The sequence below is a fragment of the Sphingomonas sp. S1-29 genome (assembly GCF_026167545.1).
GTDB lineage: Bacteria > Pseudomonadota > Alphaproteobacteria > Sphingomonadales > Sphingomonadaceae > Sphingomonas.
The window spans coordinates 591,058-703,565 of the sequence record NZ_CP110678.1 but is presented as its reverse complement, the minus strand read 5'-3'; the positions used below and the strand labels follow the sequence as shown (position 1 = coordinate 703,565).

113 protein-coding genes and 2 tRNA genes (2 of these 115 only partly in view) are annotated in these 112,508 nt (G+C 65.7%); 69 read left to right on the top strand and 46 right to left on the bottom strand.

Annotation, left to right across the window (positions count from 1 at the left end; genetic code table 11):
* Positions 1–1,254, top strand: the 3' end of a protein-coding gene (locus OKW76_RS03290; protein WP_265551106.1) for a TonB-dependent receptor. It extends 1,752 nt beyond the left edge of the window; only the last 1,254 of its 3,006 coding nucleotides appear in the window; its start codon lies off the left edge, out of view; it ends in the stop codon at positions 1,252–1,254.
* Between the two features lie 103 nt (positions 1,255–1,357).
* Positions 1,358–2,803 carry a glucoamylase family protein gene (locus OKW76_RS03285; RefSeq protein ID WP_265551103.1) on the top strand — a complete coding sequence of 482 codons (1,446 nt, stop codon included), beginning with the start codon at positions 1,358–1,360 and terminating at the stop codon, positions 2,801–2,803.
* Positions 2,804–3,016: 213 nt separating this feature from the next.
* Here OKW76_RS03285 and OKW76_RS03280 read toward each other — a convergent pair whose 3' ends face one another.
* From OKW76_RS03280 to OKW76_RS03265, 4 genes are read right to left on the bottom strand one after another with little or no spacing between them, the layout of a single operon-like run.
* The gene (locus OKW76_RS03280; RefSeq protein WP_256507209.1) at positions 3,017–3,391 is read right to left on the bottom strand and encodes a hypothetical protein; all 375 of its coding nucleotides are present in this window, start codon (positions 3,389–3,391) and stop codon (positions 3,017–3,019) included.
* Positions 3,392–3,419: 28 nt separating this feature from the next.
* Positions 3,420–4,802 (bottom strand): M28 family peptidase, encoded by a 1,383-nt coding sequence (locus tag OKW76_RS03275; protein ID WP_265551101.1) that lies wholly within the window; start codon positions 4,800–4,802, stop codon positions 3,420–3,422.
* Positions 4,795–4,974 (bottom strand): hypothetical protein, encoded by a 180-nt coding sequence (locus OKW76_RS03270; protein ID WP_265551099.1) that lies wholly within the window; start codon positions 4,972–4,974, stop codon positions 4,795–4,797. The genes OKW76_RS03275 and OKW76_RS03270 overlap by 8 nt, the downstream gene beginning before the upstream one ends.
* Entirely contained in the window at positions 4,971–5,234 is a 264-nt protein-coding gene (locus OKW76_RS03265; RefSeq protein WP_256507212.1) for a hypothetical protein, read from the bottom strand. The genes OKW76_RS03270 and OKW76_RS03265 overlap by 4 nt, the downstream gene beginning before the upstream one ends.
* 108 nt (positions 5,235–5,342) lie before the next feature.
* Here OKW76_RS03265 and ettA point away from each other — a divergent pair, with 108 nt between their 5' ends.
* Both ettA and OKW76_RS03255 read left to right on the top strand, forming a co-directional pair.
* Positions 5,343–7,022, top strand: coding sequence for an energy-dependent translational throttle protein EttA (gene ettA, locus OKW76_RS03260; RefSeq protein ID WP_131601405.1), 1,680 nt, complete (start codon positions 5,343–5,345; stop codon positions 7,020–7,022).
* Positions 7,023–7,026: 4 nt separating this feature from the next.
* A complete protein-coding gene (locus OKW76_RS03255) occupies positions 7,027–8,220 on the top strand; it encodes a sensor histidine kinase (protein WP_265551097.1) in 1,194 nt (397 codons plus the stop codon).
* On the opposite strand, the gene OKW76_RS03250 is transcribed toward OKW76_RS03255, so the two are convergent.
* From OKW76_RS03250 to OKW76_RS03230, 5 genes are all read right to left on the bottom strand, one after another.
* Positions 8,215–8,787, bottom strand: a complete 573-nt coding sequence (locus OKW76_RS03250; protein WP_265551096.1) for a Uma2 family endonuclease — start codon at positions 8,785–8,787, stop codon at positions 8,215–8,217. The genes OKW76_RS03255 and OKW76_RS03250 overlap by 6 nt on opposite strands.
* Positions 8,788–8,846: 59 nt before the next feature.
* Positions 8,847–9,128 (bottom strand): acylphosphatase, encoded by a 282-nt coding sequence (locus tag OKW76_RS03245; protein ID WP_319937620.1) that lies wholly within the window; start codon positions 9,126–9,128, stop codon positions 8,847–8,849.
* Positions 9,125–9,862: an NYN domain-containing protein gene (locus tag OKW76_RS03240; RefSeq protein WP_265551095.1), complete on the bottom strand. Its 738-nt coding sequence runs from the start codon at positions 9,860–9,862 to the stop codon at positions 9,125–9,127. Before OKW76_RS03240 ends, OKW76_RS03245 begins: the two co-directional genes overlap by 4 nt.
* A gap of 41 nt (positions 9,863–9,903) precedes the next feature.
* Positions 9,904–10,413: a transcription elongation factor GreB gene (greB, locus tag OKW76_RS03235; RefSeq protein ID WP_265551093.1), complete on the bottom strand. Its 510-nt coding sequence runs from the start codon at positions 10,411–10,413 to the stop codon at positions 9,904–9,906.
* Positions 10,414–10,522: 109 nt separating this feature from the next.
* Positions 10,523–12,580 (bottom strand): lytic transglycosylase domain-containing protein, encoded by a 2,058-nt coding sequence (locus tag OKW76_RS03230; RefSeq protein ID WP_265551092.1) that lies wholly within the window; start codon positions 12,578–12,580, stop codon positions 10,523–10,525.
* A 69-nt stretch (positions 12,581–12,649) separates the two neighbouring features.
* On the opposite strand from OKW76_RS03230, the gene dapA reads away from it, so the two are divergent.
* Complete coding sequence (gene dapA / locus OKW76_RS03225) at positions 12,650–13,531, top strand: 4-hydroxy-tetrahydrodipicolinate synthase (protein WP_265551090.1); 882 nt, start codon at positions 12,650–12,652, stop codon at positions 13,529–13,531.
* 150 nt (positions 13,532–13,681) lie between these two features.
* Here dapA and OKW76_RS03220 read toward each other — a convergent pair whose 3' ends face one another.
* Positions 13,682–14,215, bottom strand: coding sequence for a fasciclin domain-containing protein (locus OKW76_RS03220; protein WP_416221856.1), 534 nt, complete (start codon positions 14,213–14,215; stop codon positions 13,682–13,684).
* Between the two features lie 224 nt (positions 14,216–14,439).
* Here OKW76_RS03220 and smpB point away from each other — a divergent pair, with 224 nt between their 5' ends.
* The 11 genes from smpB to OKW76_RS03165 all read left to right on the top strand — a co-directional run bounded on the left by smpB (position 14,440) and on the right by OKW76_RS03165 (position 27,104).
* Positions 14,440–14,922: an SsrA-binding protein SmpB gene (gene smpB, locus OKW76_RS03215; protein ID WP_265551088.1), complete on the top strand. Its 483-nt coding sequence runs from the start codon at positions 14,440–14,442 to the stop codon at positions 14,920–14,922.
* A gap of 1 nt (position 14,923) precedes the next feature.
* Positions 14,924–15,499, top strand: coding sequence for a DUF2062 domain-containing protein (locus tag OKW76_RS03210; RefSeq protein WP_265551085.1), 576 nt, complete (start codon positions 14,924–14,926; stop codon positions 15,497–15,499).
* Between the two features lie 69 nt (positions 15,500–15,568).
* Positions 15,569–17,632, top strand: coding sequence for a M13 family metallopeptidase (locus tag OKW76_RS03205; protein ID WP_265551082.1), 2,064 nt, complete (start codon positions 15,569–15,571; stop codon positions 17,630–17,632).
* Positions 17,633–17,947: 315 nt separating this feature from the next.
* The gene (locus tag OKW76_RS03200) at positions 17,948–20,326 is read left to right on the top strand and encodes a response regulator (protein ID WP_416221839.1); all 2,379 of its coding nucleotides are present in this window, start codon (positions 17,948–17,950) and stop codon (positions 20,324–20,326) included.
* Positions 20,327–20,365: 39 nt separating this feature from the next.
* Positions 20,366–20,710, top strand: a complete 345-nt coding sequence (locus tag OKW76_RS03195; protein ID WP_265551078.1) for a response regulator — start codon at positions 20,366–20,368, stop codon at positions 20,708–20,710.
* 262 nt (positions 20,711–20,972) lie between these two features.
* A complete protein-coding gene (locus OKW76_RS03190; RefSeq protein ID WP_265551076.1) occupies positions 20,973–21,281 on the top strand; it encodes a hypothetical protein in 309 nt (102 codons plus the stop codon).
* 173 nt (positions 21,282–21,454) lie between these two features.
* Positions 21,455–22,549 carry a recombinase RecA gene (gene recA / locus OKW76_RS03185; protein WP_319937621.1) on the top strand — a complete coding sequence of 365 codons (1,095 nt, stop codon included), beginning with the start codon at positions 21,455–21,457 and terminating at the stop codon, positions 22,547–22,549.
* Positions 22,550–23,296: 747 nt separating this feature from the next.
* Positions 23,297–24,589, top strand: coding sequence for a tyrosine-type recombinase/integrase (locus OKW76_RS03180; protein WP_265551074.1), 1,293 nt, complete (start codon positions 23,297–23,299; stop codon positions 24,587–24,589).
* 360 nt (positions 24,590–24,949) lie between these two features.
* Entirely contained in the window at positions 24,950–25,153 is a 204-nt protein-coding gene (locus OKW76_RS03175) for a hypothetical protein (RefSeq protein ID WP_265551072.1), read from the top strand.
* Between the two features lie 129 nt (positions 25,154–25,282).
* Complete coding sequence (locus tag OKW76_RS03170; protein WP_265551071.1) at positions 25,283–25,537, top strand: helix-turn-helix transcriptional regulator; 255 nt, start codon at positions 25,283–25,285, stop codon at positions 25,535–25,537.
* 205 nt (positions 25,538–25,742) lie between these two features.
* On the top strand, positions 25,743–27,104 hold the full coding sequence (locus tag OKW76_RS03165; protein ID WP_265551069.1) for an AAA family ATPase: 1,362 nt from the start codon (positions 25,743–25,745) through the stop codon (positions 27,102–27,104).
* A gap of 176 nt (positions 27,105–27,280) precedes the next feature.
* Here the strand turns inward: OKW76_RS03165 and OKW76_RS03160 are convergent, their stop codons facing one another.
* Entirely contained in the window at positions 27,281–28,240 is a 960-nt protein-coding gene (locus tag OKW76_RS03160; protein ID WP_265551067.1) for a hypothetical protein, read from the bottom strand.
* A 216-nt stretch (positions 28,241–28,456) separates the two neighbouring features.
* Here OKW76_RS03160 and OKW76_RS03155 point away from each other — a divergent pair, with 216 nt between their 5' ends.
* The 5 genes from OKW76_RS03155 to OKW76_RS03135 all read left to right on the top strand — a co-directional run bounded on the left by OKW76_RS03155 (position 28,457) and on the right by OKW76_RS03135 (position 30,745).
* Positions 28,457–29,209, top strand: a complete 753-nt coding sequence (locus OKW76_RS03155) for a hypothetical protein (RefSeq protein WP_265551065.1) — start codon at positions 28,457–28,459, stop codon at positions 29,207–29,209.
* Positions 29,210–29,411: 202 nt separating this feature from the next.
* Positions 29,412–29,735 carry a hypothetical protein gene (locus OKW76_RS03150; protein WP_265551063.1) on the top strand — a complete coding sequence of 108 codons (324 nt, stop codon included), beginning with the start codon at positions 29,412–29,414 and terminating at the stop codon, positions 29,733–29,735.
* A gap of 87 nt (positions 29,736–29,822) precedes the next feature.
* The gene (locus OKW76_RS03145) at positions 29,823–30,245 is read left to right on the top strand and encodes a hypothetical protein (RefSeq protein ID WP_265551061.1); all 423 of its coding nucleotides are present in this window, start codon (positions 29,823–29,825) and stop codon (positions 30,243–30,245) included.
* The gene (locus OKW76_RS03140; RefSeq protein WP_265551059.1) at positions 30,235–30,513 is read left to right on the top strand and encodes a hypothetical protein; all 279 of its coding nucleotides are present in this window, start codon (positions 30,235–30,237) and stop codon (positions 30,511–30,513) included. Before OKW76_RS03145 ends, OKW76_RS03140 begins: the two co-directional genes overlap by 11 nt.
* Before the next feature lie 4 nt (positions 30,514–30,517).
* A complete protein-coding gene (locus tag OKW76_RS03135; RefSeq protein WP_265551057.1) occupies positions 30,518–30,745 on the top strand; it encodes a hypothetical protein in 228 nt (75 codons plus the stop codon).
* Between the two features lie 24 nt (positions 30,746–30,769).
* Here OKW76_RS03135 and OKW76_RS03130 read toward each other — a convergent pair whose 3' ends face one another.
* The 7 genes from OKW76_RS03130 to OKW76_RS03100 all read right to left on the bottom strand — a co-directional run bounded on the left by OKW76_RS03130 (position 30,770) and on the right by OKW76_RS03100 (position 37,073).
* Positions 30,770–31,213: a hypothetical protein gene (locus tag OKW76_RS03130; protein ID WP_265551055.1), complete on the bottom strand. Its 444-nt coding sequence runs from the start codon at positions 31,211–31,213 to the stop codon at positions 30,770–30,772.
* 184 nt (positions 31,214–31,397) lie between these two features.
* A tRNA-Lys gene (locus tag OKW76_RS03125) sits at positions 31,398–31,473 on the bottom strand.
* Between the two features lie 92 nt (positions 31,474–31,565).
* Complete coding sequence (rodA, locus tag OKW76_RS03120; RefSeq protein WP_265551054.1) at positions 31,566–32,678, bottom strand: rod shape-determining protein RodA; 1,113 nt, start codon at positions 32,676–32,678, stop codon at positions 31,566–31,568.
* 10 nt (positions 32,679–32,688) lie between these two features.
* A complete protein-coding gene (gene mrdA, locus OKW76_RS03115) occupies positions 32,689–34,635 on the bottom strand; it encodes a penicillin-binding protein 2 (protein ID WP_265551052.1) in 1,947 nt (648 codons plus the stop codon).
* Entirely contained in the window at positions 34,632–35,141 is a 510-nt protein-coding gene (gene mreD, locus OKW76_RS03110) for a rod shape-determining protein MreD (protein WP_265551050.1), read from the bottom strand. Before mreD ends, mrdA begins: the two co-directional genes overlap by 4 nt.
* Entirely contained in the window at positions 35,138–36,019 is an 882-nt protein-coding gene (gene mreC / locus OKW76_RS03105; protein ID WP_265551047.1) for a rod shape-determining protein MreC, read from the bottom strand. Before mreC ends, mreD begins: the two co-directional genes overlap by 4 nt.
* Before the next feature lie 13 nt (positions 36,020–36,032).
* Positions 36,033–37,073 (bottom strand): rod shape-determining protein, encoded by a 1,041-nt coding sequence (locus tag OKW76_RS03100; protein ID WP_256507232.1) that lies wholly within the window; start codon positions 37,071–37,073, stop codon positions 36,033–36,035.
* A 148-nt stretch (positions 37,074–37,221) separates the two neighbouring features.
* Between OKW76_RS03100 and mutL the strand changes: the two genes are divergently transcribed.
* The 3 genes from mutL to OKW76_RS03085 all read left to right on the top strand — a co-directional run bounded on the left by mutL (position 37,222) and on the right by OKW76_RS03085 (position 39,987).
* Positions 37,222–39,087 carry a DNA mismatch repair endonuclease MutL gene (gene mutL / locus OKW76_RS03095; RefSeq protein WP_265551044.1) on the top strand — a complete coding sequence of 622 codons (1,866 nt, stop codon included), beginning with the start codon at positions 37,222–37,224 and terminating at the stop codon, positions 39,085–39,087.
* Between the two features lie 145 nt (positions 39,088–39,232).
* Entirely contained in the window at positions 39,233–39,427 is a 195-nt protein-coding gene (locus OKW76_RS03090; protein WP_265551041.1) for a hypothetical protein, read from the top strand.
* Positions 39,428–39,438: 11 nt separating this feature from the next.
* Positions 39,439–39,987 (top strand): hypothetical protein, encoded by a 549-nt coding sequence (locus OKW76_RS03085; RefSeq protein ID WP_265551039.1) that lies wholly within the window; start codon positions 39,439–39,441, stop codon positions 39,985–39,987.
* A gap of 491 nt (positions 39,988–40,478) precedes the next feature.
* Here the strand turns inward: OKW76_RS03085 and rplI are convergent, their stop codons facing one another.
* From rplI to OKW76_RS03065, 4 genes are all read right to left on the bottom strand, one after another.
* Positions 40,479–41,099, bottom strand: coding sequence for a 50S ribosomal protein L9 (gene rplI, locus OKW76_RS03080; RefSeq protein WP_265551038.1), 621 nt, complete (start codon positions 41,097–41,099; stop codon positions 40,479–40,481).
* A 12-nt stretch (positions 41,100–41,111) separates the two neighbouring features.
* Complete coding sequence (gene rpsR, locus OKW76_RS03075) at positions 41,112–41,336, bottom strand: 30S ribosomal protein S18 (RefSeq protein ID WP_010543816.1); 225 nt, start codon at positions 41,334–41,336, stop codon at positions 41,112–41,114.
* Positions 41,336–41,749, bottom strand: a complete 414-nt coding sequence (gene rpsF, locus OKW76_RS03070) for a 30S ribosomal protein S6 (protein ID WP_033922548.1) — start codon at positions 41,747–41,749, stop codon at positions 41,336–41,338. Before rpsF ends, rpsR begins: the two co-directional genes overlap by 1 nt.
* A gap of 188 nt (positions 41,750–41,937) precedes the next feature.
* Positions 41,938–42,414: an RcnB family protein gene (locus tag OKW76_RS03065; RefSeq protein ID WP_265551035.1), complete on the bottom strand. Its 477-nt coding sequence runs from the start codon at positions 42,412–42,414 to the stop codon at positions 41,938–41,940.
* A 187-nt stretch (positions 42,415–42,601) separates the two neighbouring features.
* Here OKW76_RS03065 and fabD point away from each other — a divergent pair, with 187 nt between their 5' ends.
* Entirely contained in the window at positions 42,602–43,537 is a 936-nt protein-coding gene (gene fabD, locus OKW76_RS03060) for an ACP S-malonyltransferase (protein WP_265551033.1), read from the top strand.
* 11 nt (positions 43,538–43,548) lie between these two features.
* Positions 43,549–44,289: a 3-oxoacyl-[acyl-carrier-protein] reductase gene (gene fabG / locus OKW76_RS03055; protein ID WP_265551031.1), complete on the top strand. Its 741-nt coding sequence runs from the start codon at positions 43,549–43,551 to the stop codon at positions 44,287–44,289.
* On the opposite strand, the gene OKW76_RS03050 is transcribed toward fabG, so the two are convergent.
* Entirely contained in the window at positions 44,243–45,475 is a 1,233-nt protein-coding gene (locus tag OKW76_RS03050; protein ID WP_265551029.1) for a glycosyltransferase family 87 protein, read from the bottom strand. The two genes, fabG and OKW76_RS03050, sit on opposite strands and share 47 nt — an antisense overlap.
* 125 nt (positions 45,476–45,600) lie before the next feature.
* Between OKW76_RS03050 and OKW76_RS03045 the strand changes: the two genes are divergently transcribed.
* The 3 genes from OKW76_RS03045 to mltG all read left to right on the top strand — a co-directional run bounded on the left by OKW76_RS03045 (position 45,601) and on the right by mltG (position 48,305).
* Positions 45,601–45,837 (top strand): acyl carrier protein, encoded by a 237-nt coding sequence (locus OKW76_RS03045; protein WP_256507241.1) that lies wholly within the window; start codon positions 45,601–45,603, stop codon positions 45,835–45,837.
* Between the two features lie 120 nt (positions 45,838–45,957).
* Complete coding sequence (fabF, locus tag OKW76_RS03040; protein ID WP_265551027.1) at positions 45,958–47,220, top strand: beta-ketoacyl-ACP synthase II; 1,263 nt, start codon at positions 45,958–45,960, stop codon at positions 47,218–47,220.
* A 116-nt stretch (positions 47,221–47,336) separates the two neighbouring features.
* Entirely contained in the window at positions 47,337–48,305 is a 969-nt protein-coding gene (mltG, locus tag OKW76_RS03035) for an endolytic transglycosylase MltG (protein WP_265551025.1), read from the top strand.
* 36 nt (positions 48,306–48,341) lie between these two features.
* Here the strand turns inward: mltG and eda are convergent, their stop codons facing one another.
* The 8 genes from eda to OKW76_RS02995 all read right to left on the bottom strand — a co-directional run bounded on the left by eda (position 48,342) and on the right by OKW76_RS02995 (position 56,436).
* A complete protein-coding gene (gene eda / locus OKW76_RS03030; protein WP_265551024.1) occupies positions 48,342–48,956 on the bottom strand; it encodes a bifunctional 4-hydroxy-2-oxoglutarate aldolase/2-dehydro-3-deoxy-phosphogluconate aldolase in 615 nt (204 codons plus the stop codon).
* Entirely contained in the window at positions 48,953–49,921 is a 969-nt protein-coding gene (gene glk / locus OKW76_RS03025; protein ID WP_265551023.1) for a glucokinase, read from the bottom strand. The genes eda and glk overlap by 4 nt, the downstream gene beginning before the upstream one ends.
* A 116-nt stretch (positions 49,922–50,037) precedes the next feature.
* On the bottom strand, positions 50,038–51,870 hold the full coding sequence (edd, locus tag OKW76_RS03020; protein WP_265551021.1) for a phosphogluconate dehydratase: 1,833 nt from the start codon (positions 51,868–51,870) through the stop codon (positions 50,038–50,040).
* Positions 51,870–52,574, bottom strand: coding sequence for a 6-phosphogluconolactonase (gene pgl / locus OKW76_RS03015; protein WP_265551019.1), 705 nt, complete (start codon positions 52,572–52,574; stop codon positions 51,870–51,872). Before pgl ends, edd begins: the two co-directional genes overlap by 1 nt.
* Positions 52,575–52,743: 169 nt before the next feature.
* A complete protein-coding gene (gene zwf / locus OKW76_RS03010) occupies positions 52,744–54,201 on the bottom strand; it encodes a glucose-6-phosphate dehydrogenase (protein WP_265551017.1) in 1,458 nt (485 codons plus the stop codon).
* Between the two features lie 105 nt (positions 54,202–54,306).
* Positions 54,307–55,239 (bottom strand): N-acetyl-gamma-glutamyl-phosphate reductase, encoded by a 933-nt coding sequence (gene argC / locus OKW76_RS03005; protein WP_265551015.1) that lies wholly within the window; start codon positions 55,237–55,239, stop codon positions 54,307–54,309.
* Positions 55,236–56,105, bottom strand: a complete 870-nt coding sequence (locus OKW76_RS03000) for a glycoside hydrolase (protein ID WP_265551013.1) — start codon at positions 56,103–56,105, stop codon at positions 55,236–55,238. The genes argC and OKW76_RS03000 overlap by 4 nt, the downstream gene beginning before the upstream one ends.
* A complete protein-coding gene (locus tag OKW76_RS02995) occupies positions 56,074–56,436 on the bottom strand; it encodes a MarR family transcriptional regulator (protein ID WP_416221838.1) in 363 nt (120 codons plus the stop codon). The genes OKW76_RS03000 and OKW76_RS02995 overlap by 32 nt, the downstream gene beginning before the upstream one ends.
* Positions 56,437–56,668: 232 nt before the next feature.
* On the opposite strand from OKW76_RS02995, the gene secG reads away from it, so the two are divergent.
* Both secG and OKW76_RS02985 read left to right on the top strand, forming a co-directional pair.
* Positions 56,669–57,049 (top strand): preprotein translocase subunit SecG, encoded by a 381-nt coding sequence (gene secG / locus OKW76_RS02990; RefSeq protein WP_265552741.1) that lies wholly within the window; start codon positions 56,669–56,671, stop codon positions 57,047–57,049.
* 107 nt (positions 57,050–57,156) lie between these two features.
* Positions 57,157–58,791 carry a CTP synthase gene (locus OKW76_RS02985; RefSeq protein WP_265551011.1) on the top strand — a complete coding sequence of 545 codons (1,635 nt, stop codon included), beginning with the start codon at positions 57,157–57,159 and terminating at the stop codon, positions 58,789–58,791.
* 104 nt (positions 58,792–58,895) lie between these two features.
* On the opposite strand, the gene OKW76_RS02980 is transcribed toward OKW76_RS02985, so the two are convergent.
* A complete protein-coding gene (locus OKW76_RS02980; RefSeq protein WP_265551009.1) occupies positions 58,896–59,372 on the bottom strand; it encodes an Hsp20 family protein in 477 nt (158 codons plus the stop codon).
* A 528-nt stretch (positions 59,373–59,900) separates the two neighbouring features.
* On the opposite strand from OKW76_RS02980, the gene OKW76_RS02975 reads away from it, so the two are divergent.
* From OKW76_RS02975 to OKW76_RS02950, 6 genes are all read left to right on the top strand, one after another.
* Positions 59,901–60,242 carry a hypothetical protein gene (locus OKW76_RS02975; protein WP_416221837.1) on the top strand — a complete coding sequence of 114 codons (342 nt, stop codon included), beginning with the start codon at positions 59,901–59,903 and terminating at the stop codon, positions 60,240–60,242.
* Between the two features lie 438 nt (positions 60,243–60,680).
* Positions 60,681–61,931, top strand: coding sequence for a lipoprotein-releasing ABC transporter permease subunit (locus tag OKW76_RS02970; protein WP_265551007.1), 1,251 nt, complete (start codon positions 60,681–60,683; stop codon positions 61,929–61,931).
* Positions 61,924–62,598 carry an ABC transporter ATP-binding protein gene (locus OKW76_RS02965; RefSeq protein ID WP_265551005.1) on the top strand — a complete coding sequence of 225 codons (675 nt, stop codon included), beginning with the start codon at positions 61,924–61,926 and terminating at the stop codon, positions 62,596–62,598. Before OKW76_RS02970 ends, OKW76_RS02965 begins: the two co-directional genes overlap by 8 nt.
* The gene (locus OKW76_RS02960) at positions 62,595–63,074 is read left to right on the top strand and encodes a glutathione peroxidase (protein ID WP_265551003.1); all 480 of its coding nucleotides are present in this window, start codon (positions 62,595–62,597) and stop codon (positions 63,072–63,074) included. Before OKW76_RS02965 ends, OKW76_RS02960 begins: the two co-directional genes overlap by 4 nt.
* Positions 63,075–63,263: 189 nt before the next feature.
* Positions 63,264–66,821, top strand: a complete 3,558-nt coding sequence (gene dnaE, locus OKW76_RS02955; RefSeq protein WP_265551001.1) for a DNA polymerase III subunit alpha — start codon at positions 63,264–63,266, stop codon at positions 66,819–66,821.
* 86 nt (positions 66,822–66,907) lie between these two features.
* On the top strand, positions 66,908–68,539 hold the full coding sequence (locus tag OKW76_RS02950) for a long-chain fatty acid--CoA ligase (protein ID WP_265551000.1): 1,632 nt from the start codon (positions 66,908–66,910) through the stop codon (positions 68,537–68,539).
* Positions 68,540–68,654: 115 nt separating this feature from the next.
* Here OKW76_RS02950 and OKW76_RS02945 read toward each other — a convergent pair whose 3' ends face one another.
* The gene (locus tag OKW76_RS02945; protein WP_265550998.1) at positions 68,655–69,875 is read right to left on the bottom strand and encodes an NADP-dependent isocitrate dehydrogenase; all 1,221 of its coding nucleotides are present in this window, start codon (positions 69,873–69,875) and stop codon (positions 68,655–68,657) included.
* Positions 69,876–69,996: 121 nt separating this feature from the next.
* Between OKW76_RS02945 and OKW76_RS02940 the strand changes: the two genes are divergently transcribed.
* Together OKW76_RS02940 and OKW76_RS02935 are read left to right on the top strand one after the other, a co-directional pair.
* Complete coding sequence (locus tag OKW76_RS02940) at positions 69,997–70,728, top strand: phosphatidylserine decarboxylase (protein WP_265550996.1); 732 nt, start codon at positions 69,997–69,999, stop codon at positions 70,726–70,728.
* Positions 70,728–71,510 carry a CDP-alcohol phosphatidyltransferase family protein gene (locus tag OKW76_RS02935; RefSeq protein ID WP_265550994.1) on the top strand — a complete coding sequence of 261 codons (783 nt, stop codon included), beginning with the start codon at positions 70,728–70,730 and terminating at the stop codon, positions 71,508–71,510. The genes OKW76_RS02940 and OKW76_RS02935 overlap by 1 nt, the downstream gene beginning before the upstream one ends.
* On the opposite strand, the gene OKW76_RS02930 is transcribed toward OKW76_RS02935, so the two are convergent.
* Positions 71,461–71,682 (bottom strand): hypothetical protein, encoded by a 222-nt coding sequence (locus tag OKW76_RS02930; RefSeq protein ID WP_265550992.1) that lies wholly within the window; start codon positions 71,680–71,682, stop codon positions 71,461–71,463. The genes OKW76_RS02935 and OKW76_RS02930 overlap by 50 nt on opposite strands.
* A 273-nt stretch (positions 71,683–71,955) precedes the next feature.
* Between OKW76_RS02930 and rpsB the strand changes: the two genes are divergently transcribed.
* The 13 genes from rpsB to OKW76_RS02865 all read left to right on the top strand — a co-directional run bounded on the left by rpsB (position 71,956) and on the right by OKW76_RS02865 (position 84,232).
* Entirely contained in the window at positions 71,956–72,855 is a 900-nt protein-coding gene (rpsB, locus tag OKW76_RS02925) for a 30S ribosomal protein S2 (protein ID WP_265550990.1), read from the top strand.
* Positions 72,856–72,951: 96 nt separating this feature from the next.
* On the top strand, positions 72,952–73,884 hold the full coding sequence (tsf, locus tag OKW76_RS02920; RefSeq protein ID WP_265550988.1) for a translation elongation factor Ts: 933 nt from the start codon (positions 72,952–72,954) through the stop codon (positions 73,882–73,884).
* A gap of 119 nt (positions 73,885–74,003) precedes the next feature.
* Entirely contained in the window at positions 74,004–74,726 is a 723-nt protein-coding gene (gene pyrH / locus OKW76_RS02915) for a UMP kinase (protein ID WP_265550986.1), read from the top strand.
* A 12-nt stretch (positions 74,727–74,738) separates the two neighbouring features.
* Positions 74,739–75,296 carry a ribosome recycling factor gene (gene frr, locus OKW76_RS02910; protein WP_256507266.1) on the top strand — a complete coding sequence of 186 codons (558 nt, stop codon included), beginning with the start codon at positions 74,739–74,741 and terminating at the stop codon, positions 75,294–75,296.
* Between the two features lie 139 nt (positions 75,297–75,435).
* Positions 75,436–76,161 carry an isoprenyl transferase gene (locus tag OKW76_RS02905; protein ID WP_265550984.1) on the top strand — a complete coding sequence of 242 codons (726 nt, stop codon included), beginning with the start codon at positions 75,436–75,438 and terminating at the stop codon, positions 76,159–76,161.
* Positions 76,158–76,949, top strand: coding sequence for a phosphatidate cytidylyltransferase (locus tag OKW76_RS02900; protein ID WP_265550982.1), 792 nt, complete (start codon positions 76,158–76,160; stop codon positions 76,947–76,949). Before OKW76_RS02905 ends, OKW76_RS02900 begins: the two co-directional genes overlap by 4 nt.
* Positions 76,946–78,103, top strand: coding sequence for a 1-deoxy-D-xylulose-5-phosphate reductoisomerase (locus OKW76_RS02895; RefSeq protein ID WP_265550980.1), 1,158 nt, complete (start codon positions 76,946–76,948; stop codon positions 78,101–78,103). The genes OKW76_RS02900 and OKW76_RS02895 overlap by 4 nt, the downstream gene beginning before the upstream one ends.
* Positions 78,100–79,233 (top strand): RIP metalloprotease RseP, encoded by a 1,134-nt coding sequence (rseP, locus tag OKW76_RS02890; protein WP_265550978.1) that lies wholly within the window; start codon positions 78,100–78,102, stop codon positions 79,231–79,233. Before OKW76_RS02895 ends, rseP begins: the two co-directional genes overlap by 4 nt.
* 88 nt (positions 79,234–79,321) lie before the next feature.
* Positions 79,322–82,114 carry an outer membrane protein assembly factor BamA gene (bamA, locus tag OKW76_RS02885; protein ID WP_265552739.1) on the top strand — a complete coding sequence of 931 codons (2,793 nt, stop codon included), beginning with the start codon at positions 79,322–79,324 and terminating at the stop codon, positions 82,112–82,114.
* A 35-nt stretch (positions 82,115–82,149) separates the two neighbouring features.
* Entirely contained in the window at positions 82,150–82,797 is a 648-nt protein-coding gene (locus OKW76_RS02880) for an OmpH family outer membrane protein (protein ID WP_265550976.1), read from the top strand.
* Positions 82,794–83,276, top strand: a complete 483-nt coding sequence (gene fabZ / locus OKW76_RS02875) for a 3-hydroxyacyl-ACP dehydratase FabZ (RefSeq protein ID WP_265550974.1) — start codon at positions 82,794–82,796, stop codon at positions 83,274–83,276. The genes OKW76_RS02880 and fabZ overlap by 4 nt, the downstream gene beginning before the upstream one ends.
* Positions 83,277–83,375: 99 nt before the next feature.
* Positions 83,376–83,618 carry a 50S ribosomal protein L31 gene (gene rpmE / locus OKW76_RS02870; protein ID WP_256507273.1) on the top strand — a complete coding sequence of 81 codons (243 nt, stop codon included), beginning with the start codon at positions 83,376–83,378 and terminating at the stop codon, positions 83,616–83,618.
* A 149-nt stretch (positions 83,619–83,767) separates the two neighbouring features.
* Positions 83,768–84,232 (top strand): hypothetical protein, encoded by a 465-nt coding sequence (locus tag OKW76_RS02865; protein ID WP_265550971.1) that lies wholly within the window; start codon positions 83,768–83,770, stop codon positions 84,230–84,232.
* A 29-nt stretch (positions 84,233–84,261) separates the two neighbouring features.
* Here the strand turns inward: OKW76_RS02865 and OKW76_RS02860 are convergent, their stop codons facing one another.
* Entirely contained in the window at positions 84,262–85,251 is a 990-nt protein-coding gene (locus OKW76_RS02860) for a L,D-transpeptidase (RefSeq protein ID WP_265550968.1), read from the bottom strand.
* Positions 85,252–85,299: 48 nt separating this feature from the next.
* Complete coding sequence (locus OKW76_RS02855; protein ID WP_265550967.1) at positions 85,300–87,843, bottom strand: cation-translocating P-type ATPase; 2,544 nt, start codon at positions 87,841–87,843, stop codon at positions 85,300–85,302.
* A 143-nt stretch (positions 87,844–87,986) separates the two neighbouring features.
* Here OKW76_RS02855 and OKW76_RS02850 point away from each other — a divergent pair, with 143 nt between their 5' ends.
* The 4 genes from OKW76_RS02850 to OKW76_RS02835 all read left to right on the top strand — a co-directional run bounded on the left by OKW76_RS02850 (position 87,987) and on the right by OKW76_RS02835 (position 90,948).
* Positions 87,987–88,922, top strand: coding sequence for an L-lactate dehydrogenase (locus OKW76_RS02850; RefSeq protein ID WP_265550965.1), 936 nt, complete (start codon positions 87,987–87,989; stop codon positions 88,920–88,922).
* 97 nt (positions 88,923–89,019) lie between these two features.
* Entirely contained in the window at positions 89,020–89,550 is a 531-nt protein-coding gene (locus OKW76_RS02845; protein ID WP_265550964.1) for a GNAT family N-acetyltransferase, read from the top strand.
* 40 nt (positions 89,551–89,590) lie between these two features.
* A complete protein-coding gene (locus OKW76_RS02840) occupies positions 89,591–90,298 on the top strand; it encodes an alternative oxidase (protein ID WP_265552737.1) in 708 nt (235 codons plus the stop codon).
* Between the two features lie 251 nt (positions 90,299–90,549).
* Positions 90,550–90,948, top strand: a complete 399-nt coding sequence (locus OKW76_RS02835; protein ID WP_265550962.1) for a hypothetical protein — start codon at positions 90,550–90,552, stop codon at positions 90,946–90,948.
* A gap of 247 nt (positions 90,949–91,195) precedes the next feature.
* On the opposite strand, the gene OKW76_RS02830 is transcribed toward OKW76_RS02835, so the two are convergent.
* Positions 91,196–91,285: transfer RNA gene (locus tag OKW76_RS02830), tRNA-Ser, on the bottom strand.
* 148 nt (positions 91,286–91,433) lie between these two features.
* On the opposite strand from OKW76_RS02830, the gene OKW76_RS02825 reads away from it, so the two are divergent.
* Genes OKW76_RS02825 through mazG form a run of 10 tightly spaced genes read left to right on the top strand, consistent with a single transcriptional unit; the run spans position 91,434 to position 100,582 of the window.
* Entirely contained in the window at positions 91,434–92,462 is a 1,029-nt protein-coding gene (locus OKW76_RS02825) for a lytic murein transglycosylase (protein WP_265550960.1), read from the top strand.
* Positions 92,446–93,243 carry an SPOR domain-containing protein gene (locus tag OKW76_RS02820; protein WP_265550958.1) on the top strand — a complete coding sequence of 266 codons (798 nt, stop codon included), beginning with the start codon at positions 92,446–92,448 and terminating at the stop codon, positions 93,241–93,243. Before OKW76_RS02825 ends, OKW76_RS02820 begins: the two co-directional genes overlap by 17 nt.
* Before the next feature lie 29 nt (positions 93,244–93,272).
* On the top strand, positions 93,273–94,436 hold the full coding sequence (locus tag OKW76_RS02815; RefSeq protein WP_416221836.1) for a D-alanyl-D-alanine carboxypeptidase family protein: 1,164 nt from the start codon (positions 93,273–93,275) through the stop codon (positions 94,434–94,436).
* A complete protein-coding gene (gene tmk, locus OKW76_RS02810; RefSeq protein ID WP_265550956.1) occupies positions 94,433–95,056 on the top strand; it encodes a dTMP kinase in 624 nt (207 codons plus the stop codon). Before OKW76_RS02815 ends, tmk begins: the two co-directional genes overlap by 4 nt.
* Entirely contained in the window at positions 95,053–96,027 is a 975-nt protein-coding gene (locus OKW76_RS02805) for an AAA family ATPase (protein ID WP_265550954.1), read from the top strand. Before tmk ends, OKW76_RS02805 begins: the two co-directional genes overlap by 4 nt.
* A 53-nt stretch (positions 96,028–96,080) precedes the next feature.
* Positions 96,081–97,637 carry a methionine--tRNA ligase gene (gene metG / locus OKW76_RS02800; RefSeq protein WP_265550952.1) on the top strand — a complete coding sequence of 519 codons (1,557 nt, stop codon included), beginning with the start codon at positions 96,081–96,083 and terminating at the stop codon, positions 97,635–97,637.
* Positions 97,637–98,413, top strand: a complete 777-nt coding sequence (locus tag OKW76_RS02795; RefSeq protein WP_265552734.1) for a TatD family hydrolase — start codon at positions 97,637–97,639, stop codon at positions 98,411–98,413. Before metG ends, OKW76_RS02795 begins: the two co-directional genes overlap by 1 nt.
* Complete coding sequence (locus OKW76_RS02790) at positions 98,410–99,174, top strand: MBL fold metallo-hydrolase (RefSeq protein ID WP_265550950.1); 765 nt, start codon at positions 98,410–98,412, stop codon at positions 99,172–99,174. Before OKW76_RS02795 ends, OKW76_RS02790 begins: the two co-directional genes overlap by 4 nt.
* The gene (locus tag OKW76_RS02785) at positions 99,171–99,782 is read left to right on the top strand and encodes a retropepsin-like aspartic protease family protein (RefSeq protein WP_265550948.1); all 612 of its coding nucleotides are present in this window, start codon (positions 99,171–99,173) and stop codon (positions 99,780–99,782) included. The genes OKW76_RS02790 and OKW76_RS02785 overlap by 4 nt, the downstream gene beginning before the upstream one ends.
* A 59-nt stretch (positions 99,783–99,841) precedes the next feature.
* Entirely contained in the window at positions 99,842–100,582 is a 741-nt protein-coding gene (gene mazG / locus OKW76_RS02780) for a nucleoside triphosphate pyrophosphohydrolase (RefSeq protein ID WP_265550946.1), read from the top strand.
* A gap of 4 nt (positions 100,583–100,586) precedes the next feature.
* Here the strand turns inward: mazG and hflX are convergent, their stop codons facing one another.
* The 7 genes from hflX to dusB form a co-directional block, all read right to left on the bottom strand.
* Positions 100,587–101,873 carry a GTPase HflX gene (gene hflX / locus OKW76_RS02775; RefSeq protein ID WP_265550944.1) on the bottom strand — a complete coding sequence of 429 codons (1,287 nt, stop codon included), beginning with the start codon at positions 101,871–101,873 and terminating at the stop codon, positions 100,587–100,589.
* Positions 101,870–102,433 carry an RNA chaperone Hfq gene (gene hfq, locus OKW76_RS02770; RefSeq protein WP_265550942.1) on the bottom strand — a complete coding sequence of 188 codons (564 nt, stop codon included), beginning with the start codon at positions 102,431–102,433 and terminating at the stop codon, positions 101,870–101,872. Before hfq ends, hflX begins: the two co-directional genes overlap by 4 nt.
* A 56-nt stretch (positions 102,434–102,489) precedes the next feature.
* Positions 102,490–103,869: a sigma-54-dependent transcriptional regulator gene (locus OKW76_RS02765; protein WP_265550940.1), complete on the bottom strand. Its 1,380-nt coding sequence runs from the start codon at positions 103,867–103,869 to the stop codon at positions 102,490–102,492.
* Positions 103,870–103,872: 3 nt separating this feature from the next.
* Positions 103,873–106,110 carry a sensor histidine kinase NtrY-like gene (locus tag OKW76_RS02760; RefSeq protein WP_265550939.1) on the bottom strand — a complete coding sequence of 746 codons (2,238 nt, stop codon included), beginning with the start codon at positions 106,108–106,110 and terminating at the stop codon, positions 103,873–103,875.
* 79 nt (positions 106,111–106,189) lie between these two features.
* Entirely contained in the window at positions 106,190–107,626 is a 1,437-nt protein-coding gene (ntrC, locus tag OKW76_RS02755) for a nitrogen regulation protein NR(I) (RefSeq protein WP_265550937.1), read from the bottom strand.
* On the bottom strand, positions 107,623–108,681 hold the full coding sequence (locus OKW76_RS02750; RefSeq protein WP_265552732.1) for a two-component system sensor histidine kinase NtrB: 1,059 nt from the start codon (positions 108,679–108,681) through the stop codon (positions 107,623–107,625). The genes ntrC and OKW76_RS02750 overlap by 4 nt, the downstream gene beginning before the upstream one ends.
* Positions 108,681–109,694, bottom strand: coding sequence for a tRNA dihydrouridine synthase DusB (gene dusB / locus OKW76_RS02745; protein WP_265550935.1), 1,014 nt, complete (start codon positions 109,692–109,694; stop codon positions 108,681–108,683). The genes OKW76_RS02750 and dusB overlap by 1 nt, the downstream gene beginning before the upstream one ends.
* 89 nt (positions 109,695–109,783) lie before the next feature.
* Here dusB and OKW76_RS02740 point away from each other — a divergent pair, with 89 nt between their 5' ends.
* Genes OKW76_RS02740 through OKW76_RS02730 form a run of 3 tightly spaced genes read left to right on the top strand, consistent with a single transcriptional unit; the run spans position 109,784 to position 111,992 of the window.
* Entirely contained in the window at positions 109,784–110,938 is a 1,155-nt protein-coding gene (locus tag OKW76_RS02740) for a bifunctional 2-C-methyl-D-erythritol 4-phosphate cytidylyltransferase/2-C-methyl-D-erythritol 2,4-cyclodiphosphate synthase (RefSeq protein WP_265550933.1), read from the top strand.
* Positions 110,938–111,471: a hypothetical protein gene (locus OKW76_RS02735; protein ID WP_265550931.1), complete on the top strand. Its 534-nt coding sequence runs from the start codon at positions 110,938–110,940 to the stop codon at positions 111,469–111,471. Before OKW76_RS02740 ends, OKW76_RS02735 begins: the two co-directional genes overlap by 1 nt.
* Positions 111,468–111,992: a CinA family protein gene (locus OKW76_RS02730; protein WP_265550929.1), complete on the top strand. Its 525-nt coding sequence runs from the start codon at positions 111,468–111,470 to the stop codon at positions 111,990–111,992. Before OKW76_RS02735 ends, OKW76_RS02730 begins: the two co-directional genes overlap by 4 nt.
* Here OKW76_RS02730 and OKW76_RS02725 read toward each other — a convergent pair.
* Both OKW76_RS02725 and lipA read right to left on the bottom strand, forming a co-directional pair.
* Positions 111,938–112,414, bottom strand: a complete 477-nt coding sequence (locus OKW76_RS02725; RefSeq protein WP_265550927.1) for a type II toxin-antitoxin system RatA family toxin — start codon at positions 112,412–112,414, stop codon at positions 111,938–111,940. The genes OKW76_RS02730 and OKW76_RS02725 overlap by 55 nt on opposite strands.
* Positions 112,414–112,508, bottom strand: the end of a protein-coding gene (gene lipA, locus OKW76_RS02720; protein WP_256507317.1) for a lipoyl synthase. It continues 844 nt past the right edge of the window; only the last 95 of its 939 coding nucleotides appear in the window; the start codon falls outside the window, past its right edge; it ends in the stop codon at positions 112,414–112,416. The genes OKW76_RS02725 and lipA overlap by 1 nt, the downstream gene beginning before the upstream one ends.

The following is a 112,508-nucleotide window of genomic DNA, read 5'->3' as shown; positions in this document are numbered from 1 at the left end:
GACTATGAAACCAACGGCTTCAACAATGACTATGTGACCCCGCCCGCGGCGGTCGCAGCGCTGCGCGCGCTTCCTGCGACGTCGTATTTCGATCCCGACAACTACATCAGCACCGGCACCAACCGGAAGCCGTTCGCCGGTGCAATCGCGCCGCGGTTCGGCTTCTCCTACGACCTGTTCGGTACCGAAAACACCGTCATCTTCGGCGGTGCCGGGCGCTATTATGACCGCAACAGCTTCAACAATACCGTCGACGAGCTGTCGCGGACGATCAACCCGATCGGTGTGTTCCGCTTCTCGCCCGATGGCCAGCCGCGCCGCGGCCTGCCGACGGTCCAGTGGAACGATTCCTACCTGACCCGCGATGGTCTGATCGGTCTGATCTCGACCCGCCCCGAAACCGGCCTGCCCGAATTGTTCGCGGTCAAGAACGACGCGCAACCGCCGGTCAACGACCAGTTCAGCCTGGGCGTCCGCCAGAAGGTAGGGCCGTTCCAGGTCTCGCTGTCGGGGTCGTATCAGCGCGGTCGCAATGGCTATACCAACCTGTTCGCCACGCGGAACAACAATGGTCTTGGCACCTGCTGCAACACCGCACCCGCGGTGGCCAATGGCTATTCGAACGTCCTGATCGGCTTTGACGGGCTCGACACCCGCTACAAGGCGATGTTCCTGACGATCGACAAGAATTACACGCGCAGCTCGGGTTGGGGCCTCAATATCGCCTACACGCTCAGCAAGTCCGAGCTGAACGGCAACGGGGCCTTCAGCCTCGATGAGTTGACCCCCGACGATTATGGCTGGCGCACTGCCGGCGGCGACGAGCGGCATCGCCTGGTCGTGTCGGGCATCGTCGATCTGCCGTTCGGCTTCCAGGGATCGATGCTCAACACCTTCGGCAGTGGCCAGGCGTATAACATCACCGACGTCACCGAAGGGACCGAACCCGGCCAGCGCACCTTCTTCGCCGGCTATCCCGAAAAGAACTGCATCGCTGGCGTCTTCGCCTTCTGCGAAGTCAACCTGACGCTGTCGAACAAGATCCCGATCTTCGGCGGCGACGAGCTCGAGCTTGCCGTCGACCTGTTGAACGCTTTCAACAACAACAACTTCTCGGGCTTCGACGAGGGGATCAACCGCAACATCAACCCCAATACCGGCGAGCTGCAGGATCCGCTCAACCCCGCCGATATCGGCTTCAACCTGCTCACGCTGCCGCGGCGCATCCAGTTCCGCGTCGGCTATCGCTTCTAATCCGTTACCTGCCGGGACGGGCCGTGCCCCCCTACTGCCTGTCCCGGGCTTTTGTATCTTAGCGTAACCCTGGGAGCTGCATTTGCTGAACAAACGCCAATTCATGGCCACGGCGGGACTTGGCCTCGGTGGCTTCATGGCAGGCTGCGCGCCGCGCGCCGATAGTCTTGGCGATCCGCGCATCGCCGTCGATGGCTGGACCGCGCTCGACAATCTTCCCAACCCCGATGTGCCCGTCAATCCGCTGCTCGACGATATCCAGCGCCGCGCCTTTCGCTTTTTTTGGGAAACCACCGATCCCAAGACGGGGCTGGCGCCCGATCGTTGGCCGACCCCGTCCTTCGCGTCGATCGCGGCGGTCGGCTATGCGCTCACCGCCTATCCGATCGGTGCGACGCATGGCTGGGTAACGCGTGCCGCTGCGCGCGACCGGACACTGGCGACGCTCGAATTCCTAGCCGCCGCGCCGATGGGCGAGGGGGAGGGCACCAGCGGCTATCGGGGGTTCTTCTATCATTTCCTCGGCGTGACGAAGGGGCTGCGCTTTGCGCGCGCCGAACTGTCGACGATCGACACCGCGCTGCTGATGGCTGGGGTGCTGTTCGCGCAGAGCTGGTTCGACCGCGCCGACGATCCCGCCGAGGCGCGGATCCGCGCGCTCGCCGAGCAGCTCTACAGCGCGATTGAATGGCCCTGGGCAACGCCGCGCGCGCCGTTGGTGTCGATGGGCTGGCATCCCGAGAGCGGGTTCATCCCGAGCGATTGGGATATCTATAATGAGGGGATGATCCTCTACATCCTGGGGCTGGGATCGCCGACTCATCCGCTCGCCGACGGCACGTGGCAGGCATGGACCGAGCGGTTCGAGCCGAGCTGGGGCAATCGCTGGGGCGAGCCGCATCTGCAGTTCGCGCCGATGTTCGGCCACCAATACAGCCATGTCTGGGTCGATTTTCGCGGCATCCAGGACGGTTACATCGCGGCCAAGGGGATCGACTATTTCGAGAATAGCCGCCGCGCGACCTATGCGCAGCGCGCCTATGCGATCGAGAACGCGGGCGGCTGGGTAGGCTATGGCGCCGACTGCTGGGGGCTGACCGCGTGCGATGGCCCCGGCGACTTCCCGATGACGATCGCCGGGCGCAAGCGCGACTTCTTCAGCTACTCCGCACGGGGGCCGGGAGAACGCGACGACGGCACCTTGGCGCCGACCGCGTTGCTCGGCTCGCTGCCCTTCGCCCCCGAGATCGTCGAACCCGCGGTCAGCGCGATCTACGCGCGCTACGGCGCCGGGGTATACGACAAATATGGCTTCCTCGATTCCTTCAACCCGACGCTCACCGCGCGGCCGCCCGAGCGGCTCAAGCATGGCGCGATTCGGCCCGGCGTCGGCTGGGTCGACAAGGACTATCTGGGGATCGATCAGGGGCCGATCGTTGCGATGATCGAGAACCATCGTTCGGGGCTGGTGTGGAAGACGATGCAGCGCAATCCGCACATCCGCCGCGGGCTGGCGCGTGCTGGGTTTAGCGGGGGGTGGCTGGGCTGAGTGACCCTTCCTGGTAGGGGGCAGGGGGAGGGTAGGCACCTGGAGCTACGGCGAGCGGCTCGGCTGGCTCGGGCGTATCTCGCGCACGCGACCCACCCCCGACCCCTCCCTTCCAGGGAGGGGAGTTACTGCCGCAACGAAAAAGGGGCGCCCCGCATGGGACGCCCCTTTTCCTAAAACCTGTTCGGTCGCCGCAAGCGACGACCGAGCCGATTACATAGCGTTGACGACGTTCGAACCGTCCATCTCGCCCATGTCGTCAGCGTTGTCGGCAGCCTCTTCGAGGTTGTCGGCAGCGTTCTCGAGCATCATGGCTTCCGACTCGGTGGTGGCGTTGTCGGCCATCATTTCCATGTTGTCGGCTTCCATTTCCAGGTTGGCCGCCATGGCGTCGCCTGCGTTCTCAGCAGGGGTACCCTGGTTGCACGCCGCCAGAGACATCAGGCCGGCGGCAGCAGCGACAAGAACCATCTTCTTCATGTGCGATTGCTCCCAAGCAATAATCTGTTTCGCATCCGGCCCGAATGCCGTCACGAAGATGCCGCATTTAGCGATGCAGCGTGGCAGGTCAACGTCAAATTCATCCACCAGCAAGCTTTGGGGGGTGCCGAGTGCCTCAATTCGCCGCATTTCGCATGCCGATGTCCTCGGGTGCGTCGGCGACGACCGCCAGCATCGCGGTCCATGCCGCTACGTTTTGCTGCATCTGCACAGGGTCGATCTTGTCGAGCGTGTCGTCGGGGGTGTGGTGCAGGTCGAAATAGCGCGTGCCGTCCTGTTGCAGGTCGATCCCCGGGGTTCCCGCGGCGATGACCGCCGACACGTCGGCGCCCCCGGTGGCGGGCGCCGCGCCGGCAGCGATGCCGAGCGGCAGCAGCGCGGCCTTCAGCCGGTCGACGACGGGCTTGGCGGCGGGCGCGAAGCTAGTATCGACCCGCCAGACGCGATCGGCGCCGAAATCGGATTCGGCCGCCGCTACATGCCGCTCGGCCTTGTGCTTCTCGAAATAGGCGCGTCCGCCGAAGATGCCGACTTCCTCGGCGCCGGCCCATAGGATGCGGATCGTCCGGCGCGGCTGTCCTGCGTCCATGATCCGCTTCGCCGCCGCGGTGACGATCCCGCAGCCCGCGGCATCGTCGAACGCGCCGGTCGCCAGATCCCAGCTGTCGAGGTGGCAGGCCACCAGCACGATTCCCGCCGCCGGGTCGCTGCCGGGCACTTCGGCGATGACATTGCCCGACTCGCGGGTGCCGATCGCGCGCGGGGTGAGCGTCAGTTTCAGCCGCACCGGCTGGCCGCGTTGGATCACCCGCTCGAGCTGTTCGGCATCGGGGATCGACAGCGCAGCCGCGGGGATCGCGGTGACGCCCTCGGGGAAGTTGGTGCCGCCGGCGTGCGGGTTGCGGTGGCTGTCGGTGCCGATCGAGCGGATCAGGATCGCTGCCGCGCCCTTCTTGGCGGCTACGCCCGGTCCAGCGCGCCGCACGACGCCATAGGTGCCATATTGCGAGCCGTCCTGCGTCCGCGTCATCGCATGACTGACGAACGCGATCTTGCCCTTGAGCGATCCGTCGGGCGCGGCGAGCAGATCGTCATAGTTCGCGAAATACACGACCTCGCCCTCGATTCCGCGCGCGGGGGTGGCGCCCGAATTGCCGAGCGCGGTCAGCCGCAGCGGCTGCGGGAAGGGGGCGAGGATCTCCGCGGTCTCTTCGCCGCGTACCCAGGTCTTGAGCGGGAAGGGTTCGTTGCGGACGTTGCTGAATCCCATCGCGGTGAGCCGCTGGAGCGCCCAGGCGCGCGCACGCTCCTCGGCCTCGGTCCCCGCCAGCCGCGGCCCGATCTCGGTGGTGAGCCCCTCGGTGATCGCATAGGCGACCTGATCGTCGAGCGCGGCATCGCGGAGCTGGCCGGCCCGGTCGGGCACTTGCTGCGCGGTGGCGGGGATAAGCGGGGACGCAAGGGCGAGTGCGGCGATCCAACGATGCATTTCAGTCATTCTCCGGCATTGGCGATTTCAAGGGGGTGTAGCGGCACCACGCCACAGGCGAGCGCCGCGCGCAGCTGAATTCGGTCGAGCGAAACGATCGGGCAGCCGATGCGGCGCGCTGATAACCGCTTTCCTGGAGGATCAGGCAGACGATGACGCTTGTATCGAACAGCGCGATCAATGCTCGTCGGCTTCGCGCATCTCGCGTACCAGCAATGCGGCGTCGGTGACTCCTGAGCCGCGGACCATGGCGCGCAACGCTTCGAGCTGCTTGAGCCCTTCGAGCGAAAACGGAGCGTCGGCGGCATCGGCGTCGGTGCGCACCGGTTCGACCGTTGCGACTACTTGACCAGCACGTCGGATGACCACCGCTTCGCCGCGCGCTACGGCGTCGAGCATCGGGATCAACCGCGCGTCGGCATCGACCTCATAGCGTTCCATGCCGCGATGCTATCGCGCATCGGTTCGTTTGCCAATGCGCCGCCGCATCGCTATGTCCCGGCCACGAAATTCCCTTCATCGCAATTCCGTTTAGCGGAGACCTCGCTCGTGGCCGTCCAATACAGCTTCGTCATGAAAGGCCTGACCAAGACCTTTCCCGGCGCCAACAAGCCCGTCCTCAACAATATCAGCCTGCAATTCCTGCCCGACGCCAAGATCGCGATCATCGGCCCCAACGGTGCCGGCAAGTCGACGTTGATGAAGGTCATGGCGGGGATGGACACCGAATTCACCGGCGAAGCCTGGGCCGCCGAGGGGATCAAGGTCGGCTATCTCGCGCAGGAGCCGCAGCTCGATCCGAGCAAGGACGTCATGGGCAACGTCAAGGATGGCGTGCGCCCGGTCGCCGACCTGGTCGATCGCTTCAACGAGATTTCGAACATCATGGGCGATCCGCCCGAGGATGCCGATTTCGACGCGCTGATGACCGAGATGGGCGAGCTGCAGGAAAAGATCGACGCGGTCGATGGCTGGACGCTCGACAACCAGCTCGAGATCGCGATGGAGGCATTGCGCTGCCCGCCGGGCGATGCCGATGTCAGCAACCTGTCGGGCGGCGAGAAGCGCCGGGTGGCGCTCTGCAAGCTGCTGCTCGAAAAACCGCAAATCCTGCTGCTCGACGAGCCGACCAACCATCTCGATGCCGAAAGCGTCGCGTGGCTCGAAAATTATCTCAAGGAATATACCGGCAACGTCATCCTCGTGACGCATGACCGCTACTTCCTCGACAACGTCGTGAATTGGGTGCTCGAGCTCGATCGCGGGCGTTACTATACCTACGAAAGCAATTATTCGGGCTATCTCGAAAAGAAGGTCAAGCGACTCGAGCAGGAAGAGCGCGAGGAGCAGGGCAAGCAGAAGGCGATCGCCGACGAGCTCGCCTGGATGCGCCAGACCCCCAAGGCACGCCAGACCAAGTCGAAGGCGCGAATCCGGGCGTTCGACGATCTGGTCAAGAGCCAGGAGAACCGCGCGGTCGGCAAGGCGCAGATCCTCATCCAGATCCCCGAGCGCCTGGGCGGCAAGGTGATCGAGGCCGAGGGGCTGACCAAATCCTATGGCGACAAGTTGCTGTTCGAGAACCTGACCTTCAGCCTGCCGCCGGGCGGCATCGTCGGCGTGATCGGTCCCAACGGTGCGGGCAAGTCGACCTTGTTCAAGCTCATCACCGGCCAGGAACAGCCCGACGAGGGCAAGATCGACATCGGCCAGACGGTGAAGCTCGGCTATGTCGATCAGTCGCGCGATGCGCTGAACCCGGCGAACAATGTGTGGGAGGAGATCTCCGACAAGCTCGAAGTCTTCCGCTTCGGCAAGCAGGAGCTTGGCACGCGCGCTTATGTCGGCGCGTTCAATTTCAAGGGCCAGGACCAGCAGAAGAAGGTCGGCCAGCTTTCGGGCGGTGAGCGCAATCGCGTGCATATCGCCAAGATGCTGAAGGAGGGTGGCAACGTCCTGCTGCTCGACGAACCGACCAACGATCTCGACGTCGAGACGCTACGCGCGCTCGAGGAAGCGCTCGAAACCTTCGCGGGTTGTGCGGTGGTCATCAGCCATGACCGCTTCTTCCTCGATCGGCTGTGCACGCACATCCTGGCGTTCGAAGGCGACAGCCATGTCGAATGGTTCGAAGGCAATTACGACAGCTACGAGGAAGACAAGCGCCGCCGCATGGGCGACGCCGCCGACCGCCCGACGCGGCTGGCGTACAAGAAACTGACTCGCTGAGCGAATGGCCGTGGTAGAGGAAGCGTCAGCAGATCCAGGCCCGCGCCCGCAGGGTGAGATCGACTATCGCCTGGGGCAGCAGCGCATCCTCGCTAGGTTCGGGATGGACGCGCTGCGGTCGCGCGACCTCGATGAGCTGTTGCAGCGCGCGACCGAATTGTGCGCTGCAGGCATGAACGCCGGCTTCTGCAAATATCTCGAAGCGCCCGATGAACAGGGGCGGATGCTGGTGCGCTCGGGCGTGGGCTGGGCGCCTGGCATCGTCGGCACCGCCTATCTCTATGCCGATCTCGGGTCGCCCGCGGGCTTCGCCTACAAGATCGGTGAGCCCGTCATCTCGAACCATCTCGACGATGAAGAGCGCTTCCGCACCCCCGCGATCATGGCCGAGCATGGCATCAAGCGCGCGATCAACGTGCTCGTCGAGGCCGACGCCAACCGCTATGGCGTGATCGAGGTCGACAGCACGCAGGAGGGCAAGTTCGACGAGGACGACCTCGCCTTCATGCAGGGCTTCGCCAACCTCATCGGCGTCGCGATCGAGCGCCAGCATGCCGAAGGCCGGCTCAACGCCGCGCTCGAGCATCAGGAGCTGCTGGTGCGCGAAGCTAGCCACCGCGTGAAGAACAGCCTTGCTCTGGTGTCGGCGATGCTCAACCTGCAGATGCAGGAGGATGACGATCCGCGTATCGTCCGACTGCTGGGCGATGCGCAGGCGCGGATCACCGCGATCGCACAGACGCATGACCAATTATGGCGCGGTGACCGGATCGGCATCGTCGCGCTCGACGATCTGGCAAGCGGGCTGGTGACGGGCTTGCGCGAACAGGCGCCGCAATGCCGGATCGAATGCTCTGCCGAACCGATTGCGATCAGCGCCGATACCGCGATCCCATTGGGGCTGATGCTGACCGAGCTCGTCACCAACGCGATCAAATATGCCGGCGGCGAGGGGCAGCACGGCCGCATCGACGTGCGTATCGCCGAGGAGGACGGAGCGATCGCGATGACGGTCAGCGATAACGGTCCGGGCATGCCCGAAGGCTTCGACATCAAGACGCAGTCGCGCGCGAGCCTCGGCATGCGGATGATCGCCAGCCTGACGCGTCAGCTGGGCGGCACGATCGCCTTCACCCCCGACTTCGAAGATCAGGGGACGCGCGTTCGGTTGAGCTTCCCGAACCCGCGGACGTTATAAGGTAGAGGTCGCGATCCTGAGACCCGGGATCGCGACCGACTCCATGGCGCTGCCGAAGGTGATTGCACGGCGCTCGATATAGCCGTCACCGCTTGGCGCGCTCAATTGATGAACGACCCGGCCATTGACGTCGACAACCCAATATTCGGGTACTGCATGCCGCGCATAGATCGCTGCCTTGCGCGTCAAGTCGCCGTGCAGCGACGCATCGGCGACCTCGACGATAAGGCGAACCGAGGGAACGGGTATCAGCCCGTCGCCTTCGATCTCGCTGGTGACGACGATATCGGGCATCGGCGCGTTGGCGGGCGGCATTGCAACCGATCCCTCGATCGCGGCTTCCAGATCGCTATCGAGCAGTTCGAGCCCGCGGGCGATCAGCAAATGCAGCCGAGACTTGATCCGCGTGTGCGGGCGATATTCCGAATTCACCGCGAAGACTTCCCCCTCGATCAGCTCGGTCTTGCCCACCGCCTCGTACGTGCCCGCGCCGTCGAGCAGCAGATAATCCTCTATCCGCAACCCGATCGGTCGGGTGATTGGCTCGAGCGGAAGCGTCTCGTTCATGCCGTAAGGATATCACGATGTAGCGCGCACTTGAACCCCGGCTGCGCGCCTCGGATCGGTCAGGCGGTGAACCGCTTGGTGAAGCCCTTGGCGGGCTTCTCGCTGTCGGGATGCGCCTCGACATTGTCGACGCGGCACAGCATCGGCCCGCCGCGCGAAGCCTCGACGAACGCCGCCAGCGCGTCGTCCTCGCCCGACGCGAGCATCTCTACCCGGCCGTCGCGGGTGTTGCGGACCCATCCGACGACGCCATGCTCGCGCGCCTTGCGGACCATATAGTCGCGATAGCCAACGCCCTGGACCTTGCCCGAAACATATACTCGCTGCGTCGCCATCATCATCGTACCCGTTTTACAAACACGCGGCCGCCTTCGCGCCGCTCGACCTGGAAGTTCGGCACGTCGCCGATCAGGTCGGACAGCCGCGCATAACCATAATTGCGGGTATCGAAGCTCGAACGATTGCCCGCCAATTGGCCGACGTCGTTCAGGCTGGCATATCCCCGCTCATCGCGCTTGCTAGCATTATATGCGTCGATCAGCAGCTTCACCAACTCGTCGCTCACCGCACCCTTGGTGGTTTCCATCGCAAGCGGGGTGTCGATTTGCTGGGCGCGGTCCTTTTCGAGCCGGTCGAGGTCGATGAAGCGGCTGCACGCGGCGCGGAACCCCTCGGGCGCGCGCTGGGTGCCGAAGCCATAGACCGGCAGCCCTTCCTGGCGGATCCGCATCGCCAGCGGCATGAAGTCGCTGTCTGACGACATCAGCCCAAAGCCGGTGACGCGCCCGCGGAACAGCAGGTCCATCGCGTCGATCGTCATCCGCATGTCGGTGGCGTTCTTGCCCTTGGTGATGTCGAACTGCTGATAGGGTTCGATCCCGTGCTTCATCGTCAGCTCGGCCCAGCGCTTGAGCCCGGGCTTGCTCCAATTGCCATAGGCGCGGCGGACATTGACGGTGCCGAGCTCGGCCAGCACGGTCAGCACCGGGTCGATCGTGGCGGAGGAAGCGTTGTCGGCGTCGATGAGCAGCGCGACATTGCCGCTGGGCGGCGCGTCATTTGAAAAGTCGGTCATGCCCGCGTTCTTAGGCCAGCCGATCGGAAACCCCAATGCTCTTAAGCGTCGGTGGCAACATCGGCAGGGCAGGGAGGATAGGTGATCGCCACGACTTCATATTCGCGCTCGCCCGCCGGGAGCATGACGCGGCGGACATCGCCGAGCGTCGCGCCGCGGACCGCGCGGGCGATCGGCGAGTTCCAGCCTATCAGCCCAGCGGCGGCATCGGTTTCGTCGTCGCCCACCAGCGTCAGCACGCGCTCGGCATCGTCTTCGTCGGCGAGCGTCACCGTCGCGCCGAACCACACGCGGTCGCGATCGGGCTGGCGCGCGGGATCGACCACCTTCGCCGCCTTCATCCGCCGCGACAGGAAACCCAGCCGCCGGTCGATCTCGCGCAGCCGTTTGCGGCCATAGATATAATCGCCGTTTTCCGAGCGGTCGCCATTGCCCGCCGCCCAGGAGATGACCTCGACGAGCTTGGGCCGTTCGCCGCTGAGCAGCGCGTCATATTCGGCCATCAGCGCCGAATAGCCTGCAGGGGTGATGTAGTTGGGGCGATCCATCATGCACTCTACCCAGATCCGTCACCCCAGCGAAGGCTGGGGTCTTTGGCGACCGTAGCGTGCCGGCCGCCCGAGACCCCAGCTTTCGCTGGGGTGACGGCGATGGCGTGGTTCAGCCCGGCGTCTTCTTGCCCATATACCAGGACAGGTTGGTCGGCCCGCGCGACCGCGCTTTGTCGGGGTGCATCAGGTCGTACACCACGGCATTTTCGAGCACGCGCTGAACGTAGTTCTTGGTCTCGAAATACGGAATGTCCTCGACCCAATCGAGCCAGTCGACCGCGCCCGTACGCGGATCGCCATTGGCGCGGAGCCATTTGTTCACATTGCCAGCGCCTGCATTGTACGCCGCGATCGCCAGCGGATAGCTGCCGCCATAATAGCTGAGCATCCGCTGGAAATAGGTCGAGCCGAGCTGGATATTGTAGCTCGGATCGCTGGTCAGCGCGCCGGCGTCATAGCCGAGTCCGATCTTGCCCGATTGCTCGCGCGCGGTGGCGGGCATCAACTGCATCAGCCCGCGCGCGCCGACACGGCTGACCGCCGCGCGGTCGAACTGGCTTTCCTGGCGTGCGATCGCGTGGATCATCGTCCAGTTCGACGCCTGCGACCCCGGCACCGCGACGCTGGGGAAGCCGAACGCCGCCTGGGTGTAGTGGCCGTTGGTCGAAGCGCTGCGCCCCACCATCACGCCGAGATCGGGGCGCCCGATCGACTGGCCGAGATCGGCAGCGAGGATATGGTCCTCGGCGCTGGTGGCGTCGGCGGCGATCTGGCGAAGGAACAGCCCCTGATCGGCAGGACGGTTCATCTGCCCGAGCGAGCGCGCCGCGCGCACCACTTCGCGGCTCTGGAACGCCGCGCGCACCGCGGGATCGACCGAAGCCACGGTCGGTGGCGCGGGAAGCCGGCGGATCGGCTGCCCCATCCGCTCGAGCGACAATTGCCCGTAATAGAGGTCGGGGAATACCGCCGCGCGCTGGTAAAAACCCTGCGCCGCGGTGCGGTCGCCCGCCGCCTCGGCAGCGCGGCCCGCCCAATACATCCCCTTCGATCGCGTCTGCGGGGTCTGCGACGCCATGCCATAGCGTTCGTACATCCCGATCGCATCGCGCGGCCGATTGAGCCGGCGCATCGCGGTTTGCCCCGCCAGCCATGCCAGGCTGGTATAATCGTCGCGCTCGCCATAGGGGCGCGTCGAAACATCGGTGCCCGCCGGATAGGCGTCGTCGATCTGGCGCGCGATGTCATAGGCGGTGCTGTACTGGCGATCGGCGGCGGCGCCCTGTGCCTGCTGGAGCAGCACCTCGTACCAATCCTCGACCCGGCTGGGCAGCGCCGACAGTCGGCGCGGTTGTGCCAGATAGGCGCGCGCGGCGGGCGACTGGTTGCTGGCGCGCAGCCAGGTCGCGCGATCGGCGATATAGCCCGGGTCTTGCCGGTCGCTCTCGCTCGCTTGTGCGGCGAAGGTCGCCGCCTCGGGCGAGCGCTTGCGGAACGCGAGGCGCGCGGCGAACAGCGCGCGCTTGCCGGGCGATACCAACGCCAATTGGCGGTCGGCCGCACTCGTCGCACCCTGCCACAGCAGCGCATCCATCCGCGCGTCGTGATCGGCAGGCCCGATCGCGCCGGGGAAACCACCGAGCAACCGGGCCTCGTCGGCGTTCCGCAGCGATCCCTTGCGCCATGCGGCACGCGCCGCTGCCTGCGCCTGGGTACGCTGGCCGCTCGCCATCAGCGCTTCGGCGTGGCGGGTGTGGCCCGCCGCGGTCAGCGGCGGAAAGCGCCCGAAGAAGCGCACCACCAGCGGGGCGTTGGTCGCACCGCTGTCGAGCACGGTCTCGGCCGCCGAACGCCGGCTGACCTCGCCCGGCCAGCCCGGATGCGCGAGCAGGAAATTGGCATATTCGGCGAAACTATAATTGTCCGACTGCTGCAGCCGCTTCCATTCGTTGATGTCGCGGGTGAGCGGGTCGCTGGCATAAGCGGGCAGCGGCTGCACCATCGGGCTGGCCTGCTGCGGCAAGGGCTGAGTCGCCATACCCCGCGGCGGCCAGCTGGGCGCACTTTGTGGCGCCGTTCGCGCCTGTTGCGCGAGCGAGTGAGCAGAAACGGCGACGCCCGAAACACCGGCGATGACCAATGCGAGCTTGGAATACGACCCTAGCATGCTGGACAGACTATGCCACTGCGACCTATCTGTCGCCCCCGAATTACCTCTGATCGGCAGTTTCATTCCATGTTTTCCGGTTCCATCCCGGCGCTCGCCACGCCGTTCCTCTCTGGCCGCTTCGACGAGCCGCAATATCGCGCGCTGATCGACTGGCAGATCGCGCAGGGTTCATCGGGCCTCGTCCCCTGCGGCACCACCGGCGAAGCCGCGACGATGTCGATCGACGAGCATAATTATGTGCTGTCGGTGTGCATCGACCAGGCGGCGGGTCGCGTGCCGGTGATCGCCGGTTGCGGATCGAACGACACCTCGGTCGCGCTCGAACATATGCGCGCCGCCAAGGCGGCGGGCGCGGCGGCGGCGTTGCTGGTGCCGCCTTATTACAACCGCCCCAATCAGGAAGGCGTGTTTCGGCATTTCGAGAAATTGGCGCGCGAGGGCGGGCTGCCGATCGTGCTGTACAACGTCCCCGCGCGTACCGTCACCGACATCCAGGTCGAAACGATGGCGCGGATCGTCGCGGCGTTTCCCGAGGTTATCGTCGGCGTGAAGGACGCGACCGGGGTGCTCGCGCGCGTATCGATGCAGCGCGCTGCCTGCGGCGAGGGCTTCGTCCAGCTGTCGGGCAATGACGACACCGCGCTCGCCTTCATGGCGATGGGCGGGGCAGGGTGTATCTCGGTCACCGCCAATGTCGCGCCGCGCTTGTGCGCCGATTTCCAGGCGGCGTGCAGGGCGGGCGATTATACGGCCGCGTTGGCGCTGCAGGACCGGCTGTTCCCGCTGCATTCGGCGCTGTTCAGCGATGCGTCGCCCGGGCCGGTGAAATATGCGCTGTCGAAGGTGCGCGCTGGATTCCCCGACGAGCTGCGCCTGCCGATGACGCCGCCGTGCGATGCGTCGAAGGCGCTGGTCGATGCCGCGTTGGAGCATGCGGGGCTGGTGTAAGCGCAAACTACTCCCCTCCCTGGAAGGGAGGGGTTGGGGGTGGGTAGGGTCCGGGGGTACTGCTTCCGCGCACTTCGTCGCAACCGTATCGCGAGCACCCGACCCACCCCCGGCCCCTCCCTTTCAGGGAGGGGGGAGAAGGCCGCTACATCATGGCATCAACACGCCATCCACCACATGGATCATCCCGTTCGACTGGCGGACATCGGCGATCGTGATGTTCGCGGTGCCGCCCTTGGTGTCGGTCACGGTGTAGCCGCTGCCTGCCTGGCGGAAGGTGAGCGATCCACCCTGGACCGTCGGAACCGTGGCGCTGCCGCCGCCGGCTGCCACGAGCGCCGCGACATCGGCCGCCGAGACCGCACCCGAGACGACGTGATAGGTCAGGATGCTGGTCAGCGTCGCCTTGTTCTCGGGCTTCACCAGGGTTTCGACGGTGCCCGCGGGCAGCTTGGCGAAGGCGGCGTTGGTCGGTGCGAACACCGTGAAGGGACCGGGGCCGCTTAGCGTATCGACCAGCCCGGCCGCCTTAACCGCTGCGACCAGCGTGGTGTGGTCGGGCGAGTTCACTGCGTTCTCGACGATCGTCTTGTTGGCGTACATCGCCGCGCCGCCCACCATCGGGTTGGCGGTTTCCTGCGCGCTGGTTTCGCCCGCCGCCATCGGCGCGGTGCCCTCGGGCATCGCGCAGGCGCTCGCGCCGACCAGCATCGTCGCGGTCAGCAGCATCGTCTTGAAGGTCCGCAGCATAGAATATCTCCTGGCGTCGCCCGTCGATCGGGCTGCCATCAAGATACGCGGTCGCCGGGGGCTGGGGACGGGGCCGATCGGTCATATGGGCCAAATCCCGTGTCGGTCGCGCACGGTCCCTTTCGTTTGCCCCGCACAGCGCCTATGTCCCGCATCCCATGGCCCGCCCCCGTCCCATCGAATTCGACAAAGTGAAGACCGTCGCCGAGAACCGGCGCGCACGCTTCGAATATTTCATCGACGACGTGTACGAGGCAGGCATCGCGCTGACCGGTACCGAGGTCAAGGCGCTGCGCGGCGGTGAGGGCACGATCGCCGAAGCCTATGCCGAGGTGAAGGGCGACGAGATCTGGCTGGTCAACGCCAACATCCCCGAGTTTAGCCACGGCAACCGCTTCAACCACGAGCCCAAGCGCCCGCGCAAATTGCTGCTGAAGGAGCGCCAGATCAACAAGCTCCACGGCGCGGTCGCCCGCGAGGGGATGACGCTGGTGCCGCTCAGCGTCTATTTCAACGCGCAGGGCCGCGCCAAGGTCGAGCTGGCGCTCGCCAAGGGCAAGAAGACCCACGACAAGCGCGAAACGATCAAGGATCGCGACTGGAAGCGCGACCAGCAACGCATCTTGCGCGACCGCGGCTAAGGTGGCGCGCAAGCAGGGCGACAAGGACTGGCTGGCCCGGACCATCGCGGCGAACGTCCCGACGCGCGAACAGCTCGAATCGAATCGCTTCCTACGGCCGGTAGCGCACCGGGTGCTTGCCCCCGAACTGTGGCGCTTCACCCGCCGTTCGGTGCCCAGCGGCACTGCGCTCGGACTGTTCGTCGGCATCTTCCTGATGATCCCCGGCATCCAGATGGCGGGGGCTGCGCTGCTCGCGCTGCCGTTCCGCGCCAATGTGCCCGTCGCGGTGGCGATGACCTTCCTCAGCAACCCCGCCACCACGCCCTTCATTCTCTACGCCTCGCTTTGGCTGGGCAATTTCCTGCTCGGGCGCAGCGCCGACGCCTCGGGGTTCATGGCATTGGTGAACGCGCACGCCGGCATCGCCGAATGGGCCGCGTGGCTGTTCTCCGAAGCCGCGCCCGCGCTAGTGCTGGGGCTGTTCGTGATTTCGGCGGTGTCGGCTTTGCTCGGCTATTGGGGCGCTTTGCTGTTCTGGCGACTGCGCGTCGCCGCCAAGTGGAAGATCCGCCATATTCGCCATCACCACGAGTGAGCCGCCTGCGTTGACGCGCCGTGTCAGCGGCGTAAGACGCATCGCAACGCCATAATCTAGAGGTTGTCCATGCGTATCACCGCCCTGTCCGCAGCATTGCTCGCGGGCGCCGCCACCCTTGCCGGTTGTGCCACCACCACCGCTTCCGCACCCGACACCGCCGCAGCGCAGTCGCCTGCCGCGCAACCGGCCGCCGCGCCGCGCTACGGCGCGTTCGGCTTCGATGCCGCCGGAATGGACCAGTCGGTGGCGCCCGGCGACGATTTCTACGAATATGCCAATGGCGGCTGGGGCAAGGCCACGCCGATCCCCGCCGATAAATCGAACTATGGCCTGTTCAACGTCCTCGACGACCAGGCGCGCGAACAGACCCGCGCGATCCTCGAGGAGCAGAAGGGCATCGCCGGATCGAAGATCGGCACCGCCTATGCGACCTATCTCGACCAGGCGGCGATCGACGCCAAGGGCTTGGCGCCGATCCAGCCCTGGCTCACCAAGATCAAGACCGTCCGCGACAAGCCGGGCTATGCCGCGCTGGTAGCCGAGGCGCAGCGCAACGGCGTCGACGGCCCGATCGGCACCTATGTCGGCATCGACGACAAGAACCCGACCAGCTACGCGGTCAATATGGGCCAGTCGGGGCTCGGCATGCCCGATCGCGATTATTATCTCTCGGCCGACGCCAAGCAGGTCGAGACGCGCGCCGCCTATCTCGCCTACCTCACCAAGCTGCTGACGCTGGCGGGCGAAGCGAACCCGGCCCAGCGCGCCGCCGCGATCCTGGCGTTCGAAACCGGCATCGCGCGGGTCCACTGGACGCGCACCGAAAGCCGCGACAGCGAGAAGACCTACAACAAGACCAGCCTTGCCGATCTGGCGCGCACCGCGCCGGGCTTCGACTTCGCGCGCTATCTGCAGGCCGCGGGCACCCCGGTCGATACGCTGATCGTCGCGCAGCCGAGCGCGATCGCGGGTACCGCCAAGCTGATCGCCGCGACCCCGATCCAGGTGCTGCAGGACCAGCTGATCGTCCGCTCGCTCGAGAATTTCTCGGGCAGCCTGCCGAGCGAAATCGACCGCACCGTCTTCGCCTTCACCGGCACCACGCTCGCCGGCACCCCCGAGCAGGAGCCGCGCTGGAAACGCGCGGTGAACTTCACCAACCGCGCGCTGTCGGACGAGGTCAGCAAGCTCTATGTCGACCGCCACTTCCCCGCCTCGACCAAGGCGGCGGCCGACGAGCTCGTCAAGAACGTGATCGTCGCGTTCGACAAGCGGATCGACAAGCTCGACTGGATGGACCCCGCGACCAAGGTGAAGGCCAAGGCCAAGCTCGCCGCCTTCACCCCCAAGATCGGCTATCCCGATCAGTGGCGTGATTATTCGTCGCTCGACATCCGTTCGGGCGACGCGTTCGGCAACGCGCTGCGCGCCAATCACTGGGCGTATCAGGACAATATCTCGAAGCTCGGCCAGCCGATCCGCAAATGGGAATGGGGCATGACCCCGATGACGGTGAACGCCTATGCCAATTTCGGCATGGTCGAGATCGTCTTCCCCGCCGCGATCCTCCAGCCGCCTTTCTTCGATCCCAATGCCGATCCCGCGGTCAATTATGGCGGCATCGGCGCGGTGATCGGGCATGAACTCAGCCATCACTTCGACGATCAGGGGTCGAAATACGACCTTGAGGGCCGGCTGACGACCTGGTGGACGCCGCAGGACGTCGCGCGCTTCAAGCAGCGTTCGCAGGCGGTGGTCGCGCAATATGCGGCCTATGAAGGCATGCCCGGCGTCAAGGTGAACGGCGAACTGACCCTCGGCGAGAACATCGCCGATCTGGCAGGCCTCACCATGGCCTATGACGCCTATCAGGCATCGCTTGGCGGCAAGCCTGCACCGGTGATTGAGGGCTTCACCGGCGACCAGCGCTTCCATCTCGGCTGGGCGCAATTGTGGCGCCGCAACTATCGCGACGCCGAGCTTCGCCGCCGCTTGCTGACCGATCCGCATTCGCCCTCGGAACAGCGCGTCGCGGTCGTGCGCAACCTCGATCCCTGGTATGCGGCGTATGACGTGAAGCCAGGGGCGCAGCTGTATCTGGCGCCGAAGGATCGTATCTCGATCTGGTGATGGGGGTGGGGGCGTCTTCGAAGCGCCCCCGACCGACCTGCGTAGCGCGCCGGTGCCGCCATCCCTACCCGGCGACGTCACCCCAGCGAAAGCTTGGGTCTCTGCGTGGCAGGTGGATCGTTCGCCAGCAGGGAGACTCCAGCTTTCGCTGGAGTGACGGGGGTTTGGGGGGTGGCGGGCGGGCCACTCCTCGACCGGAGACCTTGGGTCGCGCGAAAGTGACGTTTGATCACACTAAGGCGGGAAACGCACCAACCACCTCGCGTCGCCCCCGCTGTGCTTGACGCCCCGAAACCCCGGCCCCAACACGCGGCGATGGCATCGCTCGCACCCCCCGACCCGCAATCCCCGGCGACCCGCGTAATGTTGATCGCCGGCGGGGCGGGGGTACTCGCGGCGCTGGTGGTCTTCCTCGTGCTCGAAGACTGGCGCGTCGCCGCCGCCTTCCTCGCCAGCGGCATCGTGCTCGGTGGCACAGCCTTGGCGTTTCGTGCCGCCCGGCCCGCGCCGGTCGCGCCGGCGCCGACGATCGACTGGGCGGTCGCCAACGCGCTTGCGGCCGCGAGCGCCGATGCACTCGCAGTCACCGATCGCGACGGCAAGCTCGTCTGCGCCAACCGCGCCTATGAAAAACTGTTCGAAGGCCTGCCGACCCCGCCCAATCTGCCGATCGATCCCGCCGCCGCGGCGGCGCTCGGCACCACCGGGCGCGCCGCCTGGCGCGATGGCGAGGGCGAGGCGACGCTGACGCATGGCGGTGCGGCACTCGATATCGGCATCGTGCGCGCGGGCGACGACATGCTGGTGTGGCGGTTCGCGCGCGCCGCCGATGCGGGATCGGCGGTCGATCTCGACCCATTGCTCGGCGGAAAGGTCGGCGATCGGCTGGCGAGCGCGGGGATCATGGTCGCGTCGCTCACCCCGCAGGGCCGGGTGCGTGCCGCCAACCGCGTGCTTCGCCTGCGCGCGATGGGGCAGGCCGATGCCGCGATCGAGGGCCGCGATTTCGCGCGCTTCCTCACCACCGACAGCAGCGGGCTGCTGCGCTTCGAGCGCGAAGGCGCCGCGGGCAATCCGCTGCGGCTGCTGCAGGTGCCGATCAGCGCGCAGGACGACGCGCCGCTGGTGGTGGCGCTGCTCGACGAGGAGGAATCGGGGCTTCCCGCGGCGATCGGATCGAACGTCACCGCGCATGTCCGCGCGCTGGTGTCGCTGCTTCCCTTTGGCATGGCGCTGGTCGATCGCGAGGGTCGTTTCGTCCATATGAACGACGCCTTCGTCCGCGCCGCGGGGATCGCGGCGGGTCCGCCGCCGCTCTATCCCGGCGACCTGGTGGTGCGCGAAGACAAGGGTGCGCTCGCCGATGCGATTCGCCGCTTCTCAGGCGGTGCCACGCATTCGGCCGACATGCAGGTGCGGCTTGCGGGCCGCCCCGACGAGCCGATCGCGCTGACGCTCGCGGGCGCGCGCGGCCTGGGCGAGGCCGCAGTGCTCATCAGCCTCAAGGAAACGGGGCAGGAGGGCGAGCTCAAACGCCAGGTCGCGCAGGCGATCAAGATGCAGGCGGTCGGCCAGCTTGCGGGTGGCGTCGCGCACGACTTCAACAACATCCTCACCGCGATCATCGGCCATTGCGACCTGATGCTGATGCGTCATTCGCCCGGCGACAGCGATTATGACGACATCCAGCAGGTCCGCGCCAATTCGAACCGCGCCGCCGCGCTGACCCGGCAATTGCTCGCCTTCTCGCGCCAGCAGACGCTGCGGCCGCAAACGTTGCAATTGCCCGACATCATTTCGGAAGTGTCGAACCTGCTCACCCGGCTGCTCGGTGAGACCGTGCGGCTCGACGTCAAGCATGGTCGCGGAATCGGTGCGGTGCGCGCCGATCCGGGGCAGCTCGAACAGGTCGTCGTCAATCTGGCGGTGAACGCGCGCGACGCGATGCTTGCCAAGAACCCCAATGGCGGCGGGACGCTCACGATCGAAACGCTCGCGATCACCGCCGCCGAGGTCCGCCGGATGGACGACGACGTGCTGCCGATCGGCGATTATTCGGTGCTGCGCGTCAGCGATACCGGCACCGGCATCCCGATCGAGGCGCTGTCGAAGATCTTCGAACCCTTCTTCACTACCAAGGAGATCGGCAAGGGCACCGGGCTCGGGCTTTCGACGGTGTATGGCATCGTCAAGCAATCGGGCGGCTATATCTTTGCCGAATCGCCGCCGGGGCAGGGGGCGGTCTTCACGATCTACCTCCCCGTCCACACCGCGACCGAGGCGCCGGTGAAGCCGCCCCCCAAGCCGGTGCGCAAGGCCGATACCTGGGGCACCGGCACGATCCTGCTGGTCGAGGACGAAGCGATGGTGCGCGCGGTCGCCGAGCGCGCGCTGACGCGGCAGGGCTATAAGGTGCTCACCGCCGAACATGGCGAGGCCGCACTCGAGCTGCTCGCCAATTGCGACCGCCCCGATCTGCTGATCTCCGACGTGGTGATGCCGATGATGGATGGCCCGACGATGGTGCGCCATGTGCGTGCGCGCTATCCCGACCTGCCGATCCTGTTCATGTCGGGCTATGCAGAGGAGCAGTTGCGACGCTCGATCGACCTCGACCATGTCGCGTTTCTGCCCAAGCCCTTTTCGGTCCAGCAGCTCGCCGAGGCGGCGCGCGCTGCGTTGCTAAACGATTGAGACTTGGCGAAACCGCCATGTTCTGCCTATGACCCGCGGATGACCGAACGCCAGCGTATCCTCATCGTCGAGGACGAGCCCCTGATTGCCATGATGCTCGAGGATTTCCTCGACGCACTCGACCGCGATGTTGCGGGAACCGCCGAGACCGTGACCGCGGCGCTCGAGCTGGTGAACGCCGGCGGCGTCGACGCCGCGATCCTCGATGTGAACCTGCGCGGCGGCGAGAAGAGCTGGCCGGTCGCCGACGCGCTGGCGGCGGCGGGGATTCCCTTCGTGCTGGCAACCGGGGGCGACGTGCTGGCCAACGATCATCGCGACCGCCCGGTTTTGTCCAAGCCGTTCACGATGGACGGCGTCGAAAAGGCGCTCGATTCGCTTTAAAGCTTTGAAGGCAGCATTGTAGAGCTCTCCCCTCCCTGAAAGGGAGGGGCTGGGGGTGGGTTGGTGGCTGGCGTAGGCTGTCCCGGCTGCGCGCCAGGGACTCGCAACCACCCCGTTCGTTTCGAGCGAAGTCGAGAAACCGCCCCGTCACACCCGGCACGCGTTTTCGCACGATCCCCAAAGAAACCAGCCAACCCGGCGCAAGCCACAACTGCGCCACAATCGGCCCCGACGATCGCGCTTCCCCCAGCGGAAGCCCGCGATGCTAAACCTCCTCGCCAACCTCCTCCAGGCTGTCAGCCCGGCAAGCGCCCCGCCGCTGCGAATCGACATCCTTGATCGCTGCGCCGCCCCCGCCGGCGACGAAATCATCGTCTGTGGCGATCGCGACACCAACGAACGTTTCCGCCTTCGCCCGCTGCGGGGCGACGCCGCAGCATCGTCTGCGCTGCCCAAGGCCGAAATCCCGCTGTTCGGCGATACCCGCGCCGCGGCAGAGGTCGAAGCAGAACAGATCGGCCCCGGGCTCACCAGCCAGCGCATGATGCTCCGCCTTAAAACCCCCTTCTGACTTCTTCCCTCCCTGGAAGGGAAAGGCTCGGGGTGGGTCGGTCGTGGCCGCGGCGGAACTCGCCTCGACCTGTTCCCTGAGTTCACCTCTTGTTCCCATGGAACAAACCATATACATAGCCATCATGCGTTGAACGGTTCGCGCGGTTGTTCTAGCGATAGGGGCGCTCCAACATGGCAGCACAACTCAAGGTGATCGACAGCAAGATGGCAGCTTCCACCGACAAGGTCGCGGGCGACCGGCAAAAGGCGCTCGACGCCGCACTCGCGCAGATCGACCGCGCATTCGGCAAGGGCTCGGCGATGCGGCTGGGCTCGAAGGAGGCGATGCAGGTCGAGGTGATCTCGACCGGATCGCTCGGACTCGACATCGCCCTTGGCGTCGGCGGCCTGCCGCGCGGACGGGTGATCGAAGTCTATGGCCCCGAATCGTCGGGCAAGACCACGCTGGCGCTCCACGTGATCGCCGAGGCGCAGCGCGGCGGCGGCACCGCGGCGTTCGTCGATGCCGAGCATGCGCTCGACCCGGTCTATGCCAAGAAACTCGGCGTCAACATCGACGAACTGATCGTGTCGCAGCCCGACACCGGCGAGCAAGCGCTCGAGATCGTCGATACGCTGGTGCGCTCGAACGCGATCGACGTGCTCGTGATCGATTCGGTCGCCGCGCTGGTGCCGCGCGCCGAGATCGAGGGCGAGATGGGCGACAGCCATGTCGGCCTCCAGGCGCGGTTGATGTCGCAGAGTCTGCGCAAGCTCACCGGCTCGATCAGCCGATCGCGCTGCATGGTGATCTTCATCAACCAGCTGCGGATGAAAATCGGCGTGATGTACGGCAACCCCGAGACGACGACCGGCGGCAACGCGCTCAAATTCTACGCCTCGGTCCGCCTCGACATCCGTCGCACCGGCCAGATCAAGGATCGCGACGACATCGTCGGCAACGCCACGCGCGTGAAGGTGGTCAAGAACAAGGTCGCGCCGCCCTTCAAGCAGGTCGAATTCGACATCATGTATGGCGAGGGCATTTCGAAGATCGGCGAGATACTCGACCTCGGCGTGAAGGCCGGCCTCGTCGAGAAATCGGGCGCGTGGTTCAGCTACGACAGCGTCCGCGTCGGCCAGGGCCGCGAGAATTCGAAGAATTATCTGCGCGAGCATCCAGAAATGGCCGACAAGCTCGAAAAGGCGATCCGCGCGCGCACCGACAAGGTCGCCGAGGAACTGATGGTCGGCCCGAGCGCCGAGGACGATCTCGACGACGAATGATCCGGGAGGGCAGGGGCCTTGCGCGCATCGCGCGCGGCCCCTGCTGAACTGCCGATGGCATCGCGCGGGCTTTGACACCATGCCATCCGCACAGTGTTCGCGCCGTGCTGCCACAGAAGGGCACGGTTCGGTCATTGCCGGCGGTCCTTACCACCGCATGTCATTCAACGCGTAATGATCAACGAAGGCGCCGCCCGCGCCGTCTGATTTCGGCGAGCTTGAACGCGGCGATTATCATCGTCGGGAAAAGCTTGGTATGCAAGGTCACGCCTCACGCCCTGTCGTCGGCAGTGTAGCTGTCGCGGCGCCCCGACGGCGCGCGAGCGAAACTGCCGCAACGATCCCCGCCGAGCCGCAGCCGGCAGAAGTGACGATGTCGATCGTCAATACAACAGCAGGAATCGCTGCCGGAAAACCGTCGCGCGGCGCGTTATCGCGCCGCGGGCGCCGTTAGCAGCGCTTGATGAAACCCCAGCAGCATAGGCGTCACGGGCGCAATCAGACCTACTTGGCTCGCGCTGCCTAATCGAACCTAGGTAAAATATGGTGGACGCACTTGGGCTCGAACCAAGGACCCGCTGATTAAGAGTTTTGGAATCACGCCCTTGCGCTAGTTTGCACTAGCTTGTTCTAGCAGGCATAACCGTTGATAAACCGTGCTTTTCGCCGTTGCTTTTTAGTGGTTCCTTGTCGTAGCTGTAAGCTCCTTGCTAGAAATACGCTAGAATCTAGCAGCTAAGGAGCAGCATGGCGAAGATTACGAAGACCTTCGTGGACAAGGTCGCACCACCCGCCTCGGGCTACGCGGTCCACTGGGATGACAACGTGAAGGGCTACGGTCTGCGCGTCTCCGAGCAGGGCAAGCGAGTGTTCATCGTCATGGGGCGGGTCGCTGGTAAGTCGATCCAGTTCACCCTTGGCCCATATGGCACGCTAACCGAGGACGGCGCGCGCAAGCGGGCGCAGAAGGTGTTGCAGGACATGCGAGAGGGGATCGACCCGCGCGCTGTGGTCAAAGCCGACGCCGCTATGAAGGTTTCGCTCCAAGACGTTCTGGAATCGTATGTCGGTCGCCCCGGTAAGCTGAAAGCTAGCACCGCCGCTGAGTACCGCCGCCACGTTGAGAAGACCTTCGCCAAGTGGGCATCGCTACCCATCGCCAGCATCACCCGCGACATGGTGAAGGAGCGTCATGCCGCGCTGACAAAGGGCGGTCTGGACGGGAAGAAGGCAGCACCGGCCAGCGCCAACGCCGCTTTTGTCACCCTGCGCATCCTGATCCGCTTCGCGATAGACGAGTACCGGCAGGCTGACGGCAAGGCGCTAATCAGCGACAATCCCGTCGATGCGCTTAAGCACCATTGGGCCAAGCTGGGGACGCGCACCGAACGCTACATCGACAAGCGCAAGGTGGGTGAAGTGTGGAACAAGCTGCACGACATGCGCGGGGCGGTGCAGGGTTATGAGGCGCTTGCGTCCGTGGACCTCACCATCTTCGCACTTTTGACGGGCGCGCGCCGCGACGAGATGGCAACGCTGACATGGGACCGCGTGCATATTGATGACCACAACTTGTCCGACTGCCTTTGGCATTTGGACGACCGCAAGCGTGGTGATCCGATATGGCTTCCGCTGTCGTCGCAGGCGGTGGCGCTGCTCAGGTCCCGCCCACGCCTTAAGCTAGAGGACGGCAGCGTAAGCCCGTTCGTGTTCCCGTCGTGGGGTAAGACTGGCCGAATTATGGACGCGCGCGCCCCCATGCAGGCGATTGGCGAGATAGCCGGGAAGCACCTGTCGCTCCACGACCTGCGCCGCACGTTCACGAACATTGCTATGCGGGAATGCCTAATTGAGAAATTCCGCTGCGATCTTTTGACTGGCCACAAGCCCGCGTCCGATGACGTAACCTCGCGCTCCTACCTAGACCTGGCACGGCTCGATTGGCTTCAACCGGAGGTGCAGAAGGTCGGTGACTGGATTGAGCAGCAGGCCGCTATCGCCGCCAGCAAGAACGTGGTGCCCCTGATACGCACCGCGTGATGCACGAGCGGGGCCGCACAGCCGCCGCTACAGCGGTGAGGCCGGGGCCGCTGCCGGGTTAGGGGCGGCGGGGCTGCTGTCGGGACCTGTGCAAGCCTGTAGCCGGAAGGCGGTTTCTCGCCCAAATGGGCCTAATCGGTCGAAGGTCGGCGATACTAGCTTCGCCCCCTGATCAGTTTATCGACCAAAAAGATTCAGCATCGACTCTGCCGATCGAATCGGCATATCCTCATCTTACACATCGTAGCTTTCGACCGCACTTGCCGGTCGTCCGTGCGGGACGGGAATGCTAATCCGCCTCGCGCATATCTTGCTCACAGCGATTGATGTGTCACCAGCGATTACTGTTGGAGACACGATGTGAGTAACAAATTCAGCACGATCGATGAACGCCTCGCCAATGCGGAATTGTTTGATCACGACAATTTGTCCAAGATCTTTGCATATGCTTGGCGTTTCATGGAATCTTATGACCGACCCATATCCCCGGCGTTCGTCATGTATCACATCAAAGAAGCCATTTTCGAGGAAATTGTAACGGCTACGGACCTTGATCTACCATAAAATAATCAAAGTATTCGCGCTTTGCTTGCGCTATAAGTAGCTTGCTGGCCCGTCTCTATCCTTGATAGTGCGGGTCGGCCCCGTCGCTTAGCTGGGATTCGCTCGCACCACGTCTGCGGGAGATCCTGCATGTCTGAAATGACTTTTGAACAGCTCTGCGACCTGTTCGCCTACGTGCCCAAGCGCCGCCCCCTTGATACCAAAGAGACCGCCGCCCTTCTCCGCGTCCACTTTAACACCCTCGAACAGTATCGCTTTCGGGGCGAGGGTCCGCGCTATTTCAGCCCGCCCGGTACGCGCCGCGTTTGGTACGCCGAACTCGACGTGCTGCGCTGGCTCGCGTCTGGTGCGCGACAAAGCACCAGCGAACAGGCTGCGGCCTAACTCATCCCCATCACGATTAGGCGGCGGGGTGCCACCCCCACCGCCCGGAGTATCGATGTGAGCACCAGCAAAATACGGGATTCGGCCATCGGTCTGCAATCCCCGAACGTTTTTCGGCAAAATGTAGCGCCGCGTAAAAATTCGCCGGGTGTGACCGGCATTGCCGACAGATTGACTACCAGCCCGACCGACGGGGGTGCTCGTCATGGCTGACCTATCCGATGTTACCGGCGTCTCTGCAGATGTGCAGGCCGCGCGGGACCAGTGGGAAGCTGCGCGCATCCGCGCTGAGAGCGGAGCGGGTCATGATCCAGACCTTGGCTTCTACGTTAGCAAGGAGGAAAAACTGGTCAGTGAGCGCCGATCCGAAATCATCTTGGAAAACTTCCGCCTTGGCAAGGAAGCAGAGCTTGAAAAGGAAAAGGTGAAGCGCGGTCTTTCAGCGAAAGGGAGCGACGCCCCGCGCCAGCTTATCGGTCGTGATCTTGGAAGCGTGCGGATGCACGCCATTGAATGGCTTTGGACGGGTTGGCTGCCGAAGGGATATATCACTTTGCTTGCCGGTGAGACCGGTGCGGGCAAGTCCACCATCTTCGCTGACATCACGGCCCGAATAACCACAGGCAAGCCGTGGCCGGGTGAGTATGACTGTCCGAACGCATGGCGGAAGCCCGAACGGGTGCTGTGGCTCGGAAGCGAGGACAGCATTGAGGAAATGACGGTGCCGAGGCTCACCGCGTGCGGTGCCAACCTTGCGAACGTCGTTGAGATTCAGGGCGTCATGCAGGGGGGCAAGCGCAATACCTTCTCCATGCAGGACGACTTGGAAGCGGTTGGACAATGGCTGGCGTATGCGCGCGAGCAGGGCAGCCCGTTCGCAATGCTCGTGATCGATCCTGTCACCAGCTACCTGCCGGGGCAGAAGCTACGTAAGGTGGACCTCAACGACGCTGGGCAGCTTCGGACGGTGTTGGAGCCGTGGCTGATCCTCGCGCAAACGCATAACATCGCCATCGTCTGCGTCACCCATTTCGCCAAGGACACAACGCGCTCCATGCTTCACCGCGTCTTGGGATCGGCGGCGTTCGCACAAACCTGCCGCAGTCTGTGCGCTGTTATTGAGCAGCCTCGCACCGAGGACGAGGAACCGGACCCGCACGCCAAGGTGTTTATGCAGGTGAAGGTGAACCTACCCGAGCATCCGGGCGGGGCATGGAAATTCCGCACCGAGCGCGTCGAGGTTGGAAATGACCACAGAAACGGCAAGCCGATCTATGCCACCCGCCCGGCGTGGGACGAACTGGACGCAGGACTGACCCCGAACAGCACGGTCGGCAAATCTCGCGGCCCCAAGAGCCAGTATGAAGGGGCGTTTTCAATGTGGATGCAGGCGTTCTTCATGATCTACCCGAACCACGAGTGGCTGCCTGTAACCACAGTCAAACAGGTCGCTTTGCAGGAAAAAGTCGTCTCTGCAAGCTGGTGGGACAAGCATAGTGGTGACCACATGCTGAAAGAGAACATCAACGGCGTGTGGATGTGCCGACCAAAGGCCAGCCCCGCATAGACAAGGGTAGGGTGGGGAAAGTGGGGGGTGTGGTTACTATGTGGGGAAACTGGGTGAAGTGCTAGCAACTGCTCACTTTACCGCCGCCCCCACATTCCCCACTTCACCCAGTTTGCCGGCTTCCCCTAAGCGCATGCGCCCATTTCGCCATCGGGCAATTCTACGCGGTCTGTCGGTTATTCGGTATGCGCCGCCGCCGCGCTTACGATAGCAACGATGGCTTTCTGCACGGCAGCAATATAAGTCTTTATGTCATTGCTCGACAGGCTAAGCCGATGCCCCAAAGTAACTTTGTCACCCGTCCGTTGAAGGTACTCCTGATCGATTAAACCTCGCTTATGGACAAATAGATGGCGCTTTTGATTCAACATCCAGAGCTCGTTACCAAGTGCATTTCGCAAATACTCTTCATCGAAAATGGCATTTATTACAGCGCGGAGAATAGTGAGATTGTCCAATCTCCTTCCCCGGAAAATCACGCTTCCCATCGATCGGCTAAGGTCAAAGCCGTGGTCATCTATAGCTTCAATGTCGACCACCTGTTTTCCGAAATATGCCTTTAGCTCCGGTGCAGATAATATTAAGCGAGACCGTCGCGGATCATGATTTAGCCATGCAACGACGAAAGAAGATGCGAAATGCTCAAATACCGCCCAGGTTGAGACGAGCGTCTGAACCATCATTTCCTTGGCTGCAGAGGATATGTTTGATGAGGTAAGGCTTCGATTCATTTCGTAAACAACTGAATCTCGGATGGAATTCGTACCTTCCTTACTGTCTATAAACTCGCGCATCTTGCGGCGTGCTATATCTAGTGCTTTCTGCTCCTGTTGCTCGGAGGGTTGTTCTCCAAACGGCACATCCTCCAAGCTTCGGATGCGCTCGGCAGCGAGATGACGGTCAAAGTGGCGCTGCTGGACAGATTCGAGGGTTAGCTGAAAGGGTAGCGTAGCGGCACTGATCACGCTTTGGAGGCCCTCAGACGCATCGCGAATGCAGTTTGTCAGGTCATCATTCTGAGCCGACAAAACTCGCAACTGATGCATCAGCTCATCCATGTTGCTTATGAGGAATGCCTCAGCAACGCGCTTGAACGCTTCTCGCGGAACGCCACCCGACTTTTCGGCTACTGCCATCTGATTTATCCCGCTGGTCTCTCACAGCCTTACCGGTGCGAACGCGTGCGGTCATCACCCGTAAATCCCCGACCCACAAATATGTTGTTTCACGGTCCTGCCACGCCTGAACCGACCTAAGTAATTGTTTTAACAAACAAACCGCTTGTACGACTTACAGCGTGCTCCCTAGTCTGTAGCCAATGTCTAGCCGCATCCAACATGGGAGGCAGCCAAATGGCTGATGAAATCGACGTCCGCGTAAGTCTCGATCTTGATCCCGATGCCGCGATGGCGACTATCGTTGATTACGACGAAGATACCGCAACCTACCTAAGCACTGCCAAGTCGGCGTTCACCGAAGCATTTGCTGCGCTTGGTGCTATCCACAACGCCAAGACGGCGGTGGCAGACGACCCCACGCTTAATGAAGCCGGTCAGCTTCTGAAAGTCGATGAGTTCGCGCGTAGCCGGATGCTTGCGAAGGTATATCCGCTTTGGGATGCCGCCTCGTCCACGCTGAACGCAAAGGTCGAGGTGTGGGAACAGGAAATGACCAAAGCGGTCGAATCCAAAGCCAGCCAGATGGTCAGCAGCGAAATCCGCGCCCACTTTAAGTCTCTCAAAACCGGCGAGCGCATGGCGGCAATCTCCGAAGCGATCCGCGATGGCGATGAGGTGGTCGCCAGCGCTGTATTGGGCGCGCCCGCTATGTTGAGCGGCATCGAAAATGAGATGAAGCCGATCTTGCTGCGCGAGTACCACGAACGGTTCAATCCGGGGCTGGCGAAACGCTTGCGCGCGGTCACCGCCGCCCGCGATCTGATCGACGGTCGCATGGGCGTGCTGAAGAGGGAGGTCGCGAAGGCGGTCGGCACCATCAAGGTCAAGGGTCCGAACTTCGACCTGCACGGTCAATATTCCGGTGAGATCACCCCGGCGATGTTGCGTGCAAAACGGGACGAATCGCACAAACCGTTCGCGGTCTGACCCCTTGCTCTAATCAAATCGAGGTAGTTCGATGACCGCTGTGGTTCAGCCCCCTTGGGGCAGCGATTGGAAGCCCGCGCCCCCTTCGGAGAAGCCCGTGCGCGGTGCGGGCAACCCGTCGTGGGTAGCTGGTGGACCTTCGCCAAACCCGAACGGCAGACCGGCTGGCATCCCGGATCGGCGGTTACTAGCCACGCGCCAGATGCTCGATGAAATGCGCGCCATCGTGTCCGTGCTGATTGGAAAGGCATTGGAGGGCGACACCAACGCCGCGTCCATCGTTCTCGCCAAGACCCTGCCGTCGATCAAGGCGCAGGCGGAGAAGGTGAACTTCGATTTCGATGCCACTGCGCCGATCAGCGATCAGGTTGCGCAGGTGCTGGAGGCCATCGCGGCGGGTGCAGTCGCCCCGGACGTTGGGCGGCTCATCATCGACAGCATCAAATCGCTCTCGGACATTCGGGCGACCGAGGAACTGTCGGCTCGGATTGAAGCTCTTGAGGAGGCGCGCGATGCCCGAGGGTAAATCCAATTTTCCCCAGCATATTTTGCAAAAAGGCCGAGTGCGAACGGCACCGCGCCGGATTGATGCATACCCCCACGGAGGTCAGCCATGACGACGATAACCACACTTCGGAACCGCGTCATCGCGGACGATCCTGAACACGACGATGTGATGGTCTATGTCGGTTGGACGGGGCCAAGTGATACGCCCGGCGTGCGGCGTTCCTTCGCCACATCCTACCGGCCGATCAGCGAATATCAGATGTGGTTGGATTGGGCTGTGAGCATGGCGGACCAGATGTCGCACCCCCTCTATGTCGTGCCGCTCAGCCACAACGACATATTCCGCACCAAGCGCTGGCACCCGTTCCGCGACTTCATCGCGGGCATGAACGATCAGGAACGGGGCGAACTACGCCGGATTGTGGTCACCACGGCGGCGGAGGTCATGCGCGACTGCGACGACCCGGAAATCCGCGCAGATATGTTCGACGTGCTGCGCCAACTGAAGGTGATACACCATGAAAGCTGACGAACCGCGCCCGCCAGCCGCCAAGTATGGAATGCCCATAGAAGAAGCCCCCAACATCGTCCGCCGCCATTTCCAGGTGCTGGACGAAGATCAGGCGATCGACGCAGCGTGCATGGCGCACAACATGCGCGTCGCACCCGCGCTGGTAGCGGTGCTCAATCGGAGGCGGTCGCCCGAGGTGCCAACCCCCGCCATGCTCGCGCAAACAACGCCCAAGGCTGTCAGTGTCGTAGGGCACGACTTGCGTGTGCGGCTTGGTCTAGGTTGATTCCATGAGCATCCGCGCTCTGAGCCGCCGCGTGAAACGGCTGGAGACCGGAGCGAAGCCGACACCATCGCCCTTCACCCTTTGGTTCGGCTCGTTCGACGCTTGGGTGGAGCAGGAGGTTCTACCCGGCATCGAAAGCGGGGCGCTTGAGGCGGACGACATGATCGTCATCGTAGCGGCGTTGCGTGCATGGGAATTGGCAGGAGTTTGGAACGTGGACCATGCCCGCTGACGATACGGCAGCATGGCGTATCGATTACAGTGGGGGAACGGCAACCTGTGCGCGGTTCTTTTTCAATCGTCGAGCTGCAGCGGCGTAAGTCCGTGCCAGAACGACTCCTTCGCTCGCAAGCGACGCGGCAGCAGCATCAATCTGCTCTATGGTCTGAGAGCCATCAGCCATAGCGTGAACCAGGTCGTTTCGGTCGTGCTTCCACTGATTTAGCTTATCGTACTCAAAGCAGCTTTTCAGCAGCTCGTCTTTCTTTGCGCGTTTCGCGAGCTCTTTCAGTTTAGGACCCATCATTCGGATTGGCTTGCCGATGCCTTTACTCTGACCCTCGCCTCCGCTCTGACGCAGCAATGAGCGTAGTCTGTCTTCGAGAACGGCGTACGCGAACCAAGCGGCTTCAACATCCCGGCCATCTGCGGCGGCGGCTTCCATGCGACTAACCAAATCCTGATAAAGCTTCTTTTTCATAGCAATCCCTCACGCCTCGGCGGGTTGTGACGGACCAACGGCCTTTCCGCCACAGCATACCAGTCAATAAGCAGCGAAGCGCTGCGGACGGCAGAGCCGCTAGAAATACGCTAGAGCGAAAAGCAAGCCAACTCACCGACGGAAATAGGACACCGCATAAGTAGCTAAAATATAGAGAGAAATATGGTGGACGCACTTGGGCTCGAACCAAGGACCCGCTGATTAAGAGTCAGCTGCTCTACCAACTGAGCTATGCGTCCATACCCTGGCAAATTCCGCGGTTTGGTGCCGCTTTGCGTTCGGGAGGCGCGCCACTAACATTGCGGATCGGGGATGGCAACACCTTATCTCGCTACCAGCTCGGTTGGCGGGTCGAGGCGCGGTTTATCGACATCAGGATGCCGACGCAGATCAGCGTCGTCATCTGCGCCGAACCGCCAAAGCTCACCAGCGGCAGCGGGATGCCGACCACCGGGGCGAGCCCCATCACCATCATCAGGTTGATCGCGACATAATAGAAGATCGTCGTCGCGAGCCCCGCCGCGGCAAGCCGCGAAAATCGATCGGGGGCGCGGTGCGCGACGTTCATCCCCCAACGAATCAGCAGCATGAACGCCAGGATCAGCAACAGTCCACCGACCATCCCCCATTCCTCGGCCATCGTCGCGAAGACGAAGTCGGTATGCCCCTCGGGCAGGTAATCGAGATGGACCTGGCTGCCATTGCCGAACCCCTTGCCGAATAGCCCGCCCGAGCCGATCGCGATCTTCGACTGGCTGATGTGATAGCCGGTGCCCAGCGGGTCGTTTTCGGGATTCAGGAAGATCAGTACGCGGTTGCGCTGATAATCGTGCAGCAGATAGTTCACCGCGAGCGGGATGAAGAGCGCGAGCCCGAGCGCACCGCCGATGAACAGCCGCAGCGGGATGCCGGCGAGGAACATTACCACCACGCCGCCGCCGGTGATCATCAGCGCGGTGCCGAGGTCGGGCTGGAGCATCACCAGCCCCGCGGGCAGCCCGATCAGGATCGCCGCGGGCCAGATCGCGCCGAATTTGCGCGTCTCGTTGGGGGGCAGCATGTCGTAGAATTTGGCGACCGCCAGGACGATGAACGGCTTCATGAATTCGGAGGGCTGGATGCGGATCGGGCCGAGTTCGAGCCAGCGCTGGCTGCCGCCGCGGACCGCACCCAGCATTTCGACCCCGAACAGCGCCGCCAGCGTGATCGCATAGCCCGGCAGCGCGATCGCCGCCCAGATGCGCGCCGGCACCCAGGACAGCGTGATCGCCATACCCATGAAGATACAGAAGCGCAGCGCCTGCGACGACGCCCAGGGAGTCACGCTGCCGCCCGCCGCCGAGAACAGCACCACGGTGCCGAAGCCGCCGATCGCGGTGAGCAGCAGCAACACGCCCCAGGGGAGGCGCGCAACGGGGGCGGGGACGAGCTCGCCCAATCTCATGGCGCGCGCCTCATTCGGTATTGCCGCTGGGTGGGGTAGCCGTGTCGGTGGCGGGGTCGACCGGCGCGGGGTTGGCGCGCGCGGCGCGATAGGCGTCCGCCTTCACCGCCATCCGGGCGCGAATGTCGCCGCCCCAATTCTCCTCGAGCACCGCGAGCGAATCGAGCGCGCGCTGGCGGTCGAACAGATAGGTCAGCACGTCGCGCGCGACGGGGGCGGCGGCACCCGATCCCGACATGCCGTGTTCGATCACCACCGACACCGCATAGCGCGGCTGTTCGACCGGCGCGAAGCCGATGAACAGCCCGTGGTCGCGATATTTCCACGGCACGTTCATGCCGCCGCGCGCGCCGCCCGCGATCCGCCGGACCTGCGCGGTGCCGGTCTTACCGCCCATGCGGATGCCGTCGAGCTGGAGCCGGCTGCGCACCGCGGTGCCCGCGCCGTTGACCACCTCGTCCATCCCCGATCGGATCAGCCCCATCCGTTCGGGCGGCACGTCGAGCATCGGCGCGACGATCGGCGCGTCGGCGAGGATGCGCGGCATCAGCCGGCGGCCCGACGCGATGCGCGAGGTCTGCACCGCGAGCTGCAACGGGCTGGTGAGGATATAGCCCTGGCCGATCGACGCGTTGAGCGTGTCCGACGGGGTCCATTTCTGGTCGTATTTGCGCAGCTTCCACGCGGGATCGGGGATCGTGCCGTAACGCTGCGAAGGGAAGGGCAGCGGATATTCGGCGCCCAGGCCCAGCTCGCGCGCCGCTGCGGCGACCGCGTCCATCCCGACTTCGCGGCCCATGGTGTAGAAATAGGTATTGCAGCTGCGCGCGATCGCGCGGTGGAGATTGACCGAACCGTGGCGCCCGAGGCAGCGGAAGAAGCGATTGCCCAGTTGATAGCCGCCGCCGCAATAGACGGTCCGGTCGGGATCGATGCCCGAGCGCAATGCCGCCAGCGCGGTCGCGGGCTTGAAGGTCGATCCCGGCGGATACAGGCCCTGCAGCGCCTTGTTGGTCAGCGGCAGGTGATCGTCGCTCGACATCATCCCCCATTCGATCTGGCTGATGCCGTCGGAGAAGCTGTTGGGGTCGTAGGCGGGCATCGACGCCATCGTCAGGATGCTGCCGTCGAGCGTGTCGATGACCACCACCGTGCCCGATTCATTACCCAGCCGGCGCGCGGCATATTCCTGCAGGCCGGCATCGATCGTCAATCGGACGGTCTTGCCGGGCACGTCGCGCCGTGTTTCCAGGTCGCGAACTGGGCGGCCGCGCGCAGTGACCTCAACGCGCTTGGCGCCGGGCGCGCCGCGCAATGTCGATTCTAGCGCCTTTTCAAGGCCATCCTTGCCGAGTTTGAAGCCGGGGGTGAGGAATAGCGGGTCCTTGGTTTCCTTATACTGGTCCGAGGTGGCACCGCCGACATAGCCGACCAGATGCGCCACCGCCGCGCCGCTGGGATAATTGCGCGCATAGCCCTGCGTCGGCGCGACCCCGGGCAATTCAGGCTGGCGTACCACGACCGAGGCATAGCGGTCCCAATCGAGATTCTCGGCCACCGGGACCGGGGTGAAGCCGCGCGCATTCTGCAGGTCGCGGCGAATCCGGTCGAGCGCTTCGGCGTCGAGCGCGAGCAACTGGCTGAGCTTGCCGAGCGTAGCTTCGGCGTCGGTCAGCCGCTCGGGGATCAGGTCGATGCGGAAATCGGTGCGATTATTGGCGATCGGCGTGCCCGCGCGGTCGACGATCCAGCCGCGCCGCGGCGGCAACAAGGTGAGGTTTACGCGGTTGCTCTCGGCGAGCAGTTCATAACGTTCGTTCTCGGCCACCGCGATCCACGCCATGCGGCTCGCGAGCAGCACGCCGACCCCCGCCTGCATGAAACCCAGCATCGTCGCCCGGCGCGAAAAGCTAAAGCTTTGCGCGGCTTCGGTGACGATCTTGATCGGCCCGCTCATGGCCGCCCCCGCTGGTCGATCGCGGCGCACATGCGCGAGATGAGCGGATACAGCGCGACGCTGAGCGCCAGCTGGAGCAGCAGGACGGTATCGACATGCGCGCCGAGCGGCGACGCGATGAGCCGGCCGGCGATCAGGCAGAAGCCGATGGCGCCGGTCGCGAGAAGCCAGTCCTGCCAGAAATCACGCCACACAAGGCGGCTATCTACCACTTCGATCGCCAGAAAGCACGTGGTCCATAGCAGCATCGCGCTGCCCAGCGGTTGGCCGCTCAACAGATCGTCGAACAGCCCGAGCGGCACCGCGACCCAGACCTTGAACACGTCGGGGCGCAGCAGCCGCCAGCCGAGCAGCACCATCAGCCCGAAGGGGGGCATCCACGGGATCGTCGATATAACGGGGAACAGCACCATCAGCGAACCGAGCATCACCGTGATCGGCGCGAGCCGCTTCGACCGGACCGGCGCGTCGGGCTCGGCAAAGCCGGTGCGCAGCGGCTCGTTCATTTGGGCGCCGATTCGGGCTTGGGCGCGGGCGGCGGGGGCGGCAGATAGGGGCGCTCGACCACCGCGAAGTCGAGCCGGTCGGGATCGGCGAGGGGGCGTGCTTCGGCAAGGTCGCGGGTGTTGCGCAGCACGCGCGCGACGGGAATTCCCGGGGGATAGATGCCGCCGGTGCCCGAGGTGACGAACAGGTCGCCCGCGCGGAACGGCAGGTTGGCGATCGTCGCCGAGCGGATTTCGAGCAAGCCGTCGCCGCGGCCGGTGACGATGCCGGGTACCCCGTCGCGCGTTCGCCGCACGGGCACGATGCTTTCGGGATCGACCGCGAGCAGCACCCGCGCGGTGTTGGGACTGGTTTCGAGGACGCGGCCGATCAGCCCTTCGGGGCCGCGCACCGGCTGTCCGGTGCGAACGCCCTGCCAATAGCCCGCGTTCAGCGTGGCATAGCGCCGCGTGCTCGACGACGATGCGTTGACCAGCCGCGCGACCGCCACCGGCTCGGTGCCGCGATCGCGGACCGCGAGCAGCCGCCGCAGCCGGGCATTCTCGAGCACCAGCTGGCGCGCCTTTTCGACCAATGCGCGGTTGCGCTTGATATCGGCGCGCATCCGGCGGTTTTCGTCGATCACGCCGAAATATTCGCCGATCCCGCGCGGGATGCCGGTGATACCGCGGCGCACGCCGTGCAGCCCGCTCGATACCGGTGTCGTCAGCTCGCGCAGCGCGCCGCGAACGATCGCATAGGCGGGCGGGTTGAGCGTCGACAGCACGAGGAGCACCGCGCCCAGCAGCGCCCCCAGCGCGGCCGCGACATAGCCGATGAACAGCACATATTGCGCCCGCCGCGAAAATCCCGGGCGCCGGTTACGTTGCGGCGCCATTGCGTACCCGCCTTCAGACCGCGAGGAGCACGCCGCGGAACTGCGGATCCTCCAGCGCGCGCCCGGTGCCGAGTGCAACACAGGTCAGCGGGTCTTCGGCGATCGTCACCGGCAACCCGGTTTCGTCGCGAAGCACCTCGTCGATCCCCTGCAGCAGCGCGCCGCCGCCGGTGAGGACGATTCCCTGGTCGACGATATCGGCAGCGAGTTCGGGCGCGGTGTTCTCGAGCGCGATGCGGACGCCCTCGACGATCGTGCCGACGGGCTCGCTGAGCGCCTCGGCGATCTGGCCCTGGTTGATCTGGATTTCCTTGGGAACGCCGTTGACCAGATCGCGACCCTTGATGTGGATCGTCATGCCGATCCCGTCGGCGGGGGGCTTGGCGGTGCCGACTTCCTGCTTGATCCGCTCGGCGGTCGCTTCGCCGATCAGCAGATTATGGTTGCGGCGGACATAGCTGACGATAGCCTCGTCCATCTTGTCGCCGCCGACGCGGACCGAGGTCGAATAGGCAAGCCCGCGCAGCGAGAGCACCGCGACTTCGGTGGTGCCGCCGCCGATATCGACGACCATGCTGCCGATCGGCTCGGTGACGGGCATGCCCGCACCGATCGCGGCGGCCATCGGTTCCTCGATCAGGAAGACCTGGCTCGCGCCGGCGTTCGATGCGGCATCGCGGATCGCACGGCGCTCGACCGAGGTCGATCCCGAGGGAACGCAGATCACGATCTGCGGCCAGCGGATGAAGCGGCGGCCGCCATGCACCTTCTGGATGAAATGCTTGATCATCTGCTCGGCGACATCGATGTCGGCGATGACGCCGTCGCGAAGCGGGCGGATCGCCTCGATCGTGCCGGGGGTCTTGCCCATCATCAGCTTGGCGTCGTCGCCGACCGCCTTGACCTTCTTCACGCCGTTGATCGTCTCGACCGCGACGACCGAGGGCTCGTTGAGCACCACGCCGCGCCCGCGCAGATACACGACGGTGTTCGCCGTTCCCAGATCGATTGCCATATCGTGGGACATGAACTTGAAAAAGCGGGAGAAAGCCATGAAGTAATCCGTCCCTGGCCGCGTGGGTGCAACGCGGCTGTTCGCACATCGATCTTTAGCGCGGCCCGCCGGTTGCTGGACGTGCCAGCTCCCAAAAGTCTGCGGATGCGGGTCGCGGGATGGCCGCGATTGGGCTAGAGCGGGGGGCATGTCAATACGCCGCCTGCCCGAGCATCTCATCAACCGCATCGCCGCCGGCGAGGTGGTCGAACGCCCCGCCGCGGCGCTCAAGGAACTGGTTGAAAACGCGATCGATGCGGGCGCAAGCCGCGTATTTGTGCGGCTCTCGGCGGGGGGCACCGCGCTGATCGAGGTGGTCGACGATGGCTGCGGCATGGACGCGGCGGCGATGGCCCTGGCGCTCGAGCGTCATGCGACCTCCAAGCTGCCCGAATCCTTGTGGGAATCGGGGGCGATCGAAGGCGTCACGACGCTCGGTTTTCGCGGTGAAGCGTTGCCGTCGATCGCCAGCGTCGCGCGGCTGACGCTCGAAAGCCGCCCGCGCGAGGGCGAAGGCTGGACGCGGATCGTCGACAATGGCGCGGTGGTGCATGACGGCCCCGCCGCGCTGCCACCGGGAACGCGGGTGAAGGTGGAAGGATTGTTTGAGCGCGTGCCCGCGCGGCGCAAGTTCCTGCGCTCGCCGCGCTCTGAATATGCTGCCTGCCTCGACGTCGTCCGCCGGCTGGCGATGGCGCGGCCCGACATCGCCTTCTCGCTCGAGCATGACGGCCGCCGCAGCCTGTCGGTGCAGGGCGGCGAGAGCCAGGCCGAGCGCGTCGCAGCGCTCACCGATCGCGCGCTGTTCGACAACAGCGTCGCGGTCGATTTCGCGCGCGAGGGGATCGTGCTGGGCGGGGTGGCGGGGCTGCCGACCTTCAACCGCGGCGTCGCCGATCACCAATATCTGTTCGTGAACGGCCGGCCGGTGAAGGACCGGCTGCTGGTGGGCGCGGTGCGCGGCGCCTATGCCGAGATGCTCGCGCGCGATCGCCATGCCGTGGTGGCGCTGTTCCTCGACGTTCCCGCCGACGCGGTCGACGTCAACGTCCACCCCGCCAAGACCGAGGTGCGGTTTCGCGATCCGGCGCTGGTGCGCGGGATGATCGTCAGCGGGCTGCGCCGCGCGCTCGATGCCGCAGGACATCGCAGCGCGCGGCCGAGCGAGGCGGCGCTAGGGTTGTGGACGAGCGAGGGTGGGGGTGCGGGCACGCCTGCCGCCACACGTCATCCCAGCGAAGGCTGGGATCTCCCGGTTGGAGAGCGCGACGCTTCCAACGGCGAGACCCCAGCTTTCGCTGGGGTGACGACGGGGGCTGGAGTGACGGGGAAGGGGATGGGCCGAACCCTCCGCGACTACCGCCCCACCTTCTTCACCGCCCCGCCGCAAGCGCGCGCCGAACCCGCGACCGAACCCGTCCCCTCGACGACCGCGCATCCGCTGGGCGCGGCGCGCGGGCAGGTAGCGCGGACCTATATCGTCGCCGAGGCCGAAGACGGCCTGATCCTGGTCGACCAGCACGCCGCGCACGAGCGCCTCGTCCTCGAACGGCTGCGCGTCGGGCTCGCCAATGGCGGGGTACGCTCGCAGGCGCTGCTGCTGCCCGAAGTCGTCGAGCTCGACGAGACCGCGTGCGACCGGCTCGAGGAACGGATCGCCGAGCTGAGCGAGTTCGGGCTCGATCTCGAACGCTTCGGTCCCAATGCGATGCTGGTGCGCGCGACCCCGGCGCTGCTGGGGCAGGGCGACGCCATCGGACTGGTCCGCGACCTTGCCGACGAACTCGCGGCGCACGATCAGGCGCTGAGCTTGCGCGAGCGGCTCGACCACGTCGCCTCGACGATGGCATGTCACGGATCGGTGCGCGCGGGGCGGGTGCTGAGCGTCGCCGAAATGAACGCGCTGCTGCGCGAGATGGAGATCACCGCGCATTCGGGGCAGTGCAATCATGGCCGTCCGACCTGGGTGAAGCTGAAAAACGGGGATATTGAGAAGCTTTTTGGCCGTAAATGAATGGGTTACAGGTTTTTTCTGTCCGTAAACCAGTAGGATAGTGGAAAGCGCCACGCGATGACCGCTTACGCCCCAGTTGCGGACGTTCCGGCTGGCATAACTGCTTTCTGATTGTGGACGTTCGCGGCCGGTGCAATCAAGCTGCATGGACACCACGATCTACATGCCGTTGCTAAACGAAGGTACGGTCGTCTGGCGGCCCATCGTCGCCACGGCCCTTGGACACGGCCGCTATAGCATTACCAGCGAGCCATCCGACGACGAGGAATGGGCGTTCGCAACCGGCACCACGGTGATGGTTGATGGCGACAGGCGGATCACCGGAGAAGCAACGGCTTAGGGCAATAGATCGTGGGACAGAAAGAAAAGAGGACCCTGCTCCGGCATGTGACACCCTTTACCGGCTCGATCGACGGGAAGGTGCCTGCCGAGAACGTGGAGTTGACCCACTACCTTGCCGAGACAGGCAGATGGGTGGCCTACAGCAAGGCGTCAGACGGGCGGGTTTTCTTCGGGGATGGCGCGACAGAGCCTTTGGCTCGACGTGCAGCGGGATTGCGCACCCTCGCTCACCTTGAGGGACGGGCATCTGGTGAGGTCGAAGGGCTGTCACCAGAGGAAACGAAGAACGCGCGAAACGAACTCGCACGAGAGTTGGCGCAGCTGCACGTGCTGGTAACGACCAGCAATCTGCCCTTCCCGAACGGCTATCCAAAGGAAGTGATCCTGACGGAGTTGAAGGCGACCCATGACATTGTACTCGCGACCGATGAGCGCGGGCTGATTGCGCGATGGACGCTACCGACGCTCCTGTTCCTCGCAGGCGGCTTCGCCAACGGCATCATCGGCAAGGGCGCAGAGAAGTCGCTTGAGCTTTTAGCAAAGCTGTTAGCCGGCTAGGGTCCGCTATAGACCGGTCCGAAGTCGAAAGCTGCCGTTCCGCTCACCACCAACACCGGACATTCGACCCGCTGTGCTCGCGCGCTTGTTGGGTGGATGGGCTGCGGCCATGTTAGCTAGAGCGAGCGGCGGATATGCGGTAGCCCAGCCTCCCTAATACGAAAACGGCAGAAAGCTGCGGTTCCGATCATGCTTTACCTTGGGTGAAGCTGGCGCATGGCGCCATCGAGAAGTTATTCGGGCGCAGATCGCCGGCGTTCAGCGACGCGAAACCTTTTCTCCGCCCACGCATTTCACTCGCCATGCTCTTTAGAAAAGTCAGGTAATATCATGGGTAAGGCAGTCCCGGTCATCCTCGCACTCATCCCGCTGTTCGCGGTAGTGGGGGCTTGCGTCGCGGTGCCTTGAACCTTCGCGAACGACGTTGAACGCGAAAAAGGGCCGCCCGGCATAACCGGACGGCCCTTTTTCATATCAAAACGTCGGAAGGCTTAGGCCGGTTCGGCTTCGTCTTCGTCGGTGGTCGTCGGCGCCGGTGCCGCTTCATCGCCGCGCGAGATTTCGCCCGGCTCTGCGTTGGCGTCATAATCCTCAGTGAAGCCCGCGGTGTCGGTTTCGAACATCGCCGCCATCACGTCGACGCCCTTGGCCTGCATCTCGGCTTCCTCGGGCGAACGGGCGACGTTCACCTTGACGTTGACCGAAACCTCAGGGTGCAGCGCAACCTTCACTTCGTGCATGCCGAGCGTCTTGATCGGCTTGCCGAGCACCACCTGGCCCTTGTGGACCTTGTGGCCGTCGGCGACCAGCGCCTCGACCAGATCGCGGACCGCGACCGAGCCATAGAGCGCGCCGGCATTCGATGCCTGACGGATCAGCGTCACCGAAGCGCCCTCGAGCGACTTCGATTCGGCGGTCGCTTCCTCACGGCGCGAAGCATTTTCGGCTTCGATGCGCTCGCGATTGGCCTCGAAGACCTTGCGGTTGGCGGCGTTGGCGCGCAGCGCCTTCTTGTTCGGCAGCAGGAAGTTGCGGGCGAACCCGTCCTTCACCGTGACGACATCGCCGATGGCGCCGAGCTTTTCGACGCGTTCGAGCAGGATGATTTGCATGGGGTGCCCTCCTTACTTAACGATGTAGGGCAGCAGGCCCAGATGACGGGCGCGCTTGATGGCCTGGGCCAGTTCGCGCTGCTTCTTGGCGCTCACCGAAGTGATGCGCGACGGCACGATCTTGCCACGCTCCGAAACGAAGCCCTGCAGCAGCCGGACGTCTTTATAGTCGATCCGCGGCGCGTCCTTCGCGCTGAAGGGGCAGCTCTTGCGGCGGCGGAAAAACGGGCGGGCCATTAGTTGTTCTCCCCTTCTTCACGGTCGCGGCGCGGGCCACGGTCGGGACGGTCACCACCGTCGCGGTCACGACGACGCTCGCGGTCGCGCTCGCCCTTGCGCATCATCACGGTCGGGCCGGCTTCATGCTCGTCGACGCGGACGGTCATGTAGCGGATCACGTCTTCGTTGATCGCGGTCTGGCGCTCGAGCTCGGCGACGACGCCTGCGGGGGCGTCGATTTCGAGGAGCACATAATGCGCCTTGCGGTTCTTGGCGATGCGATACGCCAGGCCGCGCAGGCCCCACGTTTCGGTCTTCACCACGGTGCCGTCATTGTCGGTGATGATCTTGGTGGCGTTTTCCGCCAGTGCATCCACCTGCGCTTGTGCCAGATCCTGGCGCGCAAGGAACACATGCTCGTACAGAGCCATGCCTTGTCCTTCGTCTTGGCCGATCGCTGACCGAGCGCCAATCGCGCGGCCCCTCCGGCTGTCGTCTCACTTGATCTCGCAAATGCGAACCGGGGCGGAAAGGACGATGCCTTCCACCCCGGGTGTGCGTGCCTTATCGATTTGTGGCGCAAAGGCAAGGGGAGAACCCTTGCCTTCGGCGGTGCGGCTTAGAATGCGCCGCCGATGACGGCGCCGATCAGGCCGCTTGCGAGCGCCACGAGGACTGCATCGTTGCCCGACTGCACCCACTGCTGGCCACGCGGCGGGGCATAGAGGCCGCGCTGCTGATACGACCGATAGTCGATCTGGCGATAGTTGGGCGCGAACGACCGGTTGAACTGCTGCCCACGCTGCCAGCTGCGATACTGGTTCACCGGCTGTGCGTAGCGGACCTGCTGGCGAACGATCGGGCGCTGCGCGACCCGGACGTTCTGGCGGACCACCGGCCGGCTGGCGACGCGGACGTTCTGGCGAACCACATTGCCGCGACGATTGTTGACCACGGTGCGCTGCTGGACGCCATTGGCGCGGTCGACGATGACGGTGCGGTTGCCGCGCTCGATGACGGTGCGCTGCTGCGCCTGCGCCATGGCAGGTACGGTGAGCATCGAGACTGCGACGGCTGCGATTGCGATCTTCTTCATGTCTATCTCCTTCGACGGGGTGACTGGTGCACCGGATGGTCCGGCGATGAAGACAATCTAGAAGCCGCCTGTCGCGGGGATGTGCCCAGGAAGAACAAAAGCGTCACAGAATGTCGCAAGTCGGTCGGGACTTGAAAGCTTTCGGCGTTCGGGCGTACCCCGCCGCGCCTGAAAGCAGGAGATCACGATGCGCGCGTTCATTTTTCCGGGGCAGGGCAGCCAGGCAGTCGGCATGGGGCTGGCATTGTCACAGGCGAGCAGCGCGGCGCGCGAACTGTTCCAGGAGGTCGACGATGCGCTGGGGCAGCATCTGTACCGGATGATGACGCAAGGGCCTGAGAGCAACCTGCTGCTGACCGAGAATGCCCAGCCCGCGATCATGGCGAACGCGATCGCGGTGCTGCGCGTGCTCGAGCGCGAATGCGGGGTGCGGGTAGCCGACAAGGCGGGGTATGTCGCGGGGCACAGCCTTGGCGAATATACCGCGCTGTGCGCCGCGGGCGCGATCGATGTCGCGACCACCGCACGGCTGCTGAAGCTGCGCGGGCAGGCGATGCAGGCGGCGGTGCCGGTGGGCGAGGGGGCGATGGCGGCCTTGCTGGGTGCGGATCGCGAGAAGGCGCAGGCGATTGCCGACGCCGCCGCACAGGGCGAGGTCTGCACCGTCGCCAACGACAATGACCCGGGGCAGGTGGTGATTTCAGGCGCACGCGGCGCGATCGAGCGCGCGGTGGCGCTGGCCAAGGAGATGGGGGCCAAGCGCGCGGTGCTGCTGCCGGTCTCGGCACCGTTCCACTGCCCGCTGATGCAACCCGCCGCCGAGGCGATGGAAGCCGCGCTCGCCGATGTCGCGCTGCAGGCGCCGCTGGTGCCGGTGTTTGCCAACGTCACCGCCGCGCCGGTCGCCGACCCGCAGGTGATCCGCGCGCTGCTGGTCGAGCAGGTGACGGGGATCGTCCGCTGGCGCGAATCGGTGCTGGCGATGTGGGATGCCGGGGTGACCGACTATGTCGAGGTGGGGGGCAAGGTGCTGGCGCCGATGGTGAAGCGCACGGCGCCTGATGCTACGACCGCTAGCGTGATCACGATGGATGATATCGAGGCGCTGGCGAAAGCGCTGTGAGGAGTTCGAATATGTTCGATTTGACAGGCATGACCGCGCTGGTGACCGGCGCATCGGGTGGGATCGGTTCGGCGATCGCGCAGGCGCTTGCGGCGCAGGGGGCGCGGTTGGCGGTTTCGGGGTCGAATGCCGACAAGCTCGAGGCGTTTCGCGCGCAGCTTGGCGGCGAGCATGTCGCGCTGGCGTGCAACCTGTCCGACGGCGCGGCGGTCGATGCGCTGGTGCCGCAAGCGGTCGAGGCGCTGGGCGGGCGGATGGATATCCTGGTCAACAACGCCGGGGTCACGCGTGACAATCTGGCGATGCGGATGAAGGACGACGAATGGAACGACGTCCTCCGCGTCAATCTCGAGGCGGCGTTCCGCCTCTGCCGGGCGGCGGCGCGACCGATGATGAAGGCGCGGTTCGGGCGGATCGTGTCGATTACCTCGGTGGTGGGCGCGACGGGCAATCCGGGCCAGGCGAACTATGCCGCGTCGAAGGCGGGGCTGGTCGGCATGTCGAAGGCGCTCGCCCAGGAGCTCGCCAGCCGCAACATCACCGTCAATTGCGTCGCCCCGGGCTTCATCCGCTCGGCGATGACCGACGGGCTGCCCGAGGCGCAGAAGACCGCGCTGCTGACGCGCATCCCCGCGGGCGACCTGGGCAAGGGCGAGGACGTCGCTGCAGCGGTGGTGTATCTCGCCAGCCGCGAGGCGGGCTATGTCACCGGGCAGACGCTGCACGTGAATGGTGGGATGGCGATGTTGTAAGCGCAGCGCGCCAGCAGCCGAGCAGTAGCCCACCGGTAACCAGCGGCGCGAGTGGCAGCGATGCGGCGGTCGCCAGCGTCCGGAGGAACAGCGGCGCGATGAAAAGCGCGAGCAGCGCGGCCTTTTCATAGGGCTGGAACCCGCGCTGCTGCGTCTGCGCGAACCACCACGCCAAGGGTATCGCCATCAACGTCAGGTCATAGTCCAGCAGGAAGGGCGACACCGTCAGCGTCGCCGCCGCCAGGATCGCGTCCTGCGCTGGGCGGGGAAGTCGCGCGCGGGCGGCGTAGATGACCGCAGCGGCGCCGACCGCGGCAAATGCCGCCTGTGCGGCGTAGGCGGTCGCGACGTCGAGCGACAGCACCCGCATCGCGGCGAACATGCTGACCATCTTGGCGGGCGATACCAGCCCGTCCTCGAGCGTCGAGCGTGCGAGGCCGGTACTGGCGACGAAACCTTCCCACGCACCGGTCCCTAGGACTACCCAACTCAGCACGCACCATCCTGTGGCGGCAACCCCGGTCGCAACGAAGGTCCGCCATTCGCCGCGGCACGCCAGCGCCAGCGGCAGCAGGATGGCCAGATGCGGCTTCATCACCAGCAGGCCGAGCAGCAGCCCAGCCAGCCAGGGGCGCGTGCGCATCGCGAGCAGCCCGCCGCCGAACAGTGCGGCGGTGAGAAACGCATTCTGGCCGTGCCCAGCGTTAAGCAGGGTTGGCGGAAAGGCTGCCAGCGTCAGCGCGGCGCTACCAAAGCTGCCGCCGAGCCACCGCCGGACCATGATGACATAGGCCACCGCGGTGCTGCCGAGCCACAGCGCGAGCGCCGCGAGATAGGGCAGCAACGCCATCGGCAGGCACAGCATCAGGAATATCGGCGGATAGAAGAACGCTACATAGCCGTCACCGGGGCCGAACGCTGTACGTTGTGCTAGGCCGTGCCGGCCTATGTCGTACGCGGCAGCGCCGCCATCGGCCAAGGCGACCTGCGACGCGGTCCAGAAGCTCACGAAATCGGTGCCTATCGCGCGGCCTGCGGCGTCTGCGCCATCGCGTCCCGCCGCGAACCATAGCACCATCACGCCGACGACCATCGTCACCGCTATGGACCGGTAGCTTAGCGCGCGCTTGCCGTTGAACGCGGTCAATTCGCGCAGTGGCGAGAAAGGTGAGGGCCGTCGGCGCATCGCTGAGGCATAGCCGCGTAAATGTTGACCGACCGCTAAGCATCGCACGGGCCTTGCCACTGATGGAGGTCCGTTCTAGGTGCGTTCAGGAATCACGAATAGCCGCAACTGAGGATCAAGCTACCATGAGCGACACCGCCGATCGCGTGAAGAAGATTGTCGTCGAAAACCTGGGCGTCGAGGCCGAGAAGGTCACCGAAGACGCGAGCTTCATCGACGACCTGGGTGCAGACAGCCTCGACATCGTCGAGCTGGTGATGGCGTTCGAAGAGGAATTCGGCGTCGAGATCCCCGACGATGCCGCCGAGAAGATCACGACTGTGCGCGACGCGATCACCTATATCGACGAGCACAAGGGCTGATCGCAGCTTATGTCGCTTGCCCCTGCGAACGGGGCGACTGATTGCAACGGCTCTCCGCCAACGGGCTAATATCCCGGGTGGGGAGCCGTTTTGCTTTGATGAACTGAACGGAGAGATGCGATGCGTCGCGTAGTCGTGACCGGCCTTGGCCTCGTCACCCCGCTGGGGGCCGAGGTGGAAACCGTCTGGAAGAACCTGATCGCGGGCAAATCGGGCGCCGCGCCGATCACGCGCTTCGACGCGAGCGAATATCAGTGCCGCATCGCCTGCGAGGTGAAGCCCGCCGACCATGAATATGGTTTCGATCCGGGCAAGCGTGTCGACCACAAGGTCCAGCGCCAGGTCGATCCGTTCATCATTTTCGGCATCGATGCCGCGGGTCAGGCGATCGAGGATGCCGGGCTGACCGACATGACCGAAGCGCAGCGCTATCGCGCGGGTTGCTCGATCGGTGCGGGTATCGGCGGCCTGCCGGGGATCGAAAGCGAATCGCTGGTGCTCGCCGCCAAGGGGCCGCGCCGCGTGAGCCCGCATTTCGTCCATGGCCGGCTGATCAACCTGATCTCGGGCCAGGTCAGCATCAAATACGGGCTGATGGGGCCGAACCACGCGGTCGTCACCGCCTGCTCGACCGGCGCGCATTCGATCGGCGATGCCGCGCGGATGATCGCGATGGACGATGCCGATGTGATGCTGGCGGGCGGTTCGGAGGGGGCGATCTGCCCGCTAGGCATTGCCGGCTTCGCGCAGGCGCGGGCGCTGTCAACCAATTTCAACGATACCCCCGAGCGCGCCAGCCGGCCCTATGACGTCGATCGCGACGGGTTCGTGATGGGCGAGGGCGCGGGCGTCGTGGTGCTCGAGGAATATGAGCATGCCAAGGCGCGCGGCGCCAAGATGTATGCCGAAGTCATCGGCTATGGCCTGTCGGGCGATGCCTATCACGTCACCGCGCCGCATCCCGAGGGTTCGGGGGCGTTCCGCTCGATGGAAATGGCGATGCGCAAGTCGGGGCTGAGCCTGAGCGACATCGATTATGTCAACGCGCACGGCACCTCGACCCCGCTCGGCGACGAGCTCGAGCTCGGCGCGGTGCGGCGGCTGTTCGGGTCGTCGATCGACACGATGTCGATGAGCTCGACCAAGTCGGCGATCGGCCATCTGCTGGGCGGCGCGGGCGCGGTCGAATCGATCTTCTGCATCCTGGCGATGCGCGACCAGATCGTGCCGCCGACGCTGAACCTGGATAACCCCAGCGAAGCGTGCCGCGGGGTCGACCTGGTGCCGCATGTCGCCAAGGAACGGCGGGTGAAGGCGGTGCTGAACAATTCGTTCGGTTTCGGTGGCACCAATGCCAGCCTGGTGATGGTGCCGGTGGCTTGACCCATTCTCTCCGTTCGCACTGAGCTCGTCGAAGTGCCGTCCTTCCTATCGCGGTCGAAAAGAAGAACAGTGCTTCGACAAGCTCAGCACGAACGGTTGAGGGGAGTTACCCGCGCATGAAACGTCTCGGCTGCTTCGGCCTGTTCGCAGGCCTCGCGCTCATCGCTGCGCTGTTCTTCGTCATGCAGAGCTGGGGCGGCGCGGGGTCGCTCGAGCGCAACGTCAACGTCGTCGTGCCCGAGGGTGCGACGCTGACGCGCGCGGCGCAGGAGATGGAGAAGGCGGGGGTAATCCCCTCGGCCAGCCGTTTCACGCTGTACGCACGCTTCTTCGGCTCCGACGACCCAATCCGCGCGGGCGAATATCCGGTACCGGCCGGAATCAGCCAGTCCGACGTGCTCAAGCTGATGCAAGGCGGGCGGACCGTCCAGCGCTTCGTCGCGGTGCCCGAGGGCTGGCCTTCGGTACTGGTGCACGAGGCGCTGATGAAGGCGCCGCAGCTCGACGGCAAGGTCGTGGTGCCCGCCGAGGGATCGGTGCTGCCCGACAGCTACAGCTATGAACGCGGCGAGGCGCGACAGGCGGTGCTGGGGCGGATGCAGGTGGCGATGCGCGACTATCTCGCCGCTGCCTGGGCCAAGCGCAAGCCGGGGATCGCGGTGTCGACGCCGCAAGAAGCGCTGATCCTGGCGTCGATCGTCGAGAAGGAAACCGCCAAGGACGAAGAGCGGCGGACGGTCGCGGCGGTCTATTCGAACCGGTTGCGGATCGGGATGCGGCTGCAGGCCGACCCGACGATCATTTATCCGATGACCAAGGGACGCCCGCTCGGCCGGCGGATCCTGCGCTCGGAGGTGAACGCGGTGAACGACTACAACACCTATGCGATGGCGGGACTGCCCAAGGGGCCAATCGCCAATCCGGGGCGCGCGAGCATCGATGCGGTGCTCGACCCGGCGCAGACCAGCGCGCTGTACTTCGTCGCCGACGGCACCGGCGGCCATATCTTCGCCGACACGCTAGAGCAGCACAACGCCAACGTCGCGAAATGGTACGCGCTGCGCCGCGCCCGCGGCGAGATGTGAGCGATCCCCCTCCCGCGTGGGAGGGGGAAGCGCAGATTAGCGAAGGTTCGCCGCAGCCTTTGCCTTGGCTTCGACATCGGCCATCGCCGCGCCCGCGGGGGTAACCCAGCTGCCGCCGACGCACAGCACCTTCTCGAACGCCAGCCAGTCGCGTGCCGATGCTTCGGTGATGCCGCCGGTGGGGCAGAATTGCGCTTCGTGGAACGGTGCCGCGAGCGCCTTGAGCGCCTTCAGCCCGCCCGAGGTTTCGGCGGGGAAGAATTTGAAGTGGCGCAGGCCCAGGTCGTAGCCGCGCATGATGTCGCCTGCGGTCGCGATGCCGGGCAGGAAGGGGACGCGGCTGTCGACGACAACGCGGCCGAGCGTTTCGGTGAGCCCGGGCGAAACGATGAACTCGGCGCCGGCGTCCATCACGTCGTCGAACTGGCCCGTCGACACCACGGTGCCCGCGCCGACGATCGCGCCGGGGACCTGCTTCATCTCGCGGATCGCGTCGAGCGCGGCGGCGGTGCGCAGCGTCACTTCGAGCACGCGAAGCCCGCCCGCCACCAGCGCTTCGGCGAGCGGGCGCGCGGTGGCGGCATCCTCGATCACCAGTACCGGGATGACCGGGCTGGTGCGCATGATGGTTTCGATCGTCACGTCGTTCATTGGGTGTGCTCCTGCGCGAAGGCGGCTGCCGCGCCGTAGATGCCCGGCTGCGGATGGGTGATGAGCTTGACCGGGATCGACGCCATCAGCGACTGGAAGCGTCCCTTGGCGACGAAGCGCTGGCCGAAGCCCGACGAGATCAGATGGTCCTTGAGCCGAAGGCCGAGGCCGCCAGCGATCACCACGCCCTTGGGTCCGTGCGCGAGCGCGAGATCGCCCGCGACGGCGCCCAGGCTGAGGCAGAAGCGGTCGAGCGCGGCACTGGCCAGGCTGTCCTTGCCGCTGAACGCCAGGTCCCAGATCGCCCGATCGTCGAGCTGGAGCACCGGGCGGCCTTCGATCCCTGCGAGGGTTTCGTAGATCGCGACGATGCCGGGGCCGGCGACGATCCGCTCGGCCGAGACGCGGGTGAAGGTGCGCCGTAGGCGCTTGAGGATCGCGTCCTCGATCCCGTCGAGCGGCGCGAAGTCCATGTGTCCGCCCTCGGTTTCGATGACGTGATAATGGTTGGCGGTGCGCAGCACCTGCGCGACGCCGAGCCCGGTGCCGGGCCCGCAGACGGTGATCGAGCCGTGCTCGGGCAACGGGGTTTCGGGGCCGCAGATATGGATGAAGGCGTCATCGTGCATCTGCGCAACGGCGTGGCCGACCGCGCCGAAATCGTTGATGAGCGTATAGGTATCGACCCCGAGCCGCTCCTGGATCAGCCGCGGGCGGATGATCCACGGATTGTTGGTCATGCGGATCATCTCGCCGTTGATCGGCGACGCGATCGCGATGCCGGCGGCGCGCGGCAGCGGCCGGCCCAGCGCCTCGCCGAATGCCTGCCAGGCGAGCTGGAGGCTCGAATGATCCTTGGTCTTCTGGGTGATCGGGTCGCTCATCGACAGCACGCGGCCATTCTCGACCTCGGCGATCGCGAAGCGGGCATGGGTGCCGCCGATATCTACCGCGATGATTTCCATTTCGTCTTACTCCCTCTCCCCTCCGGGGAGAGGGCAGGGGAGAGGGGGCAGGATCGCCGCCGTCTCGCACTGCCCCTCTCCCCGACCCTCTCCCCGGAGGGGAGAGGGAGGCATGGTTACAATCCCGCCGCGGCCAACATCGCCGAGGCGCCCTTTTCGGCTTCGTCGGCGCCGAAGTTCATCATGTTGAACAGCTCGCGCCCGGTGCCGTCGGCGCGCGGCGGTGCCTCGACCAGCTCGCGCGCTTCCCATTCGGCGGCATCGACCAGGGCGGCGAGCGTGCCGGCTTCGGCATCGAGCCGGATGATGTCGCCGTCGCGCACCTTGCCGAGCGGCCCGCCGCCCAACGCCTCGGGCGACAGATGGATCGCGCAAGGCACCTTGCCCGACGCGCCCGACATCCGCCCGTCGGTGACCAAAGCCACGCGGAAGCCGCGATTCTGCAAGACGCCGAGCGGCGGGGTGAGCTTGTGCAATTCGGGCATGCCGTTGGCGCGCGGGCCCTGGAAGCGGACGACCACGACGACGTCGCGGTCGAGCTCGCCTGTCTGGAACGCGGTCTGGACCTCGGCCTGCGTCGCGAAGACGCGGGCAGGCGCCTCGATGATCCAACGATCGGGTTCGACCGCCGACACCTTGATGCACGCACGGCCGAGATTGCCCTGGAGGATGCGGAAGCCGCCTTCGGGCGAGAAGGGCGCGTCGATCGTGCGGACGATGGTGTCGTCGCCGCTGGTGGCGGGCAAATCCTGCCAGACCAGCTTTTCATCCTCGATCATCGGCTTGCGGCCATATTCGGTGAAGCCGCCATCGGCGATCGTCAGGATGTCGCCATGCAACAGCCCGCCGCGCAGCAGTTCGCGGATGACGAAGGGCGGGCCGCCGGCGTCCTCGAAGCCGTTCACGTCGGCGGATCCGTTGGGATAGACATGGGTGAGCAGCGGCACCGCCTTGCTCAGCCGGTCGAAATCCTCCCAGTCGATGATGATCCCCGCCGCGCGGGCGATGGCGGGCAGGTGGATGAGATGGTTGGTCGATCCGCCGGTGGCGAGCAGCACGACCGCTGCATTGACGATCGCGCGTTCATCGACGCATTCGCCGAGCGGGCGGTAATCAGCGCCGTTCCAGCCGATCTGCGGCAGCCGCTGGACCGCGGCGCGCGTCAATTCCTGGCGCAATTTGGTCTGCGGATTGGCGAAGGCGGCACCGGGAACGTGCAGCCCCATCGCCTCCATCATCATCTGGTTCGAATTGGCCGTGCCGTAAAAGGTGCAGGTGCCCTTGCCGTGATAGGCGGAGATTTCGGCGTCGAGCAAAGCTTCACGGCCGACCTTGCCCTCGGCATAGGCCTCGCGCACCGCGGCCTTTTCCTTGTTCGCCAGGCCCGATCGCATCGGTCCGCCGGGGACCATCACCATCGGCAAATGGCCGAAGCGCAGCGCACCCATCAGCAGACCGGGAACGATCTTGTCGCAGATGCCGAGCAGCGCCGCGCCCTCGAACGTCCGGTGCGACAGCGCGATCGCGGTCGCCAGCGCGATCGCGTCGCGGCTGAACAGCGACAATTCCATGCCCTGATAGCCCTGCGTCACCCCATCGCACATCGCGGGCACGCCGCCCGCCACCTGGGCGGTCGCCCCCGCCTCGATCGCCCAGACCTTCATCTGTTCGGGGTAGCGATAATAGGTCGCGTGCGCCGACAGCATGTCGTTGTAGGCGGTGACGATGCCGATGTTCATCGCCTTGCCGTCGCGCATCCGATCACGCTGTTCGTCGGTGCCGGCATAGGCGTGGGCTAGGTTGGCGCAGCCCAGCTTTGGCCGATCGAACCCCGAATCACGCTCGCGCTGCATCAGTGCGAGATAGGCGGCGCGACCGGGCTTCGATCGCTCGATGATCCGGTCGGTGACGGCGGCGAGGGCAGGGGCCAAAGCTGGATTTGCGGACATCAGGCGCTCCAGTGGATGTCAACGGGAAGCTCGGTGTCGGCGAGCACGCGGCCGATCGGATAAGGCGAACCGGCCCCCTCGGCGATCGCCGCCTCGAGCACGTCGCGCTTGGCCTGGCCGGTGATCGCGATCAGTAGCGCGCGCGCAGTGACGATGGCCGAGCGCGACAGCGTGACGCGCGCGACGGGGGCCTCGGGCGGCAGCGGATCGGGCATCACGCCGAGCGCGCGGCGTTCCTTGGGACCCGACAGCGCTTCGTCGAGATCGGGGCCGGGGAAGATCGAGGCGGTGTGCCCGTCACCGCCGACGCCGAGCAGGCACAAATCGAGCGGCCAATGCACGTCCTGCAACCGCGCATCGGCGGCGCGGCCGGCGGCGCGATAGTCGGTCGCGGCTTCGCTGGTGATCGGAAACACGCGCGCGCCCTTGGGCACGAACACCTTGCCGATCGCGGTGATGTTGCTCAGCGGATCGCCCATCGGCACCAGCCGGTCGTCGGTGGGAACGATCATCACCTTCTTCCAGTCGAGCTTGGCGGTGGCCAACTTCTCATAGATCGGCAGCGGGGTCTTGCCGCCAGGCAGCGCGATTACCGCGCCGCCGCGCGCATCGAGCGCGCTTTCGATGATGAACTGCACGTCGCCAGCGACCGCTTCGGCCATTTCGGCGGCGTCGTCATATTCCCACCATTCGATCTCGGTCATGCTTGTTCCTTTATCTTCTTCGCCTCTCCCGCGTGCGGGAGAGGCCGGGTGAGGGTGTTCTTCTTCGCGTTCTTCAGCAACAGAAGACCCTCACCGACTGCGACAAGGCCGCGCAAGGCGCGACCAAGTCTTCGTTGCCTCTCCCGCACGCGGGAGAGTGGTGCTAAACCTACTCGTTCCAGGTCACGCCGTCGCGTTCGGTGAGCGCGACGCTCGACGACGGACCCCAGCTGCCCGACGCATAGCCCTTGGGCTTCATGTCGCTGGATGCCCAGCCCTCGCGGATGCCGTCGATCCATGCCCATTGCGCCTCGACCTCGTCGCGGCGCACGAACAACGTAGGATCGCCTTCGATCAGGTCGAGCAGCAATCGTTCATAGGCGATGCGGCGGCGGGTGCCGGCGAATTCGGTGTCGAGGCTGAGGTTGAGCGGTACCTCGCGCAGCCGCACCCCGTCGCGGTCGAGCCCGGGCTGCTTGGCCATCACGAGCAGGCGGACATATTCCTCGGGCTGCAACCGGATCACCAGCGTGTTGGGCTGGAGCGCGCCGCCGCGTTCGGCGAAGATCGAATGCGGCACCGGCTTGAACTGGATCGAGATTTCGCTGCGGCGCTCGGGCATCCGCTTGCCGGTGCGCAGATAGAAGGGGACACCCTGCCAGCGCCAATTATCGACATGCGCCTTGATCGCGACGAAGGTTTCGGTGTCCGAATCCTTTTCGAGCTCCTCGTCATAGCCACGGACGATCGCGCCCTTCACCGCGCCGCTGTCATATTGGCCGGTAACGGTGAGCTGGCTGACGTCGGACCCGGTGATCGGGCGCAGCGAGCGCAGCACCTTGACCTTCTCGTCGCGCACCGCGGTGCCATCGACTCGCGCGGGTGGCTCCATCGCCACAAGCGCGAGCAACTGGAGCATGTGGTTCTGCACCATGTCGCGCAGCGCGCCGACTTCGTCATAATAGCCCGCGCGCCCTTCGAGCCCGACGGTTTCGGAGATGGTGATCTGGACGTGATCGATGCCGCGCGCGTTCCAGCTCGGCTCGAACAGCGAATTGCCGAAGCGCAACGCCAGGATGTTCTGGACGGTTTCCTTGCCCAGATAATGATCGATGCGGAAGGTCCGCTCCTCGGGAAAGGCGCCAGCGACGATGTCGTTGATCTCGCGGCTCGATTCGAGGTCCTTGCCGAGCGGCTTTTCGAGGCTGATGCGGACGTTGTCGCCCGCAAGGCCCGCCGATTGCAGCCCCTTGATCGTCGGCCCGAACAGCCACGGCGCGGTCGACAGGAAGATCGCGAGCCCGCCCGAAATGTCGCCGAGCTTCTTGGCCAGCTCGTCGAACCCTTCGATCGTCGAGGCATCGAGCGGCTGATAATGGAGCCGTTCGACGAAGCGGTCGATCGCCTCGGCATCCTTGTGATCGTCGGCGAGATGCTCATCGAGTGACTTGCGCGCGAAGTTGCGGAACCAGTCGTCGTCCTGCTCCGATCGCGCGGTGCCGGTGATCGTCAGCCCTTCGGGCAGCAGCCCATCGGCGTGGAGCCCGTAGAGCGACGGTATCAGCATCCGCTGCGACAGGTCGCCGGTGGCGCCGAACAATAGCAATTTGCCGACCGGTTCGCGCATGCCGTTACGTCTCCTTTGATATCGGGGGCCGGACTAGCGGCTGCAGGGATGCGCGCAACCCACCCTGCGCGATGCCCCGGCGAATATCCGCCAGAGGGACGCGCGTCAGAGCCGCAATCCCGCGGTCGCGTCGATCCCCGCCATGATGTTGAGATTCTGCACCGCGGCACCCGCGGCGCCCTTGCCCAGATTGTCGAGCGTCGCGATCAACCGTGCCTGACCCAGCTCGGAATTGCCGAACACGCGCAGCGTCATGCGATCGGTGCCGGCATCTTCCTCGATCCGTACCAGCCTGGTTTCCTCGCTGTCGATCACGCGGACGATCGGCGAATCGCGATAGGCGTCGCGTAGCGCGGTTTCGATCGAAGCGAGCGATGGCTTGCGCGGCAGGGCGTGGAGCGGCAGCGGCACCTCGACCAGCATCCCGCGATGCGTGTGCGCGACCGCGGGTTGGAAGATCGGTGCGTGCTCGATCCGTGCATGGCGCTGCATCTCGCCCAGATGCTTGTGCGACAGGTCGAGGCCATAGGCACGGTGCGCCGTCTTTTCCTCGCCGCTTTCGAAATCGGCGATCATCGCCTTGCCGCCACCCGAATAGCCCGAGACCGCGTTGACGCTGAGCGGCCAATCATGCGGCACCAGGCCGGTGCGCACCAGCGGGCGGATCAGCGCGAGGAAGCCGGTGGGGTAGCAACCGGGATTGCTGACGCGCGCACCCTCGGCGATCGCGGCGGCCTGCGCGGGTTCGAGTTCGGCAAAGCCATAGGTCCAGCCCTCGGCGACGCGATGCGCGCTCGAGGCGTCGATCACGCGGGTGCGGTCGTTGGCGATCATCGCCACCGCCTCGCGCGCGGCGTCGTCGGGCAGGCACAGGATGACGAAGTCGGCATCGTTGAGCGCTTCGGTCCGCGCTGCCGCGTCCTTTCGCGCATCGCCGTCGAGCGTGATCACGGCGAACTCGGCGCGACCCGCGAGTCGCTCGCGGATCTCGAGCCCGGTGGTACCTACCGCGCCGTCGATGAAAACCGAATGAGTCATGCGATTCTCCGCCGGGCGAGCACCGGCCCATGATCGCCCGCTAGCAAGGCGGTGCAAGGAACTTCGCGGACCCGATCGACGACGTGGATCGCCGCGTCGGGCGAAATCAGGATCGCGGCGTGATCGGCGAAGAACCACACATCGCCCACGCGCGCCATATCGGGGTCGGGAACCGCAATGCCGAGGGTGGTGGCCTGCAAGTCAGTGAACCGCGGCACGCGAACGCCGCACAGGTCGTGGGCGAGGAATACCAGCCCGGCCGAGTCGACCCCAGCGCCCGATCGCCCGCCGGCGCGCGCGGGAACGCCCACGAGCCGCGCGGCGACGGGGCCGACGGTACCGGTCGGCGCGTCGAGCGCGGCGACGTCGGCGCCGGCGATATAGCCATGGTCGGTAAGCAGGAACGCGTCGCGCTCGCCGAGTGCGGCGAGGCGGGCGCCAGCGGGGAGTGTCGCCAGCACCGCGGCGTTGGCGTCGGGGGCTTCGCGGAGCCGTCCGGCGATGGCGGTCACCCGATGGGTGGGGGCGGCGAAATCCTGCAGGCGGACTGCATCGGCATAGCCGACGACGCCATCGGCGGTGCCGATGCCCCAGGCGACCTGTTCAGACAGTTCGAGCATTTCGAAGGTTTCACCGGGAAGCACCTCGGAAACCACTGCCGATGCCGGATCGGGGGTCTCGCGGATCGCGATGATCGACGAAGCGGTCTGGAGCATCGCGGCGGCGTAGTGCGGGGCGAACACCGATCCGGCGAGCCTGACGTCGGTAAGATCGGGACGCACCGCGCTGATGCGCCGGTCGAGCGCGGTCGATCGACCGATCAGCGCATGGCGGTTACGCGGCTGCTCGGCGATCGCCTGACCCATTTGGGGCGTCGCCAGCGAGGAAATGCCCGAACTCTGCAAGAAACTCCGTCCCTTCCGGTGTCTGCGTGACGAAGATATTGCGCTTGTCGCTGTCGTCGCGTTGGCGGCGCAGATAGCCGAGCGTGCCTAGTCTGTTCAAGGCGCGTGTGACGACGGGCTTCGAGACGTTGAGCGCGCGCGCCAACCCGCGCACCGTATGGGGTCCGCCCTCGAGATAGACCAGCAGCAGCAAGGCCATCTGCCGGTTGGTCAGATCGGGTTCGCCCGAGCGGACATAGTCGACCAGGGTCTTCTTCCAGGAAAAGAGCGAGGTATCGCTAATGGCGTTCACAGGGCAAACTCATATTGTTACAGTCGCGCAAGAATCGAGACTCTCTGCCCAATGAACGCCCGCCAAGCGCTGGGGTTTCGCACAGGGTGAATGAATTGTTACATTAGGTGCATCGCGGTGCCCCGCCGCCAGACGCCGGCCACGACGATGAAGGCGTAACGGCGGGGTGTTGATCGTCCGCGCGCACCCGCCTATGTGCCGCGCTTTCCAGAGGTTTGAAAATCACGCCATGCTGTTCACGTTCCTGCTCATCGTCCACGCCATCATCGCGGCGCTGCTCGTCACCGTCATCTTGATGCAGCGCTCGGAAGGCGGCGGGCTGACGTCGGGCGGCAGCTCGAACGGGCTGATGTCGGCGCGCGGCGCCGCCGATTTCCTGACGCGCTCGACGTCGGTGCTGGCCGGCGTGTTCATCACGATGAGCATCGTGCTGGCGGTGATCGCGGCGAATCGCGGATCGGACACGATCGATACCTCGCTGGCACGTCCCGGCGCGGCGGCACCCGCCACCGGCACTGCGCCGGCGGTCGATCCGCTCGGCGCTGCGGCGGGCGAAGTCGTGACCAACCAGTCGGCACCTGTCGACAATGGCGCGGTCCCGCTGGCGCAATAACGCGCCCGCGCTGCACCGGCGGATGCGTCCGCCGGCACCTTTATTCCATCGGCGCCGGATTCGCGCGCTTGTTGTTCATCGCGGTTCGGCGGTAGGCCCTTTCTCCCATGGCACGGTACATCTTCATCACCGGGGGCGTGGTCTCGTCGCTCGGTAAGGGCCTCATGGCGGCCAGTCTCGCGGCGCTGTTGCAGGCACGCGGTTATCGAGTGCGGATCCGCAAGTTCGATCCCTATCTCAACGTCGATCCGGGCACGATGAGCCCGTATCAGCATGGCGAGGTGTACGTCACCGACGACGGCGCCGAGACCGATCTCGACCTAGGCCATTACGAGCGCTTCACCGGCGTTTCGGCGCGCCAATCGGACAACATCACCTCGGGCCGCATCTACCAGACGATCATCGCGCGCGAACGGCGCGGCGATTACCTTGGCGCGACGGTGCAGGTCATCCCGCACGTGACCGACGCGATCAAGGCGTTTGCGCAGGCCGAGACCGAGGATCTCGATTTCGTGCTGTGCGAGATCGGCGGCACCGTCGGCGACATCGAATCGCTGCCGTTCATCGAAGCGATCCGCCAACTGCGCAACGATCTGGGGCGCGGCAATTCGGTCAGCATCCATGTGACCTTGGTGCCCTACATCGCCGCGGCGGGCGAACTGAAGACCAAGCCGACCCAGCATTCGGTGCGCGAACTCGCGGCACTCGGGGTCCAGCCCGACGTGCTGGTGTGCCGCTGCGAACATCCGCTGCCGATGAGCGACCGCAACAAGATCGCGCTGTTCTGCAACGTACCGACCGCGGCGGTGATCCCCGCGCTCGACGCCAAGAGCATCTACGCGGTGCCGCTGCAATATCACGCAGAAGGGCTCGACGGCGAAGTGCTGCGCGCATTCGGGATCGATCCGGGCGAAGCGCCCAACCTCGATCGCTGGACCGAGATCGTCGATCGCCTGACCAATCCCGAGGGCGAAGTGACCGTCGGCGTCGTCGGCAAATATGTCGGGCTGCAGGATGCGTACAAGTCGCTCAACGAAGCGCTGATCCATGGCGGCATCGCCAATCGCGTTCGCGTCAACATCCGCTGGATCGACGCCGAATTGTTCGAAGGCGATGACGACGAAGTCGCCGCCGCGCTCGAACCCTGTGACGCGATCCTGGTGCCCGGCGCGTTCGGCGAGCGCGGGGCCGAGGGCAAGATCGCCAGCGTCCGCTTCGCGCGCGAACGCGAAATCCCCTATTTCGGCATCTGCTTCGGGATGCAGATGGCGTGCGTCGAGAGTGCGCGCGACCTGGCAGGGATCGACGGGGCCTCATCGACCGAATTCGGTGCCACGCCCGAGCCCGTCGTCGGCCTGATCACCGAATGGATGAGCGAGAAGGGGCTCGAGAAGCGCGAGGCCAATGGCGATCTGGGGGGCACGATGCGGCTCGGCGCCTATGAAGCGCGGCTGGCGGGCAACAGCGTGGTCGGTTCGATCTATGGCGGCGACACGATTTCGGAGCGGCATCGCCATCGCTACGAAGTGAACACCCATTATCGCGAAGCACTTGAAAAATCGGGGCTGGTATTCTCGGGCATGTCGCCCGACGGCACGTTGCCCGAAATCGTCGAGCGCCCCGATCACCCCTGGTTCGTCGGCGTCCAGTTCCACCCCGAACTCAAGTCGCGCCCGTTCGAGCCGCATCCGCTGTTCGCCAGCTTCATCGCCGCGGCCGTGCGCCAGAGCCGCCTGGTCTGATTCGCAAGCGAGGCTGATACGCAAAAGGCGCCCGGACCAATGGTCCGAGCGCCCTTCGCTGCGGCACCCAAGGGAGCAAGGCGCCTGCTAGTAGGTCAACGCACTCAGGCGGCTTCGGCCGTCGGGTGCGTCAGGATCGAATGGTCGCCCGGCTGACCGCCGCTGATCGCAATCTTGCGCGGCTTCATCGTATCGGGGACTTCGCGGACCAGATCGATCGTCAGCAGCCCATCGGCGAGCGCTGCATTTTCGACCCGGACGAAATCAGCAAGCTCGAAGCGACGCTCGAAGCTGCGGTTGGCGATCCCCAGGTGCAGGAACGCGCTGCGCTGCTCGGCGCTTTCGTCGGCCTTCTTGCCGCTCACCAGCAACAGGTTCTGCTGCGCGACGATGTCGATCTCGTCGGTCTTGAAACCTGCGACCGCGAGCGTGATGCGATAGCGGTCCTCGGCCGTCCGTTCGAGATTGAAGGGAGGGTAATTGTCGCCCGACGCCTGACGCGAGCTTGCCTCGAGCAGGTCGAACAGCCGGTCAAAGCCGATCGTCGAGCGGCGATAGGGGGTGAAATCAAAACGGCTCATGTCAAATCCTCCTTGTGAGCAACGTGACGATGTGAAGGCGCCCACCGATGGTGCGGCGCGGATTGCGAGCGGCCCAAATGGCACCGCCGCCTGACTGATTTGGTTCGAGCGCGACGATTTTCAAGCATCGTCGCCGGCAAAAACTTCACCTACCTCGCGGGTAAAGCGAATCCATATCGTGGTAGGTATGAGTTGAGATACCGGGGTGTAATCGAAGCCCGCGAGCGATTGATGATCCTCACGTCGGTAGGCCTGATGACGCTCGCAATGCTGCAAACCGCCCAGCCGAAGGAACCCGCCAAGCCCGCGGTCGCGCGGGTAGAGCAGCAGGTGTCGCCGGATCAGGGCGGGGCTTCGGCTGAAACGCCGAGCGCTACGCCGCCACAGGGCGGCGGCGAGATCGTCGTTACATCCAGTCGCAGGATAGCCTGGGTATCCGCGGGTCGGTCTTGTGGCGCGCGGCACCCAATCTCGACCTGACCTTTTCGGGCAACTTCAACCTGCAGGATCCGATCTGCTGCGCCGGGCGTGTCGGAATGGGCGGCATCATGGGGCGCCGAGGGCAACGCGCCGGGCGTGTTGTTCGGCGAAACCGGGCAGCTCTACATCGGCAACGACGCGAGCTACCGGTCGGACTGGCCGTCGAACCCGTTGCCGTCGATCTACACCACCGTCGGCGGCTATTCCTTGCGCAATTTCCGCGTCGGCTTCCGCACCGGCCGCTTGGACAGCTTCGTCTGGCTGCGCAACGCCTTCGACCAGAATTGTATCGACCTGCTGCTGGCGGGTACCGGGGGCAATACCGGGCTGATCGCGGCACAGGTCGGCGATCCGCGGACCTTCGGTGGCACGATCAAGTTCAGCTTCTAGTCTGCGAGCGGCGTCGAGGATCGAGCTTCGGACGATCGCGGCAAGTTACCTGTTCGATGGTTGCAAGACCTAGCCAGGCCTTCGAACAGATTACGCTGCGACCGCGAAGAAGAGCACCAGACATGCAAACGCCCGGATCGTTGCCGATCCGGGCGCCTGCGTGACGATCGCTCGTCAGCCCCCATTTTTAGCTTCCGCCCACACACCGGTCTTTCGACCAGCGGGGCCTGAAGCCTCCCCGAACCGCGGCCATTGCCTGCACTTCGATAGTCGCGGCCTAGGCCTGTCGCGGGCCGATGTCACCGGAAATGCGGGCATGTATTTCCGAATCGTTTCACCATGTGTTCATTTGGCAACAGCACTGATTGCGCGGCTTGTTGCGGAACCGTAAGGCACGCTGCAGCACACGAACCCGCCCCCCGTAACCCAAGGCTTTCCATGATCCTGTCGCGCTACGAACGCATGATCGCCCGGCGCTATTTGCTGCCGGGTAGGGGCGAGGCCTTCATCTTCCTGGTCGCGGGCATCAGCCTGTTTGCGGTGATGCTCGGCGTGGCGGCGCTCGTCATCGTGATGAGCGTGATGAACGGGTTCCGTGCCGAGCTGTTCGACAAGATCGTCGGGCTCAACGGCCATGCGGTGGTGCAGGGCTATGGCGGGCAGTTGCGCGACTGGCGCGACATCGTCCGCGAAGCGCGCGCGACCGAGGGGGTCACCAGCGCAACGCCACTGATCGAGCAGCCGCTGATGGCCGATTTCAACGGTCGCACCCAGGCGGTGCTGCTGCGCGGCATGCGGGTCGAAGATATCCGCAGCAACCCGACGATCCGCGACAATGTCATCCTGGGCGACCTCTCGCGGCTGTCGAACGGATCGAGCACCATCGCGATCGGGTCGCGGCTGGCCGAGGCGCTGGGTGCGACGGTGGGCACCGATGTGTCGCTGATCAGCTTCCAGGGGGTGGCGACGCCGATGGGGACGGTGCCGCGCATCGTGTCGTACCGGATCGGCGCGATCTTCGAGGTGGGGGTGTTCGACTATGACAAGGCGTTCGTCATCCTGCCGATGGAGGACGCGCAGACCCTGCTGCTGATGGGCGATTCGGTGGGGATGGTCGAGATCGACACCGTCGATCCCGACCGCGTCGGCGAGATATTGCAGCCGCTCGCCGCCGAGATCGGATCGCGCGGGGTGCTCAACGACTGGCGCCGGCTCAATGCCGAGATTTTCGAGGCGCTCGCGGTCGATCGGCTGGTGACCTTCACCGTGCTGTCGATCCTGATCCTGGTCGCGGTGTTCAACATCCTGTCGTCGCTGATCATGCTGGTGCGCGCCAAGACGCGCGACATCGCGATCCTGCGGACGATGGGGGCAACGCGCTATGGCCTGATCCGCATCTTCGTGACGGTCGGCACGACGATCGGCTCGCTCGGCATCCTCGCCGGGCTGATCCTGGGCTTCATCTTCCTGTTCTTCCGCCAGCAGGTGCTCGCCTTCATGGGCGCGGTGACCGGGCAGCAGATCTGGGATCCCTCGATGCGCTACCTCACCGAATTGCCCGCCAAGACCGACCCTTGGGAGGTCGCGGGCATCGTGCTGATGGCGTTCGTCTTCTCGTTCCTCGCCACGCTGTACCCCGCGTTCAAGGCGGCGAGTACCGATCCGGTCCAGGTGCTTCGCTATGAATGAACCCGTCCTCCAGACCAGCGGGCTGAAGCGCTCCTTTCACCAGGGCGGGCATAAGATCGAAGTGTTGCGCGGCGTCGACTTGGCCGTAGCGCCGGGCGAAATCGTCGCGCTGCTGGGGCCTTCGGGCTCGGGCAAGTCGACCTTGTTGCAGGCGGTTGGCCTGCTCGAGGGCGGCTTCGAGGGTTCGATCCGCATCGCGGGCACCGAAGTGGCCAAGCTCGACAGCAACGGCCGCACTGTTACTAGGCGCGACCAGATGGGGTTCATCTACCAGTTCCACCATCTGCTGCCCGATTTCACCGCCGCCGAGAACGTGATCCTGCCGCTGCTGATCCATGGCGCGACCCAGGCCGAAGCCGAGGCGCGCGCCGAGGAGTTGCTGTCGGCGCTGGGGCTCGCGAAGCGGCTGACCCATCGCCCGAGTCAATTGTCCGGCGGCGAGCAGCAGCGAGTCGCGGTCGCACGCGCGCTGGCCAATCGGCCGGCGCTGGTGCTTGCCGACGAGCCCACCGGCAATCTCGACGAGGCGACCGCCGACATCGTGTTCGCCGAATTCCTGCGGCTGGTGCGCGGCGAGGGATCGTCGGCGCTGGTGGCGACGCACAACGAACGGCTGGCGCTGCGGATGGACCGCGTTGTCCGGCTGCACGAGGGGAGGCTGCAATGACCGACGTCACCGCGATCCCGGTAACCGCCGCCGATGGCACGCCGACCGACCTTTCCAATCATGCGGGCAAGGTGCTGCTGATCGTCAACGTCGCGTCGAAATGCGGCTTCACCCCTCAATATACCGGGCTCGAGGCGCTGCACCGCCGGTTCGCCGCGCGCGGCTTTGCGGTGCTTGGGTTCCCCTGCAACCAGTTCGGCGGGCAGGAGCCGGGCGACGCCGCCGAAATCGCGAAATTCTGTTCGCTGACCTATGACGTGACCTTTCCGGTCTATGCCAAGCTCGACGTCAATGGCGACGATGCGGCGCCGCTGTACCGGCATTTGAAGGAGCAGGCCCCGGGCTTGCTCGGCAGCAAAGCGGTGAAATGGAATTTCACCAAGTTCCTGGTCGATCGCGATGGCCGCGTGGTCGAACGCTATGCGCCCCAAACCGCGCCCGAGGCGATCGCCAAGGATATCGAAGCGCTACTGTAAATCCCCCTCCCGCTTGCGGGAGGGGCTAGGGGAGGGCGTGTCTCCCAAGAACTGGTCGTATTTGACAGGCCCTCCCCCGACCCCTCCCGCAAGCGGGAGGGGGAACGAGCGTTCGGAAAGGGGGAAGAAGGTTGTGGATAATTTCCCCGCGCCCTTTCCACCCTCCGCCGCAAGACCTACGCTGAAGCCATGTCCCATTCCGGCTTCGTGCCCCTCCGCGTCTTTTCCTGCTACACCATGCTCGACGGGGCGATCGAGCCCAAGGCGATCGCCAAGCACGCACGCCGGCTGAAATTCCCCGCGGTCGCGATGACCGATCGCAACGGGCTGTACGCCGCAATGGCGTTCGGCGACGCGTGTAAAAGCGAAGGCGTCCAGCCGATCGTCGGCACGATGCTGTCGATCGCGCGGCCGGGCAGCCCCGAGGGGCGCGCGCCGATCGTCGACTGGATCGCGCTCTATGCGCAGGACGAAACCGGCTACGACAATCTGTGCGCCTTGGTGTCCGAAGCGCATCTGGGCCGCCCGGTCGAGTGGGAGCCGCATGTGCAGCTCTCGGCGCTCGAAGGCCGCACCGACGGGCTGATCGCGCTGACCGCTGGCGGCGAGGGGGCACTCGCACGGCTGCTTGCCGAGGGGCAGGACAGTGAGGCCGCCGCCTATCTCGCCGCGCTCGAACAGCTCTTCCCCGACCGGCTCTATATCGAGCTGACGCGCCGCGGCGATCCGATCGAGATGCGCGCCGAAGCCGGCCTGATCGCCTTCGCCTATGATCGCTATCTGCCGCTGGTCGCGACCAACCCTTCTTGCTTCGCCGAAGCCGATTTCCACGCGGCGCACGATGCGATGCTCTGCATCGCCAGCTCGTCCTATGTGATGTCCGAGGACCGGACGCGCAGCTCGCCCGAAGCGTGGATGAAGCCCGCGCAGGAGATGGAGCGGCAATTCGCCGACCTGCCCGAAGCGCTGGCGAACACGCTGGTGGTGGCACAGCGATGCGCGGTGGCGGCACCCTATCGCAAGCCGATCCTGCCGAGCCTCGCGGGCGATCGGGAGGGCGAGGCGACGAAGCTGCGTGAGGATGCGCGCGCGGGGTTGGAAGCGCGGTTGGCAAAGATCCTCGCGATCGAGGCGGCAAAACAAGAACCGTTCGATTCGAGCGAAGTCGAGAAGCCCGCGCCCGACCAAGGTTTCTCGACTGCGCTCGAGACGAACGGGGATCGTTTTCAGCCCTATCGCGACCGCCTCGAATTCGAGCTCGACGTCATCGTCGGCATGGGCTTCCCCGGCTATTTCCTGATCGTCGCCGATTTCATCAAATGGGCCAAGGACAATGGCATCCCGGTCGGTCCGGGCCGTGGTTCGGGTGCGGGTTCGGTCGTCGCCTGGGCGCTGACGATCACCGATCTCGACCCGATGAAGCTGGGGCTGCTGTTCGAGCGATTCCTGAATCCCGAGCGCGTGTCGATGCCCGACTTCGACATCGATTTCTGCGAAACCCGCCGCGGCGAGGTGATCCGCTACGTCCAGCAGAAATATGGCAGCGACCATGTCGCGCAGATCATCACCTTCGGTAAGCTGAAGGCACGCGCGGTGCTCAAGGATACCGGGCGCGTGCTCCAGATGAGCTATGGCCAGGTCGATCGCCTCGCCAAGCTGGTGCCCAACCACCCGACCGATCCCTGGACGCTCGAACGCGCGATCAACGGCGTGTCCGAAATGGCGCATGCCTATGAGCGCGAGGACGATGTTCGTCGACTGCTCGACCTGGCCAAGCAACTCGAAGGCCTGCCGCGCCATTCGTCGACCCATGCCGCCGGCGTCGTGATCGGCGACCGGCCGCTGGCGCAACTGGTGCCGCTCTATCGCGATCCGCGATCGGACATGCCGGTGACCCAGTTCGACATGAAATATGTCGAGGGTGCCGGGCTGGTGAAGTTCGACTTTCTGGGCCTCAAGACGCTGTCGGTGCTGCGCAAGGGAACCGACCTGCTCGCCAAGCGCGGGATCAGCGTCGATCTCGACACGCTCGAATGGGACGATGCCGGGGTCTATGAATTGCTCCAGCGCGGCGAGACCGTCGGCGTGTTCCAGCTCGAATCCGAGGGGATGCGGCGGACGCTGTCGGCGGTGCGCCCGTCGAACTTCGGCGACATCATCGCGCTCGTCTCGCTCTATCGGCCAGGCCCGATGGACAACATCCCGATGTTCGGCGCGCGCAAGAACGGGCGCGAACCCGTTACCTATCCGCACCCGCTGCTCGAGCCGATCCTCAACGAAACCTACGGCATCTTCGTCTATCAGGAACAGGTGATGCAGGCGGCGCAGGTGCTGGCGGGCTACAGCCTGGGCGGCGCGGACATGCTGCGGCGCGCGATGGGCAAGAAGATCAAGGCCGAGATGGACGCGCAGCGCGCGGGGTTCGTTGATGGCTGCCTGAGCGTCAACGGCATCAAGGCGGCTGAGGCCAATGCGCTTTTCGACTTGATCGACAAGTTCGCGGGCTATGGCTTCAACAAATCGCACGCCGCCGCCTATGCGCTGCTCGCCTACCAGACCGCGTGGATGAAGGCGCATTACCCACATGAATTCTATGCCGCCTCGATGTGCTTCGACATGGGGCAGACCGACAAATTGGCGATCTTCGTCGACGATATGAAGCGGTTGGGCGTCACCTGTCTCGGCCCCGATGTGAATGCGAGCGAGGCGGAGTTCGACGTCCAGGCGCATGGCGACGGGCTCGCGGTGCGCTACGCCTTGGGGGCGCTGAAGGGCGTCGGCGAGCGCGCGATGGAGCAGATCGCCGACGAGCGCCGCGCTGGCGGCAGCTTCGCCTCGCTCGACGACATGGCGCGGCGGGTCGATCCGCGGATGCTGAACAAGCGCCAGGTCGAGACGCTCGCAGCGGCGGGGGCGTTCGATGCGATCGAACCAAATCGCCCCGGCGTCCACGCCGCCGCCGAGACGATCCTGGCGACCGCGCAGCGAGTCCATGCCGGCAAGACCAGCGGCCAGGGCGGGCTCTTCGGCGAAGGCGAGGCAAGCGAGCCGCCGATCCGCCTGCCGGCCAAGGCGAGCTGGTCGCTGGCCGAGCGGATCGGCGCGGAGAAGGACGCGTTCGGTTTCTTCTTCTCGGCGCATCCGCTCGATCGCTATGCACATTTGGCCAAGGTCCACGCTGCGCGGCCGATCGCCGCGCTGGGGGATGTGCATGTGCCTGATGGCGCACGTGCGGGCGCGACGATCTCGGCGCTGATCGAGGATGCGCGCTGGCGCACCTCGGCGCGCGGCAAGCGCTACATGATGCTGACGCTGTCGGATGCATCGGCGACGATCACCGCCACGTGTTTCGAGGAATCGACCGCCAACGCGCTCGAGGAAGCGTCGAAGGCGGGTGGATGCGGGCTGTTGCAGGTCGAGCTCGATCGCCGCCCGGGTGAGGATGCCGCGCGCGTGACGGTAAAGACCGTCCAGGGGTTCGAGACGCTGTCGAACAACGCCAAGCTGGTGCTGACCTTGTGGGTCGACGCGGCATCGGCGCTGCCGCCGCTGGCGTCGGCACTGCGCGACCAGCGCGGCGGGCGCGGGCGGGTGCGGGTGATGGCGACGTTGCCCGACGGTGCCGAGGCCGAAGTGCTGCTGGGCGAGGATTTCCTGCTCGACGACGAGCTGGTCTCGGGGCTGGGCGCGATACCCGGGGTGCGGGCGGTCGACCTGATGAGCCCCAAGCTGGCACTCGCCGGCTAGCACCGCACCTTCACCATACTCGAACCTGCTGGACGCGCGGGGCTCAGCGGCTATTCTCCATACCAAAGAAACGAATGGAGAGAGCGATGCTGGGTGGAATGCAGGATTTCGAGCTGCGCGTGCCGCGCCTGGTCGAACACGCCGAGCGCGAGCATCCGACGCGCGAGATCGTCACCCGCTGGGCCGATGGCAGCGAGACGCGGACCGATTGGGCGGGCATCGCGCGCGATTCGCGCAAGCTGGCGCAGGCGCTAGAACGGCTGGGGCTGAAACCCGGCGACCGCGTCGCGACGCTGGCGATGAACCATTCGCGGCACCTGATCGCCTGGTACGGCACGATCGGGATGGGCGGCATCATCCACACGATCAACCCGCGGCTGTTCCCCGATCAGCTCGCCTACATCGCCAACCACGCCGAAGACCGGGTGCTGATGTACGACCGGATGTTCCAGCCGATCGTCGACAAGATGAAGCCGCATTGGCCGACGATCGAGCATTATATCGTCTTCGATCCGGGATCGGAGACTAAAACGGGTGATGCCGCCACCGACAGCTTCGAGGCGCTGGTCGCCCCCGAAAGCGGCGACTATGCCTGGGTCGAGGGGAGCGAGCGCGACCCGTGCATGCTCTGCTACACCAGCGGAACGACGGGCAATCCCAAGGGCGTGCTCTACAGCCACCGCTCGTCGATGATCCATGCGCTGGTCGAGCTGCAACCGTCGGTGTTCGATTTGTCGGCGCGTTCGGTGGCGATGCCGATCGTGCCGATGTTCCATGCGGTGGGGTGGGGGATGCCCTTCGCCGGGCCCGCGGTGGGGCTGAAGTTCGTCTTCTCGTGCGTCAACGAGCCCAGGATATTGTGCGAGCTGATGAACCGCGAAAAGGTCACGCACTCCGCCGGGGTGCCGACGGTGTGGTTCGGCATGTTCGAATATATGGACGCGACCGGCGAGGCGCCGCAGCACCTGCAGGTGGTGACGATCGGCGGATCGGCGGCGCCGCGATCGATGATCGAGCGGATCATGAAGATGGGGGTGCGGGTCAACCACGCCTGGGGGATGACCGAAACCTCGCCGATCGGCACCATCGGTGCCAAGAGCTATGATTGGGACGAGCTGAGCTTCGAGCAGCAGGTCGATCAGGTCTGCAAGCAGGGGCGTGCGCCCTTTGGCATCGAGATGCGGATCGTCGACGATGCCGACACCGTCCTGCCGCGCGACGGGGCGAGCTCGGGACGGCTGCAGGTGCGCGGGCCGTGGGTCGTTCATCAATATTATGGTGAGGAGCTGCCGTGCGTTGACGCCGATGGCTGGTTCGACACCGGCGACGTCGCGATGATCCACCCTGACAACACGATGCAGATCACCGATCGCGCCAAGGACGTGATCAAGTCGGGGGGTGAATGGATCAGCTCGGTCGAACTCGAGAATGCCGCGGTCGGCTGTCCGGGGGTTGCCGAGGCGGCGGCGATCGGGGTGCATCATCCGCGCTGGGAAGAGCGGCCGATCCTGCTGGTGGTGCGCAAGCCCGACAGCGACGTGTCGGTCGAGGCGATCCAGGCGCATCTTGCGACGCAGGTCGCGAAATGGTGGCTACCCGACGAAATCCACTTCGTCGATTCGCTGCCGCACACCGCGACGGGCAAGCTGCTCAAGACCGCGATCCGCGAGCAATATAAGGACTTCAGCCTCAGCGAGGCGCCGACCGCCGCAGGCTGAAGCTGGGCCAATCTAACGGACCCGGTGCGTCCGAAACCAACCGACCGGGTCCGCGTGAAACGAACGGATTTGGAGCGACGCCCTGCCGAAGCTGGCAAGGCGTCGCTCGCGATCTTTAGCGCTGTGCGCCCATCGCGGTTTCGAGGTTCACGCGAACGGCTTCGAAGAACTGCTCGGTGGTCATCCAGGGCTGGTTGGGGCCGATCAGGATCGCGAGGTCCTTGGTCATCTGGCCCGATTCGACGGTTTCGACGCAGACGCGCTCGAGCGTTTCGGCGAACTGCGTCACCTCGGGGGTGCCGTCGAACTTGCCGCGATATTTCAGGCCGCCGGTCCAGGCGAAGATCGACGCGATCGGATTGGTCGACGTCGCCTTGCCCTGCTGATGCTGGCGATAGTGGCGGGTGACGGTGCCGTGCGCTGCTTCGGCCTCGACGGTCTTGCCGTCGGGGGTCATCAGCACCGAGGTCATCAGCCCTAGCGAGCCGAACCCCTGCGCGACGGTGTCCGACTGGACGTCGCCGTCATAATTCTTGCACGCCCAGACGAATTCGCCGTGCCATTTGAGCGCCGATGCGACCATGTCGTCGATCAGGCGATGCTCGTAAACGATGCCCGCATCCTTGAACTGGGCCTCGAACTCGGTCTCGAACACTTCGGCGAAGATGTCCTTGAAGCGCCCGTCATAGGCCTTCATGATCGTGTTCTTGGTCGACAGATAGACCGGCCATTTGCGGTCGAGGCCGTAGTTCAGGCTTGAACGCGCGAAGTCGCGGATCGAATCGTCGAGATTGTACATCGCCATCGCGACGCCGGCGCTCGGGAAGCGGAACACTTCCTCGTCGATCACGACGCCGTCATCGCCTTCGAACACCAGCCGCAGCTTGCCGGGGCCGGGCACGCGATAATCGGTCGCGCGATACTGGTCGCCAAAGGCATGACGGCCGACGACGATCGGCTTGGTCCAGCCGGGCACCAGCCGCGGCACGTTCGAAATCACGATCGGTTCGCGGAAAACCACGCCGCCCAGGATGTTGCGGATCGTGCCGTTGGGCGACTTCCACATCTTCTTGAGGCCGAATTCCTCGACGCGCTGTTCGTCGGGGGTGATCGTCGCGCACTTCACGCCGACGCCATATTTCTGGATCGCCTTGGCACTGTCGACGGTGATGCGATCGTCGGTCTCGTCGCGCTTTTCGATCGACAGATCGTAATATTCAAGGTCGATGTCGAGGTAGGGGAGGATCAGGCGTTCGCGGATCCATGCCCAGATGATCCGCGTCATCTCGTCGCCGTCGATTTCCACGACGGGCGTTTTTACCTTGATCTTCGCCATCAATGTCTCGCTATTCCTGAAGGGGGAGTTGCCAGCCGTCTACGGGGATGCGGCGGCGGGATCAACCGCGCGGCAGCGATGAAGCGTTGTATCGCCGCGGTCGGATCGCTATCCCTCAAATATGGCATCGCTAGACAAGCCGCCCACCGTCACATCGACGGTGAAGTGGCGCTTCCCCGCAATGCACCCCGAGGGCCGTAAATACGCGCTCGTCGCTGGAGCAATCTCTTTCCTGGCCGTCCTGTGGGGCGGCTGGTTCTGGGGCTGGCCGATGATCGCGCTGACGATCTGGGTCATTTCCTTCTTTCGCGATCCGGTGCGCGTGACGCCCCAGGGCGAGCGGCTGATCGTCGCCCCCGCCGACGGGCTGGTCACGATGATCGAGCGCGTCGCACTGCCGCCCGAGCTTCGCGGCCCCGGAGGCTTGGGCGATCTGCCGCTGGTGCGCGTGTCGATCTTCATGAGCGTGTTCGACGTCCACATCAATCGCACCCCGGTGACCGGCACGATCCGCCAGGTCATCTATATCTCGGGCAAGTTCCTGAACGCCGATCTCGACAAGGCGAGCGACGAGAATGAGCGCCAGCATATCGTGGTCGAGACGAGCGACGGGATGCGGATCGGCTTCACCCAGATCGCCGGGCTGGTCGCGCGGCGTATTCTGGCGTTCATCAAGCCCGGCGACATGGTCGTGGCGGGGCAGCGTATCGGGCTGATCCGCTTCGGCAGCCGCGTCGACGTGTTCCTGCCCGATGGCATCGAGCCGCAGGTGACGCTGGGCCAGCGCAGCATCGCGGGTGAGACGATCCTTGGCCGTCCCGGCCTGCCCGCCGTCCGCGGGGTGGCACAATAATGGCCAAACGCGTTTCGCGTGCGCGCGGCATTCCGCTGCGCGCCATCGCCCCCAACGCGGTCACCGCGCTGGCGCTGTGCTCGGGACTGACCGGGGTGCGCTACGGCATTTCGGGCGAGTGGGAACGCGCGGTATTGATGATCCTGCTGGCGGGTGCGCTCGACGGGATCGACGGGCAGATCGCGCGGATGGTGCGCGGCGAAAGCCGCTTCGGTGCCGAGCTCGATTCGCTAGCCGACTCGATTTCGTTCGGTGTGTCGCCGGCTTTGGTGGTGTATCTCTGGTCGCTGATGGCGTTTCCGCGCGTCGGCTGGATCGTCGCGCTGGTGTATGCGGTGTTCGCGGCGCTTCGGCTCGCGCGGTTCAACGCGCAGATCGACGTAGTCGAGCAGCCGCACAAGTCCGCCGGCTTCCTGACCGGCGTGCCCGCGCCCGCGGGTGCGGGCCTTGCGATGCTGCCGATGTATCTGTCGTTCTGGACCGGCGAGGAGATCTTCCGGTCCTATTGGCTGGTGACGCCCTGGGTCGCGTTCGTCGCGTTCCTGATGGTGTCGAACCTCGCCACCTTCTCGTGGTCATCGCTCAAGCTGCGGCGGACGATCCGGTTCGAGGCGATCATCGCGGTCGTCGTGGTAGCGGCGGCGATGGTGTCGGCGCCGTTTCAGACGCTGTCGGTGGTCTGCATCGCCTATCTGATATCGATTCCGTTCAGCATCGCGAGCTACGCCCGGATCAAGCGGCAGCGCGCAACCGTGCCGGCATCGCCGTCACCTTTGGCGTAACGCGAAGCGTGCTGCGCGGACGCGGAGCCGGCAGCGGCATCGAGCGATACTGGACGCCATGCGTCAGCAGCGAGCGGATACGGCTGGCATAGGGCCGCACCGTCAACAGGATCGTCGTCGTGGCCACGGCGAAGGACGTCGAGAACAAGGCGGCAGCAAGAAAACTATCCATCAAACAGCTCCTGATCTGAACGCAATCTGGACGTTCAGCGACGTTGTAAGGATTTCGTAACCAAAGCCTGTGGACGAAGGTTCCGTGTTCCCGGCGTAAGCGCTATATGTTCCGTTTACGTTCCTTCTGTCAACAGTTGATTACGCAGCCGGCTTGCTGTAAGCGCCGCCACTCAACCCCACATGGGAAGCACATATCCGGTGCCGCAACCGGCCTTTCAGGCTGGCCAGGTCCTTCGCTTCCCAGAGGAACAACCGGTAAGGAGTTATCCCTATGGCGGCACCCGTCGTCTCCATGCAGCAGCTGATCGAATCAGGCGCGCATTTCGGCCACCAGAAGCATCGGTGGAACCCCAAGATGAAGCCGTACATCTTCGGTGATCGTAACGGCGTTCACATTCTCGACCTGTCGCAGACCGTGCCGCTGTTCGCGCGCGCGCTCGATTTCGTGTCGGCTTCGGTCGCAGGCGGCGGCAAGGTGCTGTTCGTCGGCACCAAGCGCCAAGCGCAGGAGCCCGTCGCAGAGGCAGCGCGTCGTTCGGGCCAGCATTTCGTCAACCATCGCTGGCTGGGCGGCATGCTCACCAACTGGAAGACGATCTCGGGGTCGATCAAGCGCCTCAAGGCACTTGAGGAGCAGCTGTCGGGCGACACCGCGGGTCTGACGAAGAAGGAAGTGCTCCAGCTGACCCGTGAAAAGGACAAGCTGGAAATGTCGCTGGGCGGTATTCGCGACCTGAACGGCATTCCCGACATCATGTTCGTGATCGACGCGAACAAGGAAGAGCTGGCGATCAAGGAAGCCAACACGCTGGGTATTCCCGTCGTCGCGATCCTCGATTCGAACGTCTCGCCCGACGGCATCGCGTTCCCGGTTCCGGGTAACGACGACGCAGCTCGCGCGATCCGCCTGTATTGCGAAGCGATGGCGATCGCTGCCACCCGCGGCAACAACGAAGCGCAGATGCGTGGCCAGGACTTCGGCGCGATGGCTGAACCCCCGGTCGAGCCCGTGCTGAGCGAGCCTGTGGCTGAAGCTGCAACCGTTGCAGCCGAAGCACCTGCAGCTGCCGAGCAGGCACCAGCTGAGCAGGCTGTGGCCGAGCCCGAGCAGGCAGCCGCTGCCAGCGAGCCCGAGACGGCTGCCGAAGGCGAGCGCCAGATCGACGCGTGAATCGACGCCCCCTTGCGGGGTGTTACTCGATTGTAATCCGGGCGGGGCAGGGCGTGAAGCACTGCCTCGCCCGCACCCATAATGAAGGAAATGAATATGGCCGAGATCACTGCCGCTGCGGTAAAGGAACTGCGTGAGCGCTCGGGCGCGGGCATGATGGACTGCAAGAAGGCGCTGTCCGAAAACGGTGGCGACATGGAAGCCGCGGTCGATTGGCTGCGCACCAAGGGCCTTGCCGCCGCGCAGAAGAAGTCGAGCCGCACCGCCGCCGAAGGGCTGGTCGGCATCGCCGTCGCCGGCACCAAGGGTGCGGTGATCGAGGTTAACTCGGAAACCGATTTCGTCGCCAAGAACGACCAGTTCCAGGCGTTCGTTCGCGACGTGACCCAGATCGCGCTCGCCACCGGCGATGACATCGAAGCGATCAAGGCCGCCAAGATGCCGTCGGGCACCACTGTCGACGAGGCGCTGACCAACAACATCGCCACGATCGGCGAGAACCAGGCGCTGCGCCGCGCCAGCCGGATCGAAGTGTCGCAGGGCGCGGTGATCCCGTATGTCCACAACGCGGCCGCTCCCGGCCTCGGCAAGATCGGCGTGCTGGTCGCGCTCGAGAGCGCTGCCGGCGTCGACGTGCTCGAGCCCTTGGGCAAGCAGATCGCGATGCACATCGCCGCTGCCTTCCCGCTGGCGCTGCACGAGGACGAGCTCGACCAGGAAATCATCGAGCGCGAGCGTCAGATCGCGACCGAAAAGGCTGCCGACAGCGGCAAGCCCGCCGACATCATCGCCAAGATGGTCGAGGGTTCGGTCAAGAAGTTCGCCAAGGAAAACGCGCTGCTGAGCCAGCCGATCGTGATGGACGGCAAGACCCCGGTCGCCGACGTCGTCGCCAAGGCCGCCAAGGATGCCGGCAGCGAGATCAAGCTGGTCGGCTATGTCCGCTACCAGCTGGGCGAGGGCATCGAGCGCGAGAAGAGCGACTTCGCGGCCGAGGTCGCTGCGACTGCAGGCATCAACAAGGCGTAACCGGCCTGCGAACCTTGTCCCGCCAGCGGGCGAAGGTTTGCCAATCGCCGGTTGGCATTGCGGCGCGGCCCTTCTAAGGTCCGCGCCGTTTTGCTGCTCCCTCAAGACCGATGGAATTCATGACCAAACCCCGCTTCAACCGCATCCTCCTGAAGCTTTCGGGCGAAGTCCTGATGGGCCAGGGCCAGTTCGGCATCGACCCCGCGACCTGCGAGCGCGTCGCGGGCGAAGTGCTCGCCGCCAAGCAGACCGGGCTCGAAATCTGCATGGTCGTCGGTGGCGGCAACATCTTCCGCGGCCTGGCTGGTGCGGCGCAGGGCTTCGACCGCGCGAGCGCCGATTATATGGGCATGCTCGCGACGGTCATGAACGCGCTGGCGATGCAGAACGCGCTCGAAAAGGCCGGCGTCGAAACCCGTGTCCAGTCGGCGATCCCGATGGCGTCGGTGTGCGAGCCCTATATCCGTCGCCGTGCCGAGCGGCATATGGAGAAGAACCGCGTGGTGATCTTCGCCGCGGGCACCGGGCTGCCGTTCTTCACCACAGATACCACGGCAGCGTTGCGCGCCGCCGAAATGGGCTGCGACGCGCTGTTCAAGGGTACCAGCGTCGATGGCGTGTACGACGCCGACCCCAAGAAGGTGCCGACCGCCAAGCGCTATGATACGCTCAGCTTCAATCGCGTCCTTGCCGACGATTTGAAGGTGATGGATGCGAGCGCGGTTGCCTTGTGCCGCGACAATAATATCCCGATCGTCGTCTTCAACATCCGCGGCGAGGGCAATCTGTCCGCCGTCCTGCGCGGCGAAGGCACGTCGACGATCGTCCAGAACAACGTTTGAAGAGGATTTCGCATGGCCGCATATGAAAAGGCTGATTTGGAGCGCCGCATGGCGGGCGCGGTCGAATCGCTCAAGGGCGATCTGGGCGGGCTCCGCACCGGACGCGCATCGATCTCGCTGCTCGATCCGGTAACCGTCGAAGTGTACGGGGCACATATGCCGCTCAACCAGCTGGCGACGGTGTCGGTGCCCGAGCCGCGGATGCTCAGCGTCCAGGTGTGGGACAAGAACAATGTCGGTCCGGCCGACAAGGCGATCCGTTCGGCCGGGCTCGGCCTCAACCCGATCATGGACGGCCAGAATCTGCGGCTGCCGATCCCCGACCTAACCGAAGACCGCCGCAAGGAGCTCGCCAAGCTCGCCAGCCAATATGCCGAAAAGGCGCGGATCGCGGTGCGCAACGTCCGCCGCGACGGGATGGACAGCCTGAAGGTCGACGAGAAGAAGGGCGTCTATTCGGAAGACGAGCGCAAGCGCCACGAGGCCGAGGTGCAGAAGCTCACCGACGCCACCATCGCCGAGATCGACGCTGCGTCGGCGGCGAAGGAAAAGGAAATCCTGAACAAGTGACGTCGGGTCTGGATCGACGGGGCTTTCCGGGTTCCGTTCGTCCTGCGCTTGTCGAAGGACCGTTCTTCTTTGCCGCGCGGGCAAAAGAAGCGCAGTGCTTCGACAGGCTCGGCACGAACGGCATGAGGGGGGGCGAATAATGGCAACGGCAGTCGAGCCCGCACCCGCCGCACGCCCGCGCCATGTCGCGATCATCATGGATGGCAATGGCCGCTGGGCGAAGGCGCGGCGGCTGCCGCGGATCGCCGGGCACAAGCAGGGGGTCGAGGCGGTCCGCCGGGTCACCCGCGCCGCGCGCGACCAGCAGATCGAAGTCCTGACGCTCTACGCCTTTTCTTCGGAAAACTGGCGCCGGCCCGAGGACGAAGTCCATGACCTGATGGGCTTGCTCCGCCATTTCCTGCGCGCCGAGCTCGACGATCTGGTGGCCGAGAATGTCCGGCTGCGCGTGATCGGCGATTATCATGCGCTGTCGAACGACCTGGTGGCGCTGATCGAGGGGGCGATCATACGTACCTCGACCAACACCGGCCCGCTGCTGGTGATCGCGCTGAACTACGGCGCGCAAGCCGAGATCGCCGCCGCCGCGCGGCAGCTGGCCGGTGCGGTGCAGGCAGGCGAGATCGGCGTCGAGCATATCGACGAGCAGCGCTTCGCCGCCGCGCTCCAGAGCGGCGACCTGCCACCGGTCGACCTGATGATCCGCACCTCGGGCGAACAACGGCTGTCGAACTTCCTGTTGTGGCAGGCGGCCTATGCCGAACTGCTGTTCGTCGACACGCTGTGGCCCGACTTCGACGGCGATACGCTCGCGCGCGCGATCGACGTCTTCGGGCAGCGCCAGCGCCGCTTCGGTGGTCTGTGACGCTCGACGACGCCGCGCGGCGCAAGGCTGATTTTCGCCAACGCCTGCTGGTCGGCGGCGCGTTGCTCGCGGTCGCGGCGGTGGCGCTCGCGATCGGCGGACTGTTCTTCTGGCTGATCGTCGTGATCGGCGCGATGCTGACGATGTCCGAATGGTCGGACATGTTCAAGGCCGAGGCCAAGGCCAAAAGGACCGGGCAATTCGCCTTGTCGGTGCCGCTGGCGTTGATGGCACCGATCGCCTCGGGTCCGAGCTTCTTCTCGCTGGGCGTGTTGGTGGGCACCGCGGTGTTCGTCGTGATCGCCACAAGGCGCGCCGAACTTGCGCGCGGAATCCTGTATGTCGGGCTGCCGGCGCTGGCGATCTTGTACCTGCGCGGGCGCGACGACGGGCTTTTTCTGTCGTTCTGGGCGATGGGGCTGGTGTGGGCGGCCGATACCGGCGCGTTCTTCGTCGGGCGCTCGGTCGGCGGTCCCAAGCTCGCGCCGTCGATCAGCCCCAACAAGACCTGGTCGGGCTTTGCCGGCGGGGTGCTGCTGGCGGCAGTGATGGGCGGCGTGATGATGGCCTATGGTCTGTCGCCATGGCTGGCCTTGGCGACCCCGGTGCTCGCGATGCTCTCGGCTGCCGGCGACCTGTATGAAAGCTGGTTGAAGCGCCAGGCGGGAATCAAGGATTCGGGGACCTTGCTCCCCGGCCATGGCGGGTTTCTCGATCGGCTCGACGGGCTGGTCCCGGTTGCGCCGGTCGCTGCGCTGCTCGTAGTGCTCACCGAATGGCTGGCATGAAACGCGTAAGCATCCTCGGCGCGACGGGATCGATAGGCACCTCGACGCTCGACTTGGTCGAACGCGAGCCCGAGCGCTTCGAAGTCGTCGCGCTCACCGCCAATTGCGACGTCGATCGGCTCGCCGCGGCGGCGATTCGCACGCGCGCCAAGCTGGCGGTGGTCGCCGACGCCGCCTGCCTGCCCGAGCTTCGCGCGGCGCTAGCGGGCACCGGCACCGCGGTTGCCGGCGGCGCCCAAGCGATTTGCGATGCGGCGCGCGTCGATACCGACTGGACGATGAGCGCGATCGTCGGTTGCGCCGGGCTCGAGCCGACGATGGCGGCGATCGAGGGCGGCGGCGTGGTGGTGATCGCCAACAAGGAGCCGCTGGTATCGGCGGGCGAGGTGATCCTGGCGGCGGCGGCAGCGGCGGGGACGACGCTGCTGCCCGCCGACAGCGAGCATAATGCGATCTTCCAATGCTTCGACCGCGATCGCCCTGAGGGCGTGCGGCGGCTGATCCTCACCGCCAGCGGCGGCCCGTTCCGCGAATGGTCGACCGAGGCGATGCGCGGCGTGACGCGCGAGCAGGCGGTGGCGCATCCCAATTGGACGATGGGCGCCAAAATCTCGGTCGATTCGGCGACGCTGATGAACAAGGGGCTCGAGCTGATCGAGGCGGCGCGGCTGTTCCCGGTGCGCGGCGAGCAGATCGACATCATCGTCCACCCACAATCGGTGATCCATTCGATGGTCGAATATGTCGACGGGTCGATCCTGGCGCAGCTGGGGCCGAGCGACATGCGCGTGCCGATCGCGCACACGCTGGCCTGGCCCGCGCGGATGGCGACGCCGATGGCGCCGCTCGATTTCGTCGCGATGCGCCGGTTCGACTTCGAAGCGCCCGATCCGGTGCGGTTCCCCGCGCTGGCGCTGGCGCGCTCGGCGCTCGAAGCGGGTGGGGCGCGGCCGGCGATCCTCAATGCCGCCAACGAGATTGCGGTCGCGGCATTCCTGGCGCGCCGCATCGGCTTCCTCGAAATTGCCGCAATCGTCGCCGATACGCTTGCCAGCTATGATCCGCCGGCACCCGGCAATGTTGAAGAGGTGCTGACGATCGATGCCGAGGCGCGGCGCATTGCCGGTGCCCGTGTGAGGGATTGCGTCGCTTGATCGAAACCCCCGGCTTCCTGTTCACGCTGGTCGCGTTCATCCTGGTGCTGGGGCCGCTCGTGTTCGTCCACGAGATGGGGCATTATCTCGCCGGGCGCTGGTTCGGGGTGAAGGCCGAGGCTTTCTCGATCGGCTTCGGGCGCGAGATTGCGGGCTTTACCGACAGGCGCGGCACCCGCTGGCAGTTCGGATGGCTGCCCTTGGGCGGCTATGTCCGCTTCGCCGGCGACATGAACCCGGCCAGCCAGCCCGACCCCCAATGGCTCGCCTTGCCCGCCGCCGAGCGCGCGCAGACCTTCCAGGCAAAGCCGCTATACCAGCGCGCGATCATCGTCGCCGCGGGACCGGCAATCAATTTCGCGCTGGCGACCCTGATCCTAGCGGGCTTCGCTTATGCCTATGGCCAGAGCAAGACGCTGCCGGTGATCGGCCTCGTCGCCGAGCAGAGTGCGGCGGCCAATGCCGGGCTGCAGGTGGGCGACCGGATCACCGCGATTGGCGGACGCAGCGTCGAGACTTTCGATGACCTGGCTAGCTATGCGCGGATCCGCCCGCAGGAGCGGGTGCGCGTCGAGTATGTCCGCGGCGATGCGCCTGCGACCACCGACATGCAGATCGGCGTCGTGCGCGAGGAGGACCGGTTCGGCAACCAGTTCGAGCTCGGGCGGATCGGCATCGGGCCGGTGCAGCCGGTGCGCGTTCCGGTGAGCCTGTTAGAGGCACCGCTCATCGGGATCGAGCGGACCGGCGAGATCGTCGGCATGATGGTCGATACGATCGGCCAGATCATCACCGGGCGCCGCTCGATCGACGAACTCGGCGGGCCGCTGCGGATCGCACAGGTCTCGGGCCAGCAAATGTCGCTCGGCATGGTCGAGTATGTCGGACTGATCGCGCTGATCTCGATTAATTTGGGGTTCATCAATCTATTGCCAGTGCCGATGCTCGATGGCGGACATCTACTATTCTATGCAATAGAGGCGGTGCGCAGGCGGCCGGTGAAGCCCGAAGTGTTCGAATGGGCGTTTCGTGGCGGATTGGTGGCGTTGCTTGCGCTGATGTTCTTCGTGACGGTCAATGATCTGGGCGCGTTCGGGGTCTGGCGCAGCCTGGCCGGCTTGATCGGTTGAGCCCGTTGGGGCAGGGGGCGTGGCGATGCCGGTACGCCCGGAACGATATTTTCCAGTATTTCGGGATGGAACGACGGTGACGGCGATCATGGGTAGCAAATATCGCGCACAGGCTGCGGCGGTGCTGTTGGCGGGAACGATGCTGGCGGGCGTCGCCGAAGCGCAGACCGCGCCTTCGACACCGGTGCCGACCCCGGGCCAGGCGGCACCTGCCCCGGCCCCCCAGGTAACGACGCAGGGTGCGCCGCAGACCGCGACTCCCGCGACCGTGGTAGCGCAGCCCGCGCGGACGATCCGCTCGCTTCGCGTGCTGGGATCGCAGCGGATCGAACCCGACACGGTGCTGTCCTACACCAAGCTTCGCGTCGGCGAGCCCTACACCAACGAGACCGTCGATGCCGCGATCAAGGACCTCTACGCCAGCGACCTGATCGCCGAGGCGCAGATCGAGGGCGTCGAGAGCGGCGACCTGATCGTCCGCATCCGCGAGAACCCGGTGATCAACCGCGTGGTGCTCGAGGGCAATCGCCGGCTCAAGAGCGACAAGATCCTCCCCGAGATCAAGCTGGCCCCGCGCCAGATCTTCACCCGCACCGCGGTGCGCGCCGATGTCGGCCGGATCGTCGAGCTATATCGTCGCCAGGGACGCTTCGCCGCGGTGGTCGAGCCCAAGCAGGTCGTGCTCGACCAGAACCGCGTCGATGTGGTGTTCGAGATCGCCGAGGGACCCAAGTCCAAGGTCCGCCAGATCAACATCCTGGGCAACGAGCAGTTCAGCGACAATGCGCTGCGCAAGGAAATGGCGACCAAGCAGGCGCGCTTCTTCCGCTTCTTCAGCTCGGCGACGAGCTACGACCAGGATCGGCTGGCCTATGACCAGCAGAAGCTGCGGCAATATTATCTGACCGAGGGCTATGCCGATTTCCGCGTGATCTCAGCGGTCGCCGAGCTGACCCCCGATAAGGAAGACTTCATCATCACCTATGTGGTGGAGGAGGGCCCGCGCTATAAGTTCGGTGACGTCACCGTCGACAGCGGCATCCGCGACTTCAACGGCGAGCAACTCGCCAAGAGCCTGCAGATCAAGAAGGGCGAATGGTTCAACGCCAAGCTGGTCGAGGATTCGGTGACCTCGCTCAGCGAGGCCGCCGGCCTGTTCGGCTACGCCTTTGCCGATGTCCGCCCCGAATATCAGCGCGACGAAGAGACGCTGACGATGGGGCTGACCTTCAACATCGCCGAGAGCCAGCGGACCTATGTCGAGCGGATCGAGATCACCGGCAATACCCAGACGCAGGACGAGGTGATCCGCCGCGAGATGCGGATCGCCGAGGGCGATGCGTACAACTCGTTCCTGCGCAAGCGCTCGCAGGACCGGATCAATTCGCTCGGCTATTTCCAGGACAAGTTCGAGATCGAGGAGCAGCCGGGATCGACCCCCGATCGTGTCATCCTGACCTCGAACGTCGAGGAACGCTCGACCGGCGAACTGACGCTCTCGGCAGGCTTTTCGAGCCTCGAGCGCTTCATCTTGCAGGGCTCGATCCGCCAGCGCAATTTCCGCGGCAAGGGCCAGGATCTGCGGCTCCAGGTCAATTATTCGAGCTTCTCGAAGTCGATCGAGGCGGGGTTCACCGAACCCTATCTGTTCGACAAGAACATCGCGCTCGGCGGCACCGTGTTCCGCCGCGACTTCAGCAACTTCAACTTCGTGGGCAACGAGCGCAACACCACCTATTCGCAGGTGTCGACGGGCTTCAACATCGTCGCCGGCATCCCGCTGACCGAATATTGGTCGCTGTCGGGACGCTACAATCTGCAGCAGGATGACGTCTCGCTCGACGAAGCGACCTTCTTCAGCAACGGGCAGTGCGACCCGCTGCGCGCTGGGCGCTTCCTTTGCGAACAGCTCGGCAACCGGATCACCTCGCTGGTCGGCGCATCGTTGGTGTATGACAGCCTCAACAGCCGCTTGCGCCCGACCGCTGGCCAGCGCCTGCTGATCGGCGCCGATTTCGCAGGGCTCGGCGGCGACGTCCGCTATGCCCGCGCGCGGATCGACGGCATCAAATATTTCAACATGGGTGGCGGCTTCATCCTGTCGGCTGCGGCGCAGGGCGGCTATATCAAGGCGCTCGAAGACAGCCGCGGTCCCGGGATCGATCCGGTGCGGATCATCGATCGCTTCTACCTTGGCGAACCGCAGTTCCGCGGCTTCGACATTCGCGGCGTCGGCCCGCGCGTCCAGCGTATCCCGTTCACCACCGACGAGGACGGCAACACGATCCTTGTCACCGATCGCGACCAAATCGTCGACGACGCGATCGGCGGCAAGGGCTATTACCTGACCAAGGCCGAGGTCGAGATCCCCTTGGGCTCGGGTGCGCAGGAATTGGGGCTTCGGCCTTCGGTCTATGTGATGGCGGGTGCGTTGTTCAACGTCACGCGGCCGCTGCCGACGATCACCTTCACCCAGGCGACCGATTCGAGCGGCAACCCCGTCTTTAACGTCGACGGTTCGCCCAGCCTGCTGCCCGCGACGACGCCGATCCGGAACAGCGAAGGCGCGCCGCTGTATATCAACACCTTCACCAACAACGGCGTTCCCAGCCAGCGTTCGACGACCTGCGCGACCGGCTATGCCGCCACCGTTGGCGCCGCTTGCGTCGGCACCGAACAGAATAGCGCGGCGGTCAACACCACCACGCCGTTCCTCGAGCGCTTCGTCGGTGATTCGATCAAGCCGCGCATCACCGTGGGTATCGGCGTGAACTGGAACTCGCCCTTCGGTCCGCTCCGGATCGATCTGGCGAAGGACATCATCTCGGTCGACGGCGACGATCCCAAGCTGTTGACCTTCAACGTCGGCGCTGGTTTCTGACCCCCATCATTCTCTTTCGATCAAGGACCCGTATCATGACCATGTTCAAAACCCTGTTACTTGCCGCAGCGCCCGTCGCCATCGCCGCAATGCCCGTTCCTGCCGCCGCGCAGACCGGTGGGATCGCGGTCGCCAACCCCGAGGGCGCGGTTGCGCAGAGCAACGCGTGGCGCACCGCGCAGTCGCAGATCCAGACGACCTATAAGGCGCAGCTCGACCAGGCACAGGCACGCCAGACCGCGCTGCAGAACGAACTGCGCCCGCTGGTGACCGCATTCGAGACCGCGCGTGCGGCACCCAATGCGAACGAAGCAGCGCTTCGCACCCAGGCGACGACGATCCAGCAGCGCGAGCAGGCAGCCAATGCCGAGCTGCAGCGGCTGACCGCACCGGCATCGCGCGCGCGCGCCTATGTCGTCGAGCAGATCAGCGCGCAGCTTCCTGCCGCGGTCAACGCTGCGGTCGCACGCAAGAAGGTCACGCTGCTGCTGCGTCCCGACGCCGCGCTCTACACCCAGCCGTCGAACGACATCACTGCCGACGTGACGACCGAGCTGAACCGCCTGGTCCCCAGCGTGACGATCACGCCGCCCGCCAATTGGCAGCCCGGCCAGCAGGGCCAGGCACCTGCCGCGGCGGCTCCTGCAGCCGCACCTGCTCCTGCCGCCCCCCGGGGCCGATGAGCGAGGCGGCTGAGCCCAAGGCCGCGATCGGCCCGCTCGATATCGGGCGGGTGATGGCGGCGCTGCCGCATCGCTATCCGATGCTGCTGGTCGACCGCGTCGAGGAATTGCTCCCCGACCGGTCGATCCGCGCGATCAAGGCGGTGACGATCAACGAAGGCTTTTTCCAGGGGCATTTCCCAGGGCGGCCGATCATGCCGGGCGTGCTGATCGTCGAGGCGCTCGCGCAGGCCGCGGGTATCCTCGCGGTCGAAAGCCTGGGTCTCGCGGGCTCGGGCAAGCTCGTCTATTTCATGGCGATCGAGGAAGCCAAGTTCCGCAAGCCCGTCGAGCCCGGCGTGCTGCTGACGCTCGAGGTCGAGTTCGTCCAGAAGCGGTCGAGCGTGTGCAAGTTCGCCGGCCGCGCGATGCTGGGTGATCAGGTGGCGGCGACCGCCAACTTCACCGCGATGATCGCCGACCCGCCCAAGCCTGCCTGACGCCCAAGGCCTGAAGATTGCACCAACGGCCCGGCTCTGCTAAGGGCCGCGCCTTCGCTACTGGTCGGAAACCAGCGGCATGACCTCGGAGAATTCGACGTGAAGAAAGATACCCACCCCGACTACCACATGATCAAGGTTCAGATGACCGACGGCACCGTGTTCGAGACTCGCTCGACCTGGGGCAAGGAAGGCGACCTGATGCAGCTGGAAATCGATCCGCTCGCGCATCCGGCATGGACCGGTGGCAACCAGCGCCTGCTCGATGCGGGCGGCCAGGTGGCACGCTTCAACAAGCGTTTCGGTGGCGGGCTTTCGCTTCGCGCCAAGAAGGAAGCCTGACACCAGGCCGCGGCGTCAGGGCGCGCGGGCCCGGCGCGGAGGCAATGCCTTCGCCGCCGCTCGCGCGCCTTGCCGCTCGCGCCACGAATCGCTTTCCACCTAGCGCTAAACGCGCCATGATCCGGCCATAATCGTGGTTGGAGGCTTGGATGGTGGCAGGCATGATCGCGGGAATGGCATTGGCGCTGTTGGCGTCACCCGGTTCCGACGACGATCCACAGCACGCCAAGGTCGCAATGCTTGCATCGGCAGCCACGTCGGGTGCCGCATCGGCGATCGCGCTTTCGCCCGCCACCCCTGAATTCGAACCCATCGAGCGCAGGCGTATCCGCGAAGCCATCGCCGCGTTTCGCGTGACCGGGCGCGAGGCGAGGGTTGCCGAAACATTGCGTATCGCATCGCCCGCCGATGGCGCGCTCGATCCGGTGCCGGGTGACCGCACGCTCGACATCAGCAATCTCGATTATCGCCAGCAACGCCGCGGCGCGCCGAGCGCCGCAGTCGATGCGCGGATGTCGATGCGGCTCGATCCCGGCCAGCGATCCGATCCCGACTTCGCAATGGGGGGCATCGGCGGCGCGCTGATGCGGGTGACCAGCGCGCTCATCGACTGAGTCGGGTTCGGTACCGCCGGTTTTCGGCATCATTCGCTGCTGAGTACCGCCAGCGCTTCGCCCGCGCTGCCCGATTGCAGCGTATCGGCGGTGACGACTACCGTAGTGCCGGGGGTAAGGATTTTTACGAGCGCCTGCCGGAAGCGTTCATCGATGATCACCGGATCGCGATCGTCGCCATCGGCGATCGGCTCATCGAACGCCCCGTCCCAGGGCAGCGCGACGCGCGACCATTTCGGGGTGCCGCTATCTGCCGCCGCCATCGTATAGGCGGTGGTTCTGTCGACAGGGCGCCGCAGGACGATCGGTGCCGAACCGATCGGCTTGCCGTTGCGCAGTACAACCAGCCGTCGATCGGCTGCGCTGACGACGATGGATACCGGCCCCGAGGCAGCGGTGGAATCGAGCCATTGCCACGCGGGCTCGGTGCCTGCTGCGATCTCGGCGCCGCCGGCAGCGAACAGATCGACCGCTGGGGCAACCCGCGGGACGGCGGGGCGATCGGTGATGATCACCGTCATCCCGCGCGTGGTGACGCCGTATAGCAGCCGGGCGAAGGCTGCGGGCAGGCGGATGCAGCCATGCGATGCCGGATAGCCGGGCACCTTACCCGCATGGAGCGCGACTCCGCCCCAGGTGAGCCGCTGCATGAACGGCATCGGCGCGTCGTCGTACAGGTTCGACACGTGATCGACCTTCTTCTGCAGGATCGTGAACACCCCCGTCGGCGTCGCGTTGGCCGGCGTCCCGGTCGATGCGGTCGACACGCCGATGACGACGCCGTTGCGGTAGACATAGGCGCGCTGACGGGCGAGGCTGACGACGATCATCAGCGGGCCGGTGGGCGAAACCTGCGGGGTCCAGATATATTCGCCGGGTTTGAGCCGCGCGACCGCATCGGCGATGGTGAGTGGCGCGTCGGTGACCTGCGGCGCCGTCATCGCGGGCACCGGCAACTCCGCTGCGAGGAGCAAGGCGAGCGCGCCGCCTGTCATCCGGAGGAATCGATCGCGTGCCATTTGCGCACTGTATCGGCCGCAGCGCGCCGGCGAACCGCGGAACATTACCTAGCCGATGCGGACTCGCTGATGCTCGAGAATCGCGCGATTTGCCGCGGGCTTGAGCAGTTCGAGGATCGCGAGCAACACCGCGCCAACCGCCAACGCGACGCCCAGGTCGCTCGCGTGAAGCTGCTCGAAGCGCAGCAGCGTCTGCAGCGGCGCTACGAAGAGGATCAACATCGCCACCGCCACCAGCGTCGCCAACACATACCGCAGCGCCTTGTTCTGCTGGCCGAACATCGCGCGCAACGAGGTGCCGTAGGACCGGTTCACCAAGATCAGCGCGACCATCGAGGCGAGCAGCGCGAAGAAGACGAGCGCGCGCACCTCCTGTTCGGGCATGCCGACCTGGCTTTCGACGACGAACAAGCCCGCCAGCAAGGCGAAGGCGATGCCGCCCTGGGTTACGCTCCAGGCGATCATCGGGAGCGAGAAGAGCCGTTCGCTCGCGGGTCGCGGGGGGCGACGCATGCTGTCCTCCTCGGCGCGCTCGGCCTCGAACACGAGCGCGCAGACCGGATCGATCACCATTTCGAGCAACGCGATGTGGATCGGCCCGAACAGGATCGGCAGCCCGAAGGCTAGCGGCAGCAAGGCGAGGCCGGCGATCGGCACATGGATCGCGAAGATGAACCCCATCGCCTTGCGGATATTGTCGTAGATCCGGCGGCCCAGCCCGATCGCCGAGACGACCGCGGCGAAATCGTCGTTCAGCAGCACGATCGCCGAGGCTTCGCGCGCGACGTCAGTGCCGCGTTTGCCCATCGCGATGCCGATATGCGCCGATTTGAGCGACGGCGCATCGTTGACGCCGTCGCCGGTCATCGCGACGATCTCACCCGCCGCCTTGAAGGCTTCGACGATGCGCAGCTTTTGTTCGGGCATGATCCGCGCGAACACCGCGATTGCAGGCAGCCGGCGGGCGAGGTTGGCATCGTCGATCGCGGCGAGCTGGGCGCCGGTGACGACCTCGCCGCGCGCGATCCCCGCCTGGGTGGCGATCGCGCGCGCGGTGGTGGCATAGTCGCCGGTGATCATCACCACGCGCAGCCCGGCGGCGCGGAAGGCCGACACCGCCTCGGCGATGCCTGGGCGCACCGGATCGGCGAGCCCGATCAGGCCGAGCAGTTCGAAGGCGAAGGCGTGGAGGTCCTCGGGTAGCGCGGTGTCGCTGGCGGTGGCAGATGCGACCGCGAGGACACGAAGCCCGCGCTCGGCCATCGCGTTGACCGCGGCGAGCAGCGCTTCGCGCGCTTCGTAGGGCAGCCGGCAGAGGTCGGCGATCGCCTCGGGGGCGCCCTTGGCGGCGACGGTCGCGGTGCCGTCGCTGGTTCGCCAAACATTGGCCATGGCGAACAGGTCGGGGCGCAGGCCGTAACCATGGATGAGCACGGCGTCGCTGGGGGAGGGCGGCGCCACCGCGGCGATCGCGATTTCCATCGGGTCGACCGGGTGGGGTGCGCTGGCGAGCGTGCCTGTCTTGAGCAGCGCCGCGAACGGTTCGCCCATCGCGATGTCGGGGAGCGGCGTCAGCGTCGAACCGTCGGGCAGCCAAAGCGTGGCGACCGCCATGCGGTTCTCGGTCAGCGTGCCGGTCTTGTCGGTGCACAGGATCGTCGCCGATCCGAGCGTCTCGATCGCCGCGGCGCGCCGGGTCAGCACGCCCGCCTGGCCGATGCGCCAGGCGCCCATCGCCAGGAAGATCGTCAGCACGACGGGAAATTCCTCGGGCAGCATCGCCATGCCGATCGCGATCCCCGCTAGCACGGCGTCGATCCACCCGCCGCGGAGCAGCCCGTAGAGCACGATGACCGCGCCCGCGACCAAGGCGCCGCCGATCGCGCAGATGCGGACGATGTGCGCGGTTTCGATGCGCAGCCGCGGCGCCTCGGTATCGAGGCTTGCGAGCGATTGGCCGATCCGACCGATTTCGGTCGCGGCGCCCGTCGCGGTGACCAGCGCGGTACCGCTGCCGCGCGTCACCATCGACCCCGAATAGACGAAGGGCTGGTCCTCGCCGCCGGGGCGGTGATCGCCGGACGCTGCCGATGCCAGCTTGCCCACCGCGACCGATTCGCCGGTGAGCAGCGATTCATCGACCTGCAGGTCGATCGCCGATTGCAGCACCGCATCGGCGGCGATCCGGTCGCCGGGTTCGAGCAGCAGCAGGTCGCCGCGCACCACTTCGCGGCCGGGAATCGCGAGCTGCTCGCCGTTCCGGACGACACGCGCGCTGGGCGCCGACAGGTCGCGAAGCGCTTCGAGTACATGCTCGGTCCGCGTTTCCTGCACGATCGTGACCACGACCGAAAAGGTCGCGAACGCGAGCAGGATCAGTGCTTCGCCCAGGCTGCCGAGCAAGAGATAGGCGACGCCGCCCGCCAGCAGCAGCGTGAGCATCGGCTCCTTGAGCACGTCGCGGGCGATACGCAGCACCGAACGATTGCCCGTTCGCGGCAGTTCGTTCGGCCCCTCGGCCAGCAGTCGTGCGGCGGCCTCGGCGGACGTGAGGCCCGGCGGCGCAGCGGCAGGGTGTTCGATGACAGCCATAACATTCCCAAGGTGGCTGCAAGGATCGCGCGACCGCGCCGACTCTAGGCCTGGGGCTGGCTGGCGATATGCGGGAAACCACTATGTCGGGATCATGCGCCGGACCGGCGCGTTGAATGTGGCAACCACCGAAGGAACGAGCCTTGACCCATCGAATCGCGATCATCGGCGCGGGCCATGTCGGCGCGACTGCCGCCTATGCGCTGATGCTACGTGCGCTGGTGCGCGAAATCGTGCTGATCGACGCGAATCCTGAGCTGGCCAAGGCCGAAGCCGCCGACTTGGCCGATGCCGATGCCTTGGCACGCCCGGCGCGGATCTGGGCAGGCGATTATGCCGATGCGGGCAGCGCCGCGATCGCGGTGCTCACTGCGGGCGCGGCGACGCATGGCGACGAAAGCCGGTTGTCGGTGGCCTCACGCAGCGCCGCGATCGTCGAGCAATGCGTGGCAGCGCTGATGGAAAACGGCTTCGACGGCATATTGTTGGTCGCAGCGAACCCCGTCGACCTGATGGCGCAGGTTGCGCTGCGGGCGTCGGGGCTGCCGCCCGAACGCGTGATCGGCACCGGCACGCTGCTCGATTCGGCGCGGCTGCGTCAGACGCTCGCCGAAAGGTTCGACGTTGCGCCGTCGGCCGTCGAGGGCTTCGTGCTCGGCGAGCATGGCGACAGTGAAGTCACGGTCTTTTCGACAATCCGTGTCGGCGGCCTGCCGCTCGATGCCTTCGCCGCCGCCGAACCGCCGCTCGATCGCGCCGCAATCGCCACCGAGGTGCGCGAGGCTGGCTATCGTATCGCCACCGGCAAGGGATATACCTCGTTCGGCATCGCCACCGCCATCGTCCGCATCTGCGAAGCGGTGCTGCGCGACGAACGGTCGGTGCTGCCGGTTTCGACGATGCCGGCGGACGATAGCGGATTCGGCGGTACCTATATGAGCTTGCCGTGCCTGGTCGGGGCGGGCGGCATCGAACGCCAGGTCCTGCCCGAACTGACCGACGAAGAGCGGGACGCGCTCAAGCGGTCGTCGAAGGCGCTCGAGGACGCGATGGAGGGGATGAAGCGCGATCCAGCCTGACGGCGCCATGCGGGGTTCTACGCATAGAGTGCGGGCCCGATGCGGTGCACTGGCCCGGTGAAGCCGACGCCATTGTCGTGCAACCCCGGAGAATCGCATGACCCCGCACGGCAACGCAGACCTGGAGACCCGCACGGGGCACCGGTTCCTGGTGCGCACGGTGACCGATCGCGACGAGCCCGCGCTCGCCGAGTTCTTCACCCACGTCACGCCCGAGGACCTGCGGTTCCGCTTCCTGACCGGGCTGGCCGTCGTCGGGCCCGACCGGCTGGCGGCGATGATACGCGTCGATCACTACCAGTCCGAGACCTTCCTAGCCTTCGCCGACGATGGCGTGACGGTGATCGCCGCGGCGATGCTCGCCTGCGACGCAGCGCTCGAGGTCGGCGAAGTCGCGATCAGCATTCGATCGGATTATAAGCAGCGCGGCATCAGCTGGGCGCTGCTCGCGCATGTCGCGCGCTACGCCGAAGCCCGCGGCGTCCAGACGCTCCAATCGATCGAGAGCTACGCCAACCACGCCGCGATCGAGCTCGAACGCGAGATGGGCTTCACCGCACGTGCCTATCCCGGCGATTCCTCGCTGGTGCTGGTCGAGCGCAAGCTGCCGCTTTCCGCCGCGCTCTGACATTCCCCGAAAAGGCTCCCGCATGACCAACACCATCCTTATGCCCAGTCCCCAAGCCCTGCACGACGAGCGGGAGGCGCAACCCCAGATCCATCACATCCCCTCGGGCTTCTCGGATCACTTCGCGCTCGGCTTCACCAAGCTGCTGCGGCTCACCGCCGACACCTTCTTCGCCAAGCGCTACGGCCATCGCGCGATCGTGCTCGAAACCGTCGCGGCGGTGCCCGGGATGGTCGGGGCGATGTTCACGCATCTGACGTGCCTTCGCTGGATGCGCGACGACGAAGGCTGGATCCGCACGCTGATGGAAGAGGCCGAGAACGAGCGGATGCACCTGATGACCTTCATCGAGATCGCCAAGCCGACCTGGTTCGAGCGGATGGTGATCCTTGGGGTGCAGGGGGTGTTCCTGGTCGGCTTTTCGATCCTGTACCTGCTGTCGTCGCGCACCGCGCACCGCGTCGTCGGCTATTTCGAGGAGGAAGCGGTGATCAGCTACACCATGTACCTCAAGGAAATCGACGAAGGCCGCTCGGTCAACGTGCCAGCCCCCGCGATCGCCAAACATTATTGGCAGATGGCCGACGATGCGACGCTGCGCGACGTCGTGCTGGTCGTGCGCGCCGACGAAGCGCATCACCGCGACGTCAACCACGGCTTCGCGAGCCAGCTCGCCGGCGGCACGATCGATGAAACCAAGATCGCACCCTACCCGGTGCACGCGACCGACATCCGGGTGGCCGCCTGACCATCGCGCGGTGCCGATCGACTTGCGATCGGCACCGTGGCGGGGGTTCGCCGGATGCTGCTGGGTCGCTTGTCGGCCTACAAAATCTCGGGGATATCTGGCGATACGAAAATAGACTGTGGGGATGTATGTGGTCTTTGCTCGTTCTCGCCACTCTAACGCAGGGTTCTGGCCGAGCGCCTGTGCCGCCGGCAGCCCACACTACATCTGAAAATGTCGCAACCGAAGACGCTTTCGCGCAACTGTTTCGGATGGTCGGCGCCTGGCGGCCTGCCGACGAGCCGCAGAGCCCGCTTCGCATCCGCTTTTATCTGGTGGCGGGAGATTCCGTTCTTGTCGAAAGCTGGGACGTGCATGGTAAACCGCATTCGCTGACGCTTTACCACCGCGACAGCGGAAGCTTGCTTGCCACCCATTATTGCCCGCAGGGCAACCAGCCGCGCCTGGCGCTGTCAACTCGGGGTGCCGGTCGACTGCATTTCGTGTTTCGCGACGCGACCGACCTTGATCCGGCAAAGGAGTCGCATTTGCATGACCTCTGGTTTGATCTCACCAATCCCGATCGGCCCGTACGTAGCGAGACCTATTCGAGCAAGGACGGCCCAGCAAATCCAGAGCGACTTCAACTCATTCGGTATAGCGGGGAATAGCGCCGGTTATCTCCAAGGGACGGTTTGAAAGCGTGTTTCGCCTGTTGTGATGCACGGAATCTATTTGTCGTACGACGATACCGGACACGTCCGTGTATCAGACCACGGTGGTGGTGCCTCGAAACAGTACCCGCGCCGTGATCGTTGCCCCGAGGTGGCTGGCACTGCCAAAACCACAAGCGAGATACCCTACGGGCTGACGGCAGCTCACGACTTCACCGTTCTGCACGCCCCCGGACGGGGGAAATGGCGGAGAGGGTGGGATTCGAACCCACGGTGAGCTTCCACCCACGGCGGTTTTCAAGACCGCTGCCTTAAACCACTCGGCCACCTCTCCGCATGCCGGCACTCAGCATGCTGGCACGCCCGATTACGCAGGTCGGCGGGTTTTCTGCAAGCCCGTGTTCGCCAAGGGGTTCCAGCACCGGGGGGGAGTGTGCCAATAGTCGGCACCACGGCCGGCGGGGCCGGGGTGGAGCTGTGTAATGCGTATTTTTGGGGCGATCCTTCTGGCCGGCATCGGGCTCGGCGGCTTGGGCAGCGGGGCAGCTGCCCAGGACAATGCGAGCTTTCAGAGCTATCTGGCGACGGTGCGAAGCAAGGCGCTGCGCGAGGGGGTGAGCGATCGCACGCTCAATTCGGTGCTGCCCTCGCTGACGGTGAACCCGCGGGTGATCGAGCTCGATCGCGACCAGCCGGGCAGTTCGAGCCCCAATGCGCCGATCTCCAATTTTGCCCCCTATCGCGCACGTCATGTCGATGCCGCGCGGATCGGACGCGGTCGCAGCGCCTATCGCGGCAACCTGAACACCTTGCGCGCGGTCGAGCAGCGTTATGGCGTGCCCGGATCGATCCTGGTCGCGATCTGGGGGCATGAGACCAATTATGGCGGCTATACCGGCGATTTCGATCTGCCGCGCTCGCTAGCCACGCTCGCCTTCGAGGGACGCCGCCGGCCATTGTTCGAGGGCGAATTCATCGCGCTGCTCAAGATCATCGACCGCGGTGTGCCGCGCGACCGGCTGAAGGGCAGCTGGGCGGGCGCGATGGGCTATCCGCAGTTTCTGCCGTCGGTGTATCTGCGGCTCGCGGTCGACGGCGATGGCGATGGCGACGCCAATATCTGGGCGAACGAAGCCGACGCGCTGGCATCGATCGGCAATTATCTGTCGAACGCCGGCTGGCGGCGCGGCCAGCCCTGGGGCGTCGCGGTGAACGTGCCCGCGGGGCTCGCGCGCGCGCCGCTCGAGACGCGCACCGTCTCGCCGCGCTGCCCGCGAGTATTCGACCGGCACAGCCAATGGCGCACGATCGCCGAATGGCGCGCGCTCGGGGTGACCCCGCAGGGCGGCGCCTTGCCCGCCGACAATGTGCAGGCGACCTTGCTCGAACCCGATGGCCAGGGGCGCACCGCCTTCCTGCTGACGAGCAATTATCGCGTGATCCTCGATTATAATTGTTCGAATTTCTATGCTCTTTCGGTGGGGTTGCTGGCCGATGAAGTCTCGCGCTGAGTTCCTGATCCTCGGCCTGCTGGGCGCTGCGGCGTCGGCGCAGGACGCGCCGCCCGCCGAAGTCGTCGCGGCTTCGGGGCCGCTGGGTACCTCGGGCGAGGTCAAGCGCTACGACGAAGTCGGCGCGGTGGGGCTGGCGAGCGCGCTCGACAGTCCGATCGGTGCCGCCCATGCGACGCTGCCGGTGGGGAGCGTCGCCGAGGTGACCGCGCTCGATACCGGCCGAACGATCCTGGTACCGATCGCGGGGCAGGTACCCGCAGCCGGTCAGGTGATCGCGCTGGCACCGGGCGCGCTTTCGGCGCTTGGCATTGCAGCGCAGGCGGGGGTTCGGGTGCGCAGCGTGACGCCTTCGCCGCAGGATCAGGCGGCGTTGCAGGCGGGGCGTCCCGGGCTGCCGCGGCTCGATGCGCCGCCGGTGCTGCTCAACGGCTTGCGCAAGCAGATGGCCGCGGTGCTACCCGCGCCAACGCCGATGGCGCCGCCCAAGCCTGTTGTTGCCAAGCCAGCTCCCAAGCCCGCATCGCCCCGACCGGTGCCTACGGCACCTGCGCCACCAAATCCCGCTGCCACCGGCACCTGGTTCGTCCAGGTCGCCGCGCTCTCCAGCGAGCCGCGCGCCAGGGCGCTGGCGAGCCAGCTGAACGGCCGCTCGATCGCCGCAGGCCGCTTCTGGCGCGTCCAGCTCGGGCCGTTCCCCGATGCCGCCGCCGCCAATTCGGCACGCGCGCGCGCGGCCAGAAGCGGCTATCGCGACGCCACCGTCTTTCGTTCGAAATGATCCTCAAGCCACCAGGGTTCGTGTTTTCCATGAAGAAACTGCTCGTACTGCCGCCGCTGTTCCTCGCGCTGGCGATGCCCGCCTCGGCGCAGCGTCCGCCCTATGACACGCCTGCGCCGGTGGCGTTCATCGAGGATTTGTCGTCGGGCGCGGTGCTGTATGCCAAGGACGCCGATCGCCGGATGCCGCCGGCGTCGATGGCCAAGATGATGACGACCTATGTCATCTTCGACATGCTCAAGAAGGGCGAGCTGAAGCTCGACCAGAAGTTCCGCGTCCGCCCCGAGACCTGGGAGCGCTGGCACGGCCCCAAGGCGGGCTCGACGATGTTCCTGTCGCCCAACGAGGAAGTGAGCGTCGAGAATCTGCTGTACGGCGTGGTCGTGCTGTCGGGGAACGACGCCTGCGTCGTGCTCGCCGAGGGGATTGCCGGCACCGAGGAAGCGTTTGCCAATTTGATGAACCAGCGCGCCAAGGCGATCGGCCTGAGCAACAGCCGGTTCGGCAATTCGAACGGCTGGCCCGATGAAGGCCGCACCTATGTCACCGCGCGCGACCTGGCGACGCTCGCCAAGGTGACGATCGAGCAGCATCCGCAGCTCTACAAGAAATTCTACACCCGCCGCGATTTCACCTGGGGCCAGACGATGGGTGGCAACGCGATCACCCAGGCCAATCGCGACCCGCTGCTCGGGCGCGTCGACGGCGCCGATGGGCTGAAGACCGGGCATACCGAGGAAGCGGGCTATGGCTTCACCGGATCGGCCGAGCAGAGCGGGCGGCGGCTGGTTATGGTGCTTGCCGGGCTGACCAGCGCGAACCAGCGGATCAGCGAGTCGGTGCGCTTCATGGAATGGGGCTTCGGCGCGTGGAAGTCGCGGCCGATCGTCAAGAAGGGCAAGCGCGTCGAGACCGCCGACGTCCAGCTGGGCGGCGAGGCGACGGTCGGGCTGGTCGCGCCGCGCGACCTGTCGATCACCGTCCCCTCGGGCACCAGTGCGCCGGTGACCGCCAAGGTGGTGTATCAGGGGCCGATCAAGGCGCCGATCGCCGCGGGCCAGCACATCGCCGACCTGGTCATCACCAGCGCCGACACCGGCGAGCAGCGGATGCCGTTGGTCGCCGAAGCCGCGGTCGAGGAAGCCGGCTTCTTCGGGCGCGTCTGGGCGGGCCTGATGTCGCTGTTCGCTTGATCGGACGCTTCATCTCGCTCGAGGGCGGCGAGGGGGCGGGGAAGTCGACCCAGGCCGCCGCGCTCGCCGCCGCGCTCGAAGCGCGCGGGCTGCCCGTGCTGGTGACGCGCGAGCCGGGCGGGAGCGAGGGCGCCGAAGCGATTCGCCAGCTGCTGATGCAGGGCGATGTCGCACGCTGGAGCGCGCATGCCGAGGCGTTGCTGTTCGCCGCGGCGCGCGCCGATCATGTCGAGAAGCGTATCCGCCCGGCGATCGCGGCGGGGACGTGGGTGATCTGCGATCGGTATCTCGACTCGACGCGCGCCTATCAGGGCGCGCAGGGGATCGACGATGCCGCGATCCTGGCGCTGCACGGTTTTGGATCGAAGGGGTTGCTGCCCGATCGCACCTTCTTCCTGACACTGCCGCGCGCGGCGGGGCAGCAGCGGACGCGGGCGCGCGACGGCGCCGCCAACGACCGGTTCGAAGCGCGCGATGCGGCGTTTCACGATGCCGTCGCGGCGGGGTTCGAGGCGATCGCGGCGCGCGAGCCCGATCGGGTGCGGCGGATCGACGCGGCGCGGTCGGCCCTCGAGGTGACGCAGGCGCTGCTCGACGGCCTCGCCGACCTGCTGCCATGACGCCAGCGATCGGCAACGCCGCGCCGCGCGCCGCGTTCGCCGCGGCGATGGCGGGCGGGGCGCTGCATCATGCGTGGCTGATCACCGGTCCCGAGGGCACCGGCAAGGCGGGGTTCGCGCATGATATGGCGCGGCGGATGCTCGCTCATGCCGCCGATCCTTCGCTCGACCCTACGGCGGCAGTGCCTGCGGGGCATCGGATCGGCGCGTTGCTCGATGCCGGGTCACATCCCGATTTTAGGCTGCTGGCGCGGCTGCCCAAGGATGCCGAGAAGCCCGACCAGGATGTCGCACGCAGCATCACGATCGCGCAGGTGCGCACGTTGCAGCCGATGTTCGCGACCAAGCCGTCGATGTCGTCGCGCCGCGTGGTGCTGATCGATTCGATTGACGATCTCGAGCGCGGCGGCGCCAATGCTTTGCTCAAGAACCTCGAAGAGCCGCCGGCAGGGACGATCTTCCTGCTGGTGAGCCATGCGCCGGGGCGGCTGTTGCCGACGATCCGCTCGCGCTGCCGCCTGCTGCGCTTTGCCGCGCTCGAGGATGCCGAGGTGGCGGCGGTGCTGCGGCACGAACTGCCCGAGGCGGGCGACGACGAGATCGCGGTGCTGGTGCGTGCAGGCGCTGGGTCGCCGGGGCGCGCGCTGCGCTTTGCCGGGCTCGACATGGCATCGATCGAGCGCGACCTGACGCTCCTCGCCGATCGCGGCGATGCCGACAATGCGATCCGTTCACGGCTCGCCAAGGCGCTGGGGGTGAAGGCTGCGCACCCCCGCTATGTCGCATTTCTCGAACGCGTACCCGCCTTCCTCGCCGAGCGTGCGCGGCTGTTGCAGGGCAGTGCGCTTCGCGACGCGCTCGACGCACACGCCGCCGCCAAGGAGGTGGCGGGTGCGGCGATCGGCCTGTCGCAGGACGCGGGCGCGGCGGTGTTCGAAATCGGCGGCATCGTCGCACGCCTGGCGCGCTGACGGCTTGGCAACGGGGCTTGTGCCACGCCCCTCCCACCCCCTAAACGCCGCGCATGGCCGAACCTTATTACATCACCACCGCGATCCATTATCCCAACGGCAAGCCGCATATCGGCCACGCCTATGAAATGATCGCCGCCGACGCGATCGCGCGGTTCCAGCGCCAGGCGGGGCGCGACGTGCGCTTCCAGACCGGCACCGACGAACATGGCCTCAAGATGGTCCAGACCGCGCGCGACCGCGGCGTACCGGTGCGCGCGCTTGCCGACGAGATGTCGGGATATTTCAGCGACATGGCACAGCGTCTGAATATTTCGTGTGATCGGTTCATCCGCACCGTCGAGCCTGAGCATTATCGCGCCAGCCAGGCGATCTGGCAGGCGATGCAGGACGCGGGCGACCTGTATCTCGATCGCTACGAGGGCTGGTATTCGGTTCGCGACGAAGCCTTCTACGAGGAAAAGGAACTGACCGAGGGGGCAGGGGGCGTCAAGCTTTCGCCGCAGGGCACTCCGGTCGAATGGACCGCCGAGGAGACCTGGTTCTTTCGCCTGTCGAAATATCAGCAGCCCTTGCTCGATTTCTACGCCGCCAATCCCGGCTTCATCCGCCCCGAAAGCCGCCGCAACGAGGTGCTTCGCTTCGTCGAGGGTGGGCTGATCGACTTGTCGGTATCGCGCACCAGCTTCGATTGGGGCGTGCCGGTGCCGGGCAGCGATGGGCATGTGATGTATGTCTGGGTCGATGCGCTCACCAACTATCTCACCGGCACCGGTTATCCCGATGGCGGCGAGCTTTCGCGCTATTGGCCGGCGGCGTCGCACATCATCGGCAAGGACATCGTTCGCTTCCACGCGGTCTATTGGCCGGCGTTCCTGATGTCGGCGGGGCTTGCGCTGCCAAAGGAGGTATTCGGCCACGGCTTCGTGCTCAACCGCGGCGAGAAGATGTCGAAGTCGCTCGGCAACGTCGCCGATCCGATGGCGCTCGCCGATGCATTCGGGGTCGATGCGCTGCGCTATTTCCTGCTGCGCGACATCGGTTGGGGACAGGATGGCAGCTATTCGCCGCGCGCGATCGCGATGCGCGCCAATGCCGATCTGTCGAACAGCTTCGGCAATCTGGCGCAGCGGACGCTGGCGTTCATCGCCAAGAATCTCGACGGCGCGATGCCGGGGGCGGGGCGGGGCGATCCTGCCGACGCGGCGTTGCTGGCGACCGTGGGCGAGGCGAACGCCGAGTTCGTCCGGCTCTTCGGCGATCATGGGCTCACCCAGGCGCTCGAGGCCTGGATGCGCGGGGTTTTCGCCTGCAACCAATATATCGATGCGCAGGCGCCCTGGGCGCTGCGCAAGACCGATCCCGAGCGGATGGAGGCGGTGCTCGGCACGCTGATCCGCGCGATCCGGCTGTGCGCGATCACGATCCTGCCGGTGGTGCCAGCTGCCGCCGGCTCGATGCTCGACCAATTGGGGGTCGAGGATCGCAGCCACGCGGCGCTTGCCGACGAAACTTGGTACGCCGCGCACGCAGCGACGGGGTTTCGGATCGCGCCGCCGACCCCCATCTTCCCTCGACTGGACATCCCCGAGGAGGAACCGGCGGCATGATGCTGGCCGACAGTCACTGCCACCTGAATTACAGAGGCTTGGTCGACGAACAGCAGGCGGTGCTGGCGCGGGCGCGAGCGCGTGGGGTGGGGGCAATGCTCAACATCTCGACGCGCGAGAGCGAGTGGGGCGACGTTGTCGCGACCGCCGAGCGCGAGCCCGATGTTTGGGCGACGATCGGCGTCCACCCGCACGACGCCGATGCGCATCCGCATATCGATGCCGATGCGCTGACCGCAGCGGCCGACCATCCGCGCGTCGTCGGCCTGGGCGAATGCGGCCTCGACTATCACTACGATCATAGCGACCGCGCGGCGCAGGCGGTGAGCTTCCGCGCGCATTGCGTCGCCGCACGCACAACCGGGCTGCCGATCGTCGTGCACAGCCGCGACGCCGAGGACGATACCGTGTCGATCCTGCGCGACGAGCTGGGGAAGGGGGCCTTTGGCGGGGTGATCCACTGCTTCACCGGCACCAGCGGCTTTGCGGATCAAGCGCTTGCGCTGGGTTTCTACATCTCGATTTCGGGCATCGTGACGTTCAAGAGCGCGCGCGACCTGCAGGCGATTGCCGCACGGCTGCCGCTCGATCGACTGCTGATCGAGACTGACGCGCCCTTTCTAGCCCCGGTGCCGCATCGCGGACGGCCAGGCGAGCCCGCGTTCGTCGCCTACACCGCCGCGTTCCTCGCCGAGCTGCGCGGCGAACCGGTCGAGGTGCTGGCGAAGGCGACCGCCGAGAATTTCCACACCCTGTTCGCCAAGACCCGCGCGTGAAAATCCGCTTGCTGGGATCGGGCACGTCGAGCGGCGTGCCGCGGATCGGCAACGACTGGGGCGCGTGCGATCCTACCGAGCCGCGCAACCGCCGCACGCGGTGCGCGGCGCTGGTGTCCACGGCGACGACGCGTATCCTGATCGACACCGGTCCCGACATGCGCGAACAGTTGCTACTGGCCGATATCGGCGACGTCGATGCGGTGATCTGGACGCATGATCATGCCGATCACACCCATGGTATCGACGATCTGCGCCAGATCGCGCACAATCGCGGTCGGCAGGTCGCGGGCTATGCGCGGCCGCACACTTTCGCGGGACTGGAAAGGCGGTTTGCCTATGTCTTCCACGGTCGCGGGCCGTATCCGCCGACGGTCGAGCTGCAACCGCTGGATGATAGCGTGACGATTGGCGATGTCGTGGTGCGTGTGGTCGACCAGCCGCACGGCGACATTACGAGCGCCGGCCTTCGCTTCGACCATGGCGATTCATCGATCGTATATTCGACCGATTTCCATGAGCTTACCGCTGATATGCAGGATCTGTATCAAGGTTGCGACGTCTGGGTAGTCGATGCGCTTCGCCACCAGCCGCATCCTTCGCACCCGCATCTCGAGGCTACGCTCGAATATATCGCGCGTATCCGGCCGGGTTTTGCCGCGTTGATCCACATGGACCAGTCGATGGACTACGCGGCGCTGCGCGCATCGCTGCCGGCGGGGGTCGAACCCGGCTATGACGGGATGGAAATCATCGCATGACCGAGGACGACACGCTCAACCTGGTGCTCGGCATCGGGGTGCTGGTGTTGGTGCTGAGCTCGCTGAGCCTGCGCCGGATGTCGTTCGGGCTGTTCCTGCGGTCGCTGATCAGCTGGGTGCTGATCATCGGGCTGATCTCTGTCGCGGTGCTCAACCGCGACAGCATCGAGATGGCGCTGGGCGGTGTCGGCGAGCGGCTGGGGATTTCAGGGCAAGCGGTCGAGGGCGATACCGTGCGGATCCGCCAATCGCCCGACGGCCATTTCTATGCCCGCGTGTCGATCAACGGGCAGCCGACGCGGATGCTGATCGATAGCGGCGCAACGATCACCGCGCTGTCGGTGGAAACCGCCGAGCGCGCCGGCATCGACGTATCGCGCGCCGGCTTGCCGGTGTTGCTCAACACGGCGAACGGCACCGTATCGGCGCGGCGCGGCGTAGCGCAGACCGTGTCGATTGACGGGCAGCTCGAAACCCGCGACCTTTCGGTGGTGGTGGCGCCGAGCTTCGGCGACGTGAACGTGATTGGGATGAACTTCCTGTCGCGATTGGGGTCGTGGCGCGTCGAGCAACGGACGCTGATCCTCGAGCCCGACCGCCAACCATAATCTAGTATTTAACATAATACATATTATCGGTTCGATGGATAACATCACCCGGAGGTCAGATGATTGAGCGATTGACGGCGATCATGGCACGGCTCCGCGATCCCCAGCATGGTTGCGAATGGGATCTTGCGCAGAGCTTTGCCTCGATCGCGCCCTATACGATCGAGGAAGCCTATGAAGTCGCCGATGCGATCGATCGCGGCGATATGGCCGATCTCAAAGACGAGCTCGGCGACCTGTTGCTCCAGGTGGTGTTCCACAGCCGGATGGCCGAGGAAGCCGGCGCTTTCGCGCTGCCCGACGTGGTCGCTGCGGTCAGCGACAAGATGGAGCGCCGCCACCCGCATATCTTCGGCGACGCGGTGCATTTCCCCGGCTGGGAACAAATGAAGGCCGCCGAACGCCATGCGCGTGCCGATTCGGGTGCGCTCGATGGCGTCGCGCTCGGGATGCCAGCCTTGCTGCGCGCCGAAAAGCTGCAGAAGCGCGCCGCCCGCGTCGGCTTCGACTGGCCCGACGCCAGCGGCGCGCGCGCGAAGATCGACGAAGAGCTCGCCGAGGTCGAGGCCGCATCGCCGAGCGAGATCGAGGGCGAGATCGGCGACCTGCTCTTCTCGGTCGTCAATTGGGCGCGGCACCAGGGCGTCGATCCCGAAGCCGCGCTGCGCGCCGCCAATGCCAAGTTCGAACGCCGTTTCCGCGCGATGGAGCAGCAAGCCGGCAGCGACTTCCCCGGCCTGAGCCTCGACGAAAAGGAAGCGCTGTGGCTTGGCGCAAAGGCGAGCGAAGCCCGGCGCTGACGCTTCAGCGCTGGGCGAACCGCTCGCGATCGGCGGGCGCCATCCGCACTTCGTAGATCGCATCGCCCTCCTCGATCCAGTGATCGAGCACTTCGCCATGCTGATGGAGCCAGGCGGCCCCCGCCCCGTCGCCGGCTTCGAGCGTCAGATGATAGCGCCGATGCCCCTGGGTCAGCCGCGCGGCGGCGACCTCGATCATCGCGTCGACGCCCTCCCCCGTCAGCGCCGACAGGATCGCGACATCGTCGCGCGCCGCTGCCTTGTTGGTAAGGTATTCGCGCGCTTCTTCGTCGAGCAGGTCGAGCTTGTTCCACGCCTCGAGCCGCGGTGTCGTCTCGGCGACACCGATTTCGCTGAGCACCTTTTCGACATCGGCGCGCTGCGCGTCGCTGTCGGGGTGCGCGACGTCGCGGACATGGATCAGCAGGTCGGCCGAGATGACTTCCTCGAGCGTCGCCTTGAACGATGCCACCAGCTGGGTCGGCAGGTCCGAGACGAAGCCGACGGTGTCCGACAGGATCGCCTTGTCGACGCCGGGAAACTGGACCTGGCGCAAGGTCGGGTCGAGCGTCGCGAACAACAGGTCTTCGGCCATCACCGCGGCACCGGTCAGCCGGTTGAACAGCGTCGATTTGCCGGCGTTGGTGTAGCCCACCAGTGCAACCACCGGCCAAGGCGCGCGCTGGCGCCGATCGCGATGGAGCGAGCGCGTGCGGCTGACTTGGTCGAGCTCGCGCCGCAACCGTGCCATGCGATCGCGGATCAGGCGGCGATCGGCCTCGATCTGCGTTTCGCCCGGACCACCGAGAAAACCGAAACCGCCGCGCTGGCGTTCGAGATGGGTCCAGCTGCGCACCAGCCGCGACGATTGATAGTCGAGATGCGCCAGCTCGACCTGAAGCCGCCCTTCGGCGGTGCGCGCGCGCTCGCCGAAGATTTCGAGGATCAGCCCGGTGCGGTCGATGACCTTGCAGCCGAGCCCGGTTTCGAGGTTGCGCTGCTGTACCGGGGTCAGCGCCGAATCGAACACCGCGAGCGTAATCGCGTCGTCGCGAACCTTCTCGGCCAACTGTTCGACCTGCCCGGCACCCAGCAATGTCGCGGGCTTGGGCGCGCGGATACGGAAGGCGATCCGCTCGCGCACCTCGACGCCGATCGCGGCGGCTAGCCCGGCAGTCTCTTCGAGCCGCGCATCGGTGTCGCGCGACGATCCGCCCTGATCGGGCAGCACCACGATCGCCCGCGCGCCGCGCGCGAAATCCTCCCCGTCGCGTTCGAAGCCGGTACTCAAGGCGCGTCCGGCTGGGTTTGCTCATCGGCCAGGTTCAGCGGGTTGGCGGGCTGCACCGTCGATACCGCATGCTTGTAGACGAGCTGCGACATGCCGTCGCGCTGGAGCAGCATGCAGAACAGGTCGAACGCCGCGATCTGGCCCTGCAGCATTACGCCATTGACCAGGAACATCGTCACCGGCTCGGCCTGCTTGCGCACCGCGGTGAGGAAAATCTCCTGCAATACCGGCTGCTTGGCCTGCGAAGCTGCCACGCTTTCGATGATCGGCGCCAGGTCCATCTGGCCGGTCGGCATGATCGTCGAGATCGCATGCTTGTAGATCAGCTGCGATTGGCCGTCGCGGCGCAGCAGCACCGAAAAATTGTCGAACCAGGTGACGATGCCCTGCAGCTTGACGCCCTTGACCAGGAACATGGTGACCGGGGTCTTGGTCCGGCGGAGCGCGTTCAGGAACTGATCCTGCAGCGAGGTTTGCTTTTCGGCCATGATGGCTGCCTTTGTTTTTGGCGGGACATGTCCCGCGAATGCGCCGTTCCCCGACGTCGGTCGCGCGCGCATCGCTTCGCCCGCGCCGTTAATCTAGGAAGCCGGCCCGTGAACGTCCAGCCACAGCCTCACTCGTCGCGCGTTTCGGTGATCCCGAGCAGCTTGAGCTTGCGGTGCAGCGCCGAGCGCTCCATCCCGATGAAGCTGGCGGTGCGCGAGATGTTGCCCGAGAAGCGGCGGATCTGGACGCGCAGATATTCGCGCTCGAAGGTCTCGCGGGCCTCGCGCAGCGGCGTCCCCATGATCGCCCCTGCACCCATCCCCTGCCCGCCATCGCTGCCGGTGCCGAGCACTTCGGGGGGCAGCAAATCGAGATCGATCCGGCCTATCCGGTTGCCCGGCGTCAGGATGACGGTGCGTTCGACGACGTTGCGCAGCTGGCGGACATTGCCCGGCCATTCATAGGATTGCAGCGCGACCATCGCGTCGCCCGCAATGTCGGGGGTCGGCACGCGGCGTTCGGCGGCATAATGCGCAACGAAATGCTCTACCAGCGGGGGAATATCCTCGCGCCGTTCGGTGAGCGACGGGATCGCGACCGGCACCACGTTGAGCCGGTAATACAGGTCCTCGCGGAACCGCCCCTCGGCGATCTCGTCGATCAGATTGCGCGCGGTCGCCGATACGACGCGGACATCGACCTTGACGACGCGCGTGCCCCCTACCCGGCTGAAGCTCTGGTCGGTCAGCACGCGTAGGATCCGCGCCTGCGTCGCGATCGGCATGTCGGCGATCTCGTCGAGGAACAAGGTGCCGCCATGCGCCTGTTCGAGCAGACCGGGGCGCACGAGGTCGTTGGCGTCCTCGATCCCGAACAATTCCTCATCGACTCGCTCGGGGGTCATCCGCGCCGCGCTGACGATGACGAAGGGCGCGGCGGCGCGCAGGCTCCAGCCGTGCAACAGCCGCGCGGCGACCTCCTTGCCGACCCCTGCCCCGCCCGAGATCAGCACCCGGCTGCCGGTCCCCGCGACGCGTTTCAGCGTCGCGCGAACGGTGTTGATCGCCGCCGAATTGCCCGTCAGATCGGTCTCGCGACCCGCCGAGGCGCGCAGCGACGCGATCTCGCGCTTTAGCCGTTCGGTCTCGGTCGCGCGTTCGACCATCAGCACCAGCCGCTCGGCTTCGAACGGCTTTTCGATGAAGTCCGATGCGCCGCGCCGGATCGCCGCGACCGCGGTGTCCAGATTGCCGTGGCCCGAAATCACCAGCACCGGCACCGTCGGGTCGCGCCGCTTGATCTCTTCGAGCAGTTCGAGCCCGTCGAGCTTCGATCCGTGCAGCCACACATCAAGCAGCACCAGCGAGGGCCGCCGCGCGGCGATCGCCTCGAGCGCCGCATCGCTGTCGGCGGCGGTGCGCGTGGCATAGCCTTCGTCTTCCAAAACGCCGGCCACCAGTTCGCGGATGTCGCGTTCGTCGTCGACGACGAGGATGTCTAAACTCATGATTCAAGTCCGATTTCGGGTAAGCATGATCGGCAGGTCGTCGTCTTCGTCGTCGCTCGCGCCGTCGCTGGTGAGCTTGGCGAGCAGCTGGGCATCGAAGCTCATCGTCACGCGGGTGCCGCCCGCGGCGCGATCGGAAAATTCCATCGTCCCGAAATGCTCCTCGACGATCTTCTTGACGATGGCGAGGCCAAGCCCGGTACCGCGGTTGCGCGTCGACATATAGGGCTCGACGATCCGGTCGCGCTCGACCGGTAGCCCGACGCCATTGTCGGTCAGCTCGATCACCGCGCGGCCATCGGCCTCGACGCGCAGCGACAGCGCGATCTCGCCCGCGGGCAGGTCGTCGCCGGTGCGCGCCTCGATCGCCTCGACCGCGTTCTTGATGACGTTGGTCAGCGCTTGGCCTAGCTGGCGGCGATCGCACACCAGCGCCTCGGGCGCGTCGTCCTGGTCGAGCTCGAAGCCGATCTCGGGATGCGCGACTTCGTGGAGGAACAGCGCCTGGCGCGCGATGTCGACCAAAGATTCTCGCTCGAACACCGGTTTGGGCATCCGCGCGAACGACGAGAATTCGTCGACCATCCGGCGCAGATCGCCGACCTGGCGGACGATCGTCTCGGTCAGCCGCGCGAAGGTGCCGTCCTCGGGATCGATCTGCTTGCCATAGCGGCGCTGGAGCCGCTCGGCGGCGAGCTGGATCGGGGTGAGCGGGTTCTTGATCTCGTGCGCGATCCGGCGCGCGACGTCGGACCATGCCGCGCGGCGCTGATCGAGCAATTGCTGGGTGATGTCGTCGAAGGTGAGGATCAGGCCCATATCGTCGTCGCGCGCGATCTTGACCGCAAGCGTCTTGGCCTCTCCGCCGGCGTTGAGCTGGACCACCGCCTCGCGCTGGTCGCTGTCGAGCAAGGCCGCGAGTTCGGGCGCGACGTCGCCGAGCGGGCGGCCCACCGGGCTGTCGCTCGCCTTCAACAGCGCGATCGCCGAGCTGTTGATCAGCCGAACGGTGCGATCGGCGCCGATCGACATGACCCCGGCGCTCACCCCCGACATCACCGCTTCGATCAGCGCGCGCCGGCTTTCGATCTGCGCGTTGGCGTTGACCAGCGCATTGGTCTGTTGCTGCAGCCGCTCGGTCATCTGGTTGAAAGCGCTGGCGAGCGTGCCGACCTCATCCTGGGATTTGGGCTGCGCCACCCGCGCATCGAGATCGCCGCTCGCGACCCTCCGCGCGGCACCCACCAGTTCGCCGACCGGGCGCACCAATCGATCGGCGACCGCAAGCGCGACGAACACCGCGGCCGCGACGATCACCAACGAGATGCCGAGCAGCGCCAGGTTGAACAACAGCTGCAATTCGCGCGACCGGGCCTGCAGCGCGCGATAGTCGGCCACCACCGATTCGGCGCGCTGCTTGCGCAGCATCAGTTCGCGTGCGCCGACCACGCGGCTCGAAGCGATCAGATATTCGGTATTGGGCACACGAGCGAGCGACTGGATCCGCTCGCCATTGACGCTGACGACGCTCGGCCTGCCTGCGTCGACCGCGCGGACATCGGCGATCTTGATTTGCCGAGCCAGACCGTTTTCATACGGGTCGATCAGCGCGAAGGTAAGGATCTCGTCCTTGGGGGAAACCTTGAAAACGATCGATTCGGCCAGACTGCGCTGCAGCACGCTCTGGCTGTAGATCTCGACGAACTCGGGGGTGTCGAAGCCATAGCCCTGCGACAGCAGGTTATAGACGTCGGTCCCGACCGCGATATTCTCCTTGTCGACCCACTGGGTCATCTCGGTATAGGATTCGTTGGCGAGCGTCGCCGCGCGCTCGATCATGTCGCGCGCACGGTCCGAATAGAAGAATTCGACGCCATATTGGAACAGCAGCGACGCGACGATCGTCACCAGGATCAGCGGCACGCTCGCCAGGACCGAGAAGAGCGCGACCAATCGGACGTGCAGCTGTCCCCCGCCGCCGATCGGCGAGCGCGCGGCGCGCGCCTTGGCGATGCGGCGGCCGAGCAGCACCAGCAGCCCTACCCCCGGCAGCATGTTGGCGATCAGCAGCAGCGCCACCACCGGCGGCGACAAGGGCCGGGCGCTCGCAGTACTGCCGGTGATGATGAAATAGGTCGCGATTCCGATCGCGATCGCGCCCGCTAGCACCGCCCATTCGATGACCGGCGTTACCGCGCGGCGCTGGTCGCTCGGCGCGGCATGATATCCGGGGTCGATCATTGCCTCCATCGTTGCAACGGTACAACGAGAGCGTTGCCTAGAAAACACATATTCTGCCGCTCGACCGATCGGGTGGCCGCTACTCGGTCACCGTCCGCCGCGCGGTATCGATCTCGAGCGTGTCGAGCCGCTTGCGCAGCGTGTTGCGATTGATCCCCAGCACGCGTGCAGCACGCAGCTGGTTGTTCCCGCACCGCGCCAGCACCGCCTCGATCAGCGGACGTTCGACCTCGGCGACGATCCGGTCGTACAGCGTGCCGTCCTCGAACGCGCGCGGCTCGTCGCGCGCCATCCGTTCGAGCCGCGCGTGGATCGCGGCGGCAAGGTCGGGATCGGGTTCGGCGGTGGCCGGCGGTTCCTTGCCGAGGTTCGAGCGGATCTCGTCGGCGCCGATCGTCTCGTCGCGGCCCAATGCCGCCACCCGGCGCATGAGGTTATCGAGCTCGCGGACATTGCCCGGCCAGTCATAGGCTTCGAGCGCCATCAGCGCGCTGCGATCGATCCCCTTGCGCGGCAGGCCATTCTCGGCGGCGCGATCGAGGAAATGGCGCGCGAGCAGCCCGATATCCTGCCGGCGTTCGCGCAGCGACGGCAGCGCGACGGGCACCACGTTGAGCCGGTAGAACAGGTCTTCGCGAAACTGCCCCTGCCCTACCTGTAGCTGCAAATCCTTGTTCGTGGCAGCAACGATGCGAACGTCGGCGCGGATCGTCCGCGCGCCGCCGACGGTGGTAAACTCGCCCGACTGCAGCACGCGCAGCAGCCGCGTCTGCGCCTCCATCGGCATGTCGCCGATCTCGTCAAGGAACAGCGTCCCCCCCGCCGCCTGTTCGAACTTGCCCGCAACGCGCGCCGCTGCCCCGGTGAAGGCGCCGCGTTCATGCCCGAACAACTCGGCCTCGATCAGCTCGCGCGGGATCGCCGCCATGTTGAGCGCGATGAACGGCGCATGCCGGCGCGGCCCCAGATCGTGGATCGCGCGCGCCACCAGCTCCTTGCCGGTACCCGATTCGCCCGAAATCAGCACCGTAAGGTCGTTCGCCACCACGCGCGCGATGACGCGATACACTTCCTGCATCGGCGGCGAACGCCCGATCAGCGGCACCCCGGGGTCTTCGCCATCGATCGCGTCGATCGGTCGCCCGACGCGCCGCGCCAACGCGCTGCGGACGGTATCGGCAAGCACGTCGAGGTCGAAGGGCTTGGGCAGGTAATCGAACGCTCCTGCCTCGGTCGCGCGCACCGCGGTGGTCAGCGTGTTCTGCGCCGACAGCACGATCACCGGCAGCCGCGGATGCTCGGCGGTGAGCGTCGCGGCGAAATCGAGCCCGTTACCGTCGGGCAGAATGACGTCGGTGACGACCACATCGGGAAGCCCGCTCGCGAGTTCACTGCGCAACAGCGCCAGCGTCCCGACGGTGACGACGCGATGGCCTGCCCGCCGCAGCGCCTGCGCGATCACCGTGCGGATCGCGGCGTCGTCGTCGCATACCAGGATGCTGCCGACCGGGTTCATTCGGGCGCCCGTGGCAACAGCAAGCGCAACACCGTCCATTCGGGCTCCCCTTCGCGCGCATAGCCGACGATCCCGCCCATATCGCGCACCAGCTTCTCGACGAGCGGCAGCCCGAGCCCCTGCCCCTCGGGCTTGCCCGAAACGAAGGGTTCGAACAGGTGCGCGGCGATGTCGGCGGGGGCGCCTGGGCCATCGTCCAGCACGCAGATTTCGATCGGCAGCGGCTGGCGCGGGCGACCGGGGCCTGCGCTCGCCGACATGCCGTGGCGATAGGCGGTGGCGATCACGATCCGCGCATCGTCCTGCCCCGCCACCGCCTCGGCAGCGTTCTTGAGCAGGTTGAGCATCACCTGGAGGAAGCGATCGCCGTCGAGCATCACCGGCGGCAGCGAGGGATCGAAGCGCTCCTCGATCACCAGGTCGCGCGCAAAGCCTGCGCTCGCGACGCGGCGGGCATGCGCCAGCAGCGGATAGATGTTCGCCGACTCGAGCGCTGGGGTGCGGGTGTCGGTGAAATCCTGCATCCGATCGATCAGCGCGGCGATCCGATCGACCTCGGTGGTGATGAGCTCGGTCAGTTCGCCGTCGCCGCCGCCCGATCCGAGCAGCTGGGCCGCGCCGCGTATTCCCGACAGCGGGTTCTTGATCTCGTGCGCGAGCATCGCCGCGGCGCCGACTGCCGCCCGCGCGCCCGCCCCGCGATCCCCCGCGCTGTGCCGCCGCGCCACCGCCAGATCGTGCAGCGTCACGATCCGCCAGCCCGGATGATCGCCCAGCATCGCCTCGATCAGGTCGACGCGGATACGATGCCCGCGCTGCGTCGTGAGGTCGGTGTCGAACAGCGCGAGCCCGCGGTCGCGCCGCGCGGCATATTCTTCGGGCAGGTCGAGAATCTGGTGAAACCCCAGCCCGCGCATCGATCGCTCGGACTGGTTGAGCAGTTGCTCGCACGCGCCATTGGCGAACACCACGCCGTCGCCGGCATCGAGCACCAGCACCGCTACCGGCAGTGCGGCGAACAGATCGGCAAATGCAGGCGAACCCGCCCCCGCCATCACGCCGCGGCGCGCGATCGCCAGGGGGCGTAGAATTCGGCGAGCATCGCCTGCACCGTACGCGGATCGGCGATCTGGTTGACGCGATTGCGGAACTCGGCCGAGCCATGCAGCCCGCGCGTGTACCAACCGATATGCTTGCGCGCCATGTTCACGCCGGTTTCGATCCCGTAATGGCTCAGCATCGCGTCATAATGCTCGGCGATCATGTCATATTGGTCGCTGATCGACGGATCGGGCACTTCACGGCCGGTGGCGAACCACTGCATCACCTGCCCCAGCAGCCACGGCCGGCCATAAGCACCGCGGCCGATCATCAGCCCGTCGGCGCCCGATTGTTCGAGCGCGGCTTCGGCATCGGCGATCGAGCAGATGTCGCCATTGGCGATCACCGGCAGCGATACCGCGTCCTTCACCCGGCGGATGAAGCCCCAATCGGCCGAGCCCTTGTACATCTGGTTGCGCGTTCGGCCGTGGACGGTGATCAGCTTCACGCCCAAATCCTCGGCGATCCGCGCCAGTTCAGGGGCGTTCAGGCTGTCGTGGCACCAACCCATCCGCATCTTGAGCGTCACAGGCACCTTCACCGCCTTCACCGTGGCGTCGATGATCGCGGCGGCGTTAGGCAGGTCGCGCATCAGCGCCGAGCCCGCGTCGCCATTGACGATCTTCTTGACCGGGCAGCCCATGTTGATGTCGATGATCGCCGCGCCGCGATCCTCGTTGAGCTTCGCCGCCTCGGCCATTTCATGCGGGGTGCAACCCGCGAGCTGCATCGAGATCGGCTCTTCGACCGCATCCCAGTCGGCCTTTTGCAGCGACTGGCGCGTTTCGCGGATCATCGCCTGGCTGGCGATCATCTCGGTGACGTTGAGCCCCGATCCGAAACGGCGGACCAGCGTGCGGAAGGGCCGATCGGTGACGCCGGTCATCGGCGCGAGCAGCACCGGGCTGTCGATCCGCACCGGTCCGATCTCGATCGGGCGGAAATTATGGAGATTGGGTGTCTGCATGATGTGCCTAAAAATCGGGCAAGCCGTACAGCGCAGGCCCGCAGATGGCAAGACTGGCGGCGGTCTCCGGCTTGCGCTAGGCGGCAGCGATGGCCAACCACCGCACCGCCGCGCTGATCGTCGCCGCCGGCCAGGGCATTCGCGCGGGCAGCGAACGCCCCAAGCAGTTCGCCACGCTCGCGGGCAAGCCGATGCTGGTACATTCCTATACGGCGCTGCGTGATCATCCCGCGATCGAAACCGTTCTGATAGCGATCGGCGATGGCCAGCAAGCGGATCTACACGCGGCGGTGGGCGATGTTCGCTTCGTCCTTGGCGGTGCCACTCGGCGCGATTCGGTGCGCAACGGCATCGATGCGCTGATCGCCCAAGGCTTCGACCAAGTGCTGGTGCACGACGCTGCGCGCCCGTTCCTGCCGGGCCGCGTGATCGACGCATTGCTCGCGGCGCTCGGCGACCATCCAGGCGCGGTGCCTGCGCTACCGATCGCCGACACGCTCGCGCGCGCCGGCGACCTGCTCGGCGACACCGTATCGCGCGACGGTCTGTGGCGCATCCAAACCCCGCAGGCATTTCGCCTGCCCGAACTGCTGGCCGCGCACCGCGCCTGGCCTGCCGATGCCGAAGCGACCGACGACGCGCAGATGCTGCGCGCGATCGGTCATGGCGTCTGCATCGTCGAAGGAGATCGCATGCTCGAAAAAATTACCCACCCCGCCGATTTCGCCGCCGCCGAGGCAGCGCATGGCACGGCGCTGATCAGCCGATCGGCCAGCGGCTACGACGTCCACCGGCTCGAAGTCGGCGAGGAATTGTGGCTCGGCGGTGTGCTGATCCCGCACGACAAGGGATTGTCGGGGCATAGCGATGCCGATGTCGGGCTCCACGCGATCACCGACGCGCTGCTGGGGACCATCGCGGCGGGCGATATCGGGATGCATTTTCCCCCGAGCGATCCGCAGTGGAAGGGCGCCGATTCGGCACAGTTCCTCCAGCACGCTGCTGGCCTCGTTACGGCGCAGGGGGGGATCATCGACTTCGTCGACCTGACCTTGATCTGCGAGGCACCCAAGATCGGCCCGCATCGCGATGCGATCCGCGCGCGGATCGGCGAGCTCTTGCGCCTGCCCGTCACGTGCGTCAGCGTGAAGGCAACCACCACCGAGCGCCTGGGCTTCACCGGGCGGGGTGAAGGCATCGCCGCGATGGCGACCGCAACCGTCCGCATACCCGGAGTAATCTGATGCGTATCATGCCCTTTTTCGCGGCGGTTGCAACGATCGCGCTCCCAGGTGCGGCGGTTGCGCAGACCGCGCGGCAATGTGTGCCCCAGCGCGAGGCCGAAGCATTGTTTCTCTACATGGCGCCCGAGGTGATCCGCCAGACCGGACAGACCTGCGCGGCCAATCTGCCCGCCAACGCACTGCTGCGCCGTCAGTCAGGGCCATTCCTCGCCAAGTTCCAGACCGAGTCGGCGGGTGCCTGGCCGTTGGCGCGGAGCGCGATCGCGCGGATCGCCGGCGCCGATGTCCGCCAGATTCTCGATTCGCAGTTCGCGCAACCGGTGGTCGCCGCGATGGTGGCACCGCTGCTGATCCAGCAAATCCGCGCGCAGGACTGCGCCAGCATCGAGCGCGTCGTCGCGCTGGTCGAACCCCTACCCGCGCGCAACGCGGCATCGCTGGTCACTACCATCCTGCAGCTCGCGGGCGACAATGACGCCGAGGCGCGCCGCCGTCTGCCGATCACCATCTGCCCCGCCGGAGCGACCCGATGACCCATCGCGACACGTTGCTGCCCCAGGAACTGATCGACAGCGCGACCCGGGTGATCGAGGCCAATCGCGCGATCGGCCGACGCGTCGCGCTCGCCGAAAGCTGCACCGGCGGGCTGGTCGCTGCCGCGCTGACCGAGGTGCCGGGATCGTCCGACGTGTTCGATGCGAGCTTCGTCACCTATTCGAACGAAGCCAAGAAGATGATGCTGGGGGTGAGCGGCGACGTGCTCGACACCTTCGGCGCGGTATCGGTCGCGGTGGCGTGGCAGATGGCGCAAGCGGCGATCCAGCGATCGAGCGCCGACATCGCCGTCGCGATCACTGGAGTCGCCGGTCCTGGGGGGGGTACCGAGAAGAAGCCCGTCGGCCGGGTCGTGTTCGCGGTCGCCGAGCGCAGCGACGAACCGCGCGAGGTCATGGCCGATTCGCGTGACTTCCCCGATACCGGGCGCGGCGGCGTGCGGCTTCAGGCGGCGCTTTGTGCGCTCGAACTGCTGATGCCTGCGCCGGTCGAGCCGTAAAGCACCGCGGCGCGATCCTCGAACGCGCCGATCATCTTGCGCAACGCACGATCGAACACCTGCCCCGCGAGCATTTCGAACATCCGGTTCTTGAACTGGAAATCGACGCAGAAATCGACCAGGCAACCACCCTTGCCGTCGTCGCGGAACTTCCAGTCGTTGTTCAGATATTTCATCGGCCCGTCGAGATAGGCGACATGGATATGGTCGGGCCGTTCGAGCTGGACCTTCGAGGTGAAGGTTTCGCGCAGCCCCTTGAAGCCCACGATCATGTCGGCGACGAGTTCGCTGGCGTTGCTCGATCGCACGCGGATCGCGCTGACCCAAGGCAGGAATTCGGGATAGCGGCCGACATCGGCCACCATGTCGAACATCTGCTCGGGGGTGTAGGGCAGATGGCGGGTTTCGGTATGCTTGGGCATCAGGCGCGCACGCGCCCCAGTTTTGCCTCGCGCGCCGCACGCAGCCGGGCGAAATCCTCGCCGGCATGGTAGCTGGAGCGGGTAAGCGGTGACG

Bases quoted from the DNA above. Each gene is read 5' to 3' on its own strand.
- OKW76_RS03285 (WP_265551103.1), top strand. From the start codon at position 1,358: ATGGCCACGGCGGGACTTGGCCTCGGTGGCTTCATGGCAGGCTGCGCG.
- OKW76_RS03275 (WP_265551101.1), bottom strand. From the start codon at position 4,802: ATGACTGAAATGCATCGTTGGATCGCCGCACTCGCCCTTGCGTCCCCG.
- OKW76_RS03265 (WP_256507212.1), bottom strand. From the start codon at position 5,234: ATGGAACGCTATGAGGTCGATGCCGACGCGCGGTTGATCCCGATGCTC.
- OKW76_RS03255 (WP_265551097.1), top strand. From the start codon at position 7,027: ATGGCCGTGGTAGAGGAAGCGTCAGCAGATCCAGGCCCGCGCCCGCAG.
- OKW76_RS03250 (WP_265551096.1), bottom strand. From the start codon at position 8,787: ATGAACGAGACGCTTCCGCTCGAGCCAATCACCCGACCGATCGGGTTG.
- OKW76_RS03245 (WP_319937620.1), bottom strand. From the start codon at position 9,128: ATGATGATGGCGACGCAGCGAGTATATGTTTCGGGCAAGGTCCAGGGC.
- OKW76_RS03240 (WP_265551095.1), bottom strand. From the start codon at position 9,862: ATGACCGACTTTTCAAATGACGCGCCGCCCAGCGGCAATGTCGCGCTG.
- greB (WP_265551093.1), bottom strand. From the start codon at position 10,413: ATGATGGATCGCCCCAACTACATCACCCCTGCAGGCTATTCGGCGCTG.
- OKW76_RS03230 (WP_265551092.1), bottom strand. From the start codon at position 12,580: ATGCTAGGGTCGTATTCCAAGCTCGCATTGGTCATCGCCGGTGTTTCG.
- dapA (WP_265551090.1), top strand. From the start codon at position 12,650: ATGTTTTCCGGTTCCATCCCGGCGCTCGCCACGCCGTTCCTCTCTGGC.
- OKW76_RS03220 (WP_416221856.1), bottom strand. From the start codon at position 14,215: ATGCCCGAGGGCACCGCGCCGATGGCGGCGGGCGAAACCAGCGCGCAG.
- smpB (WP_265551088.1), top strand. From the start codon at position 14,440: ATGGCCCGCCCCCGTCCCATCGAATTCGACAAAGTGAAGACCGTCGCC.
- OKW76_RS03205 (WP_265551082.1), top strand. From the start codon at position 15,569: ATGCGTATCACCGCCCTGTCCGCAGCATTGCTCGCGGGCGCCGCCACC.
- OKW76_RS03200 (WP_416221839.1), top strand. From the start codon at position 17,948: ATGGCATCGCTCGCACCCCCCGACCCGCAATCCCCGGCGACCCGCGTA.
- OKW76_RS03195 (WP_265551078.1), top strand. From the start codon at position 20,366: ATGACCGAACGCCAGCGTATCCTCATCGTCGAGGACGAGCCCCTGATT.
- OKW76_RS03190 (WP_265551076.1), top strand. From the start codon at position 20,973: ATGCTAAACCTCCTCGCCAACCTCCTCCAGGCTGTCAGCCCGGCAAGC.
- recA (WP_319937621.1), top strand. From the start codon at position 21,455: ATGGCAGCACAACTCAAGGTGATCGACAGCAAGATGGCAGCTTCCACC.
- OKW76_RS03180 (WP_265551074.1), top strand. From the start codon at position 23,297: ATGGCGAAGATTACGAAGACCTTCGTGGACAAGGTCGCACCACCCGCC.
- OKW76_RS03170 (WP_265551071.1), top strand. From the start codon at position 25,283: ATGTCTGAAATGACTTTTGAACAGCTCTGCGACCTGTTCGCCTACGTG.
- OKW76_RS03165 (WP_265551069.1), top strand. From the start codon at position 25,743: ATGGCTGACCTATCCGATGTTACCGGCGTCTCTGCAGATGTGCAGGCC.
- OKW76_RS03160 (WP_265551067.1), bottom strand. From the start codon at position 28,240: ATGGCAGTAGCCGAAAAGTCGGGTGGCGTTCCGCGAGAAGCGTTCAAG.
- OKW76_RS03155 (WP_265551065.1), top strand. From the start codon at position 28,457: ATGGCTGATGAAATCGACGTCCGCGTAAGTCTCGATCTTGATCCCGAT.
- OKW76_RS03150 (WP_265551063.1), top strand. From the start codon at position 29,412: ATGCTCGATGAAATGCGCGCCATCGTGTCCGTGCTGATTGGAAAGGCA.
- OKW76_RS03145 (WP_265551061.1), top strand. From the start codon at position 29,823: ATGACGACGATAACCACACTTCGGAACCGCGTCATCGCGGACGATCCT.
- OKW76_RS03140 (WP_265551059.1), top strand. From the start codon at position 30,235: ATGAAAGCTGACGAACCGCGCCCGCCAGCCGCCAAGTATGGAATGCCC.
- OKW76_RS03135 (WP_265551057.1), top strand. From the start codon at position 30,518: ATGAGCATCCGCGCTCTGAGCCGCCGCGTGAAACGGCTGGAGACCGGA.
- OKW76_RS03130 (WP_265551055.1), bottom strand. From the start codon at position 31,213: ATGAAAAAGAAGCTTTATCAGGATTTGGTTAGTCGCATGGAAGCCGCC.
- rodA (WP_265551054.1), bottom strand. From the start codon at position 32,678: ATGAGATTGGGCGAGCTCGTCCCCGCCCCCGTTGCGCGCCTCCCCTGG.
- mrdA (WP_265551052.1), bottom strand. From the start codon at position 34,635: ATGAGCGGGCCGATCAAGATCGTCACCGAAGCCGCGCAAAGCTTTAGC.
- mreD (WP_265551050.1), bottom strand. From the start codon at position 35,141: ATGAACGAGCCGCTGCGCACCGGCTTTGCCGAGCCCGACGCGCCGGTC.
- mreC (WP_265551047.1), bottom strand. From the start codon at position 36,019: ATGGCGCCGCAACGTAACCGGCGCCCGGGATTTTCGCGGCGGGCGCAA.
- OKW76_RS03100 (WP_256507232.1), bottom strand. From the start codon at position 37,073: ATGGCTTTCTCCCGCTTTTTCAAGTTCATGTCCCACGATATGGCAATC.
- mutL (WP_265551044.1), top strand. From the start codon at position 37,222: ATGTCAATACGCCGCCTGCCCGAGCATCTCATCAACCGCATCGCCGCC.
- OKW76_RS03090 (WP_265551041.1), top strand. From the start codon at position 39,233: ATGGACACCACGATCTACATGCCGTTGCTAAACGAAGGTACGGTCGTC.
- rplI (WP_265551038.1), bottom strand. From the start codon at position 41,099: ATGCAAATCATCCTGCTCGAACGCGTCGAAAAGCTCGGCGCCATCGGC.
- rpsR (WP_010543816.1), bottom strand. From the start codon at position 41,336: ATGGCCCGCCCGTTTTTCCGCCGCCGCAAGAGCTGCCCCTTCAGCGCG.
- rpsF (WP_033922548.1), bottom strand. From the start codon at position 41,749: ATGGCTCTGTACGAGCATGTGTTCCTTGCGCGCCAGGATCTGGCACAA.
- OKW76_RS03065 (WP_265551035.1), bottom strand. From the start codon at position 42,414: ATGAAGAAGATCGCAATCGCAGCCGTCGCAGTCTCGATGCTCACCGTA.
- fabD (WP_265551033.1), top strand. From the start codon at position 42,602: ATGCGCGCGTTCATTTTTCCGGGGCAGGGCAGCCAGGCAGTCGGCATG.
- fabG (WP_265551031.1), top strand. From the start codon at position 43,549: ATGTTCGATTTGACAGGCATGACCGCGCTGGTGACCGGCGCATCGGGT.
- OKW76_RS03050 (WP_265551029.1), bottom strand. From the start codon at position 45,475: ATGCGCCGACGGCCCTCACCTTTCTCGCCACTGCGCGAATTGACCGCG.
- OKW76_RS03045 (WP_256507241.1), top strand. From the start codon at position 45,601: ATGAGCGACACCGCCGATCGCGTGAAGAAGATTGTCGTCGAAAACCTG.
- fabF (WP_265551027.1), top strand. From the start codon at position 45,958: ATGCGTCGCGTAGTCGTGACCGGCCTTGGCCTCGTCACCCCGCTGGGG.
- mltG (WP_265551025.1), top strand. From the start codon at position 47,337: ATGAAACGTCTCGGCTGCTTCGGCCTGTTCGCAGGCCTCGCGCTCATC.
- eda (WP_265551024.1), bottom strand. From the start codon at position 48,956: ATGAACGACGTGACGATCGAAACCATCATGCGCACCAGCCCGGTCATC.
- glk (WP_265551023.1), bottom strand. From the start codon at position 49,921: ATGGAAATCATCGCGGTAGATATCGGCGGCACCCATGCCCGCTTCGCG.
- edd (WP_265551021.1), bottom strand. From the start codon at position 51,870: ATGTCCGCAAATCCAGCTTTGGCCCCTGCCCTCGCCGCCGTCACCGAC.
- pgl (WP_265551019.1), bottom strand. From the start codon at position 52,574: ATGACCGAGATCGAATGGTGGGAATATGACGACGCCGCCGAAATGGCC.
- zwf (WP_265551017.1), bottom strand. From the start codon at position 54,201: ATGCGCGAACCGGTCGGCAAATTGCTATTGTTCGGCGCCACCGGCGAC.
- argC (WP_265551015.1), bottom strand. From the start codon at position 55,239: ATGACTCATTCGGTTTTCATCGACGGCGCGGTAGGTACCACCGGGCTC.
- OKW76_RS03000 (WP_265551013.1), bottom strand. From the start codon at position 56,105: ATGGGTCAGGCGATCGCCGAGCAGCCGCGTAACCGCCATGCGCTGATC.
- OKW76_RS02985 (WP_265551011.1), top strand. From the start codon at position 57,157: ATGGCACGGTACATCTTCATCACCGGGGGCGTGGTCTCGTCGCTCGGT.
- OKW76_RS02980 (WP_265551009.1), bottom strand. From the start codon at position 59,372: ATGAGCCGTTTTGATTTCACCCCCTATCGCCGCTCGACGATCGGCTTT.
- OKW76_RS02970 (WP_265551007.1), top strand. From the start codon at position 60,681: ATGATCCTGTCGCGCTACGAACGCATGATCGCCCGGCGCTATTTGCTG.
- OKW76_RS02965 (WP_265551005.1), top strand. From the start codon at position 61,924: ATGAATGAACCCGTCCTCCAGACCAGCGGGCTGAAGCGCTCCTTTCAC.
- OKW76_RS02960 (WP_265551003.1), top strand. From the start codon at position 62,595: ATGACCGACGTCACCGCGATCCCGGTAACCGCCGCCGATGGCACGCCG.
- dnaE (WP_265551001.1), top strand. From the start codon at position 63,264: ATGTCCCATTCCGGCTTCGTGCCCCTCCGCGTCTTTTCCTGCTACACC.
- OKW76_RS02950 (WP_265551000.1), top strand. From the start codon at position 66,908: ATGCTGGGTGGAATGCAGGATTTCGAGCTGCGCGTGCCGCGCCTGGTC.
- OKW76_RS02945 (WP_265550998.1), bottom strand. From the start codon at position 69,875: ATGGCGAAGATCAAGGTAAAAACGCCCGTCGTGGAAATCGACGGCGAC.
- OKW76_RS02940 (WP_265550996.1), top strand. From the start codon at position 69,997: ATGGCATCGCTAGACAAGCCGCCCACCGTCACATCGACGGTGAAGTGG.
- OKW76_RS02935 (WP_265550994.1), top strand. From the start codon at position 70,728: ATGGCCAAACGCGTTTCGCGTGCGCGCGGCATTCCGCTGCGCGCCATC.
- OKW76_RS02930 (WP_265550992.1), bottom strand. From the start codon at position 71,682: ATGGATAGTTTTCTTGCTGCCGCCTTGTTCTCGACGTCCTTCGCCGTG.
- rpsB (WP_265550990.1), top strand. From the start codon at position 71,956: ATGGCGGCACCCGTCGTCTCCATGCAGCAGCTGATCGAATCAGGCGCG.
- tsf (WP_265550988.1), top strand. From the start codon at position 72,952: ATGGCCGAGATCACTGCCGCTGCGGTAAAGGAACTGCGTGAGCGCTCG.
- pyrH (WP_265550986.1), top strand. From the start codon at position 74,004: ATGACCAAACCCCGCTTCAACCGCATCCTCCTGAAGCTTTCGGGCGAA.
- frr (WP_256507266.1), top strand. From the start codon at position 74,739: ATGGCCGCATATGAAAAGGCTGATTTGGAGCGCCGCATGGCGGGCGCG.
- OKW76_RS02905 (WP_265550984.1), top strand. From the start codon at position 75,436: ATGGCAACGGCAGTCGAGCCCGCACCCGCCGCACGCCCGCGCCATGTC.
- OKW76_RS02895 (WP_265550980.1), top strand. From the start codon at position 76,946: ATGAAACGCGTAAGCATCCTCGGCGCGACGGGATCGATAGGCACCTCG.
- bamA (WP_265552739.1), top strand. From the start codon at position 79,322: ATGGGTAGCAAATATCGCGCACAGGCTGCGGCGGTGCTGTTGGCGGGA.
- OKW76_RS02880 (WP_265550976.1), top strand. From the start codon at position 82,150: ATGACCATGTTCAAAACCCTGTTACTTGCCGCAGCGCCCGTCGCCATC.
- fabZ (WP_265550974.1), top strand. From the start codon at position 82,794: ATGAGCGAGGCGGCTGAGCCCAAGGCCGCGATCGGCCCGCTCGATATC.
- OKW76_RS02865 (WP_265550971.1), top strand. From the start codon at position 83,768: ATGGTGGCAGGCATGATCGCGGGAATGGCATTGGCGCTGTTGGCGTCA.
- OKW76_RS02860 (WP_265550968.1), bottom strand. From the start codon at position 85,251: ATGGCACGCGATCGATTCCTCCGGATGACAGGCGGCGCGCTCGCCTTG.
- OKW76_RS02855 (WP_265550967.1), bottom strand. From the start codon at position 87,843: ATGGCTGTCATCGAACACCCTGCCGCTGCGCCGCCGGGCCTCACGTCC.
- OKW76_RS02845 (WP_265550964.1), top strand. From the start codon at position 89,020: ATGACCCCGCACGGCAACGCAGACCTGGAGACCCGCACGGGGCACCGG.
- OKW76_RS02840 (WP_265552737.1), top strand. From the start codon at position 89,591: ATGCCCAGTCCCCAAGCCCTGCACGACGAGCGGGAGGCGCAACCCCAG.
- OKW76_RS02835 (WP_265550962.1), top strand. From the start codon at position 90,550: ATGGTCGGCGCCTGGCGGCCTGCCGACGAGCCGCAGAGCCCGCTTCGC.
- OKW76_RS02825 (WP_265550960.1), top strand. From the start codon at position 91,434: ATGCGTATTTTTGGGGCGATCCTTCTGGCCGGCATCGGGCTCGGCGGC.
- OKW76_RS02820 (WP_265550958.1), top strand. From the start codon at position 92,446: ATGAAGTCTCGCGCTGAGTTCCTGATCCTCGGCCTGCTGGGCGCTGCG.
- OKW76_RS02815 (WP_416221836.1), top strand. From the start codon at position 93,273: ATGAAGAAACTGCTCGTACTGCCGCCGCTGTTCCTCGCGCTGGCGATG.
- OKW76_RS02805 (WP_265550954.1), top strand. From the start codon at position 95,053: ATGACGCCAGCGATCGGCAACGCCGCGCCGCGCGCCGCGTTCGCCGCG.
- metG (WP_265550952.1), top strand. From the start codon at position 96,081: ATGGCCGAACCTTATTACATCACCACCGCGATCCATTATCCCAACGGC.
- OKW76_RS02795 (WP_265552734.1), top strand. From the start codon at position 97,637: ATGCTGGCCGACAGTCACTGCCACCTGAATTACAGAGGCTTGGTCGAC.
- OKW76_RS02785 (WP_265550948.1), top strand. From the start codon at position 99,171: ATGACCGAGGACGACACGCTCAACCTGGTGCTCGGCATCGGGGTGCTG.
- mazG (WP_265550946.1), top strand. From the start codon at position 99,842: ATGATTGAGCGATTGACGGCGATCATGGCACGGCTCCGCGATCCCCAG.
- hfq (WP_265550942.1), bottom strand. From the start codon at position 102,433: ATGCGCGCGCGACCGACGTCGGGGAACGGCGCATTCGCGGGACATGTC.
- OKW76_RS02765 (WP_265550940.1), bottom strand. From the start codon at position 103,869: ATGAGTTTAGACATCCTCGTCGTCGACGACGAACGCGACATCCGCGAA.
- OKW76_RS02760 (WP_265550939.1), bottom strand. From the start codon at position 106,110: ATGATCGACCCCGGATATCATGCCGCGCCGAGCGACCAGCGCCGCGCG.
- ntrC (WP_265550937.1), bottom strand. From the start codon at position 107,626: ATGAACCCGGTCGGCAGCATCCTGGTATGCGACGACGACGCCGCGATC.
- OKW76_RS02750 (WP_265552732.1), bottom strand. From the start codon at position 108,681: ATGGCGGGGGCGGGTTCGCCTGCATTTGCCGATCTGTTCGCCGCACTG.
- dusB (WP_265550935.1), bottom strand. From the start codon at position 109,694: ATGCAGACACCCAATCTCCATAATTTCCGCCCGATCGAGATCGGACCG.
- OKW76_RS02740 (WP_265550933.1), top strand. From the start codon at position 109,784: ATGGCCAACCACCGCACCGCCGCGCTGATCGTCGCCGCCGGCCAGGGC.
- OKW76_RS02735 (WP_265550931.1), top strand. From the start codon at position 110,938: ATGCGTATCATGCCCTTTTTCGCGGCGGTTGCAACGATCGCGCTCCCA.
- OKW76_RS02730 (WP_265550929.1), top strand. From the start codon at position 111,468: ATGACCCATCGCGACACGTTGCTGCCCCAGGAACTGATCGACAGCGCG.
- OKW76_RS02725 (WP_265550927.1), bottom strand. From the start codon at position 112,414: ATGCCCAAGCATACCGAAACCCGCCATCTGCCCTACACCCCCGAGCAG.